This is a genomic window from Streptomyces sp. NPDC059224 (genome assembly GCF_042754285.1).
Classification (GTDB): Bacteria; Actinomycetota; Actinomycetes; order Streptomycetales; family Streptomycetaceae; genus Streptomyces.
Window position 1 is genome coordinate 169,075 of sequence record NZ_JBHZAN010000005.1, and the last position, 107,078, is coordinate 276,152.

At 71.4% G+C, this 107,078-nt stretch carries 82 protein-coding genes and 1 other RNA gene (1 of these 83 running past the window's edge); 31 read left to right on the top strand and 52 right to left on the bottom strand.

Annotation, left to right across the window (positions count from 1 at the left end):
- From ACFXI4_RS07285 to ACFXI4_RS07325, 9 genes are all read right to left on the bottom strand, one after another.
- Positions 1–2,032, bottom strand: the 5' portion of a protein-coding gene (locus tag ACFXI4_RS07285; RefSeq protein WP_384988764.1) for a xanthine dehydrogenase family protein molybdopterin-binding subunit. Its footprint begins 281 nt before the window's first position; the window shows 2,032 of its 2,313 coding nt (coding positions 1–2,032); the start codon lies at positions 2,030–2,032; its stop codon lies off the left edge, out of view.
- Positions 2,029–3,807 carry a 2Fe-2S iron-sulfur cluster-binding protein gene (locus tag ACFXI4_RS07290; protein WP_384988765.1) on the bottom strand — a complete coding sequence of 593 codons (1,779 nt, stop codon included), beginning with the start codon at positions 3,805–3,807 and terminating at the stop codon, positions 2,029–2,031. Before ACFXI4_RS07290 ends, ACFXI4_RS07285 begins: the two co-directional genes overlap by 4 nt.
- The gene (locus ACFXI4_RS07295; RefSeq protein WP_384988766.1) at positions 3,804–4,697 is read right to left on the bottom strand and encodes an FAD binding domain-containing protein; all 894 of its coding nucleotides are present in this window, start codon (positions 4,695–4,697) and stop codon (positions 3,804–3,806) included. Before ACFXI4_RS07295 ends, ACFXI4_RS07290 begins: the two co-directional genes overlap by 4 nt.
- A gap of 261 nt (positions 4,698–4,958) precedes the next feature.
- Entirely contained in the window at positions 4,959–6,608 is a 1,650-nt protein-coding gene (locus ACFXI4_RS07300) for a beta-N-acetylhexosaminidase (RefSeq protein WP_384988767.1), read from the bottom strand.
- Between the two features lies 1 nt (position 6,609).
- Entirely contained in the window at positions 6,610–7,455 is an 846-nt protein-coding gene (locus tag ACFXI4_RS07305) for a carbohydrate ABC transporter permease (RefSeq protein WP_384988830.1), read from the bottom strand.
- A gap of 5 nt (positions 7,456–7,460) precedes the next feature.
- Complete coding sequence (locus ACFXI4_RS07310; protein WP_384988768.1) at positions 7,461–8,444, bottom strand: carbohydrate ABC transporter permease; 984 nt, start codon at positions 8,442–8,444, stop codon at positions 7,461–7,463.
- Complete coding sequence (locus ACFXI4_RS07315) at positions 8,441–9,730, bottom strand: extracellular solute-binding protein (protein ID WP_384988769.1); 1,290 nt, start codon at positions 9,728–9,730, stop codon at positions 8,441–8,443. The genes ACFXI4_RS07310 and ACFXI4_RS07315 overlap by 4 nt, the downstream gene beginning before the upstream one ends.
- Before the next feature lie 247 nt (positions 9,731–9,977).
- Positions 9,978–10,259, bottom strand: coding sequence for a DUF3039 domain-containing protein (locus tag ACFXI4_RS07320; protein WP_351701319.1), 282 nt, complete (start codon positions 10,257–10,259; stop codon positions 9,978–9,980).
- A gap of 52 nt (positions 10,260–10,311) precedes the next feature.
- Positions 10,312–10,884, bottom strand: a complete 573-nt coding sequence (locus tag ACFXI4_RS07325; RefSeq protein WP_351701322.1) for a YqgE/AlgH family protein — start codon at positions 10,882–10,884, stop codon at positions 10,312–10,314.
- A 250-nt stretch (positions 10,885–11,134) separates the two neighbouring features.
- Here ACFXI4_RS07325 and murA point away from each other — a divergent pair, with 250 nt between their 5' ends.
- Positions 11,135–12,481, top strand: coding sequence for a UDP-N-acetylglucosamine 1-carboxyvinyltransferase (murA, locus tag ACFXI4_RS07330; protein WP_362721806.1), 1,347 nt, complete (start codon positions 11,135–11,137; stop codon positions 12,479–12,481).
- A gap of 111 nt (positions 12,482–12,592) precedes the next feature.
- On the opposite strand, the gene ACFXI4_RS07335 is transcribed toward murA, so the two are convergent.
- The 8 genes from ACFXI4_RS07335 to ACFXI4_RS07370 form a co-directional block, all read right to left on the bottom strand.
- A complete protein-coding gene (locus ACFXI4_RS07335; protein WP_189268239.1) occupies positions 12,593–12,874 on the bottom strand; it encodes an HU family DNA-binding protein in 282 nt (93 codons plus the stop codon).
- A 297-nt stretch (positions 12,875–13,171) separates the two neighbouring features.
- Positions 13,172–14,575, bottom strand: coding sequence for an NAD-dependent malic enzyme (locus ACFXI4_RS07340; protein ID WP_384988770.1), 1,404 nt, complete (start codon positions 14,573–14,575; stop codon positions 13,172–13,174).
- 325 nt (positions 14,576–14,900) lie between these two features.
- Complete coding sequence (locus tag ACFXI4_RS07345; RefSeq protein WP_384988771.1) at positions 14,901–17,240, bottom strand: HelD family protein; 2,340 nt, start codon at positions 17,238–17,240, stop codon at positions 14,901–14,903.
- 60 nt (positions 17,241–17,300) lie between these two features.
- Positions 17,301–18,062, bottom strand: coding sequence for a zf-HC2 domain-containing protein (locus ACFXI4_RS07350; RefSeq protein WP_362728018.1), 762 nt, complete (start codon positions 18,060–18,062; stop codon positions 17,301–17,303).
- Positions 18,063–18,121: 59 nt separating this feature from the next.
- Complete coding sequence (locus ACFXI4_RS07355; RefSeq protein WP_010039908.1) at positions 18,122–18,643, bottom strand: sigma-70 family RNA polymerase sigma factor; 522 nt, start codon at positions 18,641–18,643, stop codon at positions 18,122–18,124.
- A 547-nt stretch (positions 18,644–19,190) separates the two neighbouring features.
- The gene (locus ACFXI4_RS07360; RefSeq protein WP_384988772.1) at positions 19,191–19,790 is read right to left on the bottom strand and encodes a CGNR zinc finger domain-containing protein; all 600 of its coding nucleotides are present in this window, start codon (positions 19,788–19,790) and stop codon (positions 19,191–19,193) included.
- A 415-nt stretch (positions 19,791–20,205) separates the two neighbouring features.
- Positions 20,206–21,366 (bottom strand): uroporphyrinogen-III synthase, encoded by a 1,161-nt coding sequence (locus tag ACFXI4_RS07365; RefSeq protein ID WP_384988773.1) that lies wholly within the window; start codon positions 21,364–21,366, stop codon positions 20,206–20,208.
- Between the two features lie 88 nt (positions 21,367–21,454).
- Entirely contained in the window at positions 21,455–22,822 is a 1,368-nt protein-coding gene (locus tag ACFXI4_RS07370; RefSeq protein WP_384988774.1) for a nitrate/nitrite transporter, read from the bottom strand.
- A gap of 298 nt (positions 22,823–23,120) precedes the next feature.
- Between ACFXI4_RS07370 and ACFXI4_RS07375 the strand changes: the two genes are divergently transcribed.
- On the top strand, positions 23,121–23,594 hold the full coding sequence (locus ACFXI4_RS07375) for a hypothetical protein (protein ID WP_384988775.1): 474 nt from the start codon (positions 23,121–23,123) through the stop codon (positions 23,592–23,594).
- Here the strand turns inward: ACFXI4_RS07375 and ACFXI4_RS07380 are convergent.
- The 10 genes from ACFXI4_RS07380 to ACFXI4_RS07425 form a co-directional block, all read right to left on the bottom strand.
- On the bottom strand, positions 23,577–24,164 hold the full coding sequence (locus tag ACFXI4_RS07380) for a hypothetical protein (protein ID WP_384988776.1): 588 nt from the start codon (positions 24,162–24,164) through the stop codon (positions 23,577–23,579). The genes ACFXI4_RS07375 and ACFXI4_RS07380 overlap by 18 nt on opposite strands.
- Positions 24,165–24,169: 5 nt before the next feature.
- Complete coding sequence (locus tag ACFXI4_RS07385) at positions 24,170–25,561, bottom strand: hypothetical protein (RefSeq protein ID WP_384988777.1); 1,392 nt, start codon at positions 25,559–25,561, stop codon at positions 24,170–24,172.
- Complete coding sequence (locus tag ACFXI4_RS07390) at positions 25,558–25,860, bottom strand: hypothetical protein (RefSeq protein ID WP_362718097.1); 303 nt, start codon at positions 25,858–25,860, stop codon at positions 25,558–25,560. The genes ACFXI4_RS07385 and ACFXI4_RS07390 overlap by 4 nt, the downstream gene beginning before the upstream one ends.
- On the bottom strand, positions 25,857–26,489 hold the full coding sequence (locus ACFXI4_RS07395; RefSeq protein WP_384988778.1) for a hypothetical protein: 633 nt from the start codon (positions 26,487–26,489) through the stop codon (positions 25,857–25,859). The genes ACFXI4_RS07390 and ACFXI4_RS07395 overlap by 4 nt, the downstream gene beginning before the upstream one ends.
- Positions 26,490–26,504: 15 nt before the next feature.
- Positions 26,505–27,545 (bottom strand): hypothetical protein, encoded by a 1,041-nt coding sequence (locus ACFXI4_RS07400; protein ID WP_384988779.1) that lies wholly within the window; start codon positions 27,543–27,545, stop codon positions 26,505–26,507.
- Positions 27,533–28,195, bottom strand: a complete 663-nt coding sequence (locus ACFXI4_RS07405) for a hypothetical protein (RefSeq protein WP_384988780.1) — start codon at positions 28,193–28,195, stop codon at positions 27,533–27,535. The genes ACFXI4_RS07400 and ACFXI4_RS07405 overlap by 13 nt, the downstream gene beginning before the upstream one ends.
- A gap of 351 nt (positions 28,196–28,546) precedes the next feature.
- Positions 28,547–29,737, bottom strand: coding sequence for an acyltransferase (locus ACFXI4_RS07410; RefSeq protein WP_384988781.1), 1,191 nt, complete (start codon positions 29,735–29,737; stop codon positions 28,547–28,549).
- A complete protein-coding gene (locus ACFXI4_RS07415; protein WP_384988782.1) occupies positions 29,734–31,983 on the bottom strand; it encodes a bifunctional polysaccharide deacetylase/glycosyltransferase family 2 protein in 2,250 nt (749 codons plus the stop codon). Before ACFXI4_RS07415 ends, ACFXI4_RS07410 begins: the two co-directional genes overlap by 4 nt.
- Positions 31,983–32,903 carry a hypothetical protein gene (locus tag ACFXI4_RS07420; RefSeq protein ID WP_384988783.1) on the bottom strand — a complete coding sequence of 307 codons (921 nt, stop codon included), beginning with the start codon at positions 32,901–32,903 and terminating at the stop codon, positions 31,983–31,985. The genes ACFXI4_RS07415 and ACFXI4_RS07420 overlap by 1 nt, the downstream gene beginning before the upstream one ends.
- A gap of 201 nt (positions 32,904–33,104) precedes the next feature.
- Positions 33,105–34,076: a LysR family transcriptional regulator gene (locus tag ACFXI4_RS07425; RefSeq protein WP_384988784.1), complete on the bottom strand. Its 972-nt coding sequence runs from the start codon at positions 34,074–34,076 to the stop codon at positions 33,105–33,107.
- Positions 34,077–34,160: 84 nt separating this feature from the next.
- Between ACFXI4_RS07425 and ACFXI4_RS07430 the strand changes: the two genes are divergently transcribed.
- From ACFXI4_RS07430 to ACFXI4_RS07455, 6 genes are all read left to right on the top strand, one after another.
- Positions 34,161–35,495, top strand: a complete 1,335-nt coding sequence (locus ACFXI4_RS07430) for an MFS transporter (RefSeq protein WP_384988785.1) — start codon at positions 34,161–34,163, stop codon at positions 35,493–35,495.
- Between the two features lie 111 nt (positions 35,496–35,606).
- Entirely contained in the window at positions 35,607–36,893 is a 1,287-nt protein-coding gene (locus tag ACFXI4_RS07435; RefSeq protein ID WP_384988786.1) for an ABC transporter substrate-binding protein, read from the top strand.
- Positions 36,890–37,783 (top strand): carbohydrate ABC transporter permease, encoded by an 894-nt coding sequence (locus ACFXI4_RS07440; RefSeq protein WP_384988787.1) that lies wholly within the window; start codon positions 36,890–36,892, stop codon positions 37,781–37,783. Before ACFXI4_RS07435 ends, ACFXI4_RS07440 begins: the two co-directional genes overlap by 4 nt.
- Positions 37,784–38,605, top strand: a complete 822-nt coding sequence (locus tag ACFXI4_RS07445) for a carbohydrate ABC transporter permease (RefSeq protein ID WP_384988788.1) — start codon at positions 37,784–37,786, stop codon at positions 38,603–38,605.
- A gap of 11 nt (positions 38,606–38,616) precedes the next feature.
- Positions 38,617–40,875, top strand: a complete 2,259-nt coding sequence (gene yicI, locus ACFXI4_RS07450; protein WP_384988789.1) for an alpha-xylosidase — start codon at positions 38,617–38,619, stop codon at positions 40,873–40,875.
- Positions 40,869–41,879: a LacI family DNA-binding transcriptional regulator gene (locus ACFXI4_RS07455; RefSeq protein ID WP_384988790.1), complete on the top strand. Its 1,011-nt coding sequence runs from the start codon at positions 40,869–40,871 to the stop codon at positions 41,877–41,879. The genes yicI and ACFXI4_RS07455 overlap by 7 nt, the downstream gene beginning before the upstream one ends.
- A 79-nt stretch (positions 41,880–41,958) precedes the next feature.
- Here ACFXI4_RS07455 and ssrA read toward each other — a convergent pair.
- From ssrA to ftsE, 5 genes are all read right to left on the bottom strand, one after another.
- Positions 41,959–42,345: a transfer-messenger RNA gene (gene ssrA, locus ACFXI4_RS07460) on the bottom strand.
- Between the two features lie 111 nt (positions 42,346–42,456).
- Positions 42,457–42,999, bottom strand: a complete 543-nt coding sequence (gene smpB, locus ACFXI4_RS07465) for an SsrA-binding protein SmpB (RefSeq protein WP_362722516.1) — start codon at positions 42,997–42,999, stop codon at positions 42,457–42,459.
- Between the two features lie 63 nt (positions 43,000–43,062).
- Complete coding sequence (locus tag ACFXI4_RS07470) at positions 43,063–44,232, bottom strand: S41 family peptidase (RefSeq protein WP_384988791.1); 1,170 nt, start codon at positions 44,230–44,232, stop codon at positions 43,063–43,065.
- 68 nt (positions 44,233–44,300) lie between these two features.
- A complete protein-coding gene (gene ftsX, locus ACFXI4_RS07475; protein ID WP_362722505.1) occupies positions 44,301–45,218 on the bottom strand; it encodes a permease-like cell division protein FtsX in 918 nt (305 codons plus the stop codon).
- 47 nt (positions 45,219–45,265) lie between these two features.
- A complete protein-coding gene (ftsE, locus tag ACFXI4_RS07480) occupies positions 45,266–45,955 on the bottom strand; it encodes a cell division ATP-binding protein FtsE (protein ID WP_351322897.1) in 690 nt (229 codons plus the stop codon).
- A gap of 247 nt (positions 45,956–46,202) precedes the next feature.
- Between ftsE and ACFXI4_RS07485 the strand changes: the two genes are divergently transcribed.
- Positions 46,203–46,394, top strand: a complete 192-nt coding sequence (locus ACFXI4_RS07485) for a hypothetical protein (protein ID WP_362722508.1) — start codon at positions 46,203–46,205, stop codon at positions 46,392–46,394.
- A 142-nt stretch (positions 46,395–46,536) separates the two neighbouring features.
- Here ACFXI4_RS07485 and ACFXI4_RS07490 read toward each other — a convergent pair whose 3' ends face one another.
- The 4 genes from ACFXI4_RS07490 to ACFXI4_RS07505 all read right to left on the bottom strand — a co-directional run bounded on the left by ACFXI4_RS07490 (position 46,537) and on the right by ACFXI4_RS07505 (position 51,853).
- Positions 46,537–47,160 carry a hypothetical protein gene (locus ACFXI4_RS07490; protein WP_384988792.1) on the bottom strand — a complete coding sequence of 208 codons (624 nt, stop codon included), beginning with the start codon at positions 47,158–47,160 and terminating at the stop codon, positions 46,537–46,539.
- A 324-nt stretch (positions 47,161–47,484) separates the two neighbouring features.
- The gene (gene prfB, locus ACFXI4_RS07495) at positions 47,485–48,591 is read right to left on the bottom strand and encodes a peptide chain release factor 2 (RefSeq protein ID WP_362722513.1); all 1,107 of its coding nucleotides are present in this window, start codon (positions 48,589–48,591) and stop codon (positions 47,485–47,487) included.
- Positions 48,592–48,799: 208 nt separating this feature from the next.
- Entirely contained in the window at positions 48,800–50,029 is a 1,230-nt protein-coding gene (locus tag ACFXI4_RS07500; protein WP_384988793.1) for a serine/threonine-protein kinase, read from the bottom strand.
- A 111-nt stretch (positions 50,030–50,140) separates the two neighbouring features.
- Positions 50,141–51,853, bottom strand: coding sequence for a serine/threonine-protein kinase (locus tag ACFXI4_RS07505; RefSeq protein ID WP_384988794.1), 1,713 nt, complete (start codon positions 51,851–51,853; stop codon positions 50,141–50,143).
- Positions 51,854–52,269: 416 nt separating this feature from the next.
- On the opposite strand from ACFXI4_RS07505, the gene ACFXI4_RS07510 reads away from it, so the two are divergent.
- The 9 genes from ACFXI4_RS07510 (at position 52,270) to ACFXI4_RS07550 (ending at position 69,573) form a co-directional block, all read left to right on the top strand.
- Positions 52,270–55,956 (top strand): FHA domain-containing protein, encoded by a 3,687-nt coding sequence (locus ACFXI4_RS07510; RefSeq protein WP_384988795.1) that lies wholly within the window; start codon positions 52,270–52,272, stop codon positions 55,954–55,956.
- A 235-nt stretch (positions 55,957–56,191) separates the two neighbouring features.
- Positions 56,192–57,577, top strand: a complete 1,386-nt coding sequence (locus ACFXI4_RS07515; RefSeq protein WP_384988796.1) for an ABC transporter substrate-binding protein — start codon at positions 56,192–56,194, stop codon at positions 57,575–57,577.
- A gap of 7 nt (positions 57,578–57,584) precedes the next feature.
- Entirely contained in the window at positions 57,585–58,916 is a 1,332-nt protein-coding gene (locus ACFXI4_RS07520) for a carbohydrate ABC transporter permease (RefSeq protein WP_384988797.1), read from the top strand.
- Positions 58,913–59,752, top strand: a complete 840-nt coding sequence (locus tag ACFXI4_RS07525; RefSeq protein ID WP_362723882.1) for a carbohydrate ABC transporter permease — start codon at positions 58,913–58,915, stop codon at positions 59,750–59,752. Before ACFXI4_RS07520 ends, ACFXI4_RS07525 begins: the two co-directional genes overlap by 4 nt.
- Before the next feature lie 150 nt (positions 59,753–59,902).
- Positions 59,903–62,161, top strand: coding sequence for a CDP-glycerol glycerophosphotransferase family protein (locus ACFXI4_RS07530; protein ID WP_384988798.1), 2,259 nt, complete (start codon positions 59,903–59,905; stop codon positions 62,159–62,161).
- A 124-nt stretch (positions 62,162–62,285) separates the two neighbouring features.
- The gene (locus ACFXI4_RS07535; protein WP_384988799.1) at positions 62,286–64,484 is read left to right on the top strand and encodes a CDP-glycerol glycerophosphotransferase family protein; all 2,199 of its coding nucleotides are present in this window, start codon (positions 62,286–62,288) and stop codon (positions 64,482–64,484) included.
- Positions 64,485–64,486: 2 nt separating this feature from the next.
- On the top strand, positions 64,487–66,676 hold the full coding sequence (locus ACFXI4_RS07540) for a CDP-glycerol glycerophosphotransferase family protein (protein WP_384988800.1): 2,190 nt from the start codon (positions 64,487–64,489) through the stop codon (positions 66,674–66,676).
- Complete coding sequence (locus ACFXI4_RS07545; protein ID WP_384988801.1) at positions 66,673–67,983, top strand: hypothetical protein; 1,311 nt, start codon at positions 66,673–66,675, stop codon at positions 67,981–67,983. The genes ACFXI4_RS07540 and ACFXI4_RS07545 overlap by 4 nt, the downstream gene beginning before the upstream one ends.
- A gap of 78 nt (positions 67,984–68,061) precedes the next feature.
- The gene (locus ACFXI4_RS07550) at positions 68,062–69,573 is read left to right on the top strand and encodes a hypothetical protein (protein WP_384988802.1); all 1,512 of its coding nucleotides are present in this window, start codon (positions 68,062–68,064) and stop codon (positions 69,571–69,573) included.
- On the opposite strand, the gene ACFXI4_RS07555 is transcribed toward ACFXI4_RS07550, so the two are convergent.
- Positions 69,560–69,976, bottom strand: coding sequence for an organic hydroperoxide resistance protein (locus ACFXI4_RS07555; protein ID WP_351322882.1), 417 nt, complete (start codon positions 69,974–69,976; stop codon positions 69,560–69,562). The two genes, ACFXI4_RS07550 and ACFXI4_RS07555, sit on opposite strands and share 14 nt — an antisense overlap.
- Positions 69,977–70,099: 123 nt before the next feature.
- Between ACFXI4_RS07555 and ACFXI4_RS07560 the strand changes: the two genes are divergently transcribed.
- On the top strand, positions 70,100–70,582 hold the full coding sequence (locus tag ACFXI4_RS07560; RefSeq protein WP_384988803.1) for a MarR family winged helix-turn-helix transcriptional regulator: 483 nt from the start codon (positions 70,100–70,102) through the stop codon (positions 70,580–70,582).
- A gap of 85 nt (positions 70,583–70,667) precedes the next feature.
- Here the strand turns inward: ACFXI4_RS07560 and ACFXI4_RS07565 are convergent, their stop codons facing one another.
- The gene (locus ACFXI4_RS07565; RefSeq protein WP_384988804.1) at positions 70,668–72,200 is read right to left on the bottom strand and encodes a hypothetical protein; all 1,533 of its coding nucleotides are present in this window, start codon (positions 72,198–72,200) and stop codon (positions 70,668–70,670) included.
- A gap of 397 nt (positions 72,201–72,597) precedes the next feature.
- Here ACFXI4_RS07565 and ACFXI4_RS07570 point away from each other — a divergent pair, with 397 nt between their 5' ends.
- Both ACFXI4_RS07570 and galE read left to right on the top strand, forming a co-directional pair.
- Positions 72,598–73,815 carry a glycosyltransferase 87 family protein gene (locus ACFXI4_RS07570; protein WP_384988805.1) on the top strand — a complete coding sequence of 406 codons (1,218 nt, stop codon included), beginning with the start codon at positions 72,598–72,600 and terminating at the stop codon, positions 73,813–73,815.
- Between the two features lie 37 nt (positions 73,816–73,852).
- The gene (gene galE / locus ACFXI4_RS07575; RefSeq protein ID WP_384988806.1) at positions 73,853–74,833 is read left to right on the top strand and encodes a UDP-glucose 4-epimerase GalE; all 981 of its coding nucleotides are present in this window, start codon (positions 73,853–73,855) and stop codon (positions 74,831–74,833) included.
- Between the two features lie 99 nt (positions 74,834–74,932).
- Here the strand turns inward: galE and ACFXI4_RS07580 are convergent, their stop codons facing one another.
- The 3 genes from ACFXI4_RS07580 to ACFXI4_RS07590 all read right to left on the bottom strand — a co-directional run bounded on the left by ACFXI4_RS07580 (position 74,933) and on the right by ACFXI4_RS07590 (position 77,036).
- On the bottom strand, positions 74,933–75,856 hold the full coding sequence (locus ACFXI4_RS07580; protein WP_384988831.1) for an RNA polymerase sigma-70 factor: 924 nt from the start codon (positions 75,854–75,856) through the stop codon (positions 74,933–74,935).
- A gap of 96 nt (positions 75,857–75,952) precedes the next feature.
- Complete coding sequence (locus ACFXI4_RS07585; protein ID WP_384988807.1) at positions 75,953–76,330, bottom strand: DoxX family protein; 378 nt, start codon at positions 76,328–76,330, stop codon at positions 75,953–75,955.
- Positions 76,331–76,409: 79 nt separating this feature from the next.
- Positions 76,410–77,036: a TetR/AcrR family transcriptional regulator gene (locus ACFXI4_RS07590; RefSeq protein WP_362716893.1), complete on the bottom strand. Its 627-nt coding sequence runs from the start codon at positions 77,034–77,036 to the stop codon at positions 76,410–76,412.
- Between the two features lie 359 nt (positions 77,037–77,395).
- On the opposite strand from ACFXI4_RS07590, the gene ACFXI4_RS07595 reads away from it, so the two are divergent.
- Together ACFXI4_RS07595 and ACFXI4_RS07600 are read left to right on the top strand one after the other, a co-directional pair.
- Positions 77,396–78,313: an ABC transporter permease gene (locus tag ACFXI4_RS07595; RefSeq protein WP_384988808.1), complete on the top strand. Its 918-nt coding sequence runs from the start codon at positions 77,396–77,398 to the stop codon at positions 78,311–78,313.
- Complete coding sequence (locus ACFXI4_RS07600) at positions 78,306–79,178, top strand: ABC transporter ATP-binding protein (protein WP_362716899.1); 873 nt, start codon at positions 78,306–78,308, stop codon at positions 79,176–79,178. Before ACFXI4_RS07595 ends, ACFXI4_RS07600 begins: the two co-directional genes overlap by 8 nt.
- A gap of 106 nt (positions 79,179–79,284) precedes the next feature.
- On the opposite strand, the gene ACFXI4_RS07605 is transcribed toward ACFXI4_RS07600, so the two are convergent.
- From ACFXI4_RS07605 to ACFXI4_RS07615, 3 genes are all read right to left on the bottom strand, one after another.
- Positions 79,285–84,222 carry an NAD-glutamate dehydrogenase gene (locus ACFXI4_RS07605; protein ID WP_384988809.1) on the bottom strand — a complete coding sequence of 1,646 codons (4,938 nt, stop codon included), beginning with the start codon at positions 84,220–84,222 and terminating at the stop codon, positions 79,285–79,287.
- Between the two features lie 472 nt (positions 84,223–84,694).
- Positions 84,695–85,360 (bottom strand): HAD family hydrolase, encoded by a 666-nt coding sequence (locus tag ACFXI4_RS07610; protein ID WP_362716905.1) that lies wholly within the window; start codon positions 85,358–85,360, stop codon positions 84,695–84,697.
- Between the two features lie 101 nt (positions 85,361–85,461).
- On the bottom strand, positions 85,462–85,977 hold the full coding sequence (locus tag ACFXI4_RS07615; protein ID WP_384988810.1) for a DUF6912 family protein: 516 nt from the start codon (positions 85,975–85,977) through the stop codon (positions 85,462–85,464).
- Positions 85,978–86,304: 327 nt separating this feature from the next.
- Here ACFXI4_RS07615 and ACFXI4_RS07620 point away from each other — a divergent pair, with 327 nt between their 5' ends.
- Positions 86,305–86,763, top strand: a complete 459-nt coding sequence (locus tag ACFXI4_RS07620; protein WP_384988811.1) for an Rv3235 family protein — start codon at positions 86,305–86,307, stop codon at positions 86,761–86,763.
- A gap of 164 nt (positions 86,764–86,927) precedes the next feature.
- Here ACFXI4_RS07620 and secA read toward each other — a convergent pair whose 3' ends face one another.
- Positions 86,928–89,771 carry a preprotein translocase subunit SecA gene (secA, locus tag ACFXI4_RS07625; protein ID WP_384988812.1) on the bottom strand — a complete coding sequence of 948 codons (2,844 nt, stop codon included), beginning with the start codon at positions 89,769–89,771 and terminating at the stop codon, positions 86,928–86,930.
- Positions 89,772–90,130: 359 nt separating this feature from the next.
- Between secA and ACFXI4_RS07630 the strand changes: the two genes are divergently transcribed.
- Together ACFXI4_RS07630 and ACFXI4_RS07635 are read left to right on the top strand one after the other, a co-directional pair.
- On the top strand, positions 90,131–90,706 hold the full coding sequence (locus ACFXI4_RS07630; protein WP_362720737.1) for a GNAT family N-acetyltransferase: 576 nt from the start codon (positions 90,131–90,133) through the stop codon (positions 90,704–90,706).
- Between the two features lie 49 nt (positions 90,707–90,755).
- The gene (locus tag ACFXI4_RS07635) at positions 90,756–91,946 is read left to right on the top strand and encodes a winged helix-turn-helix domain-containing protein (RefSeq protein WP_384988813.1); all 1,191 of its coding nucleotides are present in this window, start codon (positions 90,756–90,758) and stop codon (positions 91,944–91,946) included.
- A gap of 15 nt (positions 91,947–91,961) precedes the next feature.
- Here the strand turns inward: ACFXI4_RS07635 and ACFXI4_RS07640 are convergent, their stop codons facing one another.
- The 7 genes from ACFXI4_RS07640 to mtnA all read right to left on the bottom strand — a co-directional run bounded on the left by ACFXI4_RS07640 (position 91,962) and on the right by mtnA (position 101,126).
- Entirely contained in the window at positions 91,962–92,705 is a 744-nt protein-coding gene (locus ACFXI4_RS07640; RefSeq protein ID WP_362720743.1) for a response regulator transcription factor, read from the bottom strand.
- A gap of 206 nt (positions 92,706–92,911) precedes the next feature.
- Entirely contained in the window at positions 92,912–93,604 is a 693-nt protein-coding gene (hpf, locus tag ACFXI4_RS07645; RefSeq protein ID WP_362720746.1) for a ribosome hibernation-promoting factor, HPF/YfiA family, read from the bottom strand.
- A gap of 317 nt (positions 93,605–93,921) precedes the next feature.
- Positions 93,922–94,905, bottom strand: coding sequence for a ComF family protein (locus ACFXI4_RS07650; RefSeq protein WP_384988814.1), 984 nt, complete (start codon positions 94,903–94,905; stop codon positions 93,922–93,924).
- Positions 94,906–95,140: 235 nt separating this feature from the next.
- Positions 95,141–96,979, bottom strand: a complete 1,839-nt coding sequence (locus tag ACFXI4_RS07655) for an LpqB family beta-propeller domain-containing protein (RefSeq protein ID WP_384988815.1) — start codon at positions 96,977–96,979, stop codon at positions 95,141–95,143.
- Positions 96,969–99,029 (bottom strand): MtrAB system histidine kinase MtrB, encoded by a 2,061-nt coding sequence (gene mtrB / locus ACFXI4_RS07660; RefSeq protein ID WP_384988816.1) that lies wholly within the window; start codon positions 99,027–99,029, stop codon positions 96,969–96,971. Before mtrB ends, ACFXI4_RS07655 begins: the two co-directional genes overlap by 11 nt.
- 1 nt (position 99,030) lies before the next feature.
- Positions 99,031–99,720: a two-component system response regulator MtrA gene (gene mtrA, locus ACFXI4_RS07665; protein ID WP_015659998.1), complete on the bottom strand. Its 690-nt coding sequence runs from the start codon at positions 99,718–99,720 to the stop codon at positions 99,031–99,033.
- A gap of 263 nt (positions 99,721–99,983) precedes the next feature.
- Positions 99,984–101,126: an S-methyl-5-thioribose-1-phosphate isomerase gene (gene mtnA / locus ACFXI4_RS07670; protein WP_362724543.1), complete on the bottom strand. Its 1,143-nt coding sequence runs from the start codon at positions 101,124–101,126 to the stop codon at positions 99,984–99,986.
- A gap of 140 nt (positions 101,127–101,266) precedes the next feature.
- Here mtnA and ACFXI4_RS07675 point away from each other — a divergent pair, with 140 nt between their 5' ends.
- From ACFXI4_RS07675 to ACFXI4_RS07695, 5 genes are read left to right on the top strand one after another with little or no spacing between them, the layout of a single operon-like run.
- On the top strand, positions 101,267–102,634 hold the full coding sequence (locus ACFXI4_RS07675) for a hypothetical protein (RefSeq protein WP_384988817.1): 1,368 nt from the start codon (positions 101,267–101,269) through the stop codon (positions 102,632–102,634).
- A gap of 34 nt (positions 102,635–102,668) precedes the next feature.
- Positions 102,669–103,391: a DUF4129 domain-containing protein gene (locus ACFXI4_RS07680; protein WP_384988818.1), complete on the top strand. Its 723-nt coding sequence runs from the start codon at positions 102,669–102,671 to the stop codon at positions 103,389–103,391.
- Positions 103,388–104,584: a DUF4350 domain-containing protein gene (locus ACFXI4_RS07685; protein ID WP_384988819.1), complete on the top strand. Its 1,197-nt coding sequence runs from the start codon at positions 103,388–103,390 to the stop codon at positions 104,582–104,584. Before ACFXI4_RS07680 ends, ACFXI4_RS07685 begins: the two co-directional genes overlap by 4 nt.
- Entirely contained in the window at positions 104,581–105,573 is a 993-nt protein-coding gene (locus ACFXI4_RS07690; protein ID WP_384988820.1) for an AAA family ATPase, read from the top strand. Before ACFXI4_RS07685 ends, ACFXI4_RS07690 begins: the two co-directional genes overlap by 4 nt.
- Positions 105,573–106,883, top strand: a complete 1,311-nt coding sequence (locus ACFXI4_RS07695; RefSeq protein WP_384988821.1) for a DUF58 domain-containing protein — start codon at positions 105,573–105,575, stop codon at positions 106,881–106,883. The genes ACFXI4_RS07690 and ACFXI4_RS07695 overlap by 1 nt, the downstream gene beginning before the upstream one ends.
- The last annotated feature ends 195 nt before the right edge of the window (positions 106,884–107,078 follow it).

Here is a 107,078-nt window from a genome sequence, read left to right on the forward strand (position 1 = left end):
CGACGCCCTGGGTGACACCGGCCTCGATCCGCGCGCCGAGCTGTGCCGGGTTGAGGACCCGGCCCACGTCCTGGGCGACGGCCAGCTCCACGACCCGTACCGAACCGAGCTCGATGTCCACGTCGACGACCGCGCGGATCGCGCAGAAGGCGAGGCCGACGAAGGCGTCGCCCTGGCCCTGCGCGTCCAGCGGCTCGGTCGGGTGCGGACGGCACTGGGCCGTGGCCCACAGTTCCTTGCCGTCCATCGCCTCGGTGACGGTGGTCGACAGGACGCCGTCGTACGACGTGATCTTGCCGTCGGTGATCTGGAGCAGCTCGGTGGACATGCCGAACTTGTGGGCGAGCGGCTGGAGGAGCTGGGTGCGGACCATCTTGGCGGCGCGTTCGACGGCGCCGCCGGAGACCCAGGTGTGCCGGCCGCGGCAGCCGGCGCCGGCCGGCGGCTGGTCGGTGTCGACGGGGGCCACGTGGACCTCGTCGATACCGAGGGTCTCCTGGACGATCTGGCGGGCCAGGGTGGTGAAGCCCTGGCCGGTCTCCACGGCGGCGCAGAGCACGGTGGCGATGCCGTCGTGGACCTTGACGGTGGCCGTCGAGACCTCGTCGGCGCCCTCGATGCCGAGCATGTGGACCATGCCGAGGCCGTAGCCGACGCCGCGGCGCACCGCGCCCGGCTCGCCCGCGCCCTCGGGGCCGCCGGGCAGCAGCCACTCGTCCTCGGGGGTGTCCTTGGGCAGTGCGGGCAGCGGGAAGTCCCGTACCGCCTGGAGCAGCTCGGCGACGGGGGCCGGACAGGTCACCGTCTGGCCGATGGGCAGCACGTCGCCGGTCGCGAGGGCGTTGCGCAGGCGGATCTCGGCCGGGTCGATGCCGAGCTTCTTCGCCAGCTTGTCCATCTGCGCCTCGTAGGCGGCGCACACCTGCATGGCGCCCTCGCCGCGGACGTGGCCGGAGGGCGGGTTGTTGGTACGCACGGCCCAGCCCTCGATGAAGGCGTTCGGGACGACGTAGGGGCCGCAGGCGAAGGAGACCGCGGCGGCCAGGGACTCGGCGGAGGTGTCGGCGTAGGCGCCCGCGTCGAGCAGGATCTGCGCCTCGACCTTGATCAGCTTGCCGTCCGCGTCGGCGTGGTGCCGGTAGCGCAGCAGGGTCGGGTGGCGGTGGGCGTGGCCGAGGAAGGACTCCTCGCGCGTGGCGGTGAGTTTGACCGGGCAGCCGGTCTTCAGGGCGAGCAGGCCGAGCGGCAGCTGGAAGCCCTGGTCCTCGCGGTCGGCGGTGGCGCCGGGCACGCCGGTGACGACGATCTTCACCTGCTCCAGCGACAGCCCGAAGCAGGCGGCGGCCGTGTTGCGGTCGGTGTGCGGGTCGGTGGAGGCCAGGTAGAGCTCGACCCCGCCGTCGGGGCGGGGCACGGCGAGTCCGGCCTCGGCGCCGATGGGGGCCGGGTCGGCGCGCCCGATGCGGTACTGGCCCTCGACGACGATCTCGCCGGCCGCGTCCGGGTCGCCGTGGTGCAGCGGGATGTGCCGGATCAGGTTGCCGTCGGGGTGCAGCGGCTCGGCCTCGAAGGCCTGTTCGGGGTCGATGACCGGGTCGAGCACCTCGTACTCGACGATGACGGCGGCGGCGGCCATCCGGGCCGTGTCGGGATGGTCGGCGGCGACGGCGGCGATGGGCTCGCCGTGGTGCCGTACGACCTCGGCGGCGAACACCGGGCGGTCCGGCGTGCCCCGGCCGTGCAGGGGGGTGCCGGGCACGTCCTCGTGGGTGACGACCGCCCGCACGCCGGGCATCTCACGCGCGTGGGTGGTGTCGATCGACACGATGCGCGCGTGCGGGTGCGGGGAGCGCAGTACGGCCGCCCAGAGCAGGCCCTCGGCCCACAGGTCGGCCGCGTAGGGGAAGGTGCCCTCGGTCTTCGCGCGCGCGTCGGCGGCCGGCAGCGACACGCCGAGGCCGTGCGGCGGCGGCTCGGGCGCGGGGTCGGCGCTGTCCGCGGCGGTGGTCGTGGCGACGGTCTCGTTGGTCATGCCTGGCCTCCGTCCGATCCGTAGGGCTGGTCGCCGTAGCTCTGGCTCTGGTCGCCGAACGTCTGGTTCCCGCCGAAGCTCCGGTCGCCGCCGAACGACTGGTTCCCGCCGAACGACTGATCACCGTCGAAGGACTGGTCGCCGCCGAACGACTGGTCGCCGCCGAACGACTGGTCGCCGCCGAAGGACTGGTCGTACGACTGCTCGCGCAGGGCGTCGTAGGACGACTGCTCGCGCTGGGCGGGCGACGCGAAAGTGCCCGGGGAGTCGAACGCCGAGGCGTTGACGCCGCCGGCACCCGGTCCCGCCTGATGCGGAATGCGGGCCTCGTCGCCACCCGTCTCGGCGTCGGCGGCGGCGGCGTGCGCGTCGCGTTCGGCGACGACCTCCTGGACGGCGTCCAGCACGCCCCGGTAGCCCGAGCAGCGGCAGAGGTTGCCGCACAGGGCCTGACGGGTCTCCATCTCGGTGGGGGCCGGGTTGCCTTCCAGCAGGTCGTGGACGGTCATGGCCATGCCCGGGACGCAGAAGCCGCACTGGACGGCTCCGCGCAGGGCCAGCGCGCGCTGGACGTCCGAGGGCCGGCCGTCCTGGGCGAGTCCCTCGACCGTGCGCACCTCGCTGCCGGCCGCGGTCACCGCGGGAACCAGGCAGGAGGCGACCAGGCGGCCGTCGACCTGGACGTTGCAGGCGCCGCATTCGCCCTGGGAGCAGCCGTCCTTGGCGCCGGCCAGGCCGAGGCGTTCGCGGAGGACGTAGAGGAGCGACTCGCCGATCCAGGCGTCGGTGACGGGGCGGTCGGTGCTGTTGACGCGCAGGACGTAGGAGGCGAGGGGGTGATCGTCGATCGCCTCGGCCTCGCCTTCGGCGGGTTCCGTCCCGTCCGCGCCCGGCGCGCTGTCCTCGTCGTCGGGTGCGGGGGGCGCCGTCGGGAGCGCGTCGCCGTCGGCGGGCCGCGGGTCGAAGCCCCGGGCGGGGTGCGGGGCGGACGCGTCGTGGGGCTCGTCGGCTCCGTCGGCTTCGGACGTGTCCGGTTCACCGGTGCCGGGCGACTCGCCGGTCGTGTGCCGGGTGGCCGCGGCACCGGACTCGCCGACGGCGCGGAGTTCGCCCGTGTCGCCGGGTTCGCCCGGTTCGCCGACCGGGACCACGTCGGGTGCGGGCGCCGCACCGGCGGCCTCGGACGGGGCACCTGGGGCCGGAGGGCCACCGTGGTCCGCCGGGGCCCCTGAGGTGCCCTCAGGGGCCTGTACGGGGTGCTCCCAGGCCTGGACCTCCGACGCCCAGGGTGCCGGTGCGCCGCCCGGCAGGGTCGCCGGTGGCGTGCCGCCCCACTGCTCCATGAGCGCGGATGTGGTGAACTCGCCCGATTCTTCCGGGACATCGCCGTTCGCGACGGGGATCGACCACTGCCCGGTCACGTCGTGACCGGGCGCGGGCGGCGGCTCCTCGTACGTCCACTGCTGGGTCGCGGCGGGCTGGTACGTGAACCGGTCGTCGGCCGGCCGCTCCTGGGGAACCGCGTTCGGGTCGGGCCACTGGCCGCTCCCCGTCTGCGCGCCCCAGGTCTCGGTGCCGGGGGCGGCCGCAATCTGCGGCGGCACGTAGCCGTGTCCGGGCGCGGCCAGGGGGCTGTCGCGGGACAGCAGGGCCTCGATGCCGCCCTCGGGGAGCTTCACGAAGGCGGTCGCGCCGTCGTCGTAGTCGCCCTGCGGCAGCGGGTCCCAGCGGCCGCCACCCGAGGGCGCGCCCTCTCCGTGCTGTTCGTCGGTCATGACAGCGCCCTCCCCAGTGCTCGTCGGGCCAGCGCGGCGACGGTGCGCCGCAGGTGCAGTACGGCAGGCGGAAGCGGGGGCACCGAGCCGTCCGGCTCGGGTGCCGCGTCGGGGATGCAGGCGGCGGCGACGTACTCGCCGAAGGCGTGCAGCGCCTCCGGGACGAGCGCGCGGTCGTTGTCCCAGTCGATGAGCCGGGCCACCCACTGCTCGGCCTCCAGCGGCCGCAGCGGCATCGGCGCTATGGCTCCGACGGCACATCTGACCCCGCGCCGCGCGGGGTCGAGGACGAGCGCCACGGAGGCCACCGAGCGGCCGGGTCCGGTGCGGCCGGTGGCCTTCAGGAAGACCTGCGGGGCGTGCAGCAGCGGCACCCGGACGAAGGCGATCAGCTCGCCCCCGCGGAGCATCTCCACCCCGGCCAGCAGGTGCGAGACCGGGATCTCCCGGCGGGAGCCGCCCGGCCCCGCGATGACCAGCGTCGCCTCGAGGGCGGCGAGCACCGGCAGCGCGTCGCCGGTGGGCGCGGCCGTGGCGATGTTGCCGCCCAGGGTGCCCGCGTTGCGGATGTGCGGCGGGCCGGCGGACCGCGCGGCGGCGGCGAGCGCCGGGATCAGGGCCGCGAAGTCGGGGCGGCCCATGCGCGCATGGGTGAGTCCCGCGCCGAGCAGCGCGTTGCCGTCCTGGTACTGCCAGCCGCGGATCTCGCTGATCCGGCCGAGGCCGACCAGGGCGGCGGGCCGGAGCTGGCCCGAGTTGACGGCGGCCATCAGGTCGGTACCGCCCGCCACGGGGACCGCGGCGGGCATGGCGGTGAGGGCCGCCACGGCTTCGTTCAGTGTCGTGGGCAGCGTGACGGACTGCGCCGCCTGCGGTGCGTGCGTGGTCAAAACCGGCTGCCCCTTCCCGCTGCCCCCACCTGGTCCCACCTGTGTGGCCGTACGGTACGTGCTCACAGGGCGGACGTGGCAACTCTGGCACATCTTCGCAAGCCTCGAACGCACGGGTCCGCTAGGAGGCATTCGCCCACCTCACAAGCGACATGTTCCGTTTTCGTACGGCATTGCCGGTGAGTTCCGATTGACACTCTTCGGTGACTCTCGGGGTCTTTTTCCCCTACGTGTTCGGGGCGGGCAGGTGACGGGAGAGGGCTACCGGCTCGGGGGCGGCCCGTCGGCCGGGCGGCCCGGCACCCCGGGGCGCCGCTGCCACGGCAGCGGGCCGGCCGGCGGACGGTAGGCCACGCCCAGGGCGTCCAGCCGCCGGCGGTGGGCGGCCATCCGGCGTTCGAAGCCGGCGAAGTCCCGTTCCGCCGGGACGGGGAGTGCGCTCCAGGCGACCTCGGCGAAGGCCGCCAGCCGGGGGAAGGCCTGGTAGTCCACGCGCGCGTGATCCTCCATCACCTCGGTCCAGACATTGGCCTGGGTGCCCAGCACATGACCTGCCTCGGACGCGTCGAGGTCCGGTGGAACCGGTTCGAACCGATACACGTCCTCCAGGGTGCGCACATATCCGATCGGTACCGGCTCGTCCGCGCCGGCTGCCTGCCGGTGGTCCAGGTACACGTGCTGTTCGGGGCACATGACGACATCGTGACCGGCGCGCGCGGCCGCGATCCCGCCGCCGTAACCGCGCCAGGACGAGACGGCCGCGCCCTCGGCGATGCCGCCCTCCAGGATCTCGTCCCAGCCGATCGCCCTGCGACCGCGCGCGGAAAGCCACTTGGCGAAGTGGCCGATGAACCACGACTGCAACGCGTCCTCGTCCGCGAGCCCGAGTTCCTTCATCCGGGCTTGTGCCGCCGGTGACGCCCGCCACTGGTCCTTGAGGCATTCGTCGCCGCCGATGTGAATGAACGCCGAGAACCCGGCGGCGTCCGCCGGGAACAGCTCCAGCACTTCCTCGAACACCCCCTCGTAGAAGCGCAGGGTGTTGTCGGTGGGGGCGAGTACGTTCGGAGAGATCCCCCAGGTGTCCCAGACGGTCAGGGAGGCGGTGTCGATGACGTCGGTGTTGCCGAGTTCCGGATACGCGGCGATGGCGGCCTGCGAGTGGCCGGGCACGTCGATTTCGGGGACCACCGTGATATGCCGCTCGGCCGCGTAGGCGACGATCTCCCGGATGTCGTCCCGGGTGTAGTGGCCGCCGTGCGGCTTCTCCTCCCACAGCGGTGAGGCCCGGTGGCCGAATTTCGTGCGGGCCCGCCAGGAACCGACCTCGGTGAGCCGGGGGTGGCGCTCGATCGGGATGCGCCAGCCCTGGTCGTCCGTCAGGTGGAAGTGGAAGACGTTGAGTTTGTGCGCCGCCATGAGATCCAGGTAGCGCAGGACGCCTTCCTTGGGCATGAAGTGCCGGGCGACGTCGAGCATGAGGCCGCGCCAGCGGAACCGGGGCGCGTCCTCGATGATCTGGTGCGGGATTCCGTACCGGATCCCGGGGCGCACGGGCGCACGGCGGAAGGCATCGGGACCCAGCAGCTGGCGCAGGGTCTGGGCGCCCCAGAAGACGCCGGCCGGGCCGCCGCCGCGGATCTCGACGCCCCGGCCGGCGATCACCCTCAGCCGGTACGCCTCGGGCTCCAGCGAGCCGTCCAGGCACAGCCGTACCGAGTCGCGGGCGTCCTCGGGGCCGGGTCGCAGCGGCAGCCCGAGGGCCGCGCCGAGAGCCGAGCGCAGCCAGCGTTCGGTCCCCTCGGTGCCCGGGGCGGCCGACAGGGTGGTGCCCTCGTCGAAAAGGACACCGCACCGCATCGGCCCCTCGATCGAGCGCGGCGCCGGAATCAGATCCACTTCGGAAGTCATGTCAGTCCTTGACCGCTCCGCCCAGCCCGGAGACCAGCCGTCGCTGTACGAGTACGAAGAACACCAGCACCGGAATCGTCATCACCGTGGAGGCCGCCATGACCCCGCCCCAGTCCGGGTCGTCGGGCTTGTAGAACACCAGCAGCGCCATCGGCAGCGTGGACTGCGAAGTGTCGCTGATGATGAAGGACTTGGCGAACAGGAAGTCGTTCCAGGCGGAGATGAAGGAAAACACGCTCGTGGCGACCAGACCCGGCAGCACGAGCGGGAAAAGGATCTGCCAGAGAAAGCGCGACCGGCTCGCCCCGTCGATGCAGGCGGCCTCCTCCAGCGCCTGGGGCACCCCTTTCACGAACCCCCGCAGCATCCAGATCGCGAAGGGCAGCGAGAAGGCGATGTGGGGCAGGATCAGCGAGCCCAGCGTGTTCAGCAGACCGAAGTCCCGCAGCTGGAAGAACAAGGGGATGGCGAGGGCCTCGACGGGCACCATCTGGGCCACCAGAAACATGATCAGCAGGGTGGTCCGGAAGCGGAACCGGAATCTCGTCACGGCGGTCGCGGCGAGAAAGGCGATCAGCGCCGAGACGATGACCACACTGCCCGCGACGACAACGCTGTTGACGAAGTACCGGCCGAATTCCTGCTGCCCGAAGACCCGCCGGAAGGAGCCCAGAGAGGGCTCCAGGGTCCAGGGCCGGGGCCGGTCGGACTCGATCTCGCCGGCCGGTCTGAAGGCGCCCAGCACCATCCAGTACAGCGGAAAGGCGACCACTGCGGCGATCACCAGCGCCACCGCGTCGGCGGCCGTCCGCCCCGGCCGCCAAAGCCATCCGCGCACAGGATTCACAACGGTCACAGCTCCTCCCCCTGCCGGCGCAGCAGCCGCAGGTGGCCGAGGGTCACGGCGAGCAGGATCAGCAGCGTGACGACGCCGATGGCGGCGCCGAGCCCGTACTGCGAGGAGGCGAAGGCCTGCTGGTAGGCGTACACGTTGAGCACCAGGTTCTGTCCCGCGATCCCGCCCCCGCCGGTCATCACGTAGATCTGCGTGAAGATCTTGAAGTCCCAGATCACCGACTGGATGGTGACGACCATGAGGATCGGCCGGAGCATCGGCGCCAGCACCGACCGCCAGATCCGCCACTGCGAGGCGCCGTCCAGCGCGGCGGCCTCCAGCACCTCGGACGGTACGGCGCGGATCCCGGCGTACACGGTGACCATGACGAACGGGAAGGAGCACCAGACCACTTCGAGCAGCACCAGCAGGAAGGCGCTGTACCGCCCGTACGTCCAGGAGTGGCCGCCGAGCCCGAACAGCCGGTTCACCGGTCCGAAGTCCGGGTCGAAGAGGAACAGCCAGACCGTCGACCCGGTGACCGCCGGGGTCGCCCACGCCCCGAGCGCGGCCAGCATCAGCGCCGCCCGCGGCACCGCACGCACCCGCGTGAGCAGCACGGCGAGCGCACATCCGACGGCGAGTGTCGACACGACGCACGCGGCGGCGAAGAACACGGTGGCGAGCAGGACCGACCAGAACCGGTCGTCGCCGAACACGTCCGCGTAGTTGTCCAGTCCCACGAAGGCGGTGGGTTCGCCGCCGCTGACCTGTGCCTGGGTGTACCGGAAGACAGAGATCAGCCCGAGCTGATAGACGGGGTAGACGAGCAGACCGCCGAGGACCACGAGGGCGGGGGCCAGATACAGCCACGGCACAGTCCGGCTTGCCAGGGGGCGCGGGACCGCATCGAATTCGCGGCTGCCGCCGCGCGGGCGCGACCGGCCACGCCGGCGTCGCACCCGTCCACGCTCGGCAGCCACCTCCGCCGTCGGCGTCATCCGGCGGAGCCGAACGCCGCGTCCATCTTCTCCGCCGCCTCCCCCGAGGCCGCCCCCACGCTCTTCCTGCCGCTGATGACCTCCTGGAACATCGTCGGCAGCACCAGCGAGGAATCGATCTGCGACCACCCCGCCGACGCGGGCACGAACTTCGTCCCGGCCGCCAGGGTCGCCACGAACGGCTTCACGAACGGCTCCCTGGCGGCCGCCTGGTCGCGGACGTCCGTGAACGTCGGCAGGAACCCCATCGCGTCGAACATCGCGGCCTGCGTCTTCTTCGACGTGAGCGCCTCCATCAGCGCGACGGCCAGCGTCCGGTGCGCCGTGCTCTTCAGCACCCCGATGTTGTTGCCGCCCGCGAAGGCCGGCGCGACGGTTCCGGCCGTGGCCCCCGGCAGCGGCACCACCGCGTACTTGCCCTTGACCGCGCCCGCCTCCACGGCCGCGTGGCTGAAGTCGCCCCCGATCGCCATCGCCGCCTTGCCGGCCGTGAACGCGGTGACCGTGTCGTTGCCGCCGAAGCCGGCGCACTTGGCGGCCGGGCAGTTGTCGTCGCCGAAGAGGGACGTGTACTCCTTGATGCCCTTCTGAGCGGCCGCGCTGTCGATCGCCGAGGCGTACGAGCCGCCCTTCGCGGTGGCGAGTTCGCCGCCGTCGGCCCAGATGAAGGGCATGGCGCCGTAGGTGTAGGCGCCGCCGACGGCCAGGCCGTACAGGTCGGGCTTCGCCCTGCGCACGGCGCGGGCCGTGGAGGCCAGTTCGGCCAGGGTCGCCGGCGGCTTCAGGCCGAGTTCCCCGAAGACGTCGGTGCGGTAGTAGAGGGCACGGACGCCGACGTAGAAGGGGGCGCCGTAGACCTTGCCGCCGACGGTGACCGACTGCTCGGCCGTCGGGTCGGTGTCCTTGGCCTCGGGCCACCGGCCGAAGTCCCCGGTGACGTCGAGCAGTCCGCCGTCCCGTACGTAACCGGCGGTGTCGGTGTTGCCGTACTCCATGACGTCCGGGGCCGACTCCGGGTCGTTGAAAGCGGCCTTGACCCGCTGTGCGCGGGTGTCGACCGGGATGTACTCCACGTCGGCCTCGGTGCCGGGGTGCGCCTTCTCGAAGTCGGCCACGACCGAGTCGACGACCTTCCGCTTGGGGTCGTTGCCGACCTCCTGGAAGAGCCACACCCGCAGGGTGCCGCTCTTGTCGTCCTTGTCGGAGGCGGAGTTGGAGGAGGTCTGCGGGGCGCAGGCCGCCAGGAACAGGGCGGCGACGAGGAATACCGGGACGGGGAGCTTCATGGAGTGACCCTCCGGGGCGCGCTGAAGCGTAGGCGTTCACGACACTGCACACCGCGTTCGTTGCGACATGTGCAACCGCGGTTTCGCTCTGCACAACACCACGGAGGGTAGGGACAACATGAACATGCCGACAAGAGGTCTCGACCACTCTGTGACCGGCGGACGCACCCTGTGCAACGGCCGGGCACGACAAAGGCCCCGGAGCGCGCCAAAGCGCGCCCGGGGCCTCGGAAGATCCGGGCTGGTGCTACTTGTCCTTGCCGCCCTCGCCGTCGCCGCCGCTGCCCATGGAGTCGTAGATCTCCTTGCACATGGGGCACACGGGGTACTTCTTCGGGTCGCGGCCCGGCACCCACACCTTGCCGCACAGCGCCACCACGGGGGTGCCGTCGAGGGCGCTCGCCATGATCTTGTCCTTCTGGACGTAGTGGGCGAAGCGCTCGTGGTCGCCGTCGCCGTGGGACACCTGTGGCGTCGGCTCTACGAGGGTCCCCGTACCAGTCCCGCGCTCGGGCTCAAGAGTGCTCATAGAGCCCAAGGGTACTGAAGCGCCCGGGCAACGGCGGGGACAAGGCCCGCAGTCAGTTGAGCGACGCGTCGTCCGGGTAGGTGGCGACCATCGCCAGTTCGTTGCGCTGGCGGCGCAGCACCTCGCGCCAGAGTCTCTCGGGGGACGGCGAGGAGACGTCGCCGGGTTCCGACTCGACGACGTACCAGGCCCCCTCGACCAGTTCGTCCTCCAGCTGGCCGGGGCCCCAGCCGGCGTAACCGGCGAAGATCCGCAGGGAGCCGAGGGCCGAGGCGAGCAGTTCCGGCGGGGCCTCCAGGTCGACCAGGCCGATCGCGCCGTGCACCCGGCGCCAGCCGAGCGGCGCCCGGTCGCCGTTGCCGCCGCCCGGGATGACCGCGACGCCGAGCGCGGAGTCCAGCGACACCGGGCCGCCCTGGAAGACCACTCCGGGCTCGCCGGCGAGCGCGGCCCAGCCCTCCAGGATGTCCCGGACGTCCACCGGGGTGGGGCGGTTGAGGACGACACCGAGGGAGCCCTCCTCGTCGTGGTCGAGGAGGAGCACCACCGCGCGGTCGAAGTTCGGGTCCGCCAGGGCGGGCGTGGCCACGAGCAGCCGCCCTGTGAGCGAGGACACCTCGGTCATGCCTGACATGATCCCGCATCTTGCCCTCGCGTGGGGAGCCAATGGGGTGTGCGAGTGAATGCAGCTCAGGGCGGAGAGGAGCGGGCCCGGCGCACGGTGACGGGCGGTGACCCCATGTGCCCGGCGGTGAACCGTTCGTGTTGTGACACAGCTATGACGTAGCTGGACGGTCCTTGGGCTTACGGCAGGGGGCCGATGGGCGATTACTCTGTCACTCCGGCCCTGCCCCACTCCACGGAACGCGAGATTCATGACCGTCAACGGCTCTGACGACGTACTGCTTGTCCACGGCGGCACCCCGCTGGAGGGCGAGATCCGTGTCCGCGGTGCGAAGAACCTCGTACCCAAGGCCATGGTCGCCGCGCTGCTGGGCAGTGCGCCGAGCCGGCTGCGCAACGTACCGGACATCCGTGACGTGCGTGTCGTACGCGGCCTGCTGCAACTGCACGGGGTGACGGTCCGTCCGGGTGAGGAACCCGGCGAGCTGGTGCTGGATCCGACCTACGTGGAGAGCGCGAACGTCGCTGACATCGATGCCCACGCGGGCTCCAGCCGTATCCCGATCCTGTTCTGCGGCCCGCTGCTGCACCGGCTCGGGCACGCCTTCATCCCGGGCCTGGGCGGCTGCGACATCGGCGGCCGGCCCATCGACTTCCACTTCGACGTGCTGCGGCAGTTCGGCGCGACCATCGAGAAGCGCGCGGACGGCCAGTACCTGGAGGCGCCGAAGGGGCTGCGCGGCACCAAGATCCGGCTGCCGTACCCGTCCGTCGGCGCGACCGAGCAGGTGCTGCTGACGGCCGTACTCGCCGAGGGCGTCACGGAGTTGTCCAACGCGGCCGTCGAGCCGGAGATCGAGGACCTCATCTGCGTGCTGCAGAAGATGGGCGCGATCATCGCCATGGACACCGACCGGACCATCAGCATCACCGGTGTGGACAAGCTCGGCGGCTACACCCACCGCGCCCTGTCGGACCGGCTGGAGGCCGCCTCCTGGGCGTCGGCGGCGCTGGCGACCGAGGGCAACATCTACGTCCGGGGCGCCCAGCAGCGCTCGATGATGACGTTCCTGAACACCTACCGGAAGGTGGGCGGTGCCTTCGAGATCGACGACGAGGGCATCCGCTTCTGGCACCCGGGCGGTCAGCTGAAGTCGATCGCGCTGGAGACCGACGTGCACCCCGGCTTCCAGACCGACTGGCAGCAGCCGCTCGTGGTGGCCCTGACCCAGGCGACGGGCCTGTCGATCGTGCACGAGACGGTGTACGAGTCGCGGCTCGGCTTCACCTCCGCGCTGAACCAGATGGGTGCGCACATCCAGCTCTACCGCGAGTGCCTGGGCGGTTCGGCCTGCCGCTTCGGCCAGCGCAACTTCCTGCACTCGGCGGTCGTCTCCGGGCCGACCCGGCTCCAGGGCGCCGACCTGGTCATCCCCGACCTGCGCGGCGGCTTCTCGTACCTGATCGCCGCCCTCGCGGCCCAGGGCACGTCCCGGGTGCACGGCATCGACCTCATCAACCGCGGCTACGAGAACTTCATGGAGAAGCTCATGGAGCTCGGGGCGAAGGTGGAGCTGCCGGGCAAGGCCCTCGGCTAGTTCCAGGAGAGTCTCAACGGTACGACGATGGGGCGGCCCCTGGTGGAGGGGCCGCCCCATCGTCGTGTTACACGCCGTAGGCCGTCGTCCCGTGGCCTACGGAAGGCAGGGTCACTTGCCCTTCGCGGATTCCTTCAGCTTCGAGCCCGCGGAGACCTTCACGCTGAAGCCGGCCGGGATGTTGATCGGCTCGCCGGTCTGCGGGTTGCGCGCGGTACGAGCGGCACGGTGGGTGCGCTCGAAGGTCAGGAAGCCGGGGATGGTGACCTTCTCGTCGCCCTTGGAGACGATGTCGCCGACGACGTCGGCGAACGCGGCCAGCACGGCGTCGGCGTCCTTGCGAGTCACCTCGGCACGGTCGGCCAGCGCGGCCACCAGCTCACTGCGGTTCATGTTGTTACTCCCGTGTTCTTCTTGCCATTGAGGCGTGCCACGCGGCGGAGCCGCATGTTGGGCCGGGACGCATCCTGCCCCCACCTGCGGCGGGAACGCCAATCCGTTGCCGCCCATACCCTACGGGGGGGCCGAAGGGGGGGTTTCACGACGCGCCGATTGGATGGCGTGGCAAGTTTCACAGACGTTTACTGGGAGCCGTCGTCCTCGGACCCCGAAGGGGCCGGGCGCGTCGCGTTTCACCCGCGGGGGCGTGGGGGCCGAGCGCGCGGTTCCCCGCGCCCCTCCGGGGGCGCCTCAGGCGCCCTTCGCGGCCTCTCGCACCGCGCCCGCCACCGCGCCGGCGACCTTCTCGTTGAAGACGCTCGGAATGATGTAGTTCGGGTTCAGCTCGTCCTCGGTGACCACGTCGGCGAGGGCCTTCGCGGCCGCGAGCATCATGTCCGTGTTCACGGTCCGGGACTGGGCGTCCAGGAGGCCGCGGAAGACGCCCGGGAAGACCAGCACGTTGTTGATCTGGTTCGGGAAGTCCGAGCGGCCGGTGGCCACCACGGCGGCCGTCTGACGGGCGATCGCCGGGTCCACCTCGGGGTCCGGATTCGCGAGTGCGAACACGATCGCGTCGTCGGCCATGGCGGCCACGTCGTCGCCGTCGAGGACGTTCGGGGCCGAGACGCCGATGAAGACGTCGGCGCCCCGCACGGCCTCCTTCAGCGTGCCGGTGAGTTCCTCGGGGTTGGTGTTGTCGGCGATCCAGCGCAGCGGCGAGTCGGCCGGGGCCGCCACCAGGTCCTCGCGGGCGGAGTGCACGACGCCGCGGATGTCGGCGACGACGGCGTTCTTCACGCCGGCCGCGATCAGCAGCTTGAGGATGGCCGTACCGGCCGCGCCGGCGCCGGACATGACGACCCGGATGTTCTCGATCGCCTTGCCCGTGCAGCGCAGCGCGTTGGTGAGGGCGGCGAGGACGACGATCGCGGTGCCGTGCTGGTCGTCGTGGAAGACGGGGATGTCGAGGGCCTCGCGCAGGCGGGCCTCGATCTCGAAGCAGCGCGGGGCGGAGATGTCCTCCAGGTTGATGCCGGCGAACCCGGGGGCGATCGCCTTGACGATCTCGACGATCGCGTCGGTGTCCTGGGTGTCGAGGCACAGCGGCCAGGCGTCGATGCCCGCGAACCGCTTGAAGAGGGCCGCCTTGCCCTCCATGACGGGCAGCGCGGCCTTCGGGCCGATGTTGCCGAGGCCCAGGACCGCGGAGCCGTCCGTCACGACCGCAACGGAGTTGCGCTTGATGGTGAGGCGGCGCGCGTCCTCGGGGTTCTCCGCGATCGCCATGCACACGCGGGCCACGCCCGGGGTGTAGATCATGGACAGGTCGTCACGGTTGCGGATGGGGTGCTTGGACTGCATCTCGATCTTGCCGCCGAGGTGCATCAGGAACGTACGGTCGGAGACCTTGCCGAGGATGACGCCCTCGATGCCGCGCAGCTGCTGGACGATCTGGTCGGCGTGGGCGGTCGAGCTGGCCGCGATGGTGACGTCGATGCGGAGCTTCTCGTGGCCCGACGCGGTGACGTCGAGGCCGGTCACCGAGCCTCCGGAGGACTCCACGGCGGTGGTGAGCTGCGAGACGGCGGTTCCGCTCGCGGGCACCTCCAGCCGGATGGTCATCGAGTAGGAGACGCTGGGCGCCGTTGCCATGGCCGACTTCCTTCGTTTCACCGTGTAGCGAGTTGTGCCGTCCGATCGTCGCACCTACCGCCGGGTAGGCGTTAGCGGGGCCTGGTTTCGTGCGTAGTGTTCGCACGCGGAAGAGGCCCGCATCACAGGGTGATGCGGGCCTCTTCGACGTTCATGACACCGACCCGCCATGCTCGCCTCGCGGCAAGTGGTCGCTCGTAGCGACGAAGGTTGGGCCCGGGGGCTTGGATCGGGCCGGTGTCACGACAAGGCTAACAAACAGATCCCCTACGGCCATTCCCGTCGGCGGACTTCACAGAAAACCTCCAGCCGAACGGCCCCTCGCTCACTCCCTGAGCAGGTCCGGAACCCCGGCCGCGTCCGGCTCGTCGCGCTCCCCTGAGACCACCGTCAGCTGCTGGGTCGCCCGGGTGAGGGCCACGTACAGCACGCGCAGTCCGGCCGGGGACTCGTCGGCGATCTCCGCGGGCGACACGACGACCGTCGCGTCGTACTCCAGGCCCTTGGCCTCCAGGCTGCCGAGCGCCACCACCCGGTCGCCGAGCCCCGCGAGCCAGCGGGCGGCCTCGGCACGCCGGTCCATGGCGACGACCACGCCGACGGTGCCGTCGACCAGGTCGAGAAGGTGCTCCGCGGCCGCCCGGACGGTCTTCTCCAGCGAGTCGCCGACGACGCTGCCGTGTCCGTCGCCCGTTGCCACGAAACGCGGCTCGACCCCGGTGGAGCGGACCGCGGAGGGGGACTTGGCGCCGGGCATGGCCAGGGCCAGCACCTTGGCCGCGAGCTCGGCGATCTCCGCCGGGTTGCGGTAGTTCACGGTGAGCTCGAAGCGGCGGCGCGGACGGGAGCCGAGCGCCTCGTCCCGTGCCTCGGCCGCCTCGTCCGGGTCGGACCAGGAGGACTGGGCCGGGTCGCCGACCACCGTCCAGGTGGCGTGCCGGCCGCGGCGGCCGACCATCCGCCACTGCATGGGGGTGAGGTCCTGCGCCTCGTCGACGATGACGTGGGCGTACTCGACGCGTTCCTGGGCGAGCCGTTCGGCGCGCTCGCGCTGGGACTCCTCGCGTGTCGGCATCAGCTCCTCCAGGCCGGTGAGCTGGTCCAGCGGGTCCAGCTCGCGCTTCTTCCGCGGGCGGACCGGGGCGCCGAGGATGGCCTGGAGTTCGTCGAGCATGGCGATGTCGTGCACGGTGTGACCGTCCCGGCGCAGCGAGCGGGCGACCCTGCGGACCTCGCCGGGGTTGAGGATGCGGCGGGCCCAGCGGCCGAGGCGGCGCTCGTCGGCCATCGCGGTGAGGACGGCCTGCGGGGTCAGCTCGGGCCACCACGCGTCGAGGAACTCGATGAAGGAGTCCTCCGTGACGATGTCCTCGTCGAAGGAGGAGCGCAGTTCGGCGGCCAGTTCCGGGTCGCTGTGCCGGCCGGCCGCGCCGGAGCGGGCCCACAGGGCGTCCAGGAGGAGCCTGCGGGCCCGGGGCCGCAGCAGGTTGACGGGGGCGGTGCCGCTGAGCGCGTTGTGTCTGACGCGGTCGAGTTCCTCGGCCTCCAGCTCCAGGCGGCGGCCGAAGGCGACGACTCTGAGCCGGGTCGGTGAGCCGTTCGGCTCCAGGGCACCACGGGCGGCCTTGCGCAGCACCCTCAGCATCCGGGAGGAACCCTTGGCACGGGCGGTGGCCGGCGTGTCGTACAGGGTGGCCTCGGCGCCGTCGACGAGGGAACCGATGGCGCGGATGGCGACCTGGCCCTCCTCGCCGAGGGACGGCAGGACGCCCTCGGTGTACGCGACCAGCAGCGGGGTCGGGGAGACGATCAGGATGCCGCCCGCGTACCGGCGCCGGTCCTGGTAGAGCAGGTAGGCGGCGCGGTGCAGCGCCACGGCCGTCTTGCCGGTCCCCGGGCCGCCCTCGACGTAGGTGACGGAGGCGGCGGGGGCGCGGATGACCAGGTCCTGCTCGGCCTGGATGGAGGCGACGATGTCCCGCATGGAGTGGGTGCGGGCCTGGCCGAGGGCGGCCATCAGGGCGCCGTCGCCGATGACCGGCAGGGCGGCGCCGTCCAGGAGGGCGGTCAGCTCCGGGCGCATCAGGTCGTCCTCGACCCCGAGGACCCGGCGGCCCTTTGAGCGGATCACCCGGCGTCGTACGACACGCCCGGGATCCACCGGAGTGGACCTGTAGAACGGCGCGGCGGCCGGTGCCCGCCAGTCGATGACCAGCGGGGAGTAGTCCTGGTCGAGGACGCCGATCCGGCCGATGTGCAGGGTCTCGGCGATGTCGGCGGTGTTGTCCGCGCGGACCGCCCCCTCGGCGGGCTCCACGGCCGTGTAGGCGCCGTCGGGGCCCTTCTTGCCGTCCTTGCCGAGGAGCAGGTCGATACGGCCGAAGAGGAAGTCCTCGAACTCGTTGTTGAGCCGGTTGAGGTGGACGCCGGCGCGGAACACCTGGGCATCCCGTTCGGCGAGCGCGCCGGGCGTGCCCACCTGGCCGCGCTTGGCCGCGTCGTTCATGAGGAATTCCGCCTCGTGGATCTTCTCCTCGAGGCGCTGGTACACCCGGTCGAGGTGTTCCTGTTCGACGCTGATCTCACGGTCCCGGACGGAGTCCTGAGCGGAGTCCTGTTCCGAGCCGTGAGGGCCGACCGCGGATTGTTGAGCCTGAGCGGCCACCGGGCCCCCTTCTGACGTGCTGGGCAGCCGTCAACCGTACGCGAAAGGGGCCCGCTGAAGCTACGCGCTGACCGAGACCAGCTTCTTGCCGTCGAACGTCATGACTTCGAAGTGGTCGATCTGCGTGGGGGTGAAGGCTGCACCGCCGTGCACGTAGAGAGGCTCCTTGGCCTTCTGCGACTTGGCGTCCGTGATGCCGTATCCCCAGGTCGGAACGGACCAGGAGGTCACCGTCTCGCGTTCGCCGTTCTTGCCGACGGCGATCAGCGAGCACTTCTTCGGGCCGGTGACGTTCTTGAGCTGGAGGACCGCGTGGGTGCCCCAGTCCTTCTTCTCGACGGCGACGGTCGCGGTGACGTGGGTCGTCGGGTCCGTGGCCGTCTTCCTGTCGGACATCGTCTGGAAGGCCGCCTGGGCGGGCCCCGCGGCCAGGTTTCCGCCGCTGTCCCCGTCCGAGCCGCTCAGCGCCACGCCGGCCGCCGTGCCGCCCGCGATCAGCACGATCGAGGCCGCCAGACCGAAGAGGCTGCGCCGGGTACGGACCTTGCGCTTGTCCGCGACCTCCACGACCAGCTTCTCGACCATCCGCGGGCTGGGTTTGGCGGACAGCGACTCGCCGATGGACGGTGTCGATCCGGCACCCGGCAGATCGGCCAGGGCCGCCAGCATGGGTTCCATTCCGGCCAGCTCGTCGAGCTGCTGGGCGCACCATTCGCACCCGGCCAGATGGGCCTCGAAAGCGGTCGCCTCGGCGTCGTCGAGAATCCCCAGCGCATACGCGCCGACCGTCTCGTGCTCATTGGGAACCGGAGATTCCTGCATAGCACCAGACATACCCGAACCACCTGTGCCGAACCCGCCGTGCCCCCCGTACACACTCATCACGCCGTCACCCCCCGCTCCTCCAGTGCCAGCTTCATCGACCGCAGGGCATAGAAAACCCGTGAGCGCACGGTGCCGCTGGGTATACCCAGCGTTTCGGCCGCCTCGTTGACGGTACGCCCCTTGAAGTACGTCTCGACGAGCACCTCCCGGTGGGCCGGGGTCAGGTCGTCGAGCGCGTCAGACAGCGTCATCAGCCACAGCGCCTTGTCGATCTCGTCCTCCGCGGGGATGACCTCCAGCGGCGACGGATCGACCTCCTGCGGCCGGGCCTGCCGGCTGCGGTGACCGTCGATGACGATGCGTCGCGCGACCGTCACCAGCCAGGGGCGTACCGATCCGGTCGCTCGATTGAGCTGGCCGGCGTTCTTCCAGGCACGGATGAGTGTCTCTTGCACGACGTCCTCGGCGCGTTGCCGATCACCGGCGACCAGCCGAAGGACATACGCAAGGAGAGGTCCGGCATGCTCTCGATACAGAGCACGCATCAGCTCCTCATCGGGCTCCGAGGGCTGGGACATGCGATGTCGGGCCCTCGATCCACGTTCATTGGCCACGGCCGCATCCTTGCGCACGCCCACCTCCGGTGTCCGGGGGTTCCCCCAGTCGGTCGCTCCCCCACCGGTACGGAAGTGGCTTGCGGGGTGTTCAACAAGACCTCACATTTTTCTGCCGGGTGACATGACGAGCGGGACATGACCACACATTCCCACCGCTTGATCTTTACATTTCCGACACAACGCCGAACGCCCCGGCGCTGCCCGGGGGTTGCCACCGGCAAACAGAATGTTGCCGAAATCACTTCCGGAGAGCTTCGGCGAAGATCCGGCAGATGCCGCGAAAGGGACGGCGCTTGAAGATCCCGGGTCGACCGGGTGCGCCCTTCGGAGCCGCCGGCGGGATGCTCGGACGAGGACCGCGCGCCGCCGACACACACCGTACATGGGCAAAACCCCCGCACCGGAGGACGGTCGGCCTGCGGACTCGGCCGCACGCGGGCGAGAACCCGCATGCCGGGAGGCGGTCGGCCGGCGCGGACAGGTGAGGACCGCGCGCCGGGCGGTGGGCTCACGCTCGGGTGAGGGCTGCTCGGCGGCGGTGGCGGGCTACGCGTTCTCGGTTGCCGCAGATTTCGCTGGAGCACCAGCGGCGTCTGCGTCCGCGGGAGGTGTCCAGGTAGACGATGGGGCAGTTGTCGCCCTCGCACTCGCGCACGGCCGCCCGCGCGACGGGGTCGGTGAGCAGTTCCACCGCGTCCCGGGCGACGGCCGCGAGCAGCGCGGCGCACTCGGGCGGGCCCGCCAACTCCCGTACCAGCAACCCGTCCTCGCCGGGTACGGCACGCGGGGCCGGGGGTGCGGCGGCGCGGGCGAGGTCGTTGACGCCGGCGAGCGCGATGTCGTACGACCGGGCCCGCCCTGGGTTCCTGTTGCCGCGCACCAACTGACCCACGTGTTCCCTCAGTTCACGGAACGCGACCAGCCAGTCGGTGTCGGCGTGCGCCAGCGGGGTGCCCGGCGGGACGAGTCCGGAGCCGCTGATCCAGGCCCGCAACGGCGCGAGCGCGTCGAGCCGTTCGCCGGGATGCGTGGTCGCCAGCAGATCCAGGCAGATCCGCCCGGCGTCGAAGCGCAGCTCGTACGGGGCCGTCTCCGTACCCAGTGCCATGTGCCTGCCACCGCCTAGGACAGGAAACCGTGTCCTCTCACAGTGCCCGGCCCGGCGGGCGGCCGGAACCCCCCGTACCCGTGTTCCGCGAGGTTCCCTTCCGGCCCCTGCCCGGCGGGGACGGCGGTGCGTGCGGCGCGGGCCGTCCCCGTCGGGCCCGGATACGCCGGCGGGCCTCGCCCCGGCCGCCCGCGGCCGTGACCCTTTGTCCTGCGAACCCACGGCGAGCCGCCCCAGGGGGGACCCACGGAGGACGGCGGTTCGGAGAGGACGCGGTCCCCTGAACGTCGTACGACGCTCAGCCGCACCGCTCATCACCGGTGGCGAAGAACCGCCGTACGTACTCTCCCGAGAACGGCCCGCTCCCGGGACTCCCGGGACCCTCCTGGACCTTCCGGAGTCCCCGGCCGACGTCTCACACGTCCGCGTACTTGGCGTCCGCCGCCGGGTCCAGGGCCAGCCGGTAGCCCCGCTTGACCACCGTCTGGATCAGCTTCGGCGTGCCCAGGGCCGTACGGAGGCGGGCCATCGCCGTCTCCACCGCGTGTTCGTCGCGCCCGGCCCCCGGCAGGGCCCGCAGGAGTTCGGCGCGGGCCACCACCCAGCCCGGCCGTCGCGACAGCGCGCGCAGCAGGGACATGCCGGCCGGCGGCACCGGCTTCAGCGCGCCGTCGACGAGGACCGCGTGTCCCCGGATCTCCACCCGGTGACCGGCGACCGGCAACGCCCGGGCACGCCCGGGGAGTTCGCGGCAGAGCAGCTGGACGAGCGGCCCGAGACGGAAGCGTTCCGGCTGGACGGTGTCGACGCCGTGAGCCTGGAGCGGGAGCGCGGTGACCGGGCCGACGCAGGCGGGTACGACGTCGTGGCCGAGGGCGGCCAGCAGCTCTCCCCGCAGCCCCCGCGTCTCGGCCCGGGAGAGCAGCGAGGCCGCGGCGGGCGCGCTGGTGAAGGTGATCGCGTCGATCGACCGGGAGACGACGGCGTCCAGGAGCCGGTCCACCGGCCCGAGGTCCTCCGGCGGCATCCACCGGTACACCGGCACCGGCAGCACCTCCGCCCCGGCCGCGCGCAGCGACTCCACGAACCCCGGCAACGGCTCCCCGTGCAGCTGTACGGCGATCCGGCGGCCCTCGACGCCTTCCTCCAGGAGCCGGTCGAGCACCTCGGCCATGGACTCGGAGGACGGCGACCACTGCTCGGTGAGCCCGGCGGCCCGCACCGCCCCCTTGACCTTGGGACCGCGGGCCAGCAGCTCGACCCGGCGCAGCCGGTCCAGCAGCTGCTCGCCGAAGCCCCAGCCGTCGGCGGCCTCGATCCATCCACGGAACCCGATGGCGGTGGTCGCCACGGCCACGTCCGGGGCCTGGTCGATGATCTCCTTCGTGGCGGCGAGCAGGTCGCCGTCGTCGGCGAGCGGCACGATCCGCAGGGCGGGCGCGTGCAGCACGGCGGCGCCCCGCCGCTGGAGCAGCGCCCCGAGCTCGTCTGCCCGGCGCGCGGCCGTGACCCCCACGGTGAATCCCGCGAGAGGGCCGGGCGCGCCGGGTTCCGGCCGCTGCTGTTCCTCGTCCATGGCTGCTCTCCTAGCTGGCCCGCATGCCGGACGAGCCTGTCAACGGCGCGTGACAGGCTCGGTTCGGCTCCGTGTCACCAGTGTTACGTCACACCTCGGCGTAGCTGAGCTGCGCCTTTGCCTCGGTGGCGGTCGCGGGGTGCCCCTCGGGGACGGTCCGGTGAAGGTATACGGCCCAGGTCACGGCGAAGCAGAGGCCGTAGAAGACCAGGAAGGCGACGAAGGCGCCGGTGCCGGAGCCGTAGGACAGGAAGGACTGCCGGAAGGCGAGGTTGATCCCGACGCCGCCGAGCGCGCCGACCGCCCCGATGAGCCCCATGGACGCCCCGGACAGCCGCCGCCCGTGGGCCACCGCCTCCTCCCCGGTGAACCCCTTGGCGAGGGCCTTGGCCTGGAAGATGCCGGGGATCATCTTGTACGTCGACCCGTTGCCGAGCCCGCTGAGCGCGAACAGCACGACGAAGACGGTGACGAAGAAGGGGAGCGACTTGTCGACGCTGGCGACGACGAGGAGCGCGGTCGCGGCGGCCATGCCGACGTAGTTCCACAGGGTGATCTTCGCCCCGCCGTACGTGTCGGCGAGCCGGCCGCCGAAGGGCCGGATGAGGGAGCCGAGCAGCGGGCCGATGAAGGTGAGGTAGGCGGCCTGCAGCGGGGTACGTCCGAACTGGACCTGGAGCACCTGCCCGAAGGCGAACGCGTACCCGATGAACGACCCGAACGTCCCTACGTAGAGGAAGGACATGATCCAGGTGTGCGCGTCCTTGGCCGCGTCGATCGCGGCGCCGGTGTCGTTCCTCACGGTGGCGAGGTTGTCCATGAAGAGCGCGGCGAGGACGGCGGCGGCGAGGATGAGCGGAATGTAGATCGCGAGCAGCACCCGCGGCCCGCCGCCGGCCCCGATGATCGCGAGCGCGACGAGCTGGATGACGGGCACGCCGATGTTGCCGCCGCCGGCGTTGAGTCCGAGCGCCCAGCCCTTCTTCCGCAGCGGGAAGAAGGCGTTGATGTTGGTCATGCTCGATGCGAAGTTGCCACCGCCGATACCGGCCAGCAGCCCGACGAGCAGGAACGTGCCGAAGGACGTCCCCGGCTTCATCACGGCGAAGGCGGCGACCGTGGGGACGAGGAGGAGACCCGCGGAGACGATGGTCCAGTTCCGGCCGCCGAAGAGGGCGACGGCGAAGGTGTACGGCACCCGGACGACCGCGCCGACCAGGGTGACCATCGACGTCAGCAGGAACTTGTCGGCGGGCGTGAGCCCGTACTCCGGGCCCATGAACAGCACCAGCACGGACCACATCGTCCAGATCGAGAACCCGATGTGCTCGGAGAGGACGGAGAAGACCAGATTCCGGCGGGCCACCTTCTCGCCGGTCGCGTTCCAGAACGTCTCGTCCTCCGGATCCCACTCCTGGATCCAGCGGCTGCGTGGGGTAGGGGCAGGGGCTGTCATGACGCCTCCACGGTGCTCCGCGTGCTCGGTCTGTTACGAGTGACTAGGCCACGAAGGTAGGGAGGCGTCGTTTCCGCCCCGTGGCTGCGGGTGACCGGAAGGGAACGTTGCTCTCACCCTGGCGGGAGACCGGGTGAGAGGTCGGGGGCGCGCGACGCACTCAGCGGGAGGCCGCCACTCGGTATCCTCTACCGAACCCCACAGGGAAATGGGAGAGCTTATGCCCGACGCGTCGAGGACACAGGGCTCCGCGGGACAACGCCCTCAGCGCTCTCTCCTCGGGAACACTCTGTTCGGGGTGGGGGCGGTCGTCGTCCTGGCCACGATGACGCTCGGGGCCTTCGCGGGCGTCGCGTTCATGGACGGGTTGACGGACACGTCTCCGTTCACGTCCGTGGTGCCTGACCACGGACACACCGCTCTGGTGGTCGGCGGCATCGGAGCGGGTGGTGTCATCGGACTGACACTCCCGATGATTTTGTTCGGGATGGTGCGGGGCAGTGACCAGGACCCGCCGGTCGGCCCGGGCTCGGCTCTGCTCAAGGTGCTCGCTCTCCTGGTCTTCGGTGTCTATCTCCTGATCGTGTCGGTCATCGCGTCTCAAGTGGGATGGCTCCTGCCTCAGGGTGTCACCACCCTTGTGGCTGTGTTCGCCCTCGGTTTCAGTTGGATGCCGCTGGCCATGGTTCCGTGGGAAAAACTGGGCCTACGAGGGGTCGTGGGAGACCGCCTCGGGTCGCGTCACCGGTCTGATTCACAGCAGGCGGACTGAACGCGCCAATTCGTCGGCGAGACGTCCCAGTTCCTCACCCAATCCCAGCGTCGTCCACAAGAGCCGGCATTCCAGGAGCGTCGGGTAGTCCCGGGGTAGCACGTAATGAGCCACGCCTTCCAGGATCACGCTGCCGCCGATATCGGGCCCGGTCGGTTCGAAGCGATGGACACGCAGTGCCGGCCCCAGAGGGAGTTCGACTCCGGTGAGCACAGGCTGCCCGAAGAAGGGACCTTCCGCGCGGGCCATCTCGGCTCTGAGCACGTCCATGCTCAAGGCCTCCGGAGGCGCCTTCACCTCCCGCACGGTGTAGCTGGCCATGACCTCTCCGGCGGGCGGGGCCAGCAGTGCCGCGCACACCGCGCGTTGGCGTACGGCGGCGCCCCAGTACCACAGCAGATCCTCAGCGAAAGGGCCACACCGCTCCGGGGCGGATGCACCGTCGATGTGCTGTTCGGAGACCTCATGTGCCCATGTTTCCGGGTCCCGGCGCGCCAGATCGAGAACCAGCCAGTTCGCCGACGGAGGCAATACGACCCGACACTCGCGCCAGTTCTCAGCCGTCCCCATGGAGCTCACTTTCCGGTCAGCGCGGCATCGGGGCCTGTCACATCGATGTGCGGGTCATCGCTCCACAACCCGAGGAAGCTGTTGGTGTCGGACGTGGCTCCGATGCCGGTCGCCCCCAGGGCCCAGGCGTTGTAGGACAGGGCTTTCTTGAAGGCATCGGGCGCGCCGATGAAGTCGAGGTCCGAGGAGGACACGTTCCTCATACGGCCGAGTTCGTCCACCATGCCCGGTCCCACATACATGCTGGCCAGGCCGCGCATCCCTGCCGAGTTGTACGCGTTACGGGCCGCGGCCACGTTGTCGCCGACCTTGAACAGATCCCGCCAGTTGCTCCGGACGACACCCAAGTCGTCCACGAAGGAGCCTTTCAGCCCTTTGAACGCGGCGGCGAAGGACACCTCGGGGAGGGCGGCAGCCGGGACCGCGCCCGCGCGCTGGCCGACCATCTCGATCACCAGCGCTCGTCTCGCCGCCGTACCGAGCGTTGGGTTCCAAGCACGGACGTACTGCGTGGCGGCGGTCCATACACGGCTACGCCCGACCGTGGCAGCGAGCTTCGACCCCGCCGAGAAGACACGGCCGATGCCGAAGGTCGCAAGCCCCAGGACGTCCATGGCCACATCGGCCCAGGACCCGTCCCCGTTGATGGCGAGCAACAGGTGACAGGCAAGCGAGATCACAGTCATCACCAGCGCTACGGTCCCGAGGACACCGGCGATCGCCTGCCCAATGACAGGGATCCAGCCGACGAGCAGTGACACCACCCCACACACCGCGGCAATGGCACCCGCGGCATTGGCGGCCCAGGTCAGAGAATCCCGCAGGTCGTCCAACCACGAGTCGTTGAGTCCGTCACCATGAGTCGTGTCGTGAATGCGCTGGGCCGCCTTGTTCCCCGCGGACTCATGGCGGGACTTCACCGCTGCCAGTCTGTCCCGGAGGCCGTCCAGTCCGTCCTGGAGGTCGCTCACCTTTTTATCGAGCTTGTCCTGCCTGCCTTGGTCGGCGCCTTTGGGAAGGTCGTCTGCCTCGGACCGGGCCGCGGAAAGATCATCACGCTGCTGTTCTGCCTGCGTGAGCAGTCGGTCCGCGTCACCCTGGATGCTCTCCAGATCGGTGTAGTACTCCTTGAGGGCCGCACCCGCGTCGGCGTAGCGGTCGTGCGCCTTGCTCACTGTTTGCGCAGTGTCGTTCGCCTTGTCGGCGAACGCGCGTCCCGCGTCGGAGTCCCAGCTGTCCAGATTTCCTAGACGACGGAGAGCCACGACGGTTTCGGAGATGGTCTTCGCCGTGGCCTCGAACCTACGTGAGAGTGCTTCCATCTCGTGGACGTCGCCCGGCACGGGATCACCGCTTTCGCCCAGTGCTTCCCATCTGTGGTCCGCCGGGCGGCTCACTTGTTCTGCCCCTTGCCCACCAGCGCGTTGTACAGCGCCGTGTCCAACTCCGTGTAGGCCTTGCCCGCTTCGTGGGCAAGCTGACCGAGTCCCTGGATCTCCTTGACCATCTTCTTGCGGTTGTCGTCCCAACCGTCGGAGAAGTCCTGCAGTCGCTCATGCAGGACTTTGTGCCCCACCGTACGGCGGTCGTAGAAATCCATGAGTCTGTCGAGCCCCTCGAATTCCGTCGCCACCGACCGCAAGCCCGCCCCGGCAGTACGGAGGTCGTCCGTCGAAACCCTGAGCTTCTCGCTCACACCCGTACCCCTGTCATCTCCTCGTCTCCGTGCCGCCAGCGCAAGGTTGCCGCGACCGCATCGAACAGCTCCACCATGGCGTCCCCGATCGGCTCCAACGGCGTACTGAACGTCAACATCAGCACCTTGTCGCCGCCCGGAACCGGTACGAAGTACTCAACGATCGTGTCCTGGAACTCAGATCCCAGCCGACGTGACTCCTTGGCGCGCTCACGACGCAGCAATCGGGCCGCCCGCCCCGCTGCGGGCAGCATCACCGGTTCGACCTCACCGGATCCGCTGAGTACCGCCACCGCATCGAGACTGTCGAACTTCTCGTCGAGGCAGGACACCAGCAGTGACGCAGAGAGAGGGATTCCTGCCGCTTCCAGGAACGACAGATAGAGCACCAGGCCTCCTCGCTCGGCCCCCGCCTCGGCAGCACCACTGAGCTGGTCTTCCGTCTTGCGGCGCAGTACAGGCTGATCGTCCACCCCGGCGAACTGCCGTCGAATCAGGGCACTGATCGAGGCCGCTCGCCGGTCCGGCTGCTGCAGCGGAACGCGGTACCAGTCCGCGGGCGTGACCAGCCCGAAAGCCGGTGCCTGGCGTACCGCCTGTTCTCCATTGACGTTCGTTCGTTCAGGCACGGCACCCAATGTCTCTCATCGGTTGACGGACTGGATCTCCTGCACCGTGACATCCTGGGTGGCCCCGAAAGCGCCGTCGGGCAGGTCTCCGCCCGGCGTTCCCGTACCTGTCCAGCTGATCTTCCAGGTGATCGTGGCCTTGAGCGGGTACGAACCCGTACCCGATGACCGCAGGTACTTCACCCCACAGGGTGGCGTCTCGTCGGCCTTGCCCTTGGCGTAGGCCTCACCGATGCTGCCGCCCCTGAACTCGCAGACTCCCGAGGCGGGATACGTCACCGCATCCGGGGTACCGGGGTCGATCTTGAGGGAGTACGGGGTGGCGGTGGTCGTCGCGCTGATGCCCAGCACGGGAACCGACGCCGTGACGGAGACCGGCTTGAACTCGGCACCGTCCAGCCAGGCCCAGGTGGGAAGGTTGACCTTCGTCTTGTCGGCAGGGGCCAGGGTCACCTTCGTACTGGGGACCCTGATCTCGTTGTAGGCGAGTTGGGCGAGGATCTCCGGGGTGATCGCCTGAGGTACGTCCGCCGGTGGGGCATCACCCGTGTCCACCCAGAAGATCGGCTTCGTGCAGTCGAGCGCGGCGGGATCTCCCTCGCGGCCCTTCGTGACGTACGAGTCCCACCAATAACCCTTGCCGGCCTTGTCCTTGTTGAAGTCCTTGTAGGGCTTCCCGTTGACGTAGCGGTCGCGCTGCTCCGCATCCCACTCGTAGCCCGTCGAGTCGGCACCCCAGATGGGTGTCAGGTAGGCCTCAAGCGCATCAGGTGAGTACTTGGGCGCGTAGTAACAGGCCGGCGGGGTCCAGGTCGTAGTAGATGTCACCGCGCCGACCGACGACCCGGAGCCGTTCTTGGAAAGATCGTAGACGACGGCGCCGGCGGTCGCGGAAATGTTGCCCTTGCCATCCGAATTCCCAGAGGGCCCCGGGGGAGGACTCCCCTGTCCATCACCCGGCCCGTAGGCCAGTGCCGTTCCCGGGATGCCCGAGAAGCACAGGGCGGACAGCCCGGCGAGCGCGAGAGCCCGCCGCCATCTCCTTACGCGCTGCATGTTTTGTCCCCCCGCTTGGAAATCAGATTGCTGGTCTGCCACACACCCTTGTCGTTCTTCTCAAGACGCGTGTTGTACAGGACGTAAGGGCTCTGGTCCGACGAACTCTTGTCGACCTTGCCGGTCTTACGGTTCTTGTTGAATCCCTTGCTCTCGTCCGAGCAATAGACAACGGATGCGGTCGCCTTGCCGGACATCGTCACCTTGGGTGCGTAATAACGGGTAGTGCCCGTGAACGACATGTTGGCATCCAGATACGCCTGCACCCACGCAACGGCATCACTCAGAGCCTTGTCCCGGTAGTAGAAGGAGAGGCCAGGTGCGCCGGTGTCGCCACGCAGAATGGCGTCGTTCGTCGCGTCGATCCGAGCAGCCGTGTCTGCAAGAACCGCGTCCTTCGTGGCATCGCCCGTCTTCCAGTCCGCGTAGTTGTCCGTGACGTCCGACGGCAACGTGATCTTCGGCCGCCCCGATTCAGCCGCCGAGGACGAAGCACTCGGCGAAGCCGACGCCGACGCCCCCGTGTCCGCTCCCGCGATCTTGTCCTTCGACTTGGCGTTGTCGTCGTCGCCCCCGCCGCACCCGGCAAGGAGCAGTGCGGCGGCCACACCGGCGGCGGCTGTCGTGAGCAGGCGGGAACGGCGGGTCACGGTGGGCTCCTGGTGGGGCGGTTGAGGTCTGCGAAGCAGCGAATACGGTATCGGGATCCATCCGGAACGCACCAGAGCGATTTGCTGCGCCCCGACCGCACGAAACGCGCATGCCGGATGATAGTCAGGCAACTCAACGCCCCCATCACGGCTTTGGTGCCGTCCCGTGACATCACCGCGACCCTGAGTTGGCCCCCGCAAAGGCCTGCCCGCCGGCCCGGACCGCCTGCGGGGACGACAGATCCGCACAGCACTCTTCGCCTCGACCGGGCAGGCACCGTAGCTTCACGTGTGCACAGGGTTGTTGACGGGGCGTACGCGAGGGGGACCTCGTGACGGACGGCCTGACCGTCAGGGTGCCCGTCGGCGGCACCGTCCGCGTCGTGCGCCGTCCGGCCACACCCGCGGCCGCCGTCCCGCCGCCACGTCCTCCACCCATCCGCAGGCCACGACCGCCACCGCCAGCAGGGGCCAGACCGCCACGAACGTCCAGAAGCCGTACGTCGAGTCCAGCAGGGACGCCGCCCGGTCCGACTGCATGAACGGCAGGCCGTAGGCCCTGTCGAGGAGCGGGAACGTCGCCATGATCAGCATGTTGTGCCAGAGGTAGACCGTCACCGCGCGGTTGTTGGCGAGGGTGATCGGTCTGTCCCAGCGGCGCAGACGGCCCGGCAGCTCCCGCCAGGACGGGGAGTACTGGAGCAGCACCACCACGGCCCCGAACGACCAGCAGGCCTGCGCCAGGGGAATGTCGTTCAGGTCCCAGCCCTCGGGGCCCGGGTGACCCGACGCCCACCACAGGCCCGCCGCCATCAGCAGGCAGGACAGCGAGACCGCCGCGTAGCGCGGGACGCGTGCCAGGACCCCCTCATGGTGGGCGAAGCCGAGGATCCAGCAGCCACCGAACACCGCGAAGTCCGTCACCGCGTCGCCCGTCTCGCCGGGGATCGTGACCAGCCCCGTGCCCACCACCGCCGTCAGTGCCAGCGGCGCCAGCACCGTCGGCAGCGGGGCCCTGCGGAACGCCCGCAGGAGGAGCGGGGACAGGAGCACGAACCAGAGGTAGGCGCGCAGGTACCACAGCGGTCCCGCTGCCTGTTCCCCCCAGGTGTCGTCCAGCAACCCCGAGGCCGAGCCCAGGTGTTCGGGGTACGGCGGGGCGCCGACCGGGAGGAAGTAGTGGGCCAGCCGGGCCCAGCCGGCCCAGCCGCCGCCGACGTCGGGGTCCCGCAGCGGGTGCCAGCCGGCCGAGAGCAGCAGCGTCAGCAGGACCACGCTGAAAAGCCACAGCGGCGGCAGGAGCCGGCGGAGCCTGCCCTTGATCACGTTCGCCGCCGGACGGCTCAGGCTGCGGGCCATCAGCGAGCCCGCCAGCGCGAACATCACGCCCATGGAGGGGAAGAGAATGGTCAGCCAGGGCCAGCCGAACAGGTGGTAGACCACCACGCGGAACAGGGCGAAAAAGCGGAGCAGGTCCAGGTAGCGGTCCCGGGCCGGTCCGGGCGTCCGCGTTCCGACGGGTGCGGTCTCGGCCTGAGTCATGCCGGCTGCCTCCCTTTCGCCTGGTCGACGCCGCCGCCCGGTGCCTCCACCACGCCCGTGCGCCGCAGCTTCTGCCAGCGCAGCCGGCCACCGGTGAGGGCCGTGATCCAGGACTGGAGGAGTACGACGTACATCAGCTGGCGGTAGAGGATCTGCTGCAGGGGGAGCGAGACCAGGTGGGTCATGCGTTCGCGGTCCAGGCGGAAGGCGTAGGCGGCGCAGACCGCCTGCACGGCCAGTACGCCGAGCCAGGCGCCGATGGTCTTCTGCGTCGGGCCGAAGACGATGCCGTAGAGGAGGAACGCGTCGATCAGCGGGGCGAGGAGCGGGGCCACCACCGTGAAGAGGGAAACGAGGGGGAGGCCGACCCGGCCGAAACGTCCCGACGGTCCCCGGTCGAGGAGCGCCCCGCGGTGTTTCCAGATCGCCTGCATGGTGCCGTAGGACCAGCGGTAGCGCTGGGACCAGAGCTGGGAGACGGACTCCGGGGCCTCGGTCCAGGCCCGGGCCCGCTCGGCGTACACCACGCGCCAGCCGTCCCGGTGGATGGCCATCGTGATGTCGGTGTCCTCCGCGAGGGTGTCGTCGCTCATGCCGCCGACCCGTTCCAGGGCGGTCCGGCGGAACGCGCCGACCGCGCCGGGGATCGTCGGCATGCAGCGCAGCACGTCGTACATCCGGCGGTCCAGGTTGAAGCCCATCACGTACTCGATGTGCTGCCAGGCGCCGATCAGCGAGTCCCGGTTGCCGACCTTGGCGTTGCCGGCGACCGCGCCGACCCCGGGATCACCGAAGGGCTGGACCAGCTCCCGTACCGTGGCCGGTTCGAAGACCGTGTCGCCGTCCATCATCACGACGATGTCGTGACGGGCGTTGGCCAGGCCCCGGTTGAGGGCGGCGGGCTTGCCCGCGTTCACCTGGCGGATCACCCGGACGTCGGGCAGGCCCAGGTCCTCCACGATTCCCGCCGTGCCGTCCGTCGAACCGTCGTCGACGACGAGGATCTCGATCGGGTGCTCGCTCGCGGTCAGTGAACGGACCGTGTTCTCGATGCACTTGGCCTCGTTGTAGGCGGGGACCAGGACGGAGACCGGCTCCGTCACCGGCCGGCCCCACCGGAAGCCCTTGCGGCGGACCCTGCGGGCGTGCGCGAAGGAGAGCCAGAGCATCAGGGCGAACCGGGCCAGCACCGCCGCGCCGACCACCGTGAGGCCGGCCACCAGCACGTCGGTGACGCCGTCCGCCGCCTGGACCAGGGAGATCCATGCCGTGCCCTGCCAGAGGTCGGGACCGGTGACCGGGGTGTGGGCGCTCGGCGCGTTCAGGGCCTCGGTGAGGTTGCCGAACGTGTAGCCACCGCGCTGGAGTCGCGGTATGAGGCGGTCCAGGGCCTGGACCGTCTGGTGGCGGTCGCCGCCCGAGTCGTGCATCAGGACGATGGCGCCCTTGCCGCCGCGCGGGGTCGCGTTGCGGACGATGGTGTCGACGCCCGGCTTGCGCCAGTCCTCGCTGTCCGTGTTGTTGACGACCGTGATGTAGCCGCGGCTGCCGATGTAGCGCGTCACCGGCCAGGAACGGTTGTCCATCGCGTCGGCGAAGGAGGAGTACGGCGGCCGGAACAGGGACGTCCGGATGCCGGCCGCGCCGGTGATCGCCAGCTGGGTCTGGGACAGCTCCCAGTCGATGCGCCTGTCCGACTGGTATGTCAGGTCGGGGTGGCTGAAGGTGTGCACGCCGACCTCGTGGCCCTCGGCCACCATGCGCCGGACCAGCTGCGGACAGCGCGAGGTCATGGTGCCGGTGACGAAGAAGACGGCGTGCACGTGGTGCTTCTTCAGGACGTCCAGGACCTTCGGGGTCCAGGTCGGATCGGGGCCGTCGTCGAAGGTGAGGACCAGGCGGTGGTCGGGGATGCGCAGGGACGTCGTACGGCCGCCCCGGGTGTCGATGACCGGGCCGCCGTCCAGGATCTTCTCCGGGACCCGGTCGGAGGCGGCCTCGGGGCGGACGCGGTGGTCGGCGAGGATCTCGCTGTGCACGTAGCCGCGCAGCATCAGCATCGCCATCACGGCGACGAGGACCAGCACGGGCAGCGTCAGGCGCATGGACAGGCGGCGGCGCCGGGCCCCGTCGGCGCGCGGTGCGGAGGCGGCCCCGCGACGACGGGAGCGGGCGCCGGAGCGGGTACGGGTGCCGGCGCCGGACCGGGTACGGGTGCCGGTACGGCCGCGGGTGCGGGGCGGCATCACAGGACAGGGGCGGGAGAGGTGCCGGTCCGCGGGGCCGCGCCCTGCGCGACCGGGCCGCCGGTCGGGGCGGCCGACTCGCTGGGCGAGGGCGGCGCCGACGACGCGGGCGGGGCCGGGGACTGCGACGCGGGTACGGAGGCGGACGGCGAGGGTGCCACGGACGACGACGCGGGCTTCGGCGGGGCGCCCGTCGTCCCGGCGGACGACGTCGGCCGCGCGGACGCCGACACGCTCGGCCGGCCGGCTCCCTTCTTCCCCGCCCCGGGCGACGGGGAGGAGACGCGGCCCGACGGGGTGGCACCGGCACCGCTCACGGCGGGGCCGGCCACCGGCCCGCCGTCCCCCGGTGCCGGGACGGACCGCGCGGGCCGCGGCGAGTCGTCGACCGTGCCGGCCGGGCGGTCGTGGTGCTGGCCGGGCACCGGCAGCCAGGGCGCGTCGGAACTGCCCGACAGCAGGGTGACGACGATGACCACCGCGTAGACCGCGCAGGCGAGGCCGACGGCCATCCCGATCCTGCGGAACCGGCGGCTGCGGCGTCCCGACTCGTCGACGAAGACCGGCACGTCGGAGGCCTCCGCCGCACCGGTCGGACGTATCCGCACCACACCGACGTCGTCCGGGCCGGGCGCCGCCCGGTCCGGGCCCCGGCCGGTGAACGGGTCCCGGCCGGTGAACGGGTCCCGCACACCGGCCGGGCCCCCACGCGACATGTCGGCGGGGACCACGCCCCACGGATCCCGCAGCGCGCCGACCGGCAGCACCTCGGTCGCCGCGGTCGCCTCGCTCAGGCCGGCCGCCCCGCTGAAGCCCGCCGCCTCGCTCGGGCCGGCCGCCCCGGAGCCGTCGGCGGGCCGGGGTGCCGCCTCCGGTGGGTCTCCTCCCGTCAGCGGCACATCCCGGGCGTCCAGAGCCACTCGCGGCAACTCGGGTTGGGTCTCTTCTCGCCAATTCTTCACGCGCGCGTATCCCCCCACGGGACTGTTCCGGGCGCGCTGACGAACCCGAGCACACGTCATCGGATCCGGACCCCCACCCGTATCCGAACGCCCCCTTCTAGCTCTTCGCGCTCGGGGCCACGAAGCTAGCGCACGGGGCGAAGCGGTGTTTCCGATGTGTCATTTGTGGTCGTCCATCACCTCTTGATCACTGGCTGGAATCCATCCGTCGGACGGCCGCTGAAGCCAGCCCTCCGCGCGGGCGATCTCCGCGGCCGCCCGCCGCAGCGCGTCCACTCCTGGATGGACCAGCCCCTTTCGCCACACGAGCGACACCGGCGACAAAGGGACGGGATCGACGAGGGGCCGCGCGACCGTTCCAGGTATGGCCGGAAACCCCACTACCGCGAGGATCGGATTCCGGTTCTTGGCCATGATGCGCTCGAACTCCTCCTCGCCGACGGCCAGCGGCAGCGGCGGCGCGACCGCGACATCGCGCCCTTCGAAGAGACAGAAGGCCAGGTCAGTCCATTCCAGCGTGCGCTCGTTCCCCGCGCCGGCGTACACCGTCTCGCCCGCCAGCGCGGCCAGCGGCACCTCCGCCAGGCCCGCGAGCCGGTGATCGGAGGGGAGAATTACGGCCATGCGTTCGAACCTGACGGGCTGTTGTTCGAGCCCGGAGCGCAGCGCCGGATCCAGTCCCGCGAACCGCCCGAAGGACGCGTCGAGCCGCCCGGCGAGGAGGTCGGCCGCCGCTCCGGTCAGCCCGCTCTCGTAGCGGGCCATCAGTTCGCCGTCGGGAGCGAGTTCGCGGGCCCGGTACAGCACCCGGCGGCCGGTCTCCAGACCGGGCGAGTTCAGGTCCACCAGCAGCGGCCGTGCCTGCCCGAACGCGGCGAGCAGCGCGTCCTGGGCGGCCAGCGCCCGGCGGGCGTAGGGCAGCAGCCGGGCACCGTCGGCGGTCAGGGCGACCTGCCGGGTGGTGCGCAGGAACAGCTCGGCACCCAACTCCCGCTCCAGTCGCCGCACGTCACGACTCAGGGCCTGCTGGGTGACGTACAGCCGGGTGGCGGCGCGGGTGAAGTGCAGTTCCTCGGCGACGGTGACGAAGACCCGCAGCAACCGGGGATCGATGTGGGTGGGCGCTGACATCACGCGAACTTACAACACAGGTGCGTGAATCGGCACCGAGCAGGTGTTGGACCCCTTGATCGGCTCTGCGCGACGGTGAGGGACATGCCGCATCCGACCGAACCGGCTCCCCCGGGGCCCCGCCCGCACCTCCTCCACACCGTCACCGCCGACACCCTCGTCACCGTCGACCTCAGTCCGCGCACCGGCACCCGCAACCGCTCACGCCCGCCCGGTCCCTACCGCCGCCTCTTCGCCCTCCCCGGCACCCGCGCCTTCACCGCCGGGAATCTGCTGGCCCGGCTGCCCATGGGCATGTTCAGCGTCAGCGCGGTCGTGATGATCGCCGGCGCCCGAGGCTCGTACGCCCTCGCCGGCGCCGTCACCGCGACCGGTCTGGCCGCGACCGGGGTGGCCGGGCCGTGGGTGGCACGGCTCGTCGACCGGTACGGCCAGGCGCGGGTCGCCCTGCCCGCCACCGTCACCGCGGTGCTCGGCAGCCTCGCCCTGCTGCTGTGCGTCCGCTTCGGCGCCCCGGACTGGACCCTGTTCGCCGCCTACGCGGCCACCGCCACCACTCCCAACCTCGGCGGCATGTCCCGCGCCCGCTGGGCCCACCTGCTGCGGTCGGACCCGGACGCCCTGCACACCGCGAACTCCTTCGAACAGGCCGCCGACGAACTGTGCTTCATGCTCGGGCCGGTACTGGCTGCCTTCCTGACCGGCACGTTCTTCCCGGAGGCGGGCACGCTGGCCGGCGCGGTCCTGCTGCTGTCCGGCATGCTGCTGTTCACCGCCCAGCGGGCCACCGAACCACCGCCCCGGCCCGTCCACGCCGGGAAGGGACCCCTGTTCATCCCCTCCCTCCTGGCCTGCTTCGTCGCCACCGGTGCGGTGTTCGGCTCGATGGAGGTCGTCACGATCGCCTACGCCGACGCCCAGGGCCACCGTTCGGCGGCCGGTGCGGTCCTCGCCCTCCAGGCGGCCGGCTCCTGCGCGGCGGGGCTGGTGTACGGGGCGCTCAGGCCGACCGGACCGGCCGGACGGCGGCTGCCGGTCTGCCTGTCGTCGATGGCGGCCCTGATGTTCCTCCCCCTGCTCGCGGCCCGCACCGCCGGCAGCCTCTGGGCGCTGGCGGCCGCCCTGCTGGTGGCCGGCATGGCGACCGCGCCGACCATGGTGACCGCGATGACCCTGGTCCAGGACCGCACGCCCGAGGGCCGTCTCAACGAGGGGATGAGCCTGGTGGTGACCGCTCTGCTGACCGGCGTCGCGGCCGGCTCGGCGGCCGGCGGCTGGGCGGCGGAACACGTCTCTCCGACGGCCGCCTTCGCCGCCCCGGCCTCGGCGGCCGTCACCGCCCTTCTCGTCCACACGGCCAGCCGCATGGCCGGTGCGGTGAGTCGAACCGCTTCCCTCAATTCCCGCCGCACCCATTGACGACCACCCGGCCCGCACCTACCTTCCATCGTCGAAGCGCTTCGACGTCTCGCATCGAACCGATTCGACGCGGGATCAGCACCATCCATCCGACTCCCCCGGAGGTACTGGATGTCGACGGCACGACGACGGACGGCGGCCGCGGCGGTGATCCTCTCCGGATCACTGCTGCTGGCCTCCTGCGGCGGCTCGGGCGGCAGCACGTCCGACGGGAAGACCCTGCGGCTGTGGCACTACGAGGGCCCGACCAGCGCGATGGGCGTCGCCTGGAACGAGGCCATCAAGGAGTTCGAGGCGTCCCACCCGGACGTGAAGGTGAAGTACGAGGAGAAGAGCTTCGAGCAGATCCAGAAGACCGCGCAGATGGTCCTGAACTCCTCCGACGCCCCCGACATCATGGAGTACAACAAGGGCAACGCGACGGCGGGACTCCTCTCCAGGCAGGGACTCCTCACCGATCTGACCGCCGAGGCGACGAAGCGCGGCTGGGACAAGAAGCTCAGCGCGGGCGTGCGCACCACCAGCCAGTACGACGCCGACGGCGTCATGGGCTCGGGCAAGTGGTACGGAGTACCCAACTACGCCGAGTACACGATGGTTTACTACAACAAGGACCTGTTCGAGAAGTACGGGATCGCCGAGCCGAAGACGTTCGACGACCTGACGGCGGCGATGGACGAGTTCGCCGCGCACAAGGTCACCCCGCTCGCCAACGCGGGCTCCGAGTACCTGGCCCAGCAGTACCTGTACCAGCTGGCCCTGTCGAAGGCCGACCGCTCGTGGGTCGACGCCTACGAGCTGTACCAGGGCAAGGTCGACTTCCATGACAGCGCCTGGACGTACGCCGCTGACACCTTCGCCGACTGGGTGAAGAAGGGATACATCGCGAAGACGTCCAGCGGTACCACCGCCGAGCAGGCCGGGGTCTCCTTCATCCAGGGCAAGGCACCGATCCTGTTCTCCGGCAGCTGGTGGTACGGCCGCTTCCAGTCCGAGGCCTCGTTCGACTGGGGCAGCCTGCTGTGGCCCGGCTCGGACCTCACCCTCGGCTCCGGCGGAAACCTCTGGGTGGTCCCGAAGAACTCAAAGAACAAGGATCTCGCCTACGACTTCATCGACATCACCATGTCGAAGAAGATCCAGAACCTGCTCGGCAACAAGGGCGGAGTCCCGGTCGCGGCCGACCCGAGCGCGATCACGGACGCCAGGTCCAAGCAGCTCATCGCCGACTTCAACACCCTGTCCGGCCGCGACGGCCTCGCCTTCTACCCGGACTGGCCGGTCGCCGGCTTCTACGACACCCTCGTCTCCGAGACCCAGAAGCTGATCACCGGGAGCGAGAAACCCGACGCCTACCTGAGCAACCTCCAGACGGCGTACGACAAGGGCACCAAGTGAGGGTGCGCCGGGACTCCTACGCCCTCTTCCTCCTCCCCGGCGCCCTCGCCTTCCTCGCGGTCGTCGTCGTCCCGTTCCTGATGAACACGGGCACGGGTTTCACCGACTGGCAGGGCGTGGGCGGCCCGCACTGGTCGGGGCTCGCCAACTACCGTGAGCTGCTGCACGATTCCGAGTTCTGGGCGTCCTTCCGGCACAGCCTCTTCATGGTCGTCGCGATGGCCCTGCTTCCGACGGCCCTCGGACTGGTCCTGGCCGCCGCCCTGTTCGACTACGTCGGCAAGCACTTCGGCACCCGGACCGCCGCCGTCCTGCGCGCCTGCTTCTACCTCCCCCAGGTGCTGCCGGTGGCGGTGGCCGGCGTCGTCTGGAGCTGGATCCTGGCCCCGGACGACGGCGCCCTCAACGCCCTGCTGAAGGCGATCGGGCTCGGCTCCTGGCAGCGGGACTGGCTCGGCGACCCGGACCTCGCCCTCTACAGCGTGATGGGCGTGCTGGTCTGGGTGCAGATCGGCTTTCCGCTGGTCGTCTTCATGGCCGGGCTCGCACGCGTCGACCCGCAGCTGTACGAGGCGGCCGAGCTGGACGGCGCCGGCTGGTGGCGGCGCTTCGGGCACATCACGCTGCCGCAGCTCGGGCCCGAGGTGTACGTCGTCCTGACCTGGTGCACGATCGCCGCGCTCAAGGTCTTCGGCGCGGTGTACGTGCTGACCAAGGGCGGCCCGGGCGGCGCCACCGACGTGCCCTCCTACTTCTCCTTCACCACGTTCTTCGAGAAGACCCAGGTCGGCTACGGCTCGGCGATCTCCACGGTCCTCACGGTGATCATCCTGGCCCTGGCCCTGACCGGTCTGAAGCTGCAGGACCGCACCGCGGACGGAGAGCCCTGAATGACCGCGCTACGCCGTTACCCCGTCCTCCTCGCCCTCTGCCTCGGCGCGCTCTTCATGATCGTCCCGTTCCTGATCGTGACGATGAACGCGGTCAAGTCCCCGGCGGAGTACGCGCAGAACGGGCCGCTGAGCCTCCCGCACGGCCTCTACCTGGACGGCCTGGAGGACTTCTGGCAGCGGGTCGACTACAGCCGGAAGCTGGTGAACTCGGTGCTCATCAGCGGCTCGGTCGCCGTGCTCGCCACCGCCCTGTCCCTCCTCAACGCGTACGCGATCGGCATCGGCCGGGTCCGGGGCCGCACCTGGGTGCTCGCCTTCTTCGTCCTCGCCAACATGCTGCCGCAGGAGGCGCTGGTCTATCCGCTCTACTACCTGAGCAAGCAGGCGGGTCTGTACGACACCAGGCTCAGCGTGATCATCGTGTTCACGGTGCTCCAGTCGGCGTTCGGCACGTATCTGCTCTCCGCCGTCCTCGGCCGGTTCCCGCGCGAGATCGTAGAGGCGGCCCGGATCGACGGCGCGAACAAGTGGCAGATCCTGGTCCGGATCGTCGTCCCCGTCAGCCGTCCGACCCTCGGCGTGCTCCTGGTCTTCTTCTTCATCTGGACCTGGAACGAGTTCCTGCTCCCGCTGGTCATGCTGATCTCCAACGACAACCAGACGGTGTCCGTCGCCCTCGGCGTCCTCCAGGGCCAGCGCCTGATGGACGCCACGATGACCAACGCGGCCGCCCTGCTCGGCGTCCTCCCGGCCATCGTCTTCTTCCTCGTCTTCCAGCACACGCTCACCCGCGGCATCGCCGTGGGCGCCGTCAAGTAGGAGGTACGTGAGTGAAGTTCACCGACGGCTACTGGCTGCTGCGGGAGGGCGTCACCGCGGCCCATCCGGTCGAGGTCCTCGACGTCAGCGCCGCGGACTCCGCGCTGGAGATCCACGCGCCGACCCAGCCCATCCGGCACCGCGGCGACCTGCTGAGGGGACCGGTCGTGACGATCAGCGCGCACACCCCGATGCCCGACGTCATCGGCGTCACCTTCACCCACTTCGAGGGCGAGCGGCCACGCGGCCCCCAGTTCGAGCTGCGCAGGACGGACGTCGCCTCGCAGGTGTCGTACGACGACGAGTACGCGACCCTGACCTCCGGGTCGCTGACGCTGCGGGTGCGCCGGACCGCGCCCTGGCGGCTCGACTTCCTCTCCGGGGGCCGCACCCTCACCTCCAGCGGCCCCAAGGGCATGGGGATCATGCGGGACACCACGACCGGCGCCCACTACCTGCGCGAGCAGCTCGGCCTCGGTGTCGGAACCTCCGTGTACGGCCTCGGCGAACGCTTCGGCCCGCTGGTCAAGAACGGGCAGGTCGTCGACGTCTGGAACGCCGACGGCGGCACGGCCACCGAACAGGCCTACAAGAACACCCCCTTCTACCTGACCGACGCGGGGTACGGCGTCTTCGTCGACCACCCGGGAAAGGTGTCCTTCGAGGTCGGCTCGGAGGCCGTGTCCCGGGTCCAGTTCAGCGTGGAGTCCCAGCAGCTGACGTACTACGTCATCCACGGACCGACCCCGAAGGACATCCTGCGCAGGTACACCGCCCTCACCGGCCGCCCGGCGCTCCCGCCCGCCTGGTCCTTCGGCCTGTGGCTCTCCACCTCCTTCACCACGTCGTACGACGAGAAGACGGTGACGTACTTCATCGACAGCATGCGGGAGCGAGAACTCCCGCTCTCCGTGTTCCACTTCGACTGCTTCTGGATGCGGGAGTTCAACTGGTGCGACTTCCGGTGGGACCCGCGGGTCTTCCCGGACCCGGAGGGGATGCTGACGCGGCTGCACGAGCGGGGGCTGCGGGTGTGCGTGTGGATCAATCCGTACATCGCGCAGCGCTCGCCGCTGTTCGCCGAGGGCAGGGAGCTGGGACACCTGCTGCGGCGGCCGGACGGGAGCGTGTGGCAGTGGGATCTGTGGCAGCCGGGGATGGCGCTGGTGGACTTCACGTCGGCGGCGGCCCGCGACTGGTACGCGGCCAAGCTGGAGGCCGTGCTCGACCAGGGCGTCGACTGCTTCAAGACCGACTTCGGGGAGCGGGTGCCGGTGGACGTGGCCTGGTCCGACGGCTCGGACCCGGAGCGGATGCACAACTACTACACCCACCTCTACAACCGCACCGTCTTCGAGGTGCTGCGCAAGCACCGGGGCGAGGGGGAGGCGGTGGTCTTCGCGCGGTCGGCGACGGCCGGGAGCCAGCAGTTCCCCGTGCACTGGGGCGGCGACTGCGAAGCCACCTACGAGTCGATGGCCGAGTCGCTGCGCGGCGGGCTCTCGCTCGGCCTGTCCGGGTTCGGCTACTGGAGCCATGACATCGGCGGCTTCGAGGGCACTCCCTCGCCGGCCCTGTTCAAGCGCTGGCTGGCCTTCGGGCTGCTCTCCTCCCACAGCCGGCTGCACGGCAGCTCCTCCTACCGCGTCCCCTGGCTCTTCGACGAGGAGTCGGTCGACGTGCTGCGGCACTTCACCCGGCTGAAGCTGAGCCTGATGCCCTACCTGTACGGGGCCGCGCGCACCGCCGCCGCCGAGGGTGTGCCGATGATGCGGGCGATGGTCCTGGAGTTCCCGGACGATCCCGGGTGCGCCCATCTGGAACGGCAGTACATGCTGGGCCCGGATCTGCTCGTGGCGCCGGTGTTCAGCGACGAGGGGGAGGTCGCGTACTACGTTCCCGAGGGGGACTGGACGAGCTTTTCGACCGGGGAGACGGTGTCCGGTCCGCGCTGGGTGCGTGAACGGCACGGCTTCCTGAGCGTGCCGCTGCTGGTGCGGCCGGGGGCGGTGATCCCGGTCGGCGCGGTGGCGGACCGTCCGGACTACGACCATGCGGACGGGGTCACGCTGCGGGCGTACGGCCTGGCGCGCGGCGCGCGGGTCACGGTCCCGGTCGGGGACGTCGTCTTCACGGTCGTCCGCGAGGGGGACACCCTTCGGGCCTCGTGCGGCGATCCGGCGGCGGCGTGGCAGCTGGCGGCCGGGGAGCGGACGGCGCGGGCGGCGGCCGGCACCGGGTTCCTCTCCCTGGAGCTGGGCCGATGGTGAAGATCACCGACGTGGCCCGGCACGCCGGTGTCTCCCCCAGCACGGTGTCCTACGCGCTCAGCGGCAAGCGCCCGATCTCGGAGGAGACCCGGCGCCGGATCGAGGCGTCCATCCACGAGCTGGGCTACCGCCCGCACGCCGGCGCCCGCGCCCTGGCCAGCAGCCGCTCCAACGTGCTGGCCCTGGTGATCCCGCTGCGTACCGGCATCCACGTCCCGGTCGTCATGCAGTTCGCGGTGCCGGTGGTGACGACGGCCCGCCGCTACGACCACGACGTGCTGCTCCTGACCCAGGAGGAGGGCGAGGAGGGGCTGCGCCGGGTCGCCGACACGGCCCTGGTGGACGCGCTGATCGTGATGGACGTCCAGCTGCACGACTCCCGGCTGCCGCTGCTGCGCGAGCTGGAGCGGCCGTCGGTGCTGATCGGCTTCCCGGCCGCCGCCGAGGGGCTGACCTGCGTCGACCTGGACTTCCGGGCGGCCGGTGAGCGGTGCGTGGAACGGCTGGCGGGACTCGGCCACCGGGTGGTGGCGCTGGTCGGCTCGCCGCCCGAGGTGTACGTCCGGGAGACGGCGTTCGCCCAGCGGGTGGTCCAGGGCTTCACGGCCGCCGCCGACCGCAACGGGATGACGTCCCGCGTCCACCCCTGCGAGGCCACGCCGGGGGCGGCCCGGCGGGTCGCCGAGCGGCTGCTGCGGGAAGAGCCGGCGCTGACGGGGGTCGTCGTCCACAACGAGGCGGTGCTGGAGCCGCTGATCGACGCCTTCGAGCAGCTGGGCCTGCGGGTCCCCGCCGATCTGTCGGTCACCGCGATCTGCCCGGACGAACTCGCCGCCGGGCTCCGTGTCCCGGTCACCTCGGTCACCCTGCCCACCGCCGAACTGGGCGAACGGGCGACGGAGTTACTCATGCGCAAGCTCGACGGCGACCCGGACGTACCGGATGCGACCCTGCTCGCCCCCCGGCTGACGAACCGCACGAGCACCGCACCCCGACGGGCTTGAGGACACGAAAAAAAACGGCGCCTTCCCGAAGGAAGGCGCCGTTCAACAGGGGTTGACCTGTGCAGACCGAAGCCTGCACTGGTGGAGATGGCGGGAATCGAACCCGCGTCCAACGGTGCAGAATCAGGGCTTCTCCGTGTGCAGTTCGCTGTGATTTTCTCGGCCCCGGCAATCACGCGAACAAGTCGCCGACGGGCCCAGTCACTGTTTGATTTCCCATTCGCCCCCGTGACCGGGCCGAATGGTTTAGTCCCCTAGATTATGCCAGGGTCCGGGTCGGGAACATCCCCGGTCTGACACCCGTTAGGGCCTTCACTCACTGCTTATTAGGCAGCGAGGGCGAAGGCGCGGGAATCGCTCTTGGAAGTGGCGATTATTGGTTGCGACATATGGTTAACGAGATCATTGTCGCTTCCTCGACACGCTTCCCCTGCTTCGACAGCCGCTGTCGAAACCGATCATCCCCATGTTGTGTTTTCAAACCCCTCCGAGGAGGGTGCGCACCTGCTGTGAGGTGCAGTGCCATCGTACGTGAACAACGAGCGACGTGGCCACCGTATTCCGGCGGTGTCCCGCCCTACGCGCCCCGCTGCTTCCGCTTCGCCGCCGCGATCGCCCGGTCCGACTCCCGCCGGTCCTGCTGCGCGCGCAGGGTCTGCCGCTTGTCGTACTCCTTCTTGCCCCGGGCGAGCGCGATCTCCGCCTTGGCCCGGCCGTCCTTGAAGTAGATGGCGAGCGGCACGATCGTGTGGCCCGTCTCCTGGGACTTGGACTCCAGCTTGTCGATCTCCTCCCGGTGCAGCAGCAGCTTGCGCTTGCGGCGCACCGAGTGGTTGGTCCAGGTGCCCTGGCTGTACTCGGGGATGTGGGCGTTGTGCAGCCACGCCTCGTTCCCGTCGATCTGCACGAAGCCGTCGGTCAGCGAGGTGCGGCCCTGACGCAGCGACTTCACCTCGGTGCCGGACAGCACGATGCCGGCCTCGTAGGTGTCGATGATCGCGTAGTCGTGCCGCGCCTTCTTGTTCTGCGCGACGATCTTGCGCTTGCCGCCCTTCTCGCCGTCCCTGGCTTTGGCGGCCGTCCCCTGCTGCTTCTGCTGGGACTCTTTCGGTACGTACATTCCCTTGGCCATAGTGCTCTCCATTTTCGCACCACGGAGGGGGTGCGAGGGAAGCGGATTTGGCTACGACGGGTCGCCGAGGCCGCTGAGGACCGTCTCAGCCCGCTCCAGCGCCCCGCTGGACACCTCCAGGTCGGGGGTGATGCCCCGGCCGTCGACGGTGTGGCCGCAGGGGGTCCGGTAGTGGCCGACGGTGAGTTCGGCGACCGAGCCGTCGGGGAGCCGGGTGGGCATCTGGACGGAGCCCTTGCCGAAGGTGCGGGAGCCGAGGACGACCGCGCGGCCGCGGTCCTGGAGGGCGCCGGTGAGCATCTCGGCCGCGCTCATCGTGCCGCCGTCGACCAGTGCGACCAGGGGTCTCGCGGTGTCGCCGCCGGCGTCGGCGTGCAGGGCGCGCTGCGAGCCGTCCACGTCGTAGGTGGCGACCAGGCCGCCGTCGAGGAAGGCGGAGGCGGCGGTGACGGCCTCGCTGACCAGGCCGCCGGAGTTGCCGCGCAGGTCGAGGACGATCCCGGCGCCGGCGGGAGCCTGCCGGACGGCCTCCCGCACGAGTTCCCCGGAGCCCTTGGTGAAGGCGGAGATCCTGATGACGGTGATCCCGGCGGACAGCTTGCGGACGGTCACCGAGTCGGTGGACAGCAGTGCCCGGCGCAGGGTCTCGGTCCACGCGTGCGTGCCGCGTTCCAGGCCGAGCGTGACGGTCGTACCGACGCGGGCGTCGGTGGCGTCGCCGCGCAGTAACGAGACGACGTCGGTGACGGGCCGCCCGTCGACGTCCGACCCGTCGACCCTGCGCAGCCGGTCGCCCTTCCTGATACCGGCGGTGGCGGCGGGCGACCCGGCCTGCACCTTGGTCACCTCGATCCGGCCGTCCCGCTCCCGCCGGGCCCACAGCCCGACGCCGGTGTACTGCCCGTCGAGCGCTTCCTCGAACTCCTGGTACTCACCCTCGGAGTAGACCGCGGCCCACCGGTCCCCGCTGCGGCTCACGGCCCGCTCCGCCGCCTCCATGGGCGACTTGCCGTCGGCCATCGCCTCGGCGGCGGCCTTCGCGACATCGTCGTGGCCGGCGGCCGGGCGAGCGGTTCCGCCCGGCGTCTTCCGCTCGGCCTGGCCCGGATCGGGAAACGCCCCGGTGGCCGCCCCGGTCACCAGCAGCCCTGCGAACACCAACGTCAGAGCCGCCACCCGGCGAACCCGGCGGGGCTGGCAGAACAGCTCTCGGCCTGACATGCCGGTGAGTCTAGGACAAGCCGAGAGGGCCGCACGGACGCTTGCCCGTACGACCCTCTTGGCATGCGTCACACCTTCAGGTACTTGCGCAACGCGAAGAACGCCGCAAGCGCGGGCATCAGAAGGCTTGTTGCGAGGATGAGCGGGAGCTTGGTCAACACCGCGTCCCAGCCGATGAAGTTGATCAGATTCAGCTTCTGGGAGAGGGCCAGGCCGTGGTCGATGATGAAGTAGCGGGCGACCACCAGGAATCCGCAGGCGACCGTGCCGCCGATCAGGCCGGCGACGGCGGCCTCCGCGATGAACGGGGCCTGGATGTAGAAGCCGGAGGCGCCGACCAGGCGCATGATGCCGGTCTCGCGCCTACGGCTGAACGCGGAGACGCGCACCGTGTTGACGATCAGCATCAGGGCGACCACCAGCATCAGGGCCATGACCATGCGGGCCGCCCAGTTCATGCCGTTGAGCAGGCCGAAGAGGTTGTCCAGGATGCCCTTCTGGTCCTGGACGGACTGGACGCCGTCACGGCCGTCGAACGCCGTCGCGACCACCTGGTACTTCTGCGGGTCCTTCAGCTTGATCCGGTACGACTCCTGCATCTGGTCCGGCGTGAGGGAGTCGGCCAGCGGAGAGTCGCCGAACTGCTCCTTGTAGTGCTTGTACGCCTGGTCCTGCGACTCGTAGGTGACCTTCTCGACCACCGACATCTTGCCGAGGTCCGCCTGGATCTGCTTCCTCTGGTCGTCGGTGACCGCGCCCTTGGCGCAGTTGGGGTCGGACTCGGCGTCGCTCTTGTTGCAGAGGAAGATCGAGACGTTGACCTTGTCGTACCAGTAGCCCTTCATGGTGTTGACCTGGTCGCTCATCAGGAGCGAGCCACCGAAGAGCGCCAGGGACAGGGCGACCGAGACGACGACCGCGAAGGTCATCGTCAGATTGCGGCGGAGACCGACACCGATCTCCGACAGTACGAACTGGGCGCGCATGGCGTCGGGTTATGCCTTTCCGTGGACGTCTGCGGGGTCGGGGGCGGTCAGTGCTGGTAGCCGTAGACGCCGCGGGCCTGGTCGCGGACGAGGAGGCCCTTCTCCAGCTCGATGACGCGCTTGCGCATCTGGTCCACGATGTTCTGGTCGTGGGTGGCCATCACCACGGTGGTGCCGGTGCGGTTGATGCGGTCGAGCAGCTTCATGATGCCGACCGAAGTCTGCGGGTCGAGGTTACCGGTGGGCTCGTCCGCGATCAGCAGCTTGGGACGGTTCACGAAGGCGCGCGCGATGGCCACGCGCTGCTGCTCACCACCGGACAGCTCGCCGGGCATCCGGTCCTCCTTGCCGCCGAGCCCGACGAGGTCGAGCACCTGGGGCACGGACTTGCGGATCTCGCCCTTGGACTTGCCGATCACCTCCTGGGCGAAGGCCACGTTCTCGGCGACCGTCTTGTTGGGCAGCAGGCGGAAGTCCTGGAAGACCGTCCCGAGCTGGCGGCGCATCTGCGGCACCTTCCAGTTGGAGAGACGGGCGAGGTCCTTGCCCAGCACGTGCACCTGGCCGTGGCTGCATCGCTCCTCGCGGAGGATCAGCCGCAGGAAGGTGGACTTTCCGGAGCCGGAGGACCCCACGAGGAACACGAACTCGCCCTTCTCCACTTCCAGGGACACTTCCCTGAGTGCGGGGCGGGTCTGCTTGGGGTAGACCTTGGAGACATTGTCGAATCGGATCACGGATGCACCACGGGTCGCCGGGGGTAGATGAGCGTGACCATACGCGAGTCGGGTGAGGAAGCGCAGGCTCCGGTCACGGTTGGGTGAGGCTTGTGCGGTTTTGTTCCGGGGCAATCTTTCCGGAACGCCGGGGCGAGGTCCGCGGACGGCCGCGCCCTTTCCGGAGGAACCTGGCACAGTGGAGGGGGAACGTTCTCGTTCCGCTGAGCGTTGTGTAGGTAATGGCCGGTGCAAGGAGGGCGAGCGCATGACGTACGACCGGTTGGTGTGCGCGAACTGCGCGGCGCCCGTGAGCGAAGGCCGGTGCCCCGTGTGCCGCGCCAACCGCCAGCGCCTGCAGCAGGAGAACTTCCTGGGCGGACTGAACCCGATGGCGCTGATCGGGCTGCTGGCGGTGCTGATCGCCGCGGTGGCACTGCTCGCGCACCAGACCGCGTAGCGGACATCACGACGCCGCGCGCGGCAAGGCGCACCACAGCGCCCCGCGAAACGCACGACAGGCAGGCGATCGAAGGGCCCGGAGCAACCGCTCCGGGCCCTTCGCCGTACGTGACGTGCGCTCCGTGAGCGCCCGGCTACCGTCAGGCCGCGGCGCCGCCGCGGCCGCCCATGAGGCGCGGCAGGATACGGAAGCCGATACCGCCGGCGATCATCGTGGCGGCACCGGCGATCAGGAAGCCGGTCTGCGCGGCACCGGTCTCGGCGAGCTGGTCGCCGCCACCCTGGGCCTGGGTGTTCGTGGTGTCCGAACCGGTGTCGGTCAGGGAGGAGGAGCCCTCCTCCTGAGCGGAGGTGCCGGAGTTGCCGTCGGTGCCGGTGTTGTTGCCGCCGCCGTTGCTGCCCGTGCCGCTGCCGTCGGTCGGGTTGTCGCTCGGCTCCTCCGTCGGCTCGGTGGGCTCGTCGGTGGGCTGGGTGGGCTCGTCCGAGGGCCCGGAGGACTCGGACGGGGGCTCGCTCACGGGCGGCTCGCTGGTGGGCGGCTCACTCGTGGGCGGCTCACTCGTGGGCGGCTCGCTGGTGGCCGGGCCGGTCGGGATCTCGGTCGGGTCGTCGGCGGTGTTGACGGTGGCGGTAATGCCGTCCTGGTTGGCCTCGACGCCGATGGAGAGGGCGGAGGCCGCGCCGGCCGCGGTCAGCGAGGCGCCGGCGGCGATCACGGCGCAGGCGGCTATCCGCGCGACCCGGATCCGTGTCTTCTTGGTCATCTGGTTGCTACCCCCAGTAGCTGAATGTCAGGTTGGCCGCGCTGGGGCTGTGCTCTACGGAGGTAGCTACGGATGCGCAAGCCCCCCGGTTCTCATGCGCCCCAGAGATACGCATGCCACGCTTCACCCTTCCCATTTTTCAAAGCAACGTCAAGGCCGTTGCGGGCGCGATGTCCAGTTGCGCGCCGAATGCGGGGAGTTGAAGCCTGTGAGTGTGATGTAAATCTTGGCGACACCCCTGGCACGGCCCGGATATATGACAACTGCCGTCCCTGGGACGGCAGTTGTCGAATCGGCCGACTCGCCATGGGCAAGTCGACAAAGTTACTTCTCCTGCTGCTTGCGCCAGCGAATTCCGGCCTCCAGGAAGCCGTCGATCTCGCCGTTGAAGACGGCCTCGGGGTTGCCGACCTCGAACTCCGTACGCAGGTCCTTGACCATCTGGTACGGGTGCAGGACATACGAACGCATCTGGTTGCCCCAGGAGTTGCCTCCGTCGCCCTTGAGGGCGTCCATCTTGGCCTGTTCCTCCTGCCTGCGCCGCTCCAGAAGCTTGGCCTGGAGGACGTTCATCGCGGTCGCCTTGTTCTGGATCTGCGACCGCTCGTTCTGGCAGGAGACGACGATGCCGGTGGGGATGTGCGTGAGGCGTACCGCGGAGTCGGTGGTGTTGACGCCCTGCCCGCCGGGCCCGGAGGACCGGTACACGTCCACCCGCAGCTCGGACTCGTCGATCTCGATGTGGTCGGTCGTCTCGACGACGGGGAGGACTTCCACGCCCGCGAAGGAAGTCTGACGGCGCCCCTGGTTGTCGTAGGGCGAGATCCGCACCAGGCGGTGGGTGCCCTGCTCGACCGAGAGCGTCCCGTAGGCGTACGGCACCTGCACGGCGAAGGTGGTCGACTTGATGCCGGCCTCTTCCGCGTACGACGTCTCGTAGACCTCGGTCTTGTAGCCCTTCTGCTCCGCCCAGCGCAGGTACATCCGCTGCAGCTTCTCGGCGAAGTCCGCGGCGTCGACGCCACCCGCTTCCGCACGGATGTTCACGAGCGCCTCGCGGGAGTCGTACTCCCCGCTGAGCAGCGTCCGCACTTCCATCTCGTCGAGCGCCTTCCGGACGGCGGCGAGCTCGGAGTCGGCCTCGGCGCGGGTGTCCGGGTCGTCCTCCTCCTCGGCCATCTCGAAGAGCACCGCGAGATCGTCGATCCGCCCGCGCAGCGCCTCCGCCTTCCTGACCTCGGCCTGGAGGTGGGAGAGCTTGCTGGTGATCTTCTGCGCCTCGTCCGGGTTGTCCCACAGGGACGGCGCGGCCGCCTGCTCCTCGAGCACGGCGATGTCTGCCCTCAGCTTGTCGAGGTCCAGAACGGCCTCGATCGACTCCATGGTCGAGGAGAGGGACTTGAGCTCTTCGGATACATCGACGACTGCCACGCCTCCCAGCGTAACGGCTCCGCCAGGCACACAGCGCCCGCCCACCGCCGCCCTGCCTCGCCCCGCCCGACCCGGCGAGGCGAGGAGCGGACGAAAAACGATGCCTGCCACACGGAACCGGGCGCCCCGACGGGCGCCCGGAGTACTCCGGCCCGCGCCCCCTGCCACACGCGCCCGGAGGTCCCGGGACGGTCACGGGGTCACGGGGTCACGGGGTCGACGTGCTGTGGGTGTCCTGGGGCGGGGAGTCGTCGCCGGAGGTGGCGAGCCAGGTGCCGACGCCCACCGCGGCCGCCAGTACGACCCCGGCCACGCCCAGCGTCACCCGGCGCCGCCGGGCCGCCGCCTTGTGCCGGGCCGAGCCGGGCCTCGGCGCCCCGGACGCCCTCGGGGCTCTGGCGGTGCCCCGTGCGCCGCCCGCCAGCTCGTCCGGCCCGGGCACCCGCATCGACGTGTGCGTGTCCCGGTTGGAGTCCGGCTTGGCGCCCGGCACCAGGGAGACGGCTCCCCGGCGCCGTACCCGCTGCTCCTCGGCGGCCGGGGCGGCGGCGGTCTCCTCGGCCGCCTCCTCCGACGCCTCCGTGTCCGGCTCGTCGACGTCCAGCGGCGGCATCCCCGCCAGCGTCGGCAGCTGCTCCCGCAGCCGGGCGGCCAGCTCGGAGGCGCGCAGCCGGGAGGCGGGCGCCTTGGCCAGGCACTGCACGAGCAGCTGCCAGAGCTCCTCGGGGATGCCGGGCAGGGGCACGACGGTCTCGGTCACGTGCCGGCGCAGGACCGCCCCGGGGTGGCCGCCGCCGAACGGGGTGAAGCCCGCGAGCAGCTCGTACAGGACCGTCGCGAGGGCGTAGATGTCCACCGAGGCGCGGGGCGGCAGGCCCTCGACGATCTCCGGCGCCAGGTAGTCCGGGGTGCCGATGATCTTCGTGGCGCGGGTCCGCTTCGGGGAGTCGATCAGCTTCGCCACGCCGAAGTCGGTCAGCAGGGCGGGGTGGGCACCGCCGGGGCCGAGCGGGCCCTGCATGTCGAGCAGGACGTTCTCCGGCTTCACGTCCCGGTGGACCACGCCCGCCGCGTGCGCCGCCGCCAGCCCGTCCGCGACGTCCGCGACGATCGCCACCGCGGCCTCGGGCGCCAGGCGCCGCTCCCGCTCCAGGCGGGTGCGCAGGTCGGTGCCGCGGACCAGGTCCATCACGAGGGCCAGGTCGTTGCCGTCGACGACGAGGTCGCGGACCGACACCACGTTGGGGTGCTCAAGGCCCAGCAGGGCCGTGCGCTCCTGTACGAAGCGGCCCACCAGCTCCTCGTCGGACGCGAGATCCTCACGCAGCAGCTTGATGGCGACGGGCCCTTCCGGCCCCTCGCCCAGCCACACCGTGCCGGCGCTGCCCCGCCCCAGGATCTGGTTGGCGGTGTACCGGCTGCCGATCTTCCGTGCCAAGGCTGCTCCTACAGACGCGTGTTGCCGACAAAAGTACGCGTCCGAGGAGCCAACCTTCACCAGGGAGGCGGAAATCACCCGCCAGGTGTCGACAAATACCCAAACTCACGGTCACTTGCCGCCGCCCACGCTGTCGAAGAAGTCACCGACCGACTTCGACCAGTCCTTCAGCTGGCTCCAGTAACCCCTGCCTTCACCCACCCATGTGTGCAGCGGGGTCAGGTCCCAGATCAGCCAGCCCGCGACGAACAGGACGACGATCATGAACAGGCAGCCCTTGAGACAGCCGAGCCCGGGGATCTTCATCGGGTTGGCACCGCGCTGCCGCGGCTCGCGTGCGGCCCGCTGCGGCTCGGCGGGGGCGGCCGGGGGCGGCGCATAGCGCTGCTGCGGTCGCTGGGGTTGCTGCTGCGGCGCGTACTGCTGCGGCTGATGGCCGTACCCGGCGGGCTGCTGGCCGTACCCGCCCTGCTGCTGGCCGTATCCGCCACCCTGCTGCCCGCGCGGCTGCGGCCGCCGTACCGGCTGCTGCTGCGGGGCCTGGCGGGGCGGCTGCTGCTGCGGCCGGGCCACCTGGCGCTGCGGACGGCGGCGCAGCGGGTCCTCGTTCGGGTCGAGGTACTGGACCTGCGTCTGCTCGTTGCGGTCGCGGGCCGCGCGGAGCTGGGTCTGCCAGGGGTGCGGCTGCTCCGGCTGCTGCTGGCCGGGCTGCCCCTGGGGCATCGGGGGCATGACGGCCGTCGGGTCCGCGGCGCCGGTGTTCGGCAGCACGGCGGTCGGGTCGGCGGCGCCCGTCGGGCCGCCGGTGTGCGGGAGGAAGCTGGTCACCGCGTTCGGGTCGTACGTTCCGGCGGGCGCGCCGGTGTTCGGCAGCACCTGCGTGGGGTCGGCCGACCCCGGTACGGCGGTGGGCGCCGGGTCGGGGGCCAGCAGCGCGCCCACCCCCTCGGCGGCGGCGATCTGCGCGGAGTTCGCGTGCACGCCGACGCCCTCGGCGACGACGCGCAGGCCGCGGGCGAGGTTCTCGGCGCTGGGCCGGTCGTCGGGGTTCTTGCGCAGGCAGCGCTCTATGACCGTCCACAGCGGGTCGGGAACGGTGGACGGGCGGCGCGGCTCGGCGCTGAGGTGCTGGTGGAGGACTTCGAGGGCGCTGCCGCCGGAGAACGGCGGGCGGCCGGTGACCAGCTCGTACAGCAGGATGCCGGCGCCGTAGATGTCGACGGCCGAGGTCTGCGGGCGCCCCTCCGCGGACTCCGGCGCCACGTACGCGGGCGTGCCGACGAACTCGTGGGTGCGGGTCAGCCCCGGGGAGTCGGCGAGCCGGGCGATGCCGAAGTCGGTCAGCAGCGGGTGCATCTGGCCGTTGTACTGCTGGAGCAGCACGTTGGCGGGCTTCAGGTCGCGGTGCACGACGCCGTCGGCGTGGCTGGCGGCGAGGGCGTCGGCGATCTGGGCGGTCAGCAGTGCGGCGGCGACCGGCGAGAACGGGCCGTTCTCGCGCAGGTAGCGATGCAGGTCGGGGCCCTCGACGAGGTCCATGACCAGGGCCAGCAGATCGCCCTCGACGACCAGGTCACGGACCCGGACGATGTTCGGGTGGGTCAGCCGGAGCAGCACGGAGCGCTCCCGCAGGAACCGCATCACGATGTCGGGGTCGCTCGCGAGCTCTTCCTTGAGGACCTTGATCGCGACGGTCTCCCCGGGCTGGCCGGGCACGGCCGCCTCGGCGCCCGCGGTCTCCCGCTGGCGGGCACGCCAGACGGTACCGGTGGCGCCGCGTCCGAGCGGCTCCTCCAGGAGGTACTTGCTGCCTACCGGCCGCACGTCATCCGCTCCCTGCTGCTTGCTGGTGTGTCCGGTTCTTGTGTCCCACCCACTGTAGTGCCGTGGTCCCCGACACCGGCTGTCGTCCGGCTCTGCTCTCCCCTGCCCGGCAGGCGGCCGGCAGGTGTTCCGCACGTATGCCCATACGTTGGCGTTCCCGCACTTGTTCGAGGGAAAGACGCTCACTTCGGTCCGTCGGTTGCCGGGTCCGGACGTGACCGATCTCAAGTGATCGTCGGCACGGTATCGGTCAGGCACTTTTGGGGGCAGAGCTGACCAATCAAGATCACTTACCATCGGGGCGTGGGCGCGTTGTCAGCGGCAGGTGCGAGGATGCGTGCGACAGCAGAACTGGCCGACGTGCGCGTGGCGGTGGGGGGAATTCCGCGCCCGCGCAGAAGGGACCGCTGACGGCGATGCAGATCCGGCTGACCGTCGTAGACCCGCTGGGCCCTGCCGCGCAGCGGGGCCGGATCCTGAGCCGGGACGTGCTGGTGACGGCGCCCGCGGGCACGGATCTCGCGGCGGTGGCCTCCGCACTGGCCTCGGCGGTCACCGGTGACGGCGGTCCGGGCGGCCGGGAGACCAGCGGCGCCCCGGTCGTGCTGTACGCGGGGACGGAGCGGCTGGACGCCCGCCGCCGGATCCTGGGCGAGCCCCCGCTGGTCGACGGCGCCGTGCTGTCCCTGGGCGCGCCCGTCGCCCCCGAGCCGCATCCCGAGCTGGACGACGCGCCGGCCCAGCTGCATGTGATCGCCGGTCCGGACGCGGGCGGGGTGCACCTGCTGCACGGCGGCCAGATCACCGTCGGCCGCTCCGCCGACGCCGACGTCCCGCTCGACGACCCGGACGTCTCCCGGCTGCACTGCGCGGTCACGGTCGGCGCCGACGGCCACGTCTCGGTCGCCGACCTGCACTCCACCAACGGCACGGCACTGGACGGCACCCGGATCACCGACCGCCCGGTCAGGCTCGCCCCGGGAGCGCTCCTGCGCATCGGGGAATCGGCCCTGCGGCTTACGCCGTCCGGGGGACCGGGAGCCCGGGTGGACACGGCACCGGACGGGGAGGGCTGCGTACGGGTGCTGCTCGCGGACCCGGACCCGGACGACGACGTCAGCGGTGGTCCCGCGGCAGCCGGCGCCGGCCGTGCGGCGGGCCCCGCGCACGGGGCGGCCACGGCCACCCCCGGCCCCGCGGGCCGCACCCATCACGCCTACGGCGCGGCGGCCTCGGGCGGAGCGGCCGGGGGCCAGGAGCACGGGCCGGCGGAGCCGCCGGTGGTACCCGCGCAGGGGGAGGCGCCGAGCATCGAGAGCCGGGGCGGTGGCTCGCCGCAGGCCGAGCGGGGCGGCGGGGTTCCGGCGGCCGGGACCGCTCAGGGTGGCGGGCCGCGGGCCGACGCCCGGTCCGACGAGGGATCTCCGGTGGCCGGGGCCCGGCACGAGCCGACCTCGTCGGCCGGACAGCACGGTGGACCGTCCGGTCCGCGCGGCGGCTCCGCCCCCGCGTGGCACTCCGGCGGCCCACAGGGCTCCACCGCCACGGAACGCCTCACCGGCACGGGCCGGCCCGCCCCCGTGCAACGTTCCGGCGACACCCACGGCGGCCGCTCCGGGGCCCTCGGCGGCCCCGGCGCACGCAGCGGCGGGAGCGGTCCCGCCGCCCCCGGTCACCCGGTGGCAGCGGACCACCGTCCCGCCCCGGACGGCGACCCCACCGGCGAGCCCGCCCCCTCCGCGAGACGCAAAGGCACCCCCCTCCGCGGCACCGACGCCCCCGACCTCCCCGAGACCGCCCGCAGGCGCGGCGGGCTCGGAGCCTGGGCGCGGCGGCTGGCCGGCGGGCGCGGTGAGCCCCTGCCGGCCGCTGACGCGGAGCCCGCGACCGGGGCCGGCGGCACGGCGCCGGCCGATGTCCCGGCCCAGCCCGAGACCTGGCCGGACCCCGCCGCCCTGCTGCTGACCGCGCTCGGCCCCGGCCCCCGTCTCTGGGAGCGCGGCCCCGGACACCCGGAGACGCTCACGGTCCGGCTCGGCACCGCGGACCGCGCGGCGCCCGGGGGCCAGGGGCTGCTCCCCGCCGTGCCGGTCACCGCCGACCTGCGCGAGGCCGGCGCCCTCGGTCTCGCCGGCCCGCGCACCCGCCTCGCCGGCCTCGCCCGCGCGGCACTGGCCCAGCTCGCCGCGCTGCACTCCCCCGACCTGCTGGAGATCGTGCTGATCAGCGCGGACCGGGCCCGCCCCCTGGAGGAGCGCACGGCCGAGTGGTCCTGGCTCGGCTGGCTCCCGCACGTGCGTCCCGGGCACGGCCAGGACTGTCGCCTCCTGCTCGCCTACGACCGCGAACAGGCCGCCGCCCGCGTGGAGGAACTGCTCCGCAGGGTGGAGGACCTGTCCGCGCCCCGTCGGCCGGCCACCCCGTCCGACCGCCCCGACCTGGCCGGTACGGCCACGGACACCGCGCCCGCCGAGGACGCCCACCGCCCCTCCTGGGCCCGCGACGACCTCGGCGCCGGCGACCGCGGCAGGGGTTTCCCGGGGCCCTACACGGTCGTCGTCGTGGACGGCGATCCCGGCGGCTCCGCGCTGCGTGACGCGGTGGCGCGGCTGACGGTCGCCGGACCGCGCGCCGGAGTGCATGTGATCTGCCTGGCGGAGACGGCGCCCACCTCGCCCACCTCGCCGGTCGACCAGACCTACCAGGCGGCGTGCGCGGTCACGCCGACGTTCCGGGAGTGCGGTGCCGTGGCCTTGCTCAGCGGGGACGTGGCGACAGCACTGCATCTGCTGCGGGTGGCCCGCACCGACGCGGCCGGGCCTCTCGGCCCCGGCACCCTGGCCGCGGTGGACGCGGTCTCCCCCGCCTGGGCCGAGCGGTTCGCGCGGGCGCTGGCCCCGCTCCGCCCCGACGGCCCGGCAGAAGACCGGCACACCCGGGTGGCCGCCCCGCTGCCCCAGTCCGCCCGGCTGCTGGACGAGTTGGGGCTGGCGCGGGCCACCCCGGCGTCGCTGATGGCCCGTTGGGCGGACGCGGCCGACGACACGGAGTCGCTGGGCGGCCGGGCCCGGGCCGTCCTGGGAGCCGGACCGCGCGGCCCGCTCGGCGCCGACCTGGTGGCCGAGGGACCGCACCTGCTGGTCGAGGGGCCGTCCGGCAGCGGCCGTACGGAGCTGCTGCGGGCGGCGGTCGCCTCGCTGGCCGCCGCCGAGCGCCCCGACCGGCTGGGGATCGTCCTGATCGACGGCCGCGACGGCGTCGGCACCGGCGCCGGCGCGGGGCTCGGCGAGGGCCTGCGGGTGTGCACCGACATACCGCATGTGACCACCTACCTCTGCGTCAACGACCCGGTCCGGATGCGGGAGTTGGCACAGTCGCTGAGTGCCGAACTGAAACGGCGGGCCGAACTCCTCGGCCGCTCCGACTTCACCGACTGGCACGCCCAGCGGGAGATCTCGGGCCGTATCGTCGCCCAGCGCGGCCGCCCCGCCGCGTCGGGCGCCGCCGACATAGAGGCACCGCCCAGCTCCACGATCCGGCTGCGCCCGTCGGCAGGGGCCGCGGCCCGTCAACGCACCGAGGCGCCACCGCCGTTGCCGCGCCTGGTCGTGGTGGTCGACGATCTGGACGCCCTGGTCTCCCCCGCCCTCGGCTCACCGGGCCGGCCGGCCGCCGGTTCCGTGATGCGGGCGCTGGAGGCGGTGGCGAAGGAGGGCGGCCGGCTCGGCGTCCACCTGATCGCGGCGGCCGGTGCGGGCGGCCGTACGGCGGAGACGGAACCCGCCCGGCGGGCCACCCTGCGCGTCACCCTGGACCCACCGGCCGCGGGACCCGACGAACCTGCCCCGGGCCGCGGCCGCCTGACCACACCGGACGGCCGGGTCACGGCGTTCCAGGCGGGCCGCGTCACCGGCCGCATCCCCCGCACGGCGACCCAGCGCCCCACGGTCGTCCCCCTCGACTGGCCTCGCATGGGCGACCCCCCGACCCGCCGCCCGGTCCGGGAACTGGGCAACGGCCCGACGGACCTGGCCCTGCTGGCGAGCGCGGTGGAGAGAGCGGCCAGAGAGGTCTCGGCGGCGGAGGTGCCCTCGCTCCTGTAGCGAAGGCACGGAGCGGGGCACGCGGAGCGAGGCATCCGCGGAGCAAAGGCCCGTGGCGAAGGCCCGTGGCAAAAGCCCGTGGCGAAGGCCTCCCCGGGGGCCCACTGATCACGAGGCGATCACGATCCCCGGCCCTCACCTGTAGGCACCCTTGCCGCACGGGCGGCCCCCGCGTACACCGGAGCGCACGGGACAGAGTTCTGACGTTCAACGAGGAACGACGAACGGGGAAGTGATGCGCGCCATGAGCAACACCATCGGGACCGGCAGGGCCGTCACCGCGGTCGCCGCACTCCTGGCGGGAGCCCTCGTGCTCACCGCGTGCGGAGGCAGCGACGACGGCAAGAAGGACGACAACGGCTCGGAGAGCAGCGCCAGTACGTCCGGTTCCACCCTCACCCTGCCGAAACTGGACGGCACCACGCTGGAGGTGGCCGCCGTCTGGACCGGGCAGGAGCAGAAGAACTTCAAGCAGGTGCTGGCGGAGTTCGAGAAGCGCACCGGCGCGAAGGTCACCTTCGTGCCCGCCCAGGACCCGATCATCAACTTCCTCGGCTCGAAGATCGCGGGCGGTCAGCCGCCGGACATCGCGCTGCTGCCGCAGCCCGGGGCGATCAAACAGGCCGTGCAGAAGGGCTGGGCGAAGCCGCTCGGCGCGGACGCGCTCAAGGAAGTGCAGAAGAACTACTCGCAGGGCTGGCAGGACATCGGCAAGGTCGGCGGCAAGCAGTACGGCGTCTACTACAAGGCCGCCAACAAGTCGCTGATCTGGTACAACACCACGGTCTTCGAAAACGCGGGCGCCAAGGAACCCAAGACCTGGCAGGACCTGCTGACGACCGCGCAGACGGTGTACGACTCGGGCGTCACGCCGTTCTCGGTCGGCGGCGCCGACGGCTGGACGCTGACCGACTGGTTCGAGAACGTCTACCTCTCCCAGGCGGGCCCGGAGAAGTACGACCAGCTCGCCCAGCACAAGATCAAGTGGACCGACCCGTCGGTGAAGCAGGCCCTGACCACGCTCGCCCAGGTCTGGGGCAAGAAGGGGTATGTCGCCGGCGGCGCGGACGGCGCGCTGCAGACGGAGTTCCCGGCCTCGGTCACCCAGACCTTCACCGGCGGCGACCAGCCGAAGGCCGGGATGGTCTACGAGGGTGACTTCGTGCAGGTCAACATCGGTGAGACCAAGGCGAAGGTGGGCACGGGCGCCAAGGTGTTCCCGTTCCCGGCGGTCGGCTCCGCCGCACCCGTGGTCTCCGGCGGTGACGCGGCCGTCATCTTCAAGGACTCCAAGGGGGCCCAGGCCCTGGCGGCCTTCCTGGCCTCCCCGGACGCGGCGACGATCCAGGCGAAGCTCGGCGGATATCTCTCCCCGAACAAGAGCGTGCCGAACTCGGCGTACCCGAACGAGGTGCAGCGCACCATCGCCAAGGCCCTGATCGCGTCCGGTGACGACTTCCGCTTCGACATGTCCGACCAGGCCCCGCAGGCGTTCGGCGGCACCCCGGGCAAGGGCGAGTGGAAGGACCTCCAGGACTTCCTGAAGAACCCGAAGGACGTCGCGGGCACCCAGGCGAAGCTGGAGAAGGACGCAGCGGCCGCCTACGGCAGCGGAAGCTGACCCGGCGATGGCCGCACCCGCTACGACGGCCCCCGCCCCACCGGGCCGCCGCAAGAGCGTGACCGGCACCCGCAGGACGGTGGCGGTCCTCTTCCTGCTCCCCGCCCTGGTGCTGCTCGGCGCGCTCGTGGTCTACCCGATCGGGTACTCGCTGATCCGCAGCTTCTACAACGCCAACGGCGACGGATTCGCCGGCTTCGACAACTACAGGGCGATCTTCACGGACGACGGCATCCGCACCGCCCTGAAGAACAACATCATCTGGGTGGTGTTCGCGCCGACGGTCTCCACCGCCCTCGGTCTGATCTTCGCGGTGCTGACCGAGAAGATCCGCTGGGGCACGGCGTTCAAGCTGGTCGTCTTCATGCCGATGGCGATCTCGATGCTGGCCGCCGGGATCATCTTCCGGCTCGTCTACGACCAGGACCCGGACAAGGGCGTCGCCAACGCGGTCTGGGTCGGCGTCCACGACACCTTCGCCCAGTCCTCGGCGTTCCCGAACGCCCACCCGGGCCGGGAGTCGCCGCTCAAGCCGGACCAGGGCGGCTTCGTCACCACGGGGGCCGTCCACACCGGACAGGCCGTCACCCTGCCCCTGGTCGGCGTCGCCCCCGACCAGATGCCCGACGGCGCGAAGAAGGCCGCGGCGGCGAAGTCCGATCCCGGGAAGATCACCGGCACCACCTGGCAGGACTTCACCCGCGGCAAGGGCGTCGGCCGGCTCGGCGCCCCCGACCCGTCCGAGCTCGGCTACGACGGGATGCGGGTCGAGGCGGTGAAGGACGGCAAGGTGGTGGCCTCGGCCAAGGCCGCCGCCGACGGCACCTTCACGCTGCCCGCCACCGCCGACGGAGCCCTGCTGCGGCTGCCCGCGAGCAACTTCAAGCAGCCCTACAACGGGGTCGACTGGCTCGGCCCGTCCCTGGTCACGCCCGCCATCATCGGGTCGTACATCTGGATGTGGGCGGGCTTCGCGATGGTGCTGATCGCGGCCGGGCTCGCGGGCGTGCCCCGGGAGCTGCTCGAAGCGGCGCGGGTCGACGGGGCGACCGAGTGGCAGGTGTTCCGCAAGGTCACCGTGCCGCTCCTCGCACCGGTCCTCGCGGTGGTCACCGTGACCCTGATGATCAACGTGCTGAAGGTCTTCGACCTCGTGTACATCATCGCGCCGGGCTCCTCGCAGGACGACGCGAACGTGCTCGCCCTGGAGCTGTACCGCAAGGGCTTCTCGGAGGGCCAGCCGGGCATCGCGAGCGCGATCGCGGTGTTCCTGCTGCTCCTGGTCATCCCGGTGATGTGGTTCAACGTGCGTCGGCTGCGACGGGAGGAGCGGCGATGAGCTGGCTGCTGGAGAAGATCAACGGCGGTCTGGTCCGGGTCTTCCTGATCGTCGTCGCGCTGTTCTGGCTGGTTCCGACGATCGGGCTGCTCGCCTCCTCGCTGCGTTCCCCGGAGGACATGAGCGCGAGCGGCTGGTGGCAGGTGTTCACCAAGCCGTCCCAGCTCACCTTCGACAGCTACCAGAACCTGCTGGAGAACGGCGACATCACCCACTCGCTGTGGAACACGGTCCTGATCACCGTCCCCGCGACCGTCCTGGTCGTGATCATCGGGGCGCTGGCCGGGTACGCGTTCGCGTGGATGGAGTTCCCCGGCCGGGACTGGTGGTTCCTGATCGTGGTCAGCCTGCTGGTGGTGCCCGTCCAGGTCGCGCTGATCCCGATCGCCGAACTCTTCGGCAAGATCGGCCTGTTCGGGACGATCCTCGGGGTGGTCCTCTTCCATGTCGGCTTCGGACTGCCGTTCGCGGTGTTCCTGCTGCGGAACTTCTTCGCGGAGATCCCGCGGGAGCTGCTGGAGGCCGCCCGCCTCGACGGCGCCGGTGAACTGCGCCTGTTCACCCGGGTGGTGATGCCGCTGGGCGGGCCCGCGATCGCGAGCCTGGGCATCTTCCAGTTCCTGTGGGTGTGGAACGACATGCTGGTCGCGCTGGTGTTCACCAAGTCGGGCACCCAGCCGATCACGGTGGCGCTCCAGACCCAGGTCCGCCAGTTCGGCAACAACGTCGACGTGCTCGCGCCCGGCGCCTTCATCTCGATGGTGATCCCGCTGGCGGTGTTCTTCGCGTTCCAGCGCCAGTTCGTCACGGGAGTGATGGCGGGCGCGGTCAAATAACCCCCGAGGCACACCGGAAAGGGCGAGCCGGCCACCGGCTCGCCCTTCGCCGTTCACCGAACGTGACCCGGATGCCGTAGCGAACCGTAACCGAATCACTCCATTGGCCGTTCCCGGGCAGAACGCCCGCGCCGACCGATGGATGCCCCCTTGCCCAGGTTCAGTGTCATTGTCCCCGCGTACAAGGTCCAGGCGTATCTGTCCGAGTGCCTGGACTCGGTGCTCTCGCAGTCGTATCCCGATCTGGAACTGATCGCCGTCGACGACCGTTCACCGGACGCCTGCGGCGCGATCATCGACGAGTACGCGGCCCGCGACGAGCGGGTCCGCCCCGTGCACCTGCCGGCGAACCAGGGCCTGGGCGGTGCCCGCAACGCCGGGATGGAGCTCGCGCGCGGCGACTACCTGCTCTTCCTGGACAGCGACGACACGCTCACCCCCGACGCGCTGCAGGCGATCGCCGGCCGGCTCAAGGAGACCGGCGAGCCGGACGTGCTGGTCCACGACTACGCGCGGACCTTCTGGACGGGCCGTGCGGAACGCAACAGGGCCGCGCCGCACCTGACCGAGCAGGGCCCGGCGCCCTTCCGTCTGGAGGACCGGCCGGGCCTCCTCCGCGTCCTCATGGTGGCCTGGAACAAGGCGTACCGGCGGGAGTTCGTGGCGGAACACGGCTTCACCTTCCCGCCCGGCTACTACGAGGACACCCCCTGGACCTACCCGGTCCTGATGACCGCCGGGACGATCGCGACCCTGGACCGGGTCTGTGTGCACTACCGGCAGCGGCGGCAGGGCAGCATCCTCTCCACCGCCAGCCGCGGCCACTTCGACATCTTCGACCAGTACGACCGGGTCTTCGCGTTCATCGAGGAGCGGCCCGAACTGGCCCACTGGCGGCCGGTGCTGTTCCGGCGGATGACCGACCACCTCTCGACGGTGTTCACCCGGCGGGAGCGGCTGCCCCGCGGCACCCGCGCCGAGTTCCTGCGCAGGGCCCGCGCCCACTGCCGCCGCCACCGGGCCGCGGGCACCCCGCCGCCGATGCGGACCCGGCTGCGCCACGGTCTCGTCCACCACGGCCTGCACCGCACCTACCGCGCCCTCCAGCTGGCGCAGTCCGCGGGCCGCCGCACGGTCAAAGCCGCCGTCAAGTCCGCCCGTGGTCTGCGCTCGGCCCTCCTCCAGCTGCACTACCGGGTCCAGCTGCGTCTGCCGCTGCGCGATCGCGCGGTCTTCGCCGCCTACTGGAACCGCGGCCACAGCTGCAACCCGGGCGCGCTGGAGGCCGCGTTCCGCAGACACGCCCCGCACATCCGCACCGCCTGGATCGCCCGCCCCGAACACCAGCACACCGTCCCGCCGGGCCCGCTCCGGCTGCGCCCGGGCACCTTCGGCTACTGGACCGCCCTGGCCCGGTCCAAGTACCTCGTCAACAACGTCAATTTCGACCGGCGGCTGCGCAAACGCGCCGGCCAGGTGTTCGTGCAGACCCAGCACGGCACCCCGCTCAAGCACATGGGCCTCGACCTCCAGGAACGTCCGGCGGCGGGCGCCGGCATGGACTTCGAGGAGCTCCTGCGGGGCGTGGACAAGTGGGACTACCTCCTGTCCGCCAACCGGCACACCACCCTGACCTGGGAGCGCGTCTACCCCGGTGGCTACACCACCCTCGAATACGGCTACCCCCGCAACGACGTCTTCCAGCAGGCCACTTCCGCCGACGTGACCCGGATCCGCGAGTCGCTCGGCGTCCCCGAGGGCGCCGTCGCGCTGCTGTACGCGCCCACCCACCGCGACTACCGGCGCACCCAGCGCCCGGCGCTCGACCTGGACCGGATCGTCCGCCGGCTCGGCCCGCGCTTCGTCGTCCTGGCCCGCGCCCACTACTGGCACGGCGGACCGCTCCCGGCCGGGACGCGGGTGATCGACGTCAGCGGCCACCCGAGCGTGGAGTCCCTCTGCCTGGCCTCGGACGCGCTGATCACCGACTACTCGTCGATCATGTTCGACTACGCCAACCTGGACCGCCCGATCGTCGTGCACACCGAGGACTGGGACGCCTACCACGCGGCCCGCGGCACCTACTTCGACCTGCGCTCCGCACCGCCGGGCGCGGTCGCCCGCAGCGAGGACGAGCTGATCGACATCTTCGCCGGCGGCGACTGGCGCGGCTCCCACTCCGCGCAGCTGCGCGCCGCGTTCCGCGAGCGGTTCTGCCGGTACGACGACGGACGCGCCGCCGAGCGGGTCGTACGGCATGTGGTGCTCGGCGAGACGGCCGGGCTGCCGGAGGTCGTGCCGCCGGCCGAGCGGCACCCCGTTCCGTCGGCGGCCCCGGAGCCGGACGATCCCCCGCCGGCCACCGTTCCGCAACCTTCCGGCCACCTGCCCGTCACCGAGAGCCGCTGACCGCCGTTTGCCTTCCAGGGAGTTCCTTCATGCCCCCCAACACCTCGCGGCCCACTCCGTCGCGGCCGTCCACCTGGCGACCGGCGGGAAGGCCGGGCCGCATGGACACCTGAGAAAGAGCAGCATGCCCCGCTTCAGCATCATCGTCCCCTCCCACGGGGTCGCCGGCCGGCTGTCCCAGGCGCTGGACTCGGTCCTCGCCCAGTCCTTCGGCGACCTGGAGCTGATCCCGGTCTGTGACGCGCCCGACGCCCCGGCCGCCGCGGTCGCCGCCGGATACGCCGAGCGGGACTCCCGGGTGGCCCCGGTGCACTCTCCGCCGTCCGCCGGGCTGAGCGGGGCCCGCAACACCGGGATGCGGGCGGCGAAGGGCACGTACCTGCTGTTCCTCGACGGCGACGACGTTCTGATGCCGGGCGCGCTGGCGCGGCTGGCGGCACGGCTGGCCGAGACCGGTGACGTGGACGTGCTGTACTTCGGGCACGAGCGGGCGCCCTGGTGGGAGGGTGAGCCGGCCGCCCCGGCGACGCTGCCGGCAGCGACCCCGCAGGACGTCTTCGCCCCGTCCGAGGCTCCCGCGCTGACCGGGGTGACGCTGCCGGCGTGGAGCGCGGCCTGGCGCCGCGCCTTTGTCACGGACGGCCGGCTGCGGTTCCCCGACGGCCACTTCACGGACGTCGGCTGGGGCGGGCTGACCGGCATCGCCGCCGAACGGGTCGCGGTGCTGCGTTCGGCCGTCGTACGGCACCGGCTGCGCCGGCAGGGCAGCAGGCTGAACCTGCCCGGTGCGCACCACCACGAACTCCTCGACCAGGTCGAGCTGGTGCTGGCGCGGGCGCTGGCGGCGGGGCTTCCGGGCGAACGGGCCCGGCCGCTGTTCGAGCAGGTCTTCGAGGCCGTGCTGAGGACGGCCGCCCGCCCGCAGCGGCTGCCGTCCGGGCACCGGGCGTTCTTCCGGCGGGCGGGGTCGCTGCACCGTACCTACCGGCCGGCCGGGTTCCGGATGCCGGGCGGGAGTCTCGGGGTGCAGCACCGGCTCCTCGCGGCGGGCGCGTACACCGCGTTCCTGGCGCTGCGCGGGGCCAACCGGGCGGCGGCCTGGGCGGCCGGGCGGCTGCCCCGCCCGCGGCTGCCGCTCACCCGGCTGCGCTACGCCCTCGACCTGCGCCGCCCGCTCGACGAGAACCTCGTCGTGTACTGTGCCTACTGGGGGCGCGGTTACGCCTGCAACCCGGCCGCGATCCACGCCGCCGCCCGCCAACTCGCGCCCTGGCTGCGCTCGGTGTTCCTGGTCGAGCCGGGCCGGGAGGGCGCCGTGCCCGCGGACGTCGAGTACGCGGTGATCGGCAGCCGCCGCTACTGGCAGGTGCTGGCCCGCGCCAAGTACCTGGTGAACAACGCCAACTTCGCGGAGGGCGTCGTCAAGCGGCCCGGCAGCGTGCACCTCCAGACGCAGCACGGCACCCCGCTGAAGAAGATGGGCGTCGACCAGTCGACGTACCCGGTGGTCGCGGCGCGGACCGGCAGCTTCACCAGACTGCTCGGCCGCGTCGACCGCTGGGACTTCAATCTCTCCGCCAACCGCCACTCCACCCAGACCTGGGAGCGCGCCTTCCCCGGCTCCTACGAGGCCCTGGAGTACGGCTATCCGCGCAACGACGTCTACTACACGGCGTCCGCCCACGACGTGGTGCGGGCCCGTCGCAGCCTGGGCGTCCCGGACGGCAGGACGGCCGTGCTGTACGCCCCCACCCACCGCGACCACCACACCGGCTTCGAGCCCGGCCTCGACCTGGAGGCGTTCTGCGAGGAGGCCGGCGAGAACGTCGTCGTCCTCCTGCGCGCCCACTACTTCTACGACCGGGGAGCCCTCGCGGACACCGGCCGGGTCATCGACGTCACCGCGCACCCCTGCGTCGAGGACGTGTGCCTCGCGGCGGACGCGCTGATCACCGACTACTCCTCCATCATGTTCGACTACGCCAACCTGGACCGCCCGATCGTCGTCTACGCCGACGACTGGGAGGTCTACCGGGAGACAAGGGGCGTCTACTTCGACCTGCCCGCCGAGCCGCCGGGCCCGGTCGCCCGCACCCCGGACGAACTGGGCCGGATCTTCCGCGAGGGCTCGCACCGGAGCCCGGAGTCCACACGGCTGCGGAACGCGTTCCGGGCCCGATTCTGCGAGTTCGACGACGGCCTGGCCGCCGAACGGGTCGTACGCCGGGTGTTCCTCGGCCAGCCGCCGGAGTCGCTCCCGTCGCTGATCCCGCTGGCGGAACGCCTGCCCGCCCCGGCCGCCACCGTTTTCACGAGGAGCTGACCGTGCCCCGATTCAGTCTGATCGTGCCCTGTTTCCGGGTGCAGGGCTTTCTGCGCGAGTGCCTCGACTCGGTCCTGGAGCAGTCCTTCCGCGACATCGAGGTGATCGCCGTCGACGACCGCTCTCCGGACGGCAGCGGCGCGATCCTCGACGAGTACGCGGCCCGCGACCCGCGCGTACGGGTCCTGCACCTGCCCGAGAACGTCGGGCTCGGCCGGGCCCGCAACGCCGGACTCCCCTACGCCACCGGCGACTACCTGCTCTTCCTGGACAGCGACGACACCCTCACCGCGGGCGCGCTGGGGGCGATCGCCGACCGGCTGGCCGAGGCCGGCGACCCGGACGTCCTGGTCTTCGACTACGCGCGCACCTACTGGTGGGGCGGCACACGGCGCAACGCCCTCGCGGAGGTGCTGAGCGCGACCGACGGCGTCTTCACCGCGGCCGAACGCCCCGAGATCCTCGACCTGTTGATGGTGGTGTGGAACAAGGCCTACCGGCATGAGTTCGTCGCGAACAACGGCTTCCGGTTCCCCCCGGGCTACTACGAGGACACCCCCTGGACCTTCCCGGTCCTGCTCGGCGCCGGCCGGATCGCCACCCTCGACCGGATCTGCCTGAACTACCGCCAGCGCCGCCAGGGCAACATCCTCTCCACCACCAGCCGTAAGCACTTCGACGTCCACGACCAGTACCGACGGGTCTTCGAGTACGTCGACTCCCACCCGGAGCTGGCCGGTTGGCGGCCCTATCTGCACCGCAAGATGGGCGAGCACTGCCTGGACATCCTCGCCAAGCCGGACCGGCTGCCGCCCGCCGCCAAGGGCGAGTTCTTCCGGCGTACGGCGGAGCTGTACCGGGCGTACCGGCCGGAGGGGGCCGGCCTCGGGGTGCTGGGCGGTTCGTACGCGTCGTACCGGCTGCGGCAGCAGGCCGGGCGGATCGCCAGGGAGAGCGGCCGGCAGGCGCTGCGGGTGCGACGGGCGGCGGCCGGCCGGGCCCGGCGCGCGCTGACCGGGGCGGCCGGCCACCGTGCGCCGGACGAGCACCTGGTCCTGTACTCGGCCTCCTCGCACCAGGGCCTGCGGGGCGACCCCGCGGCCGTCTACCGCAAGGCCCGGGAGATCGCGCCGGAGCTGCGGGGCGTCTGGGTGGTGAAGGACGCGGAGGTGGCGGCGGGGCTGCCCGCCGACGTGGAGCACGTGCTGCTGGACTCCCCGGAGTACCGGCGGCTCACGGCCCGCGCCAAGTTCCTCGTGAACGACGTCAACTGGCCGGGCGCGCTGGTCAAACGGCCCGGCAGCGTGCACATCCACACCCACCGGGGCACCCCGCTGAAGTACCTGGGCGCCGACCTGCTGGACAAGCCCGGCGCCCGGCTCGGCCTCGACGTGCCGCAGATGCTGCGCCGGGCCGACCGCTGGGACCACAGCCTGGTCGCCAACCGCCACTCCGAGCTGGTGTGGGAGCGGGCCTACCCCTGCCACTTCGCCTCGGCCCGCACGGGCAGCCCGCGCAACGACGTCCTGGTCGAGGGCGGACCCACGGACTTCCGGGCCCGGTACGGCATTCCCGCCGACCACACGGTCGTGCTCTACGCCCCGACCCGCCGGGACTACGTCCGGGGCGGTCATGCCGAGCGGATCGACCTGGCCCGGTTCGCCGCCGATCTCGGCGAGGGCCACACCCTGGTGGTCCGGCTGCATCCCGCCCTGGCGACCGGTCCGGCGCGCGGGGCGGGCCTGGCGGAACTGCACCGGCGCGGGATCGTGGTCGACGCGACCGGCGAGCCGCACGGGGAGCAGGTGCTGCTGGCGGCGGACGCGCTGGTCACCGACTACTCCTCCGTCATGTTCGACTACGCCAACCTGGACCGGCCGATCGTCGTGCACGCCGACGACTGGGCCGCGTTCACCGCGAGCCGGGGCGCCTACCTCGACATCACCGCCGAGGCGCCGGGGCATGTGTCCTTGAGCTACCCGGAGTTGGCCGCGCTCTTCGCCTCGGGCGCCTGGCGGGACGCGGAGTCGGCGCGACTGCGGGCCGGATTCCGTTCCCGTTTCTGCGAGTTCGACGACGGACGGGCCGCCGAACGGGTGGTGAGGACCCTGCTGCTCGGTGAGCCGATGCCGGCCGCCGCCGTGCGGGTACCGGAACCTGCCCCGGGTCACGACCTGCTGGCGTCCACATGAGACCGCGTACCTGGGTGCTGGTCCTGGCCGCCGTCTTCGCGGTGCTGCAACTCGCCGACGTCACCGGCCGGGACACCCCCGACTCCAAGAACTACGTGTCCTACGCGCTGACCCTGGGCGGGGCGGACCAGCGGGAGGCGGCCGTCCGGACCGCCGACTGGGTGTGTGCGGGGCAGGCCTCGGAGGCGGCGCGCGCGCAGAGCGTGAACGTGGTGCGCTTCCATGCGCCGAGCCCGGCGGGGCGGGTCTTCGCCCGGTGCCGGGAGGACGAGCTGCGGCGCGTGGAGACCCGGTGGGCGGCCGGTCAGGGGGACGGGCACATCGTGCCGTTCGTGGGCCCCCGGCTGCGGGCCGTCTTCGAGGTGCGGCCCGGCTATCCGCTGTTCCTGCTGCCGTTCGTCGCCGCGTTGGGGGTGACCTGGGGGGTGTGGCTGGCGGGTGTGCTGGTCACGGTCGCGGGCGGGGTGCTGGCCTTCCTGGTCCTGCGGACGCTGTCGGTACCGGTGCCGCTCGCGCTGACCGGACAGGCCCTGTACTACGTCCTGCCGGTGGGCACCACGGCGATGCGGCCGATGACCGAGGGTCTGATGCTGGCGCTGACCCTGACCGCGGTGTGGGGCTGCGCACTGGCCCTCACCTGCCGGACGGGCGCGGGGCGGGCCCGGGCGGGGGCGGTCCTGGTGGCGGGCGCGCTGGTCGCGCTGTTCACCGTGAAACACGCCCAGGCGCTGTTCCTCGGGGTGTGCCTGGCCGGGGCGGGCGCGGCGGTCGCCGTACGGCGGCGACGGCTGGGCCGGGCTGCCGGGCGCGGAGTCGCCGCGGTCGCGGCGGTGGGCTGTGCGGCGGTCGCCGGCACCCTGCTGCTGGCCCGGCTGCTGCGCTATCCCTCCGAGGCGGAGAGCATGCAGGACCTGCTGACCGGCCACTTCGCCCGGCCGGACCGGGTCCGGCCCTGGCCGGAGTTCCTCCATCTGGAGGGGGACTTCTGGGTGGAGTGGCTGCGCCGGCAGCTGATGGCCCCGCTGTTCCCGGCGGCGCTGGCGGCCGGGGTGTGGGGAGCGCGGCGGCGGCCGGCCTTCGGGGCCTTCCTGGTGGCGGCCGCGGGCACCGGGTTCCTGACCCAGGCCGGACATCCGGACATCACCATCGGCGGCGACCGGCTGATCGTGCTGGCCTGGCTGCTGCCGGTGGTGGGGGTACCGCTGCTCCTCGAACCGCTGATGGGCCGCGTGGTTCCGGTTCCCCCGCAGGGGTCACTCGACGGGCCGAACGGCGTGGGCCTGTCGGAGGCTCACTCGATGAGGTGACGGGCGGCGGAGCGGCCGGGACGCCACCGGGACGGGCGGGAACACTCGGCAAATGGTCCGCCCCGTCCCTTCTCCCCGGTGAGCACCGGCGCCCTGGTCCGGCGCGCCGCGCGCGGCGCCACCGCCCTGCGCGGCGGCCGCGCCCGCAGACTCACCCCGTACCAGTTCTTCGGCCTGCTGTTCTGGCTGGTGATGACCCTGGCGTACTGGCGGCTGCCGCCGTGCTGCGAGGCCGGACAGCACGCGGCGGCGGTGGAGGGGGTGCGAGCGGCCCTGGCGGACGCCGGCGCGTCCCCGTACGTGCTCGCGCAGGACGCGGTGGCGCGACTGACCGGGCTCAGCGGGTGGCAGCTGCTGCGGGTGTGCGGCCCGCTGAACCTGCTGGTGCTGCTGACCGGCCTCGGCCGGCTGGTCCGGGTCCTCAGCCCGCGCCCCTGGGCGCCGGTGCTGGCGCTGGCCTTCGGGTCCGTGCTCTGGGGCACCCGGCCGGGGTGGGGCGGCGGCTCGCTGGCCCTGCTGCCGCTGACCGGCAGCCTCGGCTACCCGTCCGCCTTCGCCCTCGGTCTCACCCTCTGGTCCTGGGCGCTGACCGGCGCCCGGGCCCGCGATCTGCGCCCGGTGCGCTACGTCGGCCCGAGCGGCCTGCGCAGCCTGTCCGGGTACGCGGCGCTCGGCGTGCCGTACGCAGTGGTGGCCCTGGTCGACCCGGTGCTCGGCGTGGCGGCGGCGGCCGGGGCGGTGGCGTTCGTGGCGGGGTGGCAGCGGGGGTGGCGGGGCGCGGTGTGGGGGCGGTGGGCGCTGCTGGGCGCGGTGGCGGCCGGGGTGATCGCCTTCGGGACACCCGCGCACGCGCTGCCGCAGAGCTACGGGGCGTCCGGGGCCTACGGCGCAGTGATCGGCCAGTGCTGGCTCGCGCTGCTCGGAGTGCCGGCGCTGTGGCTGCGGGCACGGGACGCGGCCGGGGCGGCGGGCCGGGACAGCGGGCGAACCGCCCCCCTGGGGCGGGCGGCGCGACCGGCCGTGGTCCGGCGTGATCCGCTCGTCCTGCTGTTCGCCGTGCAGGCGCTGCTGGCCGGGTACGGCGTCCGCCACGGTTTCGGCGAGCTGCTCGGTCCCGCCCTCCTGGCGCCGCAGTGCGCGCTCGCCGTGGAGCTGGCGGCGGAGCGGCCCTGGCCGGTGTGGCGGCGGGTGCTCGGCTGGACCGCGGCCGGCGGGATCTGCGTGGGCTTCCTGACCGCGCAGGCCGGCGCGGTCGTGCCGCGCTCACTGGACCCGGTCGGCTTCGTCCAGCCGCCGCGCTGGCCGTCGTACGACTGGGCGGCCCGGCACATCGGCCGCGGGGAACCGGTGGTCACGGACGCCTACTACGCCGTACACCTGCTCCCCGGATACGGGATCGAACTGGCCGACGCGCACGACCACCGCTCCCGGGTGCGCTGGCTGCTGCTGACGCGGCGGGAGCGGCTGCCCGGGGATGCGGTGGTCGTGGACTGGAGCCGGCGGACCGGAGAGGTGCTCGCGCGGCTCACCGGGACGAAGGACGTACCGGTGGCCGCTGCGCCGACTGCCCCGCCTGCTACTCGACGATGAGCTCGACCGGGATGTTGCCCCGGGTGGCCTTGGAGTAGGGGCAGAACGCGTGGGCCTGGTGGACCAGCTTCTCGCCGGTCTCGTTGGCGAGCTCCTCGGGGAGTTCGACGCGCAGGGTGACCTTGAGCGCGAAGCCGCCGTCGGCCTCGTCCTTGCCGATGCCGACCTCGGCGGTCACGGAGATCTCGCCGGTGTCGACCTTGGCCTGGCGGCCGACGGCGCCGAGGGCGCTGGCGAAACAGGCGGCGTAGCCGGCGGCGAAGAGCTGCTCGGGGTTGGTGCCCTGGCCGTTGCCGCCGAGCGCCGGCGGGAACGCCAGCGCGAGGTCCAGCTGCCCGTCCGAGCTGACCGCCCGTCCCTCCCGGCCGGTGGCGGTGGCGGCTGCGGTGTAGAGCGCGTCCATGGAAGACCATCCCTCTCGACGTTTCGGTGCGGCGGCTCCGTTCCGGCCGCCCTCACGACCACAAGTAGAGCACACAATTAAATTGCGCACAACTGAATGACTCGCAAGAGGTACCATCGAGCCATGACCGCGACGACCCCGCCCCCCGCACCCGAGGCGGAGTGGCTCCGCCTGGACCGCCAGATCTGCTTCTCCCTGCACGCCGCGTCCCGCGCCTTCAACGGCGTCTACCGCGTGATCCTCAAGGACCTCGGGCTCACCTACCCCCAGTACCTGGTGATGCTGGTGCTGTGGGAACAGGGCGACCTGCCGGTCAAGAAGCTCGGCGAACACCTGCGCCTGGACTCCGGCACGCTGTCACCCCTGCTCAAGCGCCTGGAGGCGGCCGGCCTGGTCCACCGGGAGCGCAGCGCCCGTGACGAGCGCTCGGTGGAGGTACGGCTGACGGAGCAGGGCACCGACCTGCGGGAGCGGGCGTTCGAGGTGCCGCGCAGGATCATGTCCGCGACCGGCTTCGACGTGGACGGCATACGGGACCTGAAGACCCGTCTGGACCAGCTGACGGGCGCGCTGGACGCGGCGGCTTCGGAGGAGGCGGCGCGCTGAAGCGCCTCGCCGGGGGTGCGGCGCCGAACCGCCCCGCGGCCGCGCCGGGCGGGCGCGGCTGGTCCCGCCGGCCGGCGGCGGACGCTCAGCCCGGCCGCCCGCCCCGGATCGGCCGCACGTACAGCCGCAGCGCCATCCGGTCGATCACCATCTCCTCGCGCAGCACGAACTGCTGGTTCAGCACCGCGAGTTTCGCCCGCTCCGTGGCGAGCCGCGGCCGGTACCCGCTCACCAGCGCGTACTTCTCCATCACCGCCCACACCTCGTCCACTCCGGCCAGCCGTCGCCGCAGCGTCGCCGCCGCGACCTCGCCCCCGTACAACGTCCCCGACTCCGGAGCCGGTTCGGCCAGCGCGAGGTCCCGGGTGCCCTTGAAGCCGGCGGGATAGGCCAGTTCCGTCCCGCGCGCGTGGGCCGGCAGGTACAGCACGGGATCGCCGGGCCGCAGCACGCGCGCCGCCGCCTCCGCGACCGCCCCGAGGTCGTCGGGCCGGGTGCCCGGCACCCGGTCGTGCCGCAGCAGCGGCACCTGGTGGGTGAAGGCGAGGACGAGTGCCAGGACCCCGGCCACGGTGAGCGCGGGCGACCTGGGCGTGGTCGCCGTGCCGTACGGCCAGAGCCGGCCGAGCACCCCGGCGACCCGGTCCGCGCCGAGCGCCACCAGCAGGGGCGCACCGGTGAGCGCGTAGAGCACATACCGGTCGACGTACAGCGGTGTGAGCTGCGATGCCAGCATCAACGCCACCGGTGGCAGCACCGCGAGGGGCAGCGCCACCGCCGCGAGGGTCACCTCGCCGCGCCGGCCCACCAGCCGGGTCAGCCCCAGCAGGCCGAGCGCGAGGCACGCCCAGTACACCCCGTCGGTCGGTCCGAGGTACTGGCGCAGCAGCGCCTGCGCGGTCTCCAGGTCAGGCTCCCACAGCCACGCGAGCTGGGCCGACTGCGCGTGCGAGACGACGGCCAGCGGCACCAGGGTCAGCGCCACGCCCCCGGCCGCGCAGCCCCAGCCCCGCCACACCCTTCCCGGCGACCGGGCCAGCGCCAGCGTTCCCGCGTGCGCGAGCAGCAGCAGGACCGCGAACTCGTGCAGCCAGCAGGTGACTCCGAGGACGGCGCCGTACCACCACCAGGCCCGCCGCCCGCCTCCGGCCTGTCCCGCGGTCTCCCCCTCGGTCCCGGTTCCCGCTCCGCCCGCCGCCCGTACGAACAGCAGGGTCGCGCCGGTCGCGCCCGCGGCGACCAGGGCGTAGGAGCGGCCCTCCTGCGCGTAGTGCCCGACCAACGGGGTGACCGCGTACATCAGTCCGGCCCACAGACCGACCCGCGGCCGGGCCAGATGGGTGCCGAGCGCGGCCACCAGGCCCGCGGTGACGGCCGCCGCGCACACCGACGGCAGCCGGAGGTCGACCTCGCCCGGCCGCCCGGGGGCGACGGCGAGGACGACGTGCATCAGCAGGTAGTACAGGCCGTGCACCGCGTCCACGCCGTGCAGCAGCCGCCAGATCTGCGGCACCGTGCGCCGGGCGACCTGGTAGGTGACGGCCTCGTCGCGCCACATCCCGCCGCGGTGCAGCCCCCAGAGGCCGACCGCGAGCATCACCGCGGCCGGGACGGCCACGACGACGGCACGGCGCGCACGGCCCGGCGGACCGGCGGGGGGTCCCCCCGACGGCTTCGGCCGACTCGACGGAGCCGGCCGGCCGGTTGCTGTCGTTCGCGTCGTCCGCGGATGCGCTTTTACGAGAGGCCCGATACTCACCACGGCCCGATCTTTTGCGATTAGCCAACCTTTGCCGGGTAATGACGGCGTATCGGCATGGATACACCATCCGCGCGGCTTACGCTCGCGGTTGATGAATCGTCGCTCGTACTTCCCGCTCCCCCGCGCCCCGTTCGCCCCGCCTGTTCGACTCCCGTGCCTTCTGCGCACCGCGCGCACCGAACACCCCCCGCGCGCGCCGCGCCTCGCGCGCCCCCTCTGCCTCGCCGGCCTCTGGCTCGCCACGCGCGCGCTGATGCTCTGGCTCCTCGCCCACAACAACGAGCGGCTCCTGGGACACGGAGCGGTCGCGCGCGAAGTGTGGCGGCTGTACTTCCACTGGTACGGCGTCCTGTCGCAGGGCGCGTTCCCGGCGCACGACACGTTGTGGCAGTACCCGCCGGGCGCCGGCGCCGTGCTGCTCGCGCCGGGGCTGGTGCCCGGGCTGAGCTACTTCCAGGCGTTCGTGGCGCTCACCCTGGCGACCGACGCGCTGATCACGGCGGCGCTCACGCGCGCGGGTCTGCGCCCCGGCCGCACCCTGCTGGGCGCGGCCCTGTGGACCGGCGCCCTCCCTCTCCTGCTGCATCTCCCCCTCGCGCGCTACGACGTCGCGGTCACCGCCTTCGCGGTGCTCTCCCTGCTGGCCCTCGGGCGAGCCACGCGCGCGTGCGGAGCGCTCGCCGCGCTGGGCGCGCTGGTGAAGGTCTGGCCCGCGCTGGTCCTGCTGGGCGTCGAGCGCGGGCGTACGACACGCACGACGTGGAGCTGGGCGGCCGCGACCGGGACCGCGGCCCTCGCCGCGTTCCTGCTCTCCTTCCGCAACCCGCTCGCCTTCCTCCGCCAGCAGGGCGGCCGGGGCGTGCAGGTCGAGTCCCTCGGCGGCACCGCGCTCAGCCTCGCCCGGCACGCCGGCTGGCGGGGCACGACCCGCTACCAGTACGGCGCGATGGAGCTGGTCGGCCCGCAGGTGCACGCGGTCGCGACCGCCTCCCTCGCGCTCACCGCCGTGGCCTTCGCGCTGCTGCTCCTGTGGCGGGTACGGGCCCGGCACTGGACCGAGGCCACCCCGTACGACGCGGCGCTGAGCGCGGTGCTCCTCTTCACCGTGACCAGCCGGGTGATCAGCCCCCAGTACCTGATCTGGCTGCTCGGCCTGACCGCCGTGTGCCTGACCTCCCGGCACACCACCCAGCGTCCGGTCGCCGCGCTGGTCGTGACCGCGACCGCGCTCAGCGCGGTGGCCTACCCGACGTTCTACGCCGAGGTCGTGCACGGCACCTGGACCGGCTGCCTGCTGATGCTCGCCCGCAACGGCCTGCTGGCCACCGCCGCCGTCCTCTCCCTGACCCGTCTGTGGCGCGCCACCCGCCGCCCGGAGACCGGTGTCCGCACCCCCGCGGGCCCGAGCGGGCACCCCGGCCGTCCGCTGCTGTCGGCCGCACCTGCTTCACTGAGGGGTGACCGGGGCTGACGGACACCGCGGTCGACTGACGGAGGGACGGGCATCCATGACCTGGCTCATCACCGGCGGCGCCGGTTACATCGGGGCGCACGTCGTGCGCGCGATGACCGAGGCGGGCGAGCGGACGGTGGTGTACGACGATCTGTCCACCGGCGTCGCCGAGCGCGTGCCCGAGGAGGTCCCGCTGGTGGTGGGCACCACGCTGGACGGCGAGAAGGTGGCGCGCGTCCTGGCCGAGCACGAGGTGACCGGGGTCGTCCACCTGGCGGCGAAGAAGCAGGTCGGCGAGTCGGTGGAGCGCCCCCTGCACTACTACCGGGAGAACGTCGAAGGCCTGCGCGTCCTGCTCCAGGCGGTCACGGAGGCGGGGGTCCCGTCCTTCGTGTTCTCCTCCTCCGCGGCGGTCTACGGCATGCCGGACGTCGAACTGGTGACGGAGGAGACGCCGTGCCTGCCGATGTCGCCGTACGGCGAGACGAAGCTGGCGGGTGAGTGGCTGGTCCGCGCGACAGGCCGGGCCACCGGCCTGTCCACGGCCTCGCTGCGCTACTTCAACGTGGCCGGCGCGGCCCGCCCCGAACTCGCCGACGTGGGCGTCTTCAACATCGTCCCGATGGTCTTCGAGAAACTCACGGAGAACGCGCCGCCGCGTATCTTCGGCGCCGACTACCCGACGCCCGACGGTACCTGCATCCGCGACTACATCCACGTGGTGGACCTGGCCGAGGCCCACGTCGCGGCGGCCCGCGCCCTCCAGGCCGAGCCGGGCCGCGCGCTGACCCTCAACATCGGCCGCGGGGAGGGCGTCTCGGTCCGCGAGATGATCGACCGCATCAACACGGTCACCGGCTACGACCGGCCCCCGGCCGTCACCGCGCGCCGCCCCGGCGACCCGGCCAGCGTGGTCGCCTCCGCCGACCGCATCGCCACGGAACTGGGCTGGAAGGCCAAACACGACGTCCAGGACATGATCACCTCGGCCTGGCAGGGCTGGCTCCGCCTCCACCCGGAGGCGGCCCGACCCTGACGGACGCACTGCACGTGCCGCCGCCGGGATACCGCGAGCAGGCGCCGCGGCGGCGGACCTGGTGGCACCGGCGCGGCGGCCGGGCGGGTACGGGCGCGGTCAGTCCCCGGGGCGGCGGGCTCGCCTGAGCTCCTCCGAGACGGCCCAGGCGTCCGCCACCGGGCCCACGTGGGTGAGCTTGTCGGGGTTGAGGACCACGCGGATCGCCTGGATCCGGCCGTCGAGGACGTCCAGGGAGAAGGTCTGGAGGACCTTGCCGTCGCGGTCCCGGAAGACCGCGCCCGGCTGTCCGTTGACCTCGTGCTGCTCACAGCTCACGTCGACCCGGGGCAGCAGCGGGAAGACGGCCGCGAGGAGGCGGGCCACGTTCTGGGCGCCGACGACCGTCCGGGCCAGCCTCGGGGCCTTGCCGCCGCTGTCGCCGACCAGGGACACATCGGCGGCGAGCAGGTCCCGCAGACCGCCCAGGTCGCCTTCGTGGAGGGCCTCGAAGAAGCGTGACGCCAGTTCGTCGCGTTCCCTCCGGTCCGCCTCGAAGCGGGGGCGGCCCTCGGCCATGTGGCGCCGGGCCCGTACAACGAGCTGACGGCACGCCGCCTCCGAGCGGCCGACCGCCGACGCGACCTCGGGGAAGCCGAAGTCGAACACCTCGCGCAGCACGAAGACGGCCCGCTCCAGCGGGCTGAGCCGCTCCAGGAGCAGCAGGGCCGCCATCGACAACGAGTCGGCCAGCTCCGCCGACCGCGCCGGATCCTCGTACGGGTCGGCGAGCAGCGGCTCGGGGAACCACGGGCCGACGTACTCCTCGCGCCGGACGCGGGCCGAGCGCAGCACGTCGACCGAGATCCGGGTGACCGTCGCCGACAGGAACGCCTTCGGTGACCTGACCTCCGTCGGCGAGCCCTCGAACCTCAGCCAGCTCTCCTGGACCGCGTCCTCCGCCTCGCCGACACTGCCCAGGATCCGGTACGCGATCGAGAACAGCAGCGGGCGCAGCTCCTGGAACTCCTCGGTCCTGTTCAGGTCCGCTCCCCCGTCCGCCACCGTCTCCCCCCTCTCTCCCTCTCCCCGTCTTACCGTCTTACCGTCTTCCTCTTCCCGCGTCCGTGAACCGGTCGGTCAGAAGGACCCGGGGCCGAACCGGCCGGCCGCGACGACCAGCCCGAGCACGAGATAGACCAGGTTCAGCGCCACGAACGCGCTCTCGCCGCGCCGGCCGTGGGTGATCATCGCACCGGCCATCAGCAGGACCCATGCGGCGGCCGTCACGGGTACCAGGACCGGCGCGACACCGACGGCCGCCGGCAGGACCAGCCCCGCCGCGGCGAGGAGCTCCAGCACCCCGAGCGCCTTGACGAAGCCGGTGCCCGCGTCCGCGGTCCAGCCCCCGCCGGGGGCCGCGGCCAGCTTCTCCCGGGGTACGAAGGTCTTGCTGATCCCACCGGCCAGGGCCACCGCGGCAAGCAGTCCGGCGGCGATCCACAGGGTGAGGTTCATCGTCCACTCCTTGTTCGAGAATGCCTGCGCCCCTACGACGAGACGGCGCTCCCGTCTGTGACATCCCCGGCGGAGTGGTTCACAGCGCCTTGAGCGCCTCCGTGGTGCCACGGGCCAGCGCCGCCAGATACCCCTTCGGCAGCTTGGGGGTGCGGATCACCACCGAACGCCAGTACAGCGGGCCGGAGATCAGGTCCATGGCCAGGTCGTCGTCGAGGCCCGCGGCGAGTTCACCGCGCCGCTGAGCCGCCTCGATGATCTTGCTGGCGACCCCGTCCTGGCCCTCGCGCAGCGTCTTCTGCATGGCCTCGGCGATCTCCGGGTTGCGGGCCGCCTCGGCCTGGAGGTCCGGGATGATCTGCGAGGCGACCGGGTGGCGCAGCGCACGGGACGTGACCTCGTACAGGAGCCGCAGGTCGCCCTCCAGGGAGCCGGTGTCGGGCACGGGCAGGCCGAGCACCGCGAGGGCCGAGACGACGTCGAGGACGAGGTGCAGCTTGGAGCGCCAGCGGCGGTAGACGGCGGTCTTGCCGACGCCCGCGCGGCGCGCGATGCCCTCGATGGACATCCGCGCGTACCCGACCGCCGCGAGTTCCTCGAAGACGGCGGCCCGGATGGCCTCGGTCACGTCCTCGCGGAGGACGGCCGCCCCGGCGGGGGCTCGTCGGCGCGGACGCGTCTGGGACTCCTCGGCGTTCGTCGTCATGTCTCCCAGCATAGGGGCGTAACGACGAAACGGTTGCGTCCCGACGAGACGTACCACTCGATCGCCGCAACCACGCCGCGCCGAACCCCTCCCAGCTCACCGCCGTACCGAACACGAGCCCGAGTCTCCCGCGCAACGAATCAGTCGCGCCCGGACCTCGGAAGTGTTACGGCGCACACCAGTCCGTGACGACGAAACGGTTGCGTTCCGACGCCAACTCCGCCTACGCTCCCGTTGCGACGATACGGTCCCGTCCCGACGTAAGAAAACGTGAAGAGAAGCGTAAGGAAACGCCGGGTGAACGGGATCGGCGCCCAGCCGGACGCCGCACCCCCACCCCCCGAGTGAAAGCAGCGGATGTGACCCAGGTTCTCCACACACCGCCCCCGACCCCGGTCACGGCCGAGGACGACCTCGCGGCGCTCGCCGCCCGGCACGGACTCTCGGTCAGCGGCGCCCGCCCCACGCTGCCGCAGTACGTCCGTCAGCTGTGGGCCCGACGGCACTTCATCACCGCGTTCGCCACCGCCAAGCTCACCGCCCAGTACGCCCAGGCGAAGCTCGGCCAGGTGTGGCAGATCATGACCCCGCTGCTGAACGCCGCGGTGTACTACTTCATCTTCGGCATCCTGCTGGGCACCAAGAGGGGCGTGCCGGACTACATCCCGTTCCTGGTCACGGGCGTGTTCATCTGGACGTTCACGTCCAGCTCGATCATGACCGGCACCCGGGCGATCGCCGGCAACCTCGGCCTCGTCCGCGCGCTGCACTTCCCGCGGGCCGCACTCCCGATCTCCTTCTGCCTCCAGCAGCTCCAGCAGCTGCTGTTCTCGATGTGCGCGCTGATCGTCATCCTGCTCTGCTTCGGCGTGCCGGTCGCGGCCTCCTGGCTGCTGGCCGTCCCGGCGCTGTTCCTGCAGTTCACGTTCAACACCGGCATGTCGCTGATCATGGCCCGGATGGGCGCCCGGACCCCGGACATCGCCCAGCTGATGCCGTTCGTGCTGCGCACCTGGATGTACGTCTCCGGCGTCATGTGGAGCATCGACAAGCTGACCAGCGGGCACAAGGGTCTGCCGAGCTGGGTCGCGCCGGTGCTCAAGGCCAATCCGTCCGCCGTCTACATCGACCTGATGCGCTTCTCCCTCATCGACAGCTTCCACGCCAGCCAGCTGCCGGCCCACGTGTGGGTCGTCGCGACCGGCTGGGCCCTCGTCGTCGGCGTCGGCGGCTTCATCTACTTCTGGAAGGCTGAGGAGACGTACGGCCGTGGCTGAGAACCTGAACGACACCCGCATCCCCACCGTCGTCGCCAACCACGTCGACATCGTCTACCGGGTCAACGGCACCGGCGCCGGCCGGGGTTCCGCGACCGCCGCGCTCAACCGCATGCTGCGCCGCAAGCACGCCGAGAAGGCGGCCGGCGTCCGCAAGGTGCACGCCGTCAAGGACGTCTCCTTCGTCGCCTACAAGGGCGAGGCGATCGGCCTCATCGGCTCCAACGGCTCCGGCAAGTCCACCCTGCTCAAGGCCGTCGCCGGTCTGCTCCCGGTGGAGAACGGCGCCATCTACACCGACGGCCAGCCCTCCCTCCTCGGCGTCAACGCCGCCCTGATGGGCGACCTGACCGGCGAGAAGAACGTCTACCTCGGCGGCCTCGCCATGGGCATGTCCCGCGAGGAGATCAAGGAGCGCTACCAGGAGATCGTCGACTTCTCCGGCATCAACGAGAAGGGCGACTTCATCACCCTCCCGATGCGCACCTACTCCTCCGGCATGGGCGCCCGCCTGCGGTTCTCCATCGCCGCCGCCAAGGACCACGACGTCCTGCTCATCGACGAGGCCCTGGCCACCGGTGACGCGTCCTTCCGCAGGCGTTCCGAGGAGCGCATCCGCGGTCTGCGCCAGCACGCCGGCACGGTGTTCCTGGTCAGCCACAACAACAAGTCCATCCGCGACACCTGCGAGCGGGCGCTGTGGCTGGAGCGCGGTGTGCTGCGCATGGACGGGCCGACCGAGGACGTCCTCGCGGAGTACGAGGCCTTCACCGGCGACAAGTCCGACAAGACGAAGGCCAGGCCGAAGCCCAAGGCCGCGCCGCCGAAGCAGGCCGACGCCCCGAAGATCTCCCAGCCCTCCTGAAGCGGCCGTTGAAGAAGGCGCCCCCGAGCCGTCACCGGCTCGGGGGCGCCCTTTCGTGTCGTACGACGACGGCCGACCGCGACCGCCTTCGACCACGCTCCTGCGGCTACGAGTGCGTGCGCAGCAGCGTCCGCATCGTCCGCATGGCCACCGACAGGTTGGCCAGGTCGAAGGAGTCCGAGCCGCGGATCTCCTCCAGCGTGGCCCGGGCCCGGCCCAGGATGGCGGCGTTCTTCTGCTCCCAGGTCTGGTAGCGCTGCTCGGGCGTGGCCGTGCCGTCGCCCGCGGCGAGCACGTCGGCGGTGAGCATCGCGTGGGCCGCGAACAGGTCCTCGCGGATGGAGGCACGGGCCATCGACTGCCAGCGGTCGTCACGCGGAAGCTCGATGATCCGGTCCATCAGCTGGGAGACCCCGAGACGGTCGGCGAGGTCGTAGTAGACCTCGGCGACGTCCAGCGGCTCCTTGCCCATGCGGTCGGCCACCGAGACGATGTCCAGCGCCGGGAAGGCCGAGGAGAAACCGGCCACCCGCGTCGCCAGCTCGTCCGGGACACCGGCCGCGGACAGCTCGTCGTACACGTGCTGGTACCACTCCAGGTCCGCCCCGCGCAGCAGCTTGGGCATCTGCTGCCAGACCTGTTCGACCCGCTCGGAGAAGAAGTCGACGTTCTCCAGCAGCTGCAGCGGCTGCGGCCGGTTGTTGAGCAGCCAGCGGGTGCCGCGCTCCACCAGACGGCGGGAGTGCAGCCGGATCCGGGTCTGGACGGCCGCGTCGACCTTGTTGTCCAGCTCCTCGACGGCGTCCCAGACCGGGGCGGAGCGGAAGATCGCACGCGCTGCGGTCTGCGCCCGGACGATCTCCTCCAGGGAGGCCCCGGTCTCCTCGCGCAGCCGGTGCAGATAGGTCGTACCGCCGGTGTTGACCGTGTCGTTGACCAGGACCGTGGTCGTGATCTCGCGGCGCAGCGGGTGGGTGGCGAGGGCGGCGGCGAACCGGTCGCGCAGGGCCGTCGGGAAGTAGGCGTGCAGCAGGCCGCTCAGGTACGGGTCGTCCGGCAGCGTGGTCGCCAGCAGCTCGTCGGCGACCGTGATCTTCGTGTACGCCAGCAGGACGGCCGTCTCCGGGCTGGTCAGGCCATGCCCGGAGCCGAGCCGCTCGCGGATCTGGCGGTCGGTGGGCAGGAACTCCAGCGCCCGGTCGAGGTGGCCCTCCCTGACCAGGTGGCGGATGAACCGCTGCTGGGCGTGGATCATGTTCTTGGACTGCGCCAGCGCGTTGGCGATCGCCACGTTCTGGGCGTAGTTGTTGCGCAGCACCAGGGCGCCGACCTCGTCGGTCATCTCGGCGAGCAGCTTGTTGCGCTGCTTGACCGTCATGTCGCCGTCCGCGACCACGCTGTTGAGCAGGATCTTGATGTTCACCTCGTGGTCGGAGGTGTCCACGCCGGCGCTGTTGTCGATGGCATCGGTGTTGATCTTGCCGCCCTGCCGGGCGAACTCGATCCGGCCGAGCTGGGTCAGGCCCAGGTTGCCGCCCTCGCCGACGACCTTGACGCGCAGGTCGGCGCCGTCGACGCGGATGGCGTCGTTGGCCTTGTCGCCGACGTCCGCGTTCGACTCGGTCGACGCCTTGACGTAGGTGCCGATGCCGCCGTTCCACAGCAGGTCGACCTGCGCCTTGAGGATCGCCTTCATCAGCTCGGCCGGGGTCAGCTTGGCGACCTTCTCCTCGATGCCGAGGGCCTCGCGGATATGAGCGTTGACCTGGATCGCCTTGGCGCTGCGCGGGAAGATCCCGCCGCCCGCCGAGAGCAGTTCGGTGTTGTAGTCGCCCCAGCTGGAGCGGGGCAGTTCGAACAGGCGGCGGCGCTCCGCGTAGCCGGTGGCCGCGTCCGGGGTGGGGTCGATGAAGATGTGCCGGTGATCGAAGGCGGCGACCAGGCGGATGTGCTCGCTGAGCAGCATGCCGTTGCCGAACACGTCGCCGGACATGTCACCGATGCCGACGACGGTGAAGTCCTCGGTCTGCGTGTCGACGCCCAGCTCCCGGAAGTGCCGCTTCACGGACTCCCAGGCACCGCGCGCGGTGATGCCCATGCCCTTGTGGTCGTAGCCCGCGGAGCCTCCGGAGGCGAAGGCGTCGCCGAGCCAGAAGTTGTAGCTGCCGGCGACCTCGTTGGCGATGTCGGAGAACGTCGCCGTGCCCTTGTCGGCCGCGACCACCAGGTAGGTGTCGTCCTCGTCGTGCCGGACCACGTCCTGCGGGGCCACGACCTCGCCGGCCACCATGTTGTCGGTGATGTCGAGCAGCGCCGAGATGAACGTCCTGTAGCTGGCGATGCCTTCCGCCAGCCACGCGTCCCGGTCCTTGGCCGGGTCCGGCAGCTGCTTGGCGACGAACCCGCCCTTGGCGCCGACCGGCACGATGACGGTGTTCTTGACCATCTGCGCCTTGACCAGGCCGAGGATCTCGGTCCGGAAGTCCTCACGCCGGTCGGACCAGCGCAGACCGCCGCGCGCGACCTTGCCGAAGCGCAGGTGCACGCCCTCGACCCGCGGCGAGTACACCCAGATCTCGAACGCCGGGCGCGGCGCCGGGAGGTCAGGGATGGCCTGCGGGTCGAACTTCATCGAGACGTAGGTGTGCGGGGCGCCCTCCACCGTCTCCTGGAAGAAGTTGGTGCGCAGTGTCGCCTTGATGACGGTCAGGAAGGAACGCAGGATGCGGTCCTCGTCGAGGCTCGCCACCTGGTCGAGGGCGGCGTCCAGCTCCTCGTGGAGGGCGTCGGTGAGTTCCAGGCCGGCCTTCTGCCGGTCCGGGGACATCCGCGCCTCGAAGAGGGAGACGAGCAGCCGGGTGGTGTGGACGTTGTGGCGGAGTGTCGTCTCCATGTAGTCCTGGCTGAACGTGGAACCGGCCTGCCGCAGGTACTTGGCGTACGCCCGCAGCACCATCGCCTGCCGCCAGCTCAGCCCGGCGCTCAGCACCAGCGCGTTGAAGCCGTCGTTCTCCGCGAGGCCGGTCCAGGTCGCCGCGAAGGCGTCCTGGAACCGCTCACGGCCGTCGTCACCCAGGTAGTCGCCGTTGCCGCCGCCGGCCGTCTTCGGCATCCGCATGCCGAAGTCGTAGATCCACGCGGTCGTCCGGTCCGCGCACCGCAGTTCGTACGGCCGCTCGTCGATCACCTCGACGCCCAGCCGGTTCAGGACCGGCAGCACCGCCGACAGGGAGATCGCCGCGCCCTTGCGGTAGATCTTGAAGCGGCGTTCGTCGGGGGCGGCGCCCACCGGCTCGTAGAGGCTGAGCGCGAAGTCGTTGCCCGCCTCCTCGGTGAGCCGCTCCAGGTGGACCAGGTCGGCGACCGCCGCGCGGGGGGTGTGGTCGGCCTTGTAGCCCTCGGGGAAGGAGTTGGTGTAGCGGCGCTGCAGCTCGGCCGCGCGCTCCTCGCCGCACTCGGCGTTGAGCGCCTCGGCGAAGCCGTCCGCCCAGGAACGGGCCGCCTCGACCAGGCGGGCCTCGATGCGGTCCTTGTCGGCGTCGGACAGCTCGGGCAGCTCGGTGCCCTGCGGGACGCGTACGACGAAGTGCAGCCGGGAGAGGATCGACTCGGTGTTCCAGGCCGTGAAGTCGACGTTGGTGCCGCCGAGCTCCTCCTTCAGGATGTCGATGATCCGCAGCCGGACACCGGTGGTGTAGCGGTCCCGGGGGAGGTAGACGATGGCCGAGTAGTAACGGCCGTACTCGTCCTGGCGCAGGTAGAGGCGGAGCCGCCGGCGTTCCTGGAGGTAGAGGACGCTCGTGACGATCGACTCCAGCTCGGGGACCGGGGTCTGGAACAGCTCGTCGCGCGGGAAGGTCTCCATGATCTGGAGCAGGTCACGGCCGTCGTGGCTGTTGGGCGAGAAGCCGGCCCGCTCCAGCACCGCGTCGACCTTGCGGCGGATGACGGGCACCCGGCGCACCGACTCGGTGTAGGCGGCGGACGAGAACAGCCCCAGGAAGCGGCGCTCACCGACGACGTTGCCGTCCGCGTCGAACTTCTTGACACCGATGTAGTCCAGGTACGACGGCCGGTGCACGGTCGCCCTGCTGTTCGCCTTGGTCAGGACGAGGAGCTTGTGCTCACGGGCCTTGGCGCGCGCGTCGGCCGGGAGCCGCTCGAAGGAGGGGCTGACCGGGTGGCCCTCCTCGCCGGCGTGCGGCGGGTCCGAGCGCAGGATGCCGAGCCCGGTGCCGGGCACGGCACCCAGCGAGTCGTCCTCGCGCAGCTGGTACTCGCGGAACCCGAGGAAGGTGAAGTGGTCGGCGGCCAGCCAGCGCAGCAGCTCGCGGGCCTCCTCGACCTCGGGACGGGGCAGGTCGCCGGGGACCGGTTCGGCGCCGAGGCCCTCGGCGATACGCACCGCCGCCTCCCGCATCTTCTCCCAGTCCTCGACGGCCTCGCGGACGTCGGACAGCACCCGCATCAGATCGGCGGTGATCTGCTTGAGGTCGGCGCGGTCGGTCTCGCGGTCGATCTCTACGTGGATCCAGGACTCGATGTGCGCGTCGTGCGGCAGTTCCTCGCCGACGGCCGGGGCCGGCAGCCTCTCGATCAGCTTGCCGGTCAGATCGCGGCGGACCACGAACTGAGGGTGGATGACGACATGGATGCCGCGCCCCTGCCGGGTCAGCTCATTGGTGACCGAGTCGACGAGGAAGGGCATGTCGTCGGTGACGACCTCCACCACGGAGTGGCTGCAGGTCCACCCGTTCTCCTCGACGGTCGGGGTGTGGACCCGGACGTTCGCGGTGCCTTGCGGACGGGTCTCGGCGAGACGGAAGTGCGAGACGGCTGCGCCGAAGACGTCGACCGGGTCGCGGTCGGCGAGGTCCTCGGGCGCGGTGTGCAGGTAGTAGCGCTGAAGGAACGTGAACACGGACTCCTTGTCCGCCGTCCCCGTCGTCCCAGTCGGTAGGTGCCCCCCTGCCGGGCTGTTCTCAGCTACCCGGGCGGCCCGTTCGAGCAGCTCGGCTTTGGCTTCGTCCAGCTTGGTCTGCATTGTCCTCTGGCTCCTGTCGCGCGCCATTGCGTGACGTAGAAGGAAGTACGGGCTCTTCCCCCTGCGGCTCGACGCCACGGCCGGGGTCTCCGGTCTGCTCCGACGCTATGCCGCAGGGTGAGACGAGCGGGGGGGATTCGGCCATTCTCGACATGCCCCGAGGGTGTGACGTGCCTCTCGGCTCCGCCGTCACCAGGGCTGTTTCGGGTGCCCTCCGCCCGCGAAGACCAGCGACCGCCGCCCGGTCACGGAGGTGTTCCGTGCTCACCGGGCGCAGGGCAGGGGCTTCGATGCCCCCGCGAACTATCGCGCTGATCACGCCACCAAGGCTATCGCCCCTCACCCGGGGGTCGTCATGAGCCGTATGTGTACAAAACAGGGGGTCGAACTTTGACGTTCTGCACAGCGCGCCGTACCGGGGCGGCATCCTTCCGGTGCCGGGAAGCGAGACCGCCCCTGTACTTCGCGCCGGTCAGGCCACCAGCCGCTGCGCCTCCTGGACCGCCTCCGCCAGTGAGTCCACGACCGGTACCCCGACCTCCTCCAGGCTCGCCCTGCCGTGCGACCCGCCGGTGTACAGCACCGCCTTCGCGCCCACGGCATGCGCGGCCACCGCGTCGTCCGCCGCGTCCCCGATCACCACGGTCCGCCCGGGCTGCACCTGTCCCAACGACCGCAGATGCCGCACCATGTGCTCGGCCTTGCTGCCCCCGGACGGCCCGACCCGCCCCTCGACCCGTATGAAGTGCGGCTCGATCCCGAACCCCCGCACCAACGGCACGAGCTCGTCATGCACGTACATGCTCAGCAGGGACTGGCTCCCGCCGGCCGAACGCCACCCGGCCAGCAGCTCGGCCGCCCCGTCGGTCAGCCCGCACAGGGTCCGGTGCTCGGCGTAGTACCGGTGGAAGATCTCGTCCATGACCTCCCACTCGGCCCCGGTCGGCAGCCGCCCCATCAGCCGCTCGTAGAACTTCGGCACCGGCACGCAGTACAGCGCCCGGTACTGCTCCAGCGTGATCGGCGCCAGGCCCAGCTCGGCCGATGCCGCGTTCGTCGCCCCGATGATCGCGTCGTTGTCGTGGAACAGTGTTCCGTTCCAGTCCCAGACGATGTGCGCGTTTCCGTGCTTCCCCATGCCGAAAACGCTACCCGCCGCGACTGACAATCAAGACATGCGGCACGTCATCGCAGGTCACAGCTGTTCGACTGAACCCTGTCGGCCCCGCCGGGCCCCGGTCAGCCGCCGTGCCCCACCAGGTTCGGGATCTCCTGCGTGGCGTACCAGAGCAGTTCGTGGTCCTCGGCCCCGTCCACGACGAACTGCGCGTCGTCGTCCCCGCCGTCCGCCGCCGCGAGCGCCCCGGCCGCCGCCGCCACGTCCTCCTCCGCGTCGTCGGAGTCGACGTGCACCGCGGCCGCCTTGGCCAGCGCCACCGTCCCGGCCACCCGCACCTCGCCCAGTGCCGCCGGGTCGAGTCCGCGGTCGGGGTCGGCCGCCGCCGTGCCGTCGGGGACGTCCACGGCGACCACGACCCGGCGCCGCAGCGCTCCCGGGTCCGCCGCGAGCAGCCGCAGGGAGGCGAGCGCGGCCCGGTTCAGCGCGGCGTACTCCAGTTCCTCCAGGTCGTCGGAGAGGTACCACTCGCGCAGCGCGGGCGTGACGGCGTAGGCGACGAACGGACCGGTCCTCAGCTCCCCCGTCTTGTGCGCCTCGGCGAGCCCGGGGAGGGTCAGGGGGACGTAGACGCGCATGGCTGGCCGCTCTCTTCCGGACTCTTCGACACTGCGGCTCCCGAAGGCCGCGGGGCCTCCCGGAGGGCCTTAAGGATACGTGCGGGCGTCCCCTATCGGGTCCCGGTCGCTGCCGCCGGGGCCGTCCACCCCGCGCCCCGCGATTCACCCGGTACCGCCGCCCGCCCAAAGGGCTTACCCCGCCCCTGATCACTCGGATAGGTGAACTCTCCGGGACTCCGGCACGGACCGTCACCGCCTTGCCGCCGCCGCCCCGGCCCCCGTACAAGATCCCCGACCGCAAGTTACCGCCCGGTACCCATCGGGCCCGCCGAACGGGGATCCCCCATGAACAAGGTCATGACCAGGACCGCCCAGCTCCGCCCGGGCACCCGCCCGCCGGGCCGCCGCGACTCCCGCCGCCCGGGGGCGTCCTCCCGCAGGCCGCTGACGCCTCCGGCGGCCCCGCCGAGCCCTCGCCCCACCGACCTGTTCGCAGAGCGTCTGCTGGCGGTCCTCAGCGGCCGCCGCCCCGTCCACTGGATGCTCCGGCACACGGCGGGCCCCGCCTACGACGACCTGGCCCGCCTCGCCGAGCGCGGCCCCCTGCGCACCCGCGGCACCGACCCCGTCGTCCACGACATCGGCTACTACGTCCCCCGCGCCGGCGCCCTGGAGGTGTTCGCCCGCATCTCCGCGGGCAGCCAGCTGCGCGCCATGGCCTTCCGTCTGGAACAGAGCCAGGACCTGCGCTGGCGCTGCACAGCGATCGAACTGGGCGGTCCCCGCGCACCCCGCGGCGACTAGCCCGGGGGCCACCCGCCCGGAAACCGGGGCGGCGCGGGAAGGCCCGGTTTCGTGAGGGGTCGCCTCCGCGCGCCGGGCCTGGGACGGCACGGGCCCCACGGGTCACAGACCGAAGGGCCGGCCCCCTGTGGGGTGGCCGGCCCTGATCGGTGCGGTCGCTGCCGTCACTTCCGGCGGCGGCGGCTGCCCTTCGCCTGCTTGCGGCGCTCGGCACGGGTGAGACCGTCCGCCTCGGAGCGGGCCGGCTCGTCGTCGTAGTCGAAGTCGCCCTCGACGATGCCGCCCTCGCCGTCCACCGTGGCCGCGGAGAAGTGCATGCCCCGCCGCTGCGGCGCCTCCAGGCCCTTCGCGCGGATCTCGGGACGCGAGCCCGCCTGGGCCGGCACCGCGTCCTGGACCCCCTCCGTGACCACCTGGGCGTCCTCGACCGGGACCTCCTCGACCTGCTGCTCGACCTGGACCTCCAGGTTGAACAGGTAGCCGACGGACTCCTCCTTGATGCCGTCCATCATCGCGGTGAACATGTCGAAGCCCTCGCGCTGGTACTCCACCAGGGGGTCCTTCTGGGCCATCGCGCGCAGGCCGATGCCCTCCTGGAGGTAGTCCATCTCGTAGAGGTGCTCGCGCCACTTGCGGTCGAGGACCGAGAGCACGACCCGGCGCTCCAGCTCGCGCATGATCTCGGAGCCGAGCTGCGCCTCACGCGACGCGTACTGCTCGTGGATGTCGTCCTTGATGGACTCGGAGATGTACTCGGCGGTCAGACCGGCCCGGTCGCCGGCCGCCTCCTCCAGCTCCTCGATGGTCACCTTGACCGGGTAGAGCTGCTTGAAGGCGCCCCACAGACGGTCGAGGTCCCAGTCCTCCGGGAAGCCCTCCGCGGTCTCCGCACCGACGTACGCGTCGATCGTGTCGTCCATGAAGTGCTGGATCTGCTCCTGCAGGTCCTCGCCCTCCAGGACGCGGCGGCGCTCGCCGTAGATGACCTCACGCTGGCGGTTGAGCACCTCGTCGTACTTCAGGACGTTCTTGCGCGTCTCGAAGTTCTGCTGCTCGACCTGCGACTGTGCGGACGCGATCGCGCGGGTGACCATCTTGTTCTCGATCGGCACGTCGTCCGGCACGTTGGCCATGGACATCACGCGCTCGACCATCTGGGCCTTGAACAGGCGCATCAGGTCGTCGCCGAGAGAGAGGTAGAAGCGGGACTCACCGGGGTCGCCCTGACGGCCGGAACGACCGCGCAGCTGGTTGTCGATCCGGCGCGACTCGTGCCGCTCGGTACCCAGGACGTAGAGGCCACCGAGGTCCTTGACCTCTTCGAACTCGGCCTTGACCGCGCGCTCGGCCTTCTCCAGGGCGGCGGGCAGGGCCTGCGCCCACTCCTCGATGTGCTCCTCGGGGTCGAGGCCGCGCTGGCGCAGCTCCGCCTCGGCGAGGTCGTCCGGGTTACCGCCGAGCTTGATGTCGGTACCACGGCCGGCCATGTTGGTGGCCACCGTCACGGCGCCCCTGCGGCCGGCCTGAGCGACGATCGACGCCTCACGCTCGTGCTGCTTGGCGTTGAGCACCTCGTGCTGGATGCCGCGCTTGGAGAGCTGCTGCGAGAGGTACTCGGACTTCTCGACGGAGGTCGTGCCGACGAGGATCGGCTGGCCCTTCTCGTGCTTCTCCGCGATGTCGTCGACGACCGCCTCGAACTTGGCGACCTCGGTGCGGTAGATCAGGTCCGACTGGTCCTTGCGGACCATCGGCCTGTTCGTCGGGATCGGGACCACGCCGAGCTTGTAGATCTGGTGGAACTCCGCGGCCTCGGTCATGGCCGTACCGGTCATGCCGGACAGGCCGGGCTGTTCCTTGCCGCTGTGGTCGTGGCGCTTGTAGAGGCGGAAGAAGTTCTGCAGGGTGATCGTGGCGAGGGTCTGGTTCTCGTCCTTGATGTCCACCCCTTCCTTCGCCTCGATCGCCTGGTGCATGCCCTCGTTGTAGCGGCGGCCGGCGAGGATACGGCCGGTGTGCTCGTCGACGATCATGACTTCGCCGTCCATGACGACGTAGTCCTTGTCCTTCTTGAAGAGCTCCTTCGCCTTGATGGCGTTGTTCAGGTAGCCCACCAGAGGGGTGTTCACCGACTCGTAGAGGTTGTCGATGCCCAGCCAGTCCTCGACCTTGGAGACGCCGGACTCGTGGATGGCGACCGTGCGCTTCTTCTCGTCGACCTCGTAGTCGCCGGTCTCCTCGACGCCCTTGAGCGGGTTGCCGGCCTCACCCTTCTTCAGGCGCAGGACCAGCTTGGCGAAGTCGCCGTACCACTTGGTGGCCTGGTCGGCCGGGCCGGAGATGATCAGCGGCGTACGGGCCTCGTCGACCAGGATGGAGTCGACCTCGTCGACGATGGCGAAGTTGTGGCCGCGCTGGACGAGCTCGTCCTGGGACCAGGCCATGTTGTCGCGCAGGTAGTCGAAGCCGAACTCGTTGTTCGTGCCGTACGTGATGTCCGCCGCGTACTGCTCGCGGCGCTGGGCCGGCGACATGTTGGCGAGGATGCAGCCGACGTTCAGGCCCAGGAACTTGTGGACGCGGCCCATCATCTCGGAGTCGCGCTCGGCCAGGTAGTCGTTGACCGTGATGAGGTGGACGCCCTTGCCCGACAGCGCGTTCAGGTACGCGGGCAGGGTGCCGACGAGGGTCTTGCCCTCACCGGTCTTCATCTCGGCCACGTAGCCGAGGTGCAGGGCGGCGCCACCCATGATCTGCACGTCGTAGTGACGCTGACCGAGGGCGCGCTTGGCGGCCTCGCGGACGGTGGCGAACGCCTCGGGGAGCAGGTCGTCGAGGCTCTCTCCGTCGGCGTAACGCTGCTTGTACTCATCGGTGAGGGCCCGCAGCTCGGCGTCGGAGAGGTCGACGAAGTCCTCTTCGATGGAGTTGACCTGGTCCGCGATGCGGTGCAGCTTGCGCAGGATCTTGCCTTCGCCTGCACGCATGATCTTCGAGAGGACGGACACGGGGGTTTGTCTCCTTGCCGGTCGGGCCTGGGACGGTCGGTTTCGATTGGACGTACTGAGCAACGGCCATCGTATGCGAGGACCCGGCCGCGCCGGGAGGCCTGGCGGCCCGACGGCCGTCCGCCGCTTTTCAGAGGACTCCGCGAGCCCCCTTCGTGTGACTTCTCCGGGTGGGCATTCGGTTGTACTGGCTGGTGTCGCCGAGTCTGATTCCGCTTCTTCGCCGCTTCATCAGGGGACAACGGCCGGAGCGTATGGATAGTGCCGCATCAGCCGAGGAATTGCGCGAACCGTGATCACCCGGCCACGAGCCGTGAAAGGTATGGCGTGCCGGGCGCCGGGCCGAGCAGAATCGGCCGATGGAACCCGTCACGCTCTCCACCGCCCGTCTGCTGCTGCGGACGGTAGGTCCTCAGGACACCGAAGCGGTGTACACGGCCGTGCAGGACCCGGACATCCAGCGCTGGACCACGATTCCCTCGCCCTACCTGCCGGAACACGCCCGGAGTTTCACGGAGCAGCTGGTCCCCGACGGCTGGTCCGAGGGTTCGATGTTCACCTTCGGCGTCTTCCTGCCGACGGGTGAGCTGGCCGGGATGCTCGCCCTGACCATGCGCTCCCTGGGGACGGCCGAGGTGGGTTTCTGGGCCGCCAAGGAGTACCGCCGCCGCGGCTACGTCACCGAGGCCACCCTCACGGCCGCCCGCTGGGGTTTCACCCGGTTGGCGATGGACCGCGTGGAGTGGCGTGCCGAGGTCGGCAACCACGGATCCCGCGCGGTCGCGGAACGCGCCGGGTTCACCATCGAGGGCACCCTTCGCTCCGCCCTCAACAACAAGGGTGTGCGACGCGACTGCTGGGTGGGTTCCCTGCTGCCGTCGGACCTGGGCCTGCCCTCGGCCGCGCCCTATCTGCCGGCCCCTTCCCAGGGATGAGACCGCAGGTCGCACCGGACTGTCAGTGCCACCCTCTATCGTCCGAGCCATGACGACCCTCCCGCGCCCCACCGCCGCCCTCTCGGCAGACGAAGCCCGCCGTATCGCCCTGAGGGCACAGGGTTTCCTCGGCGCCCCCGACCGCCGCTCGGGCGTCCGGGGCGTGCTCCGCCACCTCGGCGCGGTCCAGCTCGACACCATCTCGGTCCTCGCCCGCTCCCACGAGCTCATCCCGTACGCCCGTCTCGGCGCCGTCGGCCGCAAGACGGTCGATGCCGCCTACTGGACCGACACGCACGCGTTCGAGTACTGGTCGCACGCGGCCTGCATCCTGCCCGTCGAGGAGTGGCCGCACTTCGCCTTCCGCCGCCGCGCCTACCGCGACCGCCCGCACTGGGGCCACGAGCTACCCGAGGGCGCCTACGACCAGGTCATCAAGCAGCTGCGCACCGAAGGCCCGCTGACCGCCACGGAGTTGGGCGGCGCGAAGAAGACCAGTGAGTGGTGGGACTGGTCCGGCACCAAGGTCGCGGTGGAGCGTGCGCTGATGTACGGCGAGGTGGTGTGCGTCCAGCGGCGCGGCTGGAAGCGGGTGTACGACCTCGCCGAGCGCGCGGTCCCGGGCACGTTGCTGCACGACGATATGGACGACACCGAGTGCCTGCGCCGCCTGGTCCGCCTGGCCGGGCAGTCACTGGGCGTCGGGACGCGCGCGGACATCGCCGACTACCACCGGCTCAAGGGCGAGCAGGTCGACGCGGTGATCGCCGACTCGGGCCTGGTCCCGGTCGACGTCGAGGGCTGGTCCAAGCCCGCCTGGGCGGACCCGTCGGCCCTGGCCACGCCGCCGCGCGGACGGCACCGTACGACCCTGCTCTCCCCCTTCGACTCCCTGATCTGGGACCGGGCACGCACGGAGCGGATCTTCGGCTTCACCCATCGCCTGGAGGCGTACGTTCCGAAGCCGAAGCGGGTGTACGGCTACTACGCGATGCCGGTGCTGGCCGGCGGCCGCCTGGTGGGCCGGGTCGATCCGGCGCGCGAGACGGGCGGCGTCCTGGTGGCACGCCAGGTCACGCTGGACGGCCCGAAGGCCCTTCCGGCGGTGGCCGAGGCCCTCGTCGAGGCGGCGAGCTGGGTGAACTGCACGACGGTACGGGTGGAGCGCGTGGACGCTCCGGAACTGCGTGAGCCGCTCGTCCGGGAGGTCACCCGCGCGCTGACGGCCGCGCTGCGCTGACCGGCGTCGCCCGGCTCAGCGGATCTCCAGGATCTTCTCCCGCATCGCGTAGACCACCGCCTCCATCCTGGAGTGCAGCTGCAGCTTCTCCAGGATGTTGCGCACGTGGTTCTTCACGGTGTTCTCGGAGATGAACAACTCCTTCGCGATATCGCGGTTGTTCATGCCCGTGGCGACGAGTTTGAGCACTTCGAGTTCACGGTCGGTCAGCCGGGGCGCCGGCACCAGCCGGCGCTCGTCGGTGCGCTGGATCATCGACTTGAACTCGGTGAGGAGTTTCGACGCCATGGACGGGCTGATCTGGGACTGCCCGTCGGCCACCGCGCGAATGGCGGTGGCCACCTCGTCCGTCGAGATCTCCTTGAGGAGGTAGCCGGTCGCACCCGCCTTGATCGCTTCGTAGAGATCGGCCTCTTCGTCGCTGATCGTCAGCATGATGATCTTGGCGCTGGGCGCGACCTCCTTGATGGAGGTGCAGGCCTCGATACCACCGCGCTTGGGCATCCGGACGTCCATGAGCACGATGTCCGGGAGCAGGTCGGCGGCTTTGTCGACGGCCTCGGCCCCGTCGCCCGCCTCTCCGACGACCTGGATGTCCTCCTCGGCGGCGAGCACGATCTCCAGACCGCGGCGGAAGAGGGCGTGGTCGTCCACGACAAGGACTCTGATCGGCTCCTTGCGCGAAGCGCCCCCCGCGTCCGGGCTCAGGACGACGCCGCCGTCGGCATCATCCTGCAACGGTCCGAAGCTGTCCGCCATCGTTCCTCCCCCTGAAGGCTGTGGCCTGTGGTGCTGTGCCATCGCCAACCCAAGGCAGCGGCCCACCGGTTGGACCGTTGCGGCCATGATTCCATGCCCAGGCGACAACGCGGAGACAGAGCGGGGCGCGAAGTGGTCGCACACCGGTGCCCCCGGGGGCGCACACACGCTTCCAGGGGCACAGGCTCGGTTACCGGGCGGGCGGGTCAGCCGCCCAGTGTGCCGCCCGCCGCCGGGGGTTGCGCCTGGGCGACCATCGGGTCGGTGCTGAGGTGGATGACGCCGTAGTCGTAAGCGTGCCGCCGGTAGACGACGCTCGGCTCCTTCGTCTCGGAGTCGACGAACAGGTAGAAGTCGTGTCCGACCAGTTCCATCTCGTACAGGGCCTGGTCGAGGCTCATCGGGGAGGCGACGTGGGTCTTCTCGCGGACGATGAGGGGCCCTTCGCCCTTCACCTCCAGCGAACCCATCTTCTTGGTGGGCACACCGTCGGGCTCTTCCGCCGGAACGGGGTTGCCGTTCCCGTTGAGCGTCGCCGCGTCCGGGACATGGTCGGCGACCTCGGCGGCCGGGATCCGCTGTGCGCCACGACGCGAGAAGCGCTTGTCGTGCTGCTTGCGCAGCCGCGCGTCCAGCTTCTCCGCCGCCAGGTCGAGTGCCGCGTACGGGTCGCTGGCCGCTGCCTCCGCCCGGATCACCGGACCGCGGGAGCGGAGCGTGATCTCCACTCGGTCGCAACGGTCGGCCTGTCGGGGGTTGGGCTCCTTGGACACCTCGACGTCCAGGCTGATCACCTTGCCGTCGAGCTTCTGGATCTTCTCCAGCTTCAGCTTCTCGGCCACGTGCTTGCGGAACCGCTCGGGCACCTCGGTCTTGCGGCCCTTGACGACGATGTCCACGCAGAACTCCGTTCCCGGAGCGCTCCGCTCCACTGGCGGAGCATCTCCCTTTTTGCACCCGGCTCCGGTGATCCCCGGAGCCTCGGACTCGGCGACTTCACCTCCTCCTCCCCCCATGGGCAAGATCTGCACCCCAGCACCGCGATGATTGCGGAAAACGCGCGGCACGGCATTCGGATACGGGAGGCACGGCCTGCGGCTTTCTCCCTCACAACCGAACATATCTCGCCCGGACGGATGTCGTCACCCTCTACTGATGCGTACCTCCATTCAGGTGAATTGACCCGGTCACTACCTGCAACGATGAGCGTTAGCAGTCAGTTCCGGTTCATTTCGAAAGAATCCGGTGCGGCCGCGACCACAGCCGCGCGGATCGGCCACGTGAGGGCGTTCCCCTCGGCCATTCCCGGTGCGTGCCGCGTCCACTTCGCTCGTTCTTCCCTCAGTCCGGCGATCCGTTCCTCACTTCCTTCCCAAGCCGCGCGCCGATACACAGCCGTTGTCTCTTCTCCTGCCCCTTCGGACCCCGTCACCTCCCGTACCGCACGCGCCGCCTCCGTGAGGGTGGCGCCGGTCGTGACGAGGTCGTCCACGAGGACGACACGGCCGCCCCCGAGCAGCCGGGCGGCGCCGGCCGGCACCTCCAGCGCGCCGTCGAGGTTCGCCAGCCGCTGCCGGGAGTTGAGGTCCGCCTGATCGGCCACGGCCCGCCGCTGCCGCAGCACCGGGACGACCCGCACCGAGGTCCCTCCACGCCGCAGCTCCGCGGCCGCCGCGAGGGCGATCCTGCGCACCGGATCGTGTCCCCGCGCCCGCACGGCCCACGGCGCGGAGGGCACCGGCACGAGAAGCACGGGCCTGCCGCCCCGGGCACCGCCGCCCCCGTCACCGACCCCGGCCGTCAGGACCCCCGGCTCGCCTCCGGCGCCGCCGGCCGCGCTCTGCGAGCGGCCCGTCGGGCCGTCGGCCCAGGACGACACGATCCTGACGGTCCGGCCCGTCCGGCTCTCCCGGAGCCCGGCCCGCACCGCTCCCGCAAGAGCCGCACCGAGGGCCCCGGCGAGCGCCAGCGCGCCCCGTTCCTTGTGGGCGAGGAGAGCCGCCCGTACCTCGTCCGCGTAAGGCGCCGCCGCGTACACCGGCGGCAGCCCGAGCGGCTCCGGCACCGGTCGCACCCGGCGCGGTGCGGCCCCGCTCAGGGCGGCACGGCACTCGGCACAGAGCACCGTGCGAGGCGTCCCACAGCCTCCGCACTCGGCCGGGAGCACCAGGTCGGTGAGGTCCTGCCACCACCCCCGCATGTGCCCACTGTGCCCACGCCCGGCCGTACCGGCCACCCCTGTGGACGACTGCCTGTGGACAACTCCGCGCGCCACGCACAACGCGTCGCCGCGACGGGTCACCACGACGGGGTCAACACGACGGGGTCACCGCAACGCGTCCAGCACGGTCAGGACGACGGTGGCGGACCCGGAAACGGCCGCCCCGCCGGCTCCACGCCGGGCCGGGACGGCCGCTCCCGCACCGGCTGCGGGCTCAGCCCGGATAGACCGGTGCCGAACCGTCCTTGACCACCTTCTGCCACTGCGCCCCCGACGGCAGCCGGACGATCCCGTCGTCCTGCGAGCGGGCCACCAGCGGCACCCGGTCGTCCTCGGACGCGGCGATCGCCAGGACACCCGTGAGAGCCGCGGGCGCCGGCCCGTCCGGCGTGGAGCCGTCGACCTGGACGTACCGCGTCTGCTGCACTCCGCCCTGCTCACGCCCGACCACCACGAGCTGACTGTCCCCGGCCCAGGACATCGCGGTGACCTCCTCGGAGCCAGGGGTGGCGGAACGCAGTTCCAGGACCGAGACCTCCTGCTGATCATCGGACTTGGTGCGCTCGATCCGGCCCACGAGCAGCGACTGCTTGCCGTCCTTCTCCACGACGAGCGCGATCCGCACCCCGTCGGCGGCCACCCGCACGTCCTTGATGCGGCCGCTCAGCTCGGGTACCTGCACCGCCGTCGGCTGACCGACGCCCTGCGCCAGCATGTACAGCTGCGGCTTGGCGGGATCCCGGTCGGCCACCCACAGGTCGCCCCGGGCGTCCCAGCTCGGCGCCGTCAGCCGGTCGTCCTCGGTCGCTCCGTGGCTGGTCAGCACCGCGTCGCCGAGCGAACCGTCCGACGCGAGCGAGGTCACGTACAGCGACTTGCCGTCGCTGGTGACCCCGGCCGCGTTCCGCTCGTCACGGGCGACCGCCACCGACCGCAGGGACTTGGTGCCCGCCCCGAACGGGCCCGGCACGGCGACCGCACTGGTGCCGGTACCGCCGGTCGTCATCCGCACCAGCCGGTGCTTGCTGTCGAGGAAGTACAGGTAGTCGGGCCGCTTGGCGGACGGCCGCCAGGCGGTGGCCTCGGCCTGGTCCTCTGTGACGTCGCACATCCGGCCACCGCTCACGGACTGCAGAGCGACCGAGTCCACGGTGGGCGTCAGGTTCCGCAGGGTGAACAGCAACTGGGTCGCCATCTCGGTGCACTTGGCCGAACCGACCCGGGACGCCTTGACGTTCAGCGGCACGGTGACCTGGTTCTGGTCGTCCGGAGTCAGCCCGGACACGCCCTTCTTGAGCGCCGTACCGGTCGGGAAACTCGACCGGACCACCGGGCCGAGCCAGGTGGTGGGGCCGTTGATCAGCGAACGCACCAGCTGGGTCGTCGGATCCACCCGGCTGCGGACGAAGACCGGGTCGGCGACCGCCACCGGCTGCCCGGTCTCCCCAGCCGACGTGCCCAAGGCAAAGTAGTACTTGTTGACGGACGTGTAGTTGCGCTGGAAGTCGGACTTGCCCATCACGACGCCCTGCGGCAGCGAGTCGATCCGCCACTGCCCGCTCTTGGCGTCCTTCGTCAGATGCACCGTCCGCTCGTACGTGCCGGCGGCGGGTGCGTACGCCTGCTGCGCGTCGACGGTGGCCACCCGGCTGCCCTGCAGCGAGTAGGTGATGCTGTCCGTGCCCTCCCGGCCCGCCGGCCGCGGGTCCGTCTGGATGCTCGGCCCGTTCGCCAGTACCGTCGCCTGCGACTCCGGCCGCCAGGTCTTCGCCGCGGCCGTGCTCAGATACTTGCGCGCCGTGTCGTAGCGAGGATCGTCGCTGGTCAGAGCTTCCAGGAAGCCCTGGACGATCTCGGTGGAGGAGGCGTCCTGCTGCGGCGGCATGGCGAACACCCGCACCTGCGTGTCCTGCCGTGGCGTGGACTCGACATCCCGCAGGTCGCCGCTGTCCGGCATGGAGGCACAGCCCGCCAGCAGTACGGCCCCGCAGGCGGCGTACGCCACCACGCGCGCCGGTCGGGGCCGCGCGCTCCCCTCGCGGTCAGCGACCACGAAATGCCTCCCCTGGCTTGTTCGACTCGTCCGGCCCGCCGACGCTCCCGTCGTCCGCCGGACCGGTCCCCGGCGTGCCCTCCTGGCGCCGTGCGCCCCCGTTGGGCCGGGGTACCACCCGTGCGCCGTTGCCGGGCAACGCGGTCGGGTCGGCGGTCGGGGCCACGCCGGCCATCCGCTGCGCCATGGGAGCGAGCGCCGCCCCCTGCCCGCCGCCGGCCTGCACCGGCACGGTCGCCCGCTTGCCCTCGCCGCCGCTCGGCAGACCTGCGTCGCTGAGCCCCCGGTTGCGCCGGGAGTCCTTGGGTTCCAGGGGTATCGGCGAGCCCCGCAGCGGCTCGTCAGCCGTCCTCGGCAGCGTCAGCCGGAACTGCGACCCACCGCCAGGCTCCCCCCACGCCTGCAGCCAGCCGCCGTGCAGCCGTGCGTCCTCCAGGGCGATCGACAGCCCCAGGCCGGTACCGCCGGTGGTACGCGCGCGTGCCGGGTCCGCGCGCCAGAAGCGGCTGAAGACCCGGGTCGCCTCGCCGGGCTTGAGCCCGACGCCGTAGTCGCGCACCGCGATCGCGACCGCTCCGCCGGCCGAGGCCAGCTTGACGACGACGTCCTTGCCCTCCCCGTGCTCCACGGCGTTGACGACCAGGTTGCGCAGCACCCGCTCCAGGCGCCGGGCGTCCGCCTCGGCGACCACGGGCTGCAGGTCGCCGAGCACGCGTATGTGGGTGCCCTTGCGCTCCGCGAGCGGCGCCGCGCCGCTGACCACCCGCCGTACGACCTCCCTGAGGTCTATCGGCTCGGCCTCCAGGGCCGCCGCGCCCGCGTCGAAGCGGCTGATCTCCAGCAGGTCGGCGAGGAGCGACTCGAACCGGTCCAGCTGGTCGGCGAGAAGCTCCGCGGACCGCGCGGTCACCGGGTCGAAGTCCTCCCGTGCCTCGTGGATGACGTCGGCCGCCATCCGCACGGTCGTCAACGGCGTGCGCAACTCGTGCGACACGTCCGACACGAACCGGCGCTGCATCCGCGACAGGTCCTCCAGCTGCTGGATCTTCAGCTGGAGGTTCTGCGCCATCTTGTTGAAGGCCTCGCCGAGGCGCGCGATGTCGTCCTCGCCGGTGACCTTCATCCGTTCCTGGAGCCGTCCGGCGGACAGCCGCTCGGCGATCCCGGCCGCCATCCGCACCGGCGTGACGACCTGCCGCACCACCAGCCAGGCGATGGCTCCGAGCAGGACGACGACGAAGAGCCCGGCGGTCGCGAGGGTGCCCTTGACCAGGCTGAGGGACTTCTCCTCCTGGGTGAGCGGGAAGAGGTAGTACAGCTCGTACGGGTCGCCGTTCGGGTCGTTGACCTGCTTGCCGATGACCAGGGCGGGCTGCGACTCCTTGTCGCTGTCCTTGTAGACGATCCGGGTGTAGCTCTGCGCGGCCGTCATGGTGCCGTTGATCCGCGCGCGCAGGCCGTCGGGCACGCTGGACGTCGGGTCGACCTGGCCGGAGGCGCGCGGACCGCGTCCACCGCCGCTGTTGTCGCCCGCGGGCAGCGTCACCACGTCGAAGGCGCCCTGGCCACCGCTGGAGAGGGACTCGACGAGGTCGCTCATCCACGGGGTGAGGTTCTGCGACTGCCGTCCGTCCGGTGACACGGCCGTGTCGCCGGTGCCGGTCGCGGCCTCGTCGGCCTTCTGCTTGGCCACCGCGAACCCGCCGGTGGCCTGGCTCTGCGAGGCCTTCACCTTGGCGTCCAGCAGGCCGTTGCGCACCTGCCCGATGACGACGAACCCGAGCAGCAGAACGACACCCAGCGACATCAGCAGGGTCGTGACGACGACCTTGAGCTGGATGTTGCGCCGCCACAGCCGCATGACCGGCAGCAGCGGCCGGCGCACCCAGCGCATGAAGAGCCGCAGCACCGGACTGCCCTGGACCCCGCCCTGCAGCAGCCCGCCCTCGAAGAGCAGCCGCCAGCGCGAACCGGGCCTCTTTCCGCCGACAGGCCGCTCCGGACGGTCCCCGGACCGGCCGGGGGCCGAAGCGGCACTGTCCCCGGACACGTCAGCTCGGTCCGGCCTTGTACCCGACACCGCGGACGGTCACCACGATCTCCGGCCGCTCCGGGTCCTTCTCGACCTTGGAGCGCAGCCGCTGGACGTGAACGTTGACCAGACGGGTGTCCGCCGCGTGCCGGTAGCCCCAGACCTGCTCCAGGAGCACCTCACGGGTGAACACCTGCCACGGCTTGCGGGCGAGCGCGACCAGCAGGTCGAACTCCAGCGGGGTCAGCGCGATGGACTGCCCGTCCCGCTTCACCGAGTGTCCGGCCACGTCGATGACCAGGTCACCTATGGCGAGCTGCTCCGGCGCCGGCTCCTCGGACCTCCGCAGCCTCGCCCGGATCCGGGCGACCAGCTCCTTCGGCTTGAACGGCTTCACGATGTAGTCGTCCGCGCCCGACTCCAGGCCCACGACCACATCGACGGTGTCACTCTTCGCCGTGAGCATCACGATCGGCACCCCGGACTCCGCCCTGATCAGACGGCACACCTCGATACCGTCCCGCCCGGGCAGCATCAGGTCCAGCAGCACCAGATCGGGCTTGGTCTCACGGAAAGCGGCCAGCGCCTTGTCGCCGTCGGCTACGAAAGACGGCTCAAAACCTTCACCACGCAACACGATGCCGAGCATCTCGGCCAGTGCGGTGTCGTCGTCGACGACAAGGACTCGTCCCTTCATAAACGACATCATCCCATTCTCATAACAGTGAAGGTTGCGCAGGTGACCAGGGTCACCGGCCTGTGACCTTAGCCGTACTGGAGCGTCACTGTCTGCCCCCGTCCGCCCGGGCTCCTCGCCGGACGACGAAGACTGAGTCCCCGCACCCGCTCGATGCACCTCGACGCCACCCGCCATGGCGTCACCTCGTCAGCCCTGGCCGTCGACGCCCCCTTCACCTACGAATCGCCGCAGGTGAAGGGGGCGCTTCCGGCGGTCGATCCGACGTCGTCCCATCAGCTGAACGTCACCTGGCGTGGCCTGGCGCAGAGCTCGGCGAGCGCCTCAGCCGTCACGGGCGAAACGGCGCCTTCCTCGGTGACGATCGCCGTCACCAGCTCCGGCGGCGTCACGTCGAACGCCGGGTTGTACGCCTGGGTCCCCAGGGGCGCCACCGGAATCCCGCCTCCCGCTCCCGTCACCGGCGCGTGCGGGGCTGTGACCTCGGTCACCTCGTATCCGGGGCGCTGTTCGACCTCGATGGACGCCCCGTCCGGCGTCTCCGGATCCACCGTCGTCAACGGCGCCACCACGATGAACGGCACGTGGTGGTACCGCGCGAGCACCGCGAGCGGATAGCTCCCCACCTTGTTCGCCACCGATCCGTCGGCCGCGATCCGGTCCGCCCCGATCAGCACCGCGTCCACTTCCCCCGCCGCGAACAGCGAACCGGCCGCGTTGTCGGTGAGCAAGGTGTAAGCCATGCCGCTGCGAGCCGCCTCGTAGGCCGTCAGGCGAGCGCCCTGCAGCAACGGACGCGTTTCGTCCACCCACAGCCGCCGCAGCCGCCCCGCCCGGTGCGCCTGGAGGGCCACCGCGAACGCCGTTCCCTCGCCCCCCGACACCAGCGATCCGGTGTTGCAGTGGGTGAGGATCCGGTGTCCTCCGCCCGGCAGCAACTCGTCCAGCAGCGCCAGTCCGTGCCCGGCCATCCGGGCGCTGGCCTCGGCGTCCTCCCGGTGCACCGCCCGCGCCGCGACCAGCGCCGCCACGGCCGCAGCCCCGGAGTCACCACTCTTGGCCAGAGCCGACCGGTACGCCGAAACGGCCCTGCGCACCCCGACGGAGAGATTCACGGCCGTGGGCCGGGCACCCTCCAGCGCCACCGCGGCCTCGTCCACGTCGAAACCCCGCACGGCGGCGAGCGCGACGCCGTACGCCCCCGCTATCCCGAGCAGCGGCGCCCCGCGCACCGCGAGCGTCCGGATCGCCTCGACCAGTGCCGACGCGTCCGTGCACACCAGCTCGACCTCCTCGGCCGGCAGTCTGGTCTGGTCAAGAAGGACCACCACGGGGCCCTCGGGCGGCTCCTCCCAACGGATCACGGGCATTCCTGTCGGCCGCTTGTCCTCGCCGGTTTGCGCGTACTGATCAGCCATGCCGTCAGTCTGCCCCGTATCCGGCGGACAATTGAAGGTGCGGAGCCTGTACCGCGGCAGGTCACTGGGTGACCACCCCATGGCACGATGGCAGCCAACCTGCCACCGCGACCGCGGACGGGCACCGTGAAGGAGCTTCGATGAACGACACTCCGGGCTGGGCCTCGCCCGGATCCGCCCCGTCCGACGGGCGGGAACCCGGCGCGTCCGCCCCTGCCGACCGCCCCGTTCCCGCAGGCCCTGCCGAGCAGCCCACCGACCAGCCGGGTACGGACCCACAGGGCTCCGACTCGAAGTGGTCCAAGGACCAGCCCCCGCCCGGCCAGTGGTCCGCGCCCACCGGCGCTCCGGCACCGGGCCAGGCACCGCCGCCACCACCGCCCGGCCCCGGCTGGGACGGCCGGCCCCCCGGCGGCGGTTACGGAGGCTACGGCGGCCCGGGGGGGCCTGGCGGCTACGGTCCGCCCGGCGGCTACGGAGCCTGGGGCGGCGGCTGGGGCGGTCCCCCGCCCGCCGCCAAGCCCGGCGTGATCCCACTGCGCCCGCTCGGCGTCGGCGAGATCCTCGACGGTGCCGTCTCCACCATGCGCACCTACTGGCGCACGGTCCTCGGCATCTCGCTGACGGTCGCCGTCGTCACCCAGGTCGCGGTGATCCTCCTCCAGGGCCTCGTCCTCAACGACACCGAGACCACCGACACCCTCAACGACCCGAGCGCCTCCCTCAGCGAGGTGTCCCGCGCCGCCGGCGAGGTCATGGTCAGCTCGGGCGCCGTCCTGCTGATCTCGCTGGTCGGCACCATCATCGCGACGGCCCTGCTGACCACCGTCACCAGCCGCGCCGTACTCGGCAGGTCCGTGACCACGGGCGAAGCCTGGCGCGATGCCCGCCCCCAGGTCAGCAAGCTGTTCGGCCTCATCGTCCTGCTGGGACTCATCGCGGTCGGCGTCCTGCTCGTCGGCGCTCTGCCCGGCATCGTCGTCGCGATCGCCGGCGGCCCCGGCGGCGCCATCGCCGCACTGCTCATCGTGGGCCTCCTCGCGGGCGGCATCGTCACCCTGTGGCTGATGATCCGCTTCTCGCTGGCCTCTCCCTCCCTGATGCTGGAGAAGCAGAGCATCACGAAGTCGCTGGGACGCTCCGCCAAGCTCGTCCGCGGCTCCTGGTGGCGGGTCTTCGGCATCCAGGTCCTGGCGACGATCATCGCCAACATCGTCTCCTCGATCGCCGTGATCCCCTTCGCCGTAGGCGCGGCGCTCATCAGCGGCGACGGTTTCTCCGGCTTCCTCGAGAGCACGAACACCAACGTCGGCTGGACGTTCCTCATCATCAGCGGCATCGGCTCGGTGATCGGCTCGATGCTCACCTTCCCGATCAACGCGGGCGTCACCGTGCTCCTCTACATCGACCAGCGCATCCGGCGCGAGGCCCTCGACCTCGAACTGGCCCGCGCCGCCGGTGTCGAGAACTACGGCACCAGCACCCCCGGCACCGTCCCGGGGAGCTGATGCGGTGAGTCCGACGGGGGGAGTACTCACAGCGGTGCCCGCGGCCCTGCTGCGGGCACGGGTGACGGCCCTGCTGTCGTCGGCCGGTTCGGGCGACGAACCGCCCGTGACCATCCCGCGCGACCCCGCACGGAAGGCGGCACGGCACGAGCTGTCCAAACGCATGTACCACGAGAACGACCCGGGGCTGTTCCAGCGTGCCCTGAACGCCTTCCTGGACTGGGTCGGCCGCCTGCTCTCGGCCGCCTCGTCCGCGACGCCCGGAGGCACGCTGGGCCTCGTCGTCGTGGTGCTGACCGTCCTCGCCGTCATCGGCGCCCTGTGGTGGCGCCTGGGCACCCCACGCCGCCAACCCGCCTCCGCCGCGGCCCTGTTCGACGACCGCCCCCGCAGCGCCGCCGACCATCGCGCGTCCGCCGAGGCACACGCCGCCCAGGGCCACTGGAACCAGGCCCTCCAGGAACGCATGCGCGCTGTCGTCCGCGCCCTGGAGGAACGCGCCCTGCTCGACGCCGGCCCCGGCCGCACCGCCGACGAGGCCGCCGCCCAGGCCGGCCGCGTCCTGCCCGCCCACCAGGACCGGCTGCGTGCCGCCGCCCGGGATTTCGACGACGTGACGTACGGCGGCCGCAGGGCGACCCAGGCGTCGTACGAGCGCATCACGGAACTCGACCGGGACCTGGAACGCACCAGACCGACACTCGCGAGCAGCACCCGGAGCACCGCCCACAACACCCGCCAGGGGGCCGCCGAATGACCAACGGCGTAGCCCTTCCGCCCACGACCACCGCGCCCACCACCCGCCAGGTGTGGACCCGGACCCGGGGCATCGTCCTCGCCGTGGTGCTCCTGCTCGCCGGTGCCGTCGCCATCGCCGTCGTCCGCTCCGACAGCAGGCACGGCGACCTCGACCCCCGCTCCGTCGACCCCTACGGCAGCCGCGCCGTCGCGGAACTCCTCGCCGACCGGGGCGTGTCCACCCGCGTGGTCACCACCCTGGCAGAGGCCCGCGCCGCGGCCGACCGCGACACCACCCTGCTCGTCGCCGTCCCCGACCTGCTCACCCCGGGGCAGCAGTCCCGGCTGCGGGTGTCGACCGCCGGATCGGGCGGCCGCACGATCCTGGTCGCAGCCGGCAGCAGGTCCGTCGAACGACTCGCCCCCGGCGTCACCGCCGACCCCGCCACCAGCCTGAGGTCCGCCCTGGACCCGCACTGCGACCTGGCCGAGGCCCGTCGCGCGGGCAGTGCCGACACCGGTGGCATCCGCTACACCACCACCCACCTCGACGCCGACTCCTGCTACCCGAGCCAGCGTCTGGCCACGCTCATCCGCGTCCCCGCCGCCTCCGGGGGCGGGGACACCATCGTCCTCGGCGCGCCCGACATCCTGCTCAACGACCGCCTCGACGACCAGGGCAACGCCTCGCTCGCCCTCCAGCTCCTCGGTTCCCGCCGCCATCTGGTCTGGTACCTCCCCTCGCTCTCCGACTCCTCGGCCGCCGGCACGGGCGACCAGAAGTCCTTGTTCGACCTGCTCCCCTCCGGCTGGCTCTGGGGCACACTCCAGCTCTTCTTCGCCGCGGCCCTCGCCGCCTTCTGGCGGGCACGCCGACTCGGCCCCCTGGTAGCCGAGAAACTCCCCGTCGCGATCCGCGCCTCCGAAACCGTCGAAGGCCGCGCCCGCCTCTACCGCAAAGCCAACGCCCGCGACCGCGCGGCCGCCGCTCTTCGCTCCACCGCACGCACCCGCCTCGCCCCCCTAGTCGGCGTCCCCGTCTCCCAGGCGGACGCTCCCGAGGCTCTGCTCCCCGCCCTCTCCGCCCACCTCCACGGCGACGGCCAGGCCCTGCACTCCCTCCTCTTCGGACCGCCGCCCGGCGACGACGCGGCCCTCATCGCCCTCACCGACCAACTCGACGCCCTCGAAAGAGAGGTACGCCGTCCATGATGGACCCGACCACTGACACCGCCGGGACCACCGGGAACCCGGCCGACGCACGTGCCTCCCTGGAGGCCCTGCGCGCCGAGATCGCCAAAGCCGTGGTCGGCCAGGACCCCGCCGTGACCGGCCTCGTCGTCGCTCTCCTCTGCCGCGGACACGTACTACTTGAAGGAGTCCCCGGAGTCGCGAAAACGTTGCTCGTGCGCGCCCTCGCCTCCGCGCTCGAACTGGAGACCAAACGCGTCCAGTTCACCCCCGATCTCATGCCGAGCGACATCACGGGCTCCCTCGTCTACGACACCCGCACCGCCGAGTTCTCCTTCCAGGCCGGACCGGTCTTCACCAACCTCCTCCTCGCGGACGAGATCAACCGCACTCCGCCCAAGACCCAGTCGTCCCTCCTCGAAGCCATGGAGGAACGACAGGTCACGGTCGACGGCACGCCCCGCCCGCTCCCCGATCCCTTCCTGGTCGCCGCCACCCAGAACCCCGTCGAGTACGAGGGCACGTACCCCCTTCCCGAAGCCCAACTCGACCGCTTCCTCCTCAAGCTGACGATCCCCCTCCCCTCCCGCCAGGACGAGATCGACGTCCTCACCCGCCACGCCGAGGGCTTCAACCCGCGCGACCTGCGCGCCGCCGGCGTACGCCCCGTGGCGGGCCCCGCCGACCTCGAAGCCGCCCGCGCCGCGGTCGCCAAGACGAGCATCTCCTCCGAGATCACCGCCTACGTCGTGGACATCTGCCGTGCCACCCGCGAGTCGCCGTCCCTCACGCTCGGCGTGTCCCCGCGCGGCGCGACCGCCCTGCTGGCCACCTCACGCGCATGGGCCTGGCTGACCGGCCGTGACTACGTCATCCCCGACGACGTCAAAGCCCTCGCCCTGCCCACCCTCCGCCACCGCGTCCAGCTCCGTCCCGAAGCCGAGATGGAGGGTGTGACGGCCGACTCCGTCATCAACGCGATCCTCGCCCACGTCCCGGTCCCCCGCTGATGCCCCTCACCGGACGCGCCGCCCTCCTGGCGGCCATCGGATCGATCCCCGTCGGCATCTGGGAACCCGGTTGGACGGGCATCCTCGCAGTCAACGGCCCGCTGGCCCTCGCGTGCGCCTGCGACTTCGCCTGGGCCGCTCCGGTACGACGCCTCGTGCTGACCCGCTCCGGCGACACGTCAGCGCGTCTTGGCGAGACCGCCGACATCACCCTGACCGTGGCCAACCCGTCCCGACGCACACTCCGGGCCCGGCTCCGGGACGGCTGGCCGCCCAGCAGCTGGCAGGCCGGCACCGAGATCGAGGCTTCGCGGCACCGACTCACCGTCCCACCGGGCGAACGCCGACGCGTGACGACCCGCCTGCGGCCAACGCGCCGCGGCGACCGTCAGGCAGACCGCGTCACGATCCGCTCCTACGGCCCCCTGGGCCTGTTCTCCCGCCAGAGCGGCCACCAAGTGCCCTGGACCGTACGGGTCCTGCCCCCCTTCACCAGCCGCAAGCACCTGCCCTCGAAACTCGCCCGACTGCGTGAACTCGACGGCCGTACCAGCGTCCTGACTCGCGGCGAGGGCACCGAGTTCGACAGCCTCCGGGAGTACGTCCCCGGCGACGACACCCGCTCCATCGACTGGCGAGCCACGGCCCGGCAGTCGGCGGTCGCCGTACGCACCTGGCGTCCCGAACGCGACCGGCACATCCTGCTGGTCCTCGACACCGGCCGCACCTCCGCCGGCCGCGTCGGCGACGCCCCACGCCTGGACGCCTCGATGGACGCGGCGCTCCTCCTCGGCGCCCTCGCCTCACGCGCGGGCGACCGCGTGGATCTGCTCGCCTACGACCGTCGAGTCCGTGCGCTGGTCCAGGGCCGCGCCGCAGGCGACGTCCTCCCGTCTCTGGTCAACGCGATGGCGACGCTGGAGCCCGAACTCGTCGAAACGGATGCGCGCGGACTCACGGCCACGACACTTCGTACGGCCCCGCGCCGTTCCCTGATCGTCCTTCTGACGACGCTGGACGCGGCCCCGGTCGAACAGGGTCTGCTTCCGGTGCTCTCCCAACTGACCCAACGCCATACGGTTCTGCTCGCTTCCGTGGCCGATCCGCACGTCGCCCGAATGGCGACGGCACGCGGAAACGCCGACGCGGTGTACGAGGCGGCGGCAGCGGCACAGGCGCAGAGCGAACGGCACCGCACGGCAGAACAACTCCGCCGGCACGGTGTCACGGTTGTGGACGCGACCCCTGAAGATCTGGCTCCCGCACTGGCCGACGCGTATCTGGCCCTGAAAGCGGCGGGCCGGCTCTGACACTCCGGGGCGGGCCCTTCCCGGGGCCTGCCCCAATTCCGATGTAAATCGACGCTGGTCCACACGAATCTGCGCGGATTTAAAAGGCCCGTAAACGCGAAAAGGCCCACGCCATATGGCGTGGGCCTTTCCCAAAATTTGTTCGGCGGTGTCCTACTCTCCCACAGGGTCCCCCCTGCAGTACCATCGGCGCTG

Coding starts and splice junctions, on each gene's coding strand:
- galE (WP_384988806.1), top strand. CDS start 73,853: ATGACCTGGCTCATCACCGGCGGCGCCGGTTACATCGGGGCGCACGTC.
- ACFXI4_RS07360 (WP_384988772.1), bottom strand. CDS start 19,790: ATGGCACTGGGTACGGAGACGGCCCCGTACGAGCTGCGCTTCGACGCC.
- mtrA (WP_015659998.1), bottom strand. CDS start 99,720: ATGATGTCGTTTATGAAGGGACGAGTCCTTGTCGTCGACGACGACACC.
- ACFXI4_RS07455 (WP_384988790.1), top strand. CDS start 40,869: ATGGTGAAGATCACCGACGTGGCCCGGCACGCCGGTGTCTCCCCCAGC.
- ftsX (WP_362722505.1), bottom strand. CDS start 45,218: ATGCGCGCCCAGTTCGTACTGTCGGAGATCGGTGTCGGTCTCCGCCGC.
- ACFXI4_RS07640 (WP_362720743.1), bottom strand. CDS start 92,705: ATGGCGGACAGCTTCGGACCGTTGCAGGATGATGCCGACGGCGGCGTC.
- ACFXI4_RS07545 (WP_384988801.1), top strand. CDS start 66,673: ATGAGACCGCGTACCTGGGTGCTGGTCCTGGCCGCCGTCTTCGCGGTG.
- ACFXI4_RS07380 (WP_384988776.1), bottom strand. CDS start 24,164: ATGGGGACGGCTGAGAACTGGCGCGAGTGTCGGGTCGTATTGCCTCCG.
- ACFXI4_RS07535 (WP_384988799.1), top strand. CDS start 62,286: ATGCCCCGCTTCAGCATCATCGTCCCCTCCCACGGGGTCGCCGGCCGG.
- ACFXI4_RS07555 (WP_351322882.1), bottom strand. CDS start 69,976: ATGGACGCGCTCTACACCGCAGCCGCCACCGCCACCGGCCGGGAGGGA.
- ACFXI4_RS07340 (WP_384988770.1), bottom strand. CDS start 14,575: ATGGCAACGGCGCCCAGCGTCTCCTACTCGATGACCATCCGGCTGGAG.
- ACFXI4_RS07430 (WP_384988785.1), top strand. CDS start 34,161: ATGCCGCATCCGACCGAACCGGCTCCCCCGGGGCCCCGCCCGCACCTC.
- smpB (WP_362722516.1), bottom strand. CDS start 42,999: ATGTACGTACCGAAAGAGTCCCAGCAGAAGCAGCAGGGGACGGCCGCC.
- mtnA (WP_362724543.1), bottom strand. CDS start 101,126: ATGGCTGATCAGTACGCGCAAACCGGCGAGGACAAGCGGCCGACAGGA.
- ACFXI4_RS07515 (WP_384988796.1), top strand. CDS start 56,192: ATGCGCGCCATGAGCAACACCATCGGGACCGGCAGGGCCGTCACCGCG.
- ACFXI4_RS07585 (WP_384988807.1), bottom strand. CDS start 76,330: ATGAACCTCACCCTGTGGATCGCCGCCGGACTGCTTGCCGCGGTGGCC.
- ACFXI4_RS07425 (WP_384988784.1), bottom strand. CDS start 34,076: ATGTCAGCGCCCACCCACATCGATCCCCGGTTGCTGCGGGTCTTCGTC.
- ACFXI4_RS07695 (WP_384988821.1), top strand. CDS start 105,573: ATGCCCCTCACCGGACGCGCCGCCCTCCTGGCGGCCATCGGATCGATC.
- ACFXI4_RS07685 (WP_384988819.1), top strand. CDS start 103,388: ATGACCAACGGCGTAGCCCTTCCGCCCACGACCACCGCGCCCACCACC.
- ACFXI4_RS07620 (WP_384988811.1), top strand. CDS start 86,305: ATGAACAAGGTCATGACCAGGACCGCCCAGCTCCGCCCGGGCACCCGC.
- ACFXI4_RS07290 (WP_384988765.1), bottom strand. CDS start 3,807: ATGACCGACGAACAGCACGGAGAGGGCGCGCCCTCGGGTGGCGGCCGC.
- ACFXI4_RS07590 (WP_362716893.1), bottom strand. CDS start 77,036: ATGACGACGAACGCCGAGGAGTCCCAGACGCGTCCGCGCCGACGAGCC.
- ACFXI4_RS07510 (WP_384988795.1), top strand. CDS start 52,270: ATGCAGATCCGGCTGACCGTCGTAGACCCGCTGGGCCCTGCCGCGCAG.
- ACFXI4_RS07485 (WP_362722508.1), top strand. CDS start 46,203: ATGACGTACGACCGGTTGGTGTGCGCGAACTGCGCGGCGCCCGTGAGC.
- ACFXI4_RS07355 (WP_010039908.1), bottom strand. CDS start 18,643: ATGTCCCAGCCCTCGGAGCCCGATGAGGAGCTGATGCGTGCTCTGTAT.
- ACFXI4_RS07650 (WP_384988814.1), bottom strand. CDS start 94,905: ATGCGGGGGTGGTGGCAGGACCTCACCGACCTGGTGCTCCCGGCCGAG.
- ACFXI4_RS07445 (WP_384988788.1), top strand. CDS start 37,784: ATGACCGCGCTACGCCGTTACCCCGTCCTCCTCGCCCTCTGCCTCGGC.
- ACFXI4_RS07325 (WP_351701322.1), bottom strand. CDS start 10,884: ATGACCGAGGTGTCCTCGCTCACAGGGCGGCTGCTCGTGGCCACGCCC.
- ACFXI4_RS07610 (WP_362716905.1), bottom strand. CDS start 85,360: ATGGGGAAGCACGGAAACGCGCACATCGTCTGGGACTGGAACGGAACA.
- ACFXI4_RS07690 (WP_384988820.1), top strand. CDS start 104,581: ATGATGGACCCGACCACTGACACCGCCGGGACCACCGGGAACCCGGCC.
- ACFXI4_RS07350 (WP_362728018.1), bottom strand. CDS start 18,062: ATGCAGGAATCTCCGGTTCCCAATGAGCACGAGACGGTCGGCGCGTAT.
- ACFXI4_RS07605 (WP_384988809.1), bottom strand. CDS start 84,222: ATGCAGACCAAGCTGGACGAAGCCAAAGCCGAGCTGCTCGAACGGGCC.
- ACFXI4_RS07400 (WP_384988779.1), bottom strand. CDS start 27,545: ATGCAGCGCGTAAGGAGATGGCGGCGGGCTCTCGCGCTCGCCGGGCTG.
- ACFXI4_RS07435 (WP_384988786.1), top strand. CDS start 35,607: ATGTCGACGGCACGACGACGGACGGCGGCCGCGGCGGTGATCCTCTCC.
- ACFXI4_RS07470 (WP_384988791.1), bottom strand. CDS start 44,232: ATGTCAGGCCGAGAGCTGTTCTGCCAGCCCCGCCGGGTTCGCCGGGTG.
- ACFXI4_RS07370 (WP_384988774.1), bottom strand. CDS start 22,822: ATGACAGCCCCTGCCCCTACCCCACGCAGCCGCTGGATCCAGGAGTGG.
- ACFXI4_RS07415 (WP_384988782.1), bottom strand. CDS start 31,983: ATGCCGCCCCGCACCCGCGGCCGTACCGGCACCCGTACCCGGTCCGGC.
- ACFXI4_RS07675 (WP_384988817.1), top strand. CDS start 101,267: ATGAACGACACTCCGGGCTGGGCCTCGCCCGGATCCGCCCCGTCCGAC.
- murA (WP_362721806.1), top strand. CDS start 11,135: ATGACCGTCAACGGCTCTGACGACGTACTGCTTGTCCACGGCGGCACC.
- ACFXI4_RS07630 (WP_362720737.1), top strand. CDS start 90,131: ATGGAACCCGTCACGCTCTCCACCGCCCGTCTGCTGCTGCGGACGGTA.
- ACFXI4_RS07335 (WP_189268239.1), bottom strand. CDS start 12,874: ATGAACCGCAGTGAGCTGGTGGCCGCGCTGGCCGACCGTGCCGAGGTG.
- ACFXI4_RS07365 (WP_384988773.1), bottom strand. CDS start 21,366: ATGGACGAGGAACAGCAGCGGCCGGAACCCGGCGCGCCCGGCCCTCTC.
- ACFXI4_RS07410 (WP_384988781.1), bottom strand. CDS start 29,737: ATGACTCAGGCCGAGACCGCACCCGTCGGAACGCGGACGCCCGGACCG.
- ACFXI4_RS07310 (WP_384988768.1), bottom strand. CDS start 8,444: ATGACGCCGACGGCGGAGGTGGCTGCCGAGCGTGGACGGGTGCGACGC.
- ACFXI4_RS07570 (WP_384988805.1), top strand. CDS start 72,598: ATGCTCTGGCTCCTCGCCCACAACAACGAGCGGCTCCTGGGACACGGA.
- ACFXI4_RS07490 (WP_384988792.1), bottom strand. CDS start 47,160: ATGACCAAGAAGACACGGATCCGGGTCGCGCGGATAGCCGCCTGCGCC.
- ACFXI4_RS07315 (WP_384988769.1), bottom strand. CDS start 9,730: ATGAAGCTCCCCGTCCCGGTATTCCTCGTCGCCGCCCTGTTCCTGGCG.
- ACFXI4_RS07520 (WP_384988797.1), top strand. CDS start 57,585: ATGGCCGCACCCGCTACGACGGCCCCCGCCCCACCGGGCCGCCGCAAG.
- ACFXI4_RS07525 (WP_362723882.1), top strand. CDS start 58,913: ATGAGCTGGCTGCTGGAGAAGATCAACGGCGGTCTGGTCCGGGTCTTC.
- ACFXI4_RS07320 (WP_351701319.1), bottom strand. CDS start 10,259: ATGAGCACTCTTGAGCCCGAGCGCGGGACTGGTACGGGGACCCTCGTA.
- ACFXI4_RS07300 (WP_384988767.1), bottom strand. CDS start 6,608: ATGACTTCCGAAGTGGATCTGATTCCGGCGCCGCGCTCGATCGAGGGG.
- ACFXI4_RS07560 (WP_384988803.1), top strand. CDS start 70,100: ATGACCGCGACGACCCCGCCCCCCGCACCCGAGGCGGAGTGGCTCCGC.
- ACFXI4_RS07615 (WP_384988810.1), bottom strand. CDS start 85,977: ATGCGCGTCTACGTCCCCCTGACCCTCCCCGGGCTCGCCGAGGCGCAC.
- ACFXI4_RS07635 (WP_384988813.1), top strand. CDS start 90,756: ATGACGACCCTCCCGCGCCCCACCGCCGCCCTCTCGGCAGACGAAGCC.